Annotated in this window: 105 protein-coding genes, 3 tRNA genes and 3 pseudogenes (1 of these 111 running past the window's edge); 45 read left to right on the top strand and 66 right to left on the bottom strand. The window is 44.6% G+C overall.

All coding sequences use genetic code 11. From position 1 onward, the window contains the following. The 6 genes from AAA938_RS15135 to AAA938_RS15110 form a co-directional block, all read left to right on the top strand. Window positions 1–3192, top strand: the 3' portion of a protein-coding gene (locus AAA938_RS15135; protein ID WP_338229584.1) for a hypothetical protein. 2328 nt of this gene lie to the left of the window's left edge; the window shows 3192 of its 5520 coding nt (coding positions 2329–5520); its start codon lies off the left edge, out of view; the stop codon is at window positions 3190–3192. 1 nt (window position 3193) lies between these two features. Further along, entirely contained in the window at window positions 3194–3946 is a 753-nt protein-coding gene (yaaA, locus tag AAA938_RS15130; RefSeq protein WP_338229583.1) for a peroxide stress protein YaaA, read from the top strand. A 136-nt stretch (window positions 3947–4082) separates the two neighbouring features. Further along, complete coding sequence (locus tag AAA938_RS15125; protein ID WP_338229582.1) at window positions 4083–7523, top strand: T9SS type B sorting domain-containing protein; 3441 nt, start codon at window positions 4083–4085, stop codon at window positions 7521–7523. 143 nt (window positions 7524–7666) lie between these two features. Beyond that, window positions 7667–10369: a T9SS type B sorting domain-containing protein gene (locus AAA938_RS15120; protein WP_338229581.1), complete on the top strand. Its 2703-nt coding sequence runs from the start codon at window positions 7667–7669 to the stop codon at window positions 10367–10369. 231 nt (window positions 10370–10600) lie between these two features. Beyond that, window positions 10601–11827, top strand: coding sequence for an MFS transporter (locus tag AAA938_RS15115; RefSeq protein ID WP_338229580.1), 1227 nt, complete (start codon window positions 10601–10603; stop codon window positions 11825–11827). A gap of 42 nt (window positions 11828–11869) precedes the next feature. Next, a complete protein-coding gene (locus AAA938_RS15110; RefSeq protein WP_338229579.1) occupies window positions 11870–13246 on the top strand; it encodes a glycoside hydrolase family 140 protein in 1377 nt (458 codons plus the stop codon). Here AAA938_RS15110 and AAA938_RS15105 read toward each other — a convergent pair. Together AAA938_RS15105 and AAA938_RS15100 are read right to left on the bottom strand one after the other, a co-directional pair. Next, on the bottom strand, window positions 13243–13473 hold the full coding sequence (locus tag AAA938_RS15105; RefSeq protein WP_338229578.1) for a YgdI/YgdR family lipoprotein: 231 nt from the start codon (window positions 13471–13473) through the stop codon (window positions 13243–13245). The genes AAA938_RS15110 and AAA938_RS15105 overlap by 4 nt on opposite strands. A gap of 187 nt (window positions 13474–13660) precedes the next feature. Continuing rightward, a tRNA-Arg gene (locus tag AAA938_RS15100) sits at window positions 13661–13734 on the bottom strand. A gap of 175 nt (window positions 13735–13909) precedes the next feature. Between AAA938_RS15100 and AAA938_RS15095 the strand changes: the two genes are divergently transcribed. Next, complete coding sequence (locus AAA938_RS15095) at window positions 13910–14656, top strand: outer membrane beta-barrel protein (protein WP_338229577.1); 747 nt, start codon at window positions 13910–13912, stop codon at window positions 14654–14656. A 61-nt stretch (window positions 14657–14717) separates the two neighbouring features. Here AAA938_RS15095 and AAA938_RS15090 read toward each other — a convergent pair whose 3' ends face one another. Continuing rightward, window positions 14718–15338: a phosphatase PAP2 family protein gene (locus AAA938_RS15090; protein WP_338229576.1), complete on the bottom strand. Its 621-nt coding sequence runs from the start codon at window positions 15336–15338 to the stop codon at window positions 14718–14720. Beyond that, on the bottom strand, window positions 15338–16795 hold the full coding sequence (gene rpoN / locus AAA938_RS15085) for an RNA polymerase factor sigma-54 (protein WP_338229575.1): 1458 nt from the start codon (window positions 16793–16795) through the stop codon (window positions 15338–15340). The genes AAA938_RS15090 and rpoN overlap by 1 nt, the downstream gene beginning before the upstream one ends. A 174-nt stretch (window positions 16796–16969) precedes the next feature. On the opposite strand from rpoN, the gene asnS reads away from it, so the two are divergent. Continuing rightward, window positions 16970–18421, top strand: coding sequence for an asparagine--tRNA ligase (gene asnS / locus AAA938_RS15080; RefSeq protein ID WP_338229573.1), 1452 nt, complete (start codon window positions 16970–16972; stop codon window positions 18419–18421). 34 nt (window positions 18422–18455) lie between these two features. Here asnS and AAA938_RS15075 read toward each other — a convergent pair whose 3' ends face one another. The 21 genes from AAA938_RS15075 to AAA938_RS14975 all read right to left on the bottom strand — a co-directional run bounded on the left by AAA938_RS15075 (window position 18456) and on the right by AAA938_RS14975 (window position 37847). Then, on the bottom strand, window positions 18456–19301 hold the full coding sequence (locus tag AAA938_RS15075; RefSeq protein ID WP_338229572.1) for a DUF3667 domain-containing protein: 846 nt from the start codon (window positions 19299–19301) through the stop codon (window positions 18456–18458). 66 nt (window positions 19302–19367) lie between these two features. Beyond that, window positions 19368–20558, bottom strand: coding sequence for an MFS transporter (locus tag AAA938_RS15070; RefSeq protein WP_338229571.1), 1191 nt, complete (start codon window positions 20556–20558; stop codon window positions 19368–19370). A 61-nt stretch (window positions 20559–20619) separates the two neighbouring features. After that, window positions 20620–22086, bottom strand: a complete 1467-nt coding sequence (locus AAA938_RS15065) for an NAD(P)H-hydrate dehydratase (protein WP_338229570.1) — start codon at window positions 22084–22086, stop codon at window positions 20620–20622. Window positions 22087–22089: 3 nt separating this feature from the next. After that, window positions 22090–23403, bottom strand: a complete 1314-nt coding sequence (locus tag AAA938_RS15060; RefSeq protein ID WP_338229569.1) for an MFS transporter — start codon at window positions 23401–23403, stop codon at window positions 22090–22092. 61 nt (window positions 23404–23464) lie between these two features. Further along, window positions 23465–23929, bottom strand: a complete 465-nt coding sequence (locus tag AAA938_RS15055) for an ExbD/TolR family protein (protein WP_338219883.1) — start codon at window positions 23927–23929, stop codon at window positions 23465–23467. Between the two features lies 1 nt (window position 23930). Beyond that, window positions 23931–24566 (bottom strand): ExbD/TolR family protein, encoded by a 636-nt coding sequence (locus tag AAA938_RS15050; protein WP_338229568.1) that lies wholly within the window; start codon window positions 24564–24566, stop codon window positions 23931–23933. Between the two features lie 2 nt (window positions 24567–24568). Next, window positions 24569–24898, bottom strand: a complete 330-nt coding sequence (locus tag AAA938_RS15045) for a hypothetical protein (RefSeq protein WP_338219885.1) — start codon at window positions 24896–24898, stop codon at window positions 24569–24571. A 53-nt stretch (window positions 24899–24951) separates the two neighbouring features. Further along, window positions 24952–25758 carry a MotA/TolQ/ExbB proton channel family protein gene (locus AAA938_RS15040; protein WP_338219886.1) on the bottom strand — a complete coding sequence of 269 codons (807 nt, stop codon included), beginning with the start codon at window positions 25756–25758 and terminating at the stop codon, window positions 24952–24954. Between the two features lie 369 nt (window positions 25759–26127). Then, the gene (gene egtD, locus AAA938_RS15035) at window positions 26128–27054 is read right to left on the bottom strand and encodes an L-histidine N(alpha)-methyltransferase (RefSeq protein WP_338229567.1); all 927 of its coding nucleotides are present in this window, start codon (window positions 27052–27054) and stop codon (window positions 26128–26130) included. Window positions 27055–27060: 6 nt separating this feature from the next. After that, the gene (gene egtB / locus AAA938_RS15030) at window positions 27061–28218 is read right to left on the bottom strand and encodes an ergothioneine biosynthesis protein EgtB (protein ID WP_338229566.1); all 1158 of its coding nucleotides are present in this window, start codon (window positions 28216–28218) and stop codon (window positions 27061–27063) included. After that, window positions 28215–29690, bottom strand: coding sequence for a BCCT family transporter (locus AAA938_RS15025; protein ID WP_338229565.1), 1476 nt, complete (start codon window positions 29688–29690; stop codon window positions 28215–28217). Before AAA938_RS15025 ends, egtB begins: the two co-directional genes overlap by 4 nt. Window positions 29691–29709: 19 nt before the next feature. Further along, on the bottom strand, window positions 29710–29991 hold the full coding sequence (locus AAA938_RS15020; RefSeq protein WP_338229564.1) for a DUF427 domain-containing protein: 282 nt from the start codon (window positions 29989–29991) through the stop codon (window positions 29710–29712). 68 nt (window positions 29992–30059) lie between these two features. Beyond that, window positions 30060–31286, bottom strand: coding sequence for a bifunctional alpha/beta hydrolase/OsmC family protein (locus tag AAA938_RS15015; RefSeq protein ID WP_338229563.1), 1227 nt, complete (start codon window positions 31284–31286; stop codon window positions 30060–30062). A gap of 203 nt (window positions 31287–31489) precedes the next feature. Then, window positions 31490–31577, bottom strand: a tRNA-Ser gene (locus AAA938_RS15010). 95 nt (window positions 31578–31672) lie between these two features. Next, entirely contained in the window at window positions 31673–32740 is a 1068-nt protein-coding gene (locus tag AAA938_RS15005) for an asparaginase (protein WP_338229562.1), read from the bottom strand. Next, window positions 32737–33513 carry a TatD family hydrolase gene (locus AAA938_RS15000; RefSeq protein ID WP_338229561.1) on the bottom strand — a complete coding sequence of 259 codons (777 nt, stop codon included), beginning with the start codon at window positions 33511–33513 and terminating at the stop codon, window positions 32737–32739. The genes AAA938_RS15005 and AAA938_RS15000 overlap by 4 nt, the downstream gene beginning before the upstream one ends. Further along, window positions 33510–34613, bottom strand: a complete 1104-nt coding sequence (locus AAA938_RS14995; protein ID WP_338229560.1) for a glycosyltransferase — start codon at window positions 34611–34613, stop codon at window positions 33510–33512. Before AAA938_RS14995 ends, AAA938_RS15000 begins: the two co-directional genes overlap by 4 nt. Then, on the bottom strand, window positions 34610–35236 hold the full coding sequence (locus AAA938_RS14990; protein WP_338229559.1) for a polysaccharide deacetylase family protein: 627 nt from the start codon (window positions 35234–35236) through the stop codon (window positions 34610–34612). Before AAA938_RS14990 ends, AAA938_RS14995 begins: the two co-directional genes overlap by 4 nt. Window positions 35237–35239: 3 nt before the next feature. Then, window positions 35240–36454 carry a PP2C family protein-serine/threonine phosphatase gene (locus AAA938_RS14985; RefSeq protein ID WP_338229558.1) on the bottom strand — a complete coding sequence of 405 codons (1215 nt, stop codon included), beginning with the start codon at window positions 36452–36454 and terminating at the stop codon, window positions 35240–35242. A 2-nt stretch (window positions 36455–36456) separates the two neighbouring features. Then, entirely contained in the window at window positions 36457–36708 is a 252-nt protein-coding gene (locus AAA938_RS14980) for a hypothetical protein (protein WP_338229556.1), read from the bottom strand. A gap of 32 nt (window positions 36709–36740) precedes the next feature. Further along, window positions 36741–37847, bottom strand: a complete 1107-nt coding sequence (locus AAA938_RS14975; RefSeq protein WP_338229555.1) for a glycosyltransferase — start codon at window positions 37845–37847, stop codon at window positions 36741–36743. A gap of 18 nt (window positions 37848–37865) precedes the next feature. On the opposite strand from AAA938_RS14975, the gene ruvC reads away from it, so the two are divergent. Further along, complete coding sequence (ruvC, locus tag AAA938_RS14970; protein WP_338229554.1) at window positions 37866–38441, top strand: crossover junction endodeoxyribonuclease RuvC; 576 nt, start codon at window positions 37866–37868, stop codon at window positions 38439–38441. Between the two features lie 47 nt (window positions 38442–38488). Here the strand turns inward: ruvC and AAA938_RS14965 are convergent, their stop codons facing one another. Beyond that, window positions 38489–39034: a porin family protein gene (locus AAA938_RS14965; RefSeq protein ID WP_338229553.1), complete on the bottom strand. Its 546-nt coding sequence runs from the start codon at window positions 39032–39034 to the stop codon at window positions 38489–38491. Between the two features lie 78 nt (window positions 39035–39112). Here AAA938_RS14965 and AAA938_RS14960 point away from each other — a divergent pair, with 78 nt between their 5' ends. The 3 genes from AAA938_RS14960 to AAA938_RS14950 all read left to right on the top strand — a co-directional run bounded on the left by AAA938_RS14960 (window position 39113) and on the right by AAA938_RS14950 (window position 42186). Next, window positions 39113–39676 carry a Crp/Fnr family transcriptional regulator gene (locus tag AAA938_RS14960; protein ID WP_338229552.1) on the top strand — a complete coding sequence of 188 codons (564 nt, stop codon included), beginning with the start codon at window positions 39113–39115 and terminating at the stop codon, window positions 39674–39676. A gap of 71 nt (window positions 39677–39747) precedes the next feature. After that, window positions 39748–41046, top strand: coding sequence for a parallel beta-helix domain-containing protein (locus AAA938_RS14955; protein ID WP_338229551.1), 1299 nt, complete (start codon window positions 39748–39750; stop codon window positions 41044–41046). A gap of 24 nt (window positions 41047–41070) precedes the next feature. Beyond that, window positions 41071–42186, top strand: a complete 1116-nt coding sequence (locus tag AAA938_RS14950; protein ID WP_338229550.1) for an SO2930 family diheme c-type cytochrome — start codon at window positions 41071–41073, stop codon at window positions 42184–42186. Here AAA938_RS14950 and AAA938_RS14945 read toward each other — a convergent pair whose 3' ends face one another. The 6 genes from AAA938_RS14945 to AAA938_RS14920 form a co-directional block, all read right to left on the bottom strand. Beyond that, on the bottom strand, window positions 42187–43257 hold the full coding sequence (locus AAA938_RS14945) for an alanine racemase (protein ID WP_338229549.1): 1071 nt from the start codon (window positions 43255–43257) through the stop codon (window positions 42187–42189). A gap of 4 nt (window positions 43258–43261) precedes the next feature. Beyond that, window positions 43262–43705 (bottom strand): GNAT family N-acetyltransferase, encoded by a 444-nt coding sequence (locus tag AAA938_RS14940; RefSeq protein ID WP_338229548.1) that lies wholly within the window; start codon window positions 43703–43705, stop codon window positions 43262–43264. Beyond that, window positions 43702–45135 carry a sodium:solute symporter family protein gene (locus AAA938_RS14935; RefSeq protein ID WP_338229547.1) on the bottom strand — a complete coding sequence of 478 codons (1434 nt, stop codon included), beginning with the start codon at window positions 45133–45135 and terminating at the stop codon, window positions 43702–43704. Before AAA938_RS14935 ends, AAA938_RS14940 begins: the two co-directional genes overlap by 4 nt. Window positions 45136–45404: 269 nt before the next feature. After that, window positions 45405–46154: a succinate dehydrogenase/fumarate reductase iron-sulfur subunit gene (locus tag AAA938_RS14930; protein ID WP_338229546.1), complete on the bottom strand. Its 750-nt coding sequence runs from the start codon at window positions 46152–46154 to the stop codon at window positions 45405–45407. A 29-nt stretch (window positions 46155–46183) separates the two neighbouring features. Next, window positions 46184–48118 (bottom strand): fumarate reductase/succinate dehydrogenase flavoprotein subunit, encoded by a 1935-nt coding sequence (locus AAA938_RS14925; protein WP_338229544.1) that lies wholly within the window; start codon window positions 48116–48118, stop codon window positions 46184–46186. A 13-nt stretch (window positions 48119–48131) separates the two neighbouring features. Next, complete coding sequence (locus tag AAA938_RS14920; RefSeq protein WP_338229543.1) at window positions 48132–48812, bottom strand: succinate dehydrogenase cytochrome b subunit; 681 nt, start codon at window positions 48810–48812, stop codon at window positions 48132–48134. A gap of 317 nt (window positions 48813–49129) precedes the next feature. Between AAA938_RS14920 and AAA938_RS14915 the strand changes: the two genes are divergently transcribed. Both AAA938_RS14915 and AAA938_RS14910 read left to right on the top strand, forming a co-directional pair. Next, window positions 49130–51907, top strand: coding sequence for a T9SS type B sorting domain-containing protein (locus AAA938_RS14915; protein ID WP_338229542.1), 2778 nt, complete (start codon window positions 49130–49132; stop codon window positions 51905–51907). Continuing rightward, window positions 51904–52308 (top strand): thiol-disulfide oxidoreductase DCC family protein, encoded by a 405-nt coding sequence (locus tag AAA938_RS14910; protein WP_338229541.1) that lies wholly within the window; start codon window positions 51904–51906, stop codon window positions 52306–52308. Before AAA938_RS14915 ends, AAA938_RS14910 begins: the two co-directional genes overlap by 4 nt. Window positions 52309–52312: 4 nt before the next feature. Here AAA938_RS14910 and AAA938_RS14905 read toward each other — a convergent pair whose 3' ends face one another. Next, window positions 52313–53272 (bottom strand): sodium-dependent bicarbonate transport family permease, encoded by a 960-nt coding sequence (locus AAA938_RS14905; RefSeq protein ID WP_338229540.1) that lies wholly within the window; start codon window positions 53270–53272, stop codon window positions 52313–52315. Window positions 53273–53357: 85 nt separating this feature from the next. On the opposite strand from AAA938_RS14905, the gene AAA938_RS14900 reads away from it, so the two are divergent. Both AAA938_RS14900 and fabD read left to right on the top strand, forming a co-directional pair. Further along, a complete protein-coding gene (locus AAA938_RS14900; RefSeq protein WP_338229538.1) occupies window positions 53358–54287 on the top strand; it encodes a LysR family transcriptional regulator in 930 nt (309 codons plus the stop codon). 134 nt (window positions 54288–54421) lie between these two features. Next, window positions 54422–55294 (top strand): ACP S-malonyltransferase, encoded by an 873-nt coding sequence (gene fabD, locus AAA938_RS14895; protein WP_338229537.1) that lies wholly within the window; start codon window positions 54422–54424, stop codon window positions 55292–55294. 28 nt (window positions 55295–55322) lie between these two features. Here the strand turns inward: fabD and folK are convergent, their stop codons facing one another. After that, window positions 55323–55808 (bottom strand): 2-amino-4-hydroxy-6-hydroxymethyldihydropteridine diphosphokinase, encoded by a 486-nt coding sequence (gene folK, locus AAA938_RS14890; RefSeq protein ID WP_338229536.1) that lies wholly within the window; start codon window positions 55806–55808, stop codon window positions 55323–55325. Window positions 55809–55957: 149 nt separating this feature from the next. Between folK and sppA the strand changes: the two genes are divergently transcribed. After that, entirely contained in the window at window positions 55958–57724 is a 1767-nt protein-coding gene (sppA, locus tag AAA938_RS14885) for a signal peptide peptidase SppA (RefSeq protein WP_338229535.1), read from the top strand. A gap of 58 nt (window positions 57725–57782) precedes the next feature. On the opposite strand, the gene AAA938_RS14880 is transcribed toward sppA, so the two are convergent. Next, window positions 57783–58676, bottom strand: a complete 894-nt coding sequence (locus tag AAA938_RS14880; protein WP_338229534.1) for a flavin reductase family protein — start codon at window positions 58674–58676, stop codon at window positions 57783–57785. 60 nt (window positions 58677–58736) lie between these two features. Here AAA938_RS14880 and AAA938_RS14875 point away from each other — a divergent pair, with 60 nt between their 5' ends. After that, a complete protein-coding gene (locus tag AAA938_RS14875; protein ID WP_338229533.1) occupies window positions 58737–59588 on the top strand; it encodes an endonuclease/exonuclease/phosphatase family protein in 852 nt (283 codons plus the stop codon). Window positions 59589–59791: 203 nt separating this feature from the next. Here AAA938_RS14875 and AAA938_RS14870 read toward each other — a convergent pair whose 3' ends face one another. The 12 genes from AAA938_RS14870 to AAA938_RS14815 all read right to left on the bottom strand — a co-directional run bounded on the left by AAA938_RS14870 (window position 59792) and on the right by AAA938_RS14815 (window position 71273). Beyond that, window positions 59792–60991: a phosphoglycerate kinase gene (locus AAA938_RS14870; protein WP_338229532.1), complete on the bottom strand. Its 1200-nt coding sequence runs from the start codon at window positions 60989–60991 to the stop codon at window positions 59792–59794. A gap of 216 nt (window positions 60992–61207) precedes the next feature. Continuing rightward, complete coding sequence (locus tag AAA938_RS14865; RefSeq protein ID WP_338229531.1) at window positions 61208–62164, bottom strand: L-threonylcarbamoyladenylate synthase; 957 nt, start codon at window positions 62162–62164, stop codon at window positions 61208–61210. Between the two features lie 3 nt (window positions 62165–62167). After that, window positions 62168–62878 carry a tetratricopeptide repeat protein gene (locus AAA938_RS14860; RefSeq protein ID WP_338229530.1) on the bottom strand — a complete coding sequence of 237 codons (711 nt, stop codon included), beginning with the start codon at window positions 62876–62878 and terminating at the stop codon, window positions 62168–62170. 38 nt (window positions 62879–62916) lie between these two features. Then, window positions 62917–63351, bottom strand: coding sequence for an acyl-CoA thioesterase (locus tag AAA938_RS14855; protein WP_338229529.1), 435 nt, complete (start codon window positions 63349–63351; stop codon window positions 62917–62919). Then, window positions 63351–63902 carry an NUDIX hydrolase gene (locus AAA938_RS14850; RefSeq protein ID WP_338229528.1) on the bottom strand — a complete coding sequence of 184 codons (552 nt, stop codon included), beginning with the start codon at window positions 63900–63902 and terminating at the stop codon, window positions 63351–63353. Before AAA938_RS14850 ends, AAA938_RS14855 begins: the two co-directional genes overlap by 1 nt. Further along, entirely contained in the window at window positions 63895–64497 is a 603-nt protein-coding gene (locus tag AAA938_RS14845; RefSeq protein WP_338229527.1) for a hypothetical protein, read from the bottom strand. The genes AAA938_RS14850 and AAA938_RS14845 overlap by 8 nt, the downstream gene beginning before the upstream one ends. Then, window positions 64490–66412, bottom strand: a complete 1923-nt coding sequence (locus AAA938_RS14840) for a RecQ family ATP-dependent DNA helicase (protein ID WP_338229526.1) — start codon at window positions 66410–66412, stop codon at window positions 64490–64492. The genes AAA938_RS14845 and AAA938_RS14840 overlap by 8 nt, the downstream gene beginning before the upstream one ends. Next, window positions 66413–67189 (bottom strand): enoyl-CoA hydratase/isomerase family protein, encoded by a 777-nt coding sequence (locus tag AAA938_RS14835; protein ID WP_338229525.1) that lies wholly within the window; start codon window positions 67187–67189, stop codon window positions 66413–66415. Window positions 67190–67246: 57 nt separating this feature from the next. Beyond that, window positions 67247–69187, bottom strand: a complete 1941-nt coding sequence (locus tag AAA938_RS14830) for a ComEC/Rec2 family competence protein (protein WP_338229524.1) — start codon at window positions 69185–69187, stop codon at window positions 67247–67249. A gap of 86 nt (window positions 69188–69273) precedes the next feature. Beyond that, on the bottom strand, window positions 69274–69846 hold the full coding sequence (locus tag AAA938_RS14825; protein ID WP_338229523.1) for a porin family protein: 573 nt from the start codon (window positions 69844–69846) through the stop codon (window positions 69274–69276). Between the two features lie 34 nt (window positions 69847–69880). Next, entirely contained in the window at window positions 69881–70315 is a 435-nt protein-coding gene (locus AAA938_RS14820; RefSeq protein ID WP_338229522.1) for a GNAT family N-acetyltransferase, read from the bottom strand. Further along, window positions 70287–71273, bottom strand: coding sequence for a PhoH family protein (locus AAA938_RS14815; protein ID WP_338229521.1), 987 nt, complete (start codon window positions 71271–71273; stop codon window positions 70287–70289). The genes AAA938_RS14820 and AAA938_RS14815 overlap by 29 nt, the downstream gene beginning before the upstream one ends. A 104-nt stretch (window positions 71274–71377) precedes the next feature. On the opposite strand from AAA938_RS14815, the gene AAA938_RS14810 reads away from it, so the two are divergent. From AAA938_RS14810 to AAA938_RS14800, 3 genes are all read left to right on the top strand, one after another. Further along, complete coding sequence (locus AAA938_RS14810) at window positions 71378–72148, top strand: SAM hydrolase/SAM-dependent halogenase family protein (RefSeq protein WP_338229520.1); 771 nt, start codon at window positions 71378–71380, stop codon at window positions 72146–72148. After that, a complete protein-coding gene (locus tag AAA938_RS14805; protein ID WP_338229519.1) occupies window positions 72148–72447 on the top strand; it encodes a putative quinol monooxygenase in 300 nt (99 codons plus the stop codon). Before AAA938_RS14810 ends, AAA938_RS14805 begins: the two co-directional genes overlap by 1 nt. Before the next feature lie 68 nt (window positions 72448–72515). Further along, window positions 72516–72599, top strand: a tRNA-Leu gene (locus AAA938_RS14800). 369 nt (window positions 72600–72968) lie between these two features. Here the strand turns inward: AAA938_RS14800 and AAA938_RS14795 are convergent. From AAA938_RS14795 to AAA938_RS14780, 4 genes are all read right to left on the bottom strand, one after another. Then, window positions 72969–74540, bottom strand: coding sequence for a solute:sodium symporter family transporter (locus AAA938_RS14795; protein WP_338229518.1), 1572 nt, complete (start codon window positions 74538–74540; stop codon window positions 72969–72971). Window positions 74541–74624: 84 nt separating this feature from the next. Then, entirely contained in the window at window positions 74625–75506 is an 882-nt protein-coding gene (locus AAA938_RS14790) for an inositol oxygenase family protein (RefSeq protein WP_338229517.1), read from the bottom strand. 122 nt (window positions 75507–75628) lie between these two features. Then, the gene (locus AAA938_RS14785) at window positions 75629–78154 is read right to left on the bottom strand and encodes an ABC transporter permease (RefSeq protein ID WP_338229516.1); all 2526 of its coding nucleotides are present in this window, start codon (window positions 78152–78154) and stop codon (window positions 75629–75631) included. Beyond that, the gene (locus AAA938_RS14780; RefSeq protein WP_338229515.1) at window positions 78147–78824 is read right to left on the bottom strand and encodes an ABC transporter ATP-binding protein; all 678 of its coding nucleotides are present in this window, start codon (window positions 78822–78824) and stop codon (window positions 78147–78149) included. The genes AAA938_RS14785 and AAA938_RS14780 overlap by 8 nt, the downstream gene beginning before the upstream one ends. Window positions 78825–79074: 250 nt before the next feature. Between AAA938_RS14780 and AAA938_RS14775 the strand changes: the two genes are divergently transcribed. The 8 genes from AAA938_RS14775 to AAA938_RS14740 all read left to right on the top strand — a co-directional run bounded on the left by AAA938_RS14775 (window position 79075) and on the right by AAA938_RS14740 (window position 89834). Further along, complete coding sequence (locus tag AAA938_RS14775; protein ID WP_338229514.1) at window positions 79075–79761, top strand: arylesterase; 687 nt, start codon at window positions 79075–79077, stop codon at window positions 79759–79761. 168 nt (window positions 79762–79929) lie between these two features. Next, window positions 79930–81672: a GMC oxidoreductase gene (locus tag AAA938_RS14770; RefSeq protein WP_338229513.1), complete on the top strand. Its 1743-nt coding sequence runs from the start codon at window positions 79930–79932 to the stop codon at window positions 81670–81672. A gap of 3 nt (window positions 81673–81675) precedes the next feature. After that, complete coding sequence (locus AAA938_RS14765; protein WP_338229512.1) at window positions 81676–82380, top strand: gluconate 2-dehydrogenase subunit 3 family protein; 705 nt, start codon at window positions 81676–81678, stop codon at window positions 82378–82380. A 121-nt stretch (window positions 82381–82501) separates the two neighbouring features. Next, the gene (locus AAA938_RS14760; protein WP_338229511.1) at window positions 82502–83692 is read left to right on the top strand and encodes a hypothetical protein; all 1191 of its coding nucleotides are present in this window, start codon (window positions 82502–82504) and stop codon (window positions 83690–83692) included. Beyond that, the gene (locus tag AAA938_RS14755; RefSeq protein ID WP_338229510.1) at window positions 83689–84816 is read left to right on the top strand and encodes a hypothetical protein; all 1128 of its coding nucleotides are present in this window, start codon (window positions 83689–83691) and stop codon (window positions 84814–84816) included. Before AAA938_RS14760 ends, AAA938_RS14755 begins: the two co-directional genes overlap by 4 nt. Continuing rightward, the gene (locus AAA938_RS14750) at window positions 84813–86057 is read left to right on the top strand and encodes a hypothetical protein (protein ID WP_338229509.1); all 1245 of its coding nucleotides are present in this window, start codon (window positions 84813–84815) and stop codon (window positions 86055–86057) included. Before AAA938_RS14755 ends, AAA938_RS14750 begins: the two co-directional genes overlap by 4 nt. 3 nt (window positions 86058–86060) lie before the next feature. After that, window positions 86061–87230, top strand: coding sequence for a hypothetical protein (locus AAA938_RS14745; RefSeq protein WP_338229508.1), 1170 nt, complete (start codon window positions 86061–86063; stop codon window positions 87228–87230). 93 nt (window positions 87231–87323) lie between these two features. Next, window positions 87324–89834: a VPS10 domain-containing protein gene (locus AAA938_RS14740; RefSeq protein ID WP_338229507.1), complete on the top strand. Its 2511-nt coding sequence runs from the start codon at window positions 87324–87326 to the stop codon at window positions 89832–89834. Between the two features lie 150 nt (window positions 89835–89984). Here the strand turns inward: AAA938_RS14740 and AAA938_RS14735 are convergent, their stop codons facing one another. The 12 genes from AAA938_RS14735 to AAA938_RS14680 all read right to left on the bottom strand — a co-directional run bounded on the left by AAA938_RS14735 (window position 89985) and on the right by AAA938_RS14680 (window position 100021). Then, window positions 89985–90584, bottom strand: coding sequence for an outer membrane beta-barrel protein (locus tag AAA938_RS14735; RefSeq protein WP_338229506.1), 600 nt, complete (start codon window positions 90582–90584; stop codon window positions 89985–89987). 65 nt (window positions 90585–90649) lie between these two features. After that, window positions 90650–91009 carry a response regulator gene (locus AAA938_RS14730; protein ID WP_338229505.1) on the bottom strand — a complete coding sequence of 120 codons (360 nt, stop codon included), beginning with the start codon at window positions 91007–91009 and terminating at the stop codon, window positions 90650–90652. 130 nt (window positions 91010–91139) lie between these two features. Next, the gene (locus tag AAA938_RS14725; RefSeq protein WP_338229504.1) at window positions 91140–92525 is read right to left on the bottom strand and encodes a sodium-dependent transporter; all 1386 of its coding nucleotides are present in this window, start codon (window positions 92523–92525) and stop codon (window positions 91140–91142) included. 39 nt (window positions 92526–92564) lie between these two features. Then, window positions 92565–93500: an SDR family oxidoreductase gene (locus AAA938_RS14720; protein ID WP_338229503.1), complete on the bottom strand. Its 936-nt coding sequence runs from the start codon at window positions 93498–93500 to the stop codon at window positions 92565–92567. After that, a complete protein-coding gene (locus AAA938_RS14715) occupies window positions 93478–94323 on the bottom strand; it encodes a peptidylprolyl isomerase (protein WP_338229502.1) in 846 nt (281 codons plus the stop codon). Before AAA938_RS14715 ends, AAA938_RS14720 begins: the two co-directional genes overlap by 23 nt. Before the next feature lies 1 nt (window position 94324). Further along, complete coding sequence (gene hemC, locus AAA938_RS14710) at window positions 94325–95260, bottom strand: hydroxymethylbilane synthase (RefSeq protein WP_338229501.1); 936 nt, start codon at window positions 95258–95260, stop codon at window positions 94325–94327. Beyond that, window positions 95257–96168 (bottom strand): 30S ribosomal protein S6--L-glutamate ligase, encoded by a 912-nt coding sequence (rimK, locus tag AAA938_RS14705; RefSeq protein WP_338229500.1) that lies wholly within the window; start codon window positions 96166–96168, stop codon window positions 95257–95259. Before rimK ends, hemC begins: the two co-directional genes overlap by 4 nt. Next, on the bottom strand, window positions 96165–96605 hold the full coding sequence (locus AAA938_RS14700; protein WP_338229499.1) for an ATP-dependent zinc protease family protein: 441 nt from the start codon (window positions 96603–96605) through the stop codon (window positions 96165–96167). Before AAA938_RS14700 ends, rimK begins: the two co-directional genes overlap by 4 nt. A gap of 3 nt (window positions 96606–96608) precedes the next feature. After that, entirely contained in the window at window positions 96609–97748 is a 1140-nt protein-coding gene (locus AAA938_RS14695) for a DNA polymerase III subunit (RefSeq protein ID WP_338229498.1), read from the bottom strand. A 6-nt stretch (window positions 97749–97754) separates the two neighbouring features. Continuing rightward, a complete protein-coding gene (locus AAA938_RS14690; RefSeq protein WP_338229496.1) occupies window positions 97755–98951 on the bottom strand; it encodes a GlmU family protein in 1197 nt (398 codons plus the stop codon). Window positions 98952–99019: 68 nt separating this feature from the next. Next, a complete protein-coding gene (locus AAA938_RS14685; RefSeq protein ID WP_026950917.1) occupies window positions 99020–99265 on the bottom strand; it encodes a type B 50S ribosomal protein L31 in 246 nt (81 codons plus the stop codon). A 120-nt stretch (window positions 99266–99385) separates the two neighbouring features. After that, on the bottom strand, window positions 99386–100021 hold the full coding sequence (locus tag AAA938_RS14680; RefSeq protein WP_420915745.1) for a carboxypeptidase-like regulatory domain-containing protein: 636 nt from the start codon (window positions 100019–100021) through the stop codon (window positions 99386–99388). Between the two features lie 107 nt (window positions 100022–100128). Between AAA938_RS14680 and AAA938_RS14675 the strand changes: the two genes are divergently transcribed. From AAA938_RS14675 to AAA938_RS14650, 6 genes and pseudogenes are all read left to right on the top strand, one after another. Further along, window positions 100129–100512 (top strand): ArsR/SmtB family transcription factor, encoded by a 384-nt coding sequence (locus AAA938_RS14675; RefSeq protein WP_338219957.1) that lies wholly within the window; start codon window positions 100129–100131, stop codon window positions 100510–100512. Window positions 100513–100519: 7 nt separating this feature from the next. Further along, on the top strand, window positions 100520–101215 hold the full coding sequence (locus AAA938_RS14670; protein ID WP_338229495.1) for a YjjG family noncanonical pyrimidine nucleotidase: 696 nt from the start codon (window positions 100520–100522) through the stop codon (window positions 101213–101215). Window positions 101216–101287: 72 nt separating this feature from the next. Continuing rightward, on the top strand, window positions 101288–102922 hold the full coding sequence (pruA, locus tag AAA938_RS14665) for an L-glutamate gamma-semialdehyde dehydrogenase (protein ID WP_338229494.1): 1635 nt from the start codon (window positions 101288–101290) through the stop codon (window positions 102920–102922). 793 nt (window positions 102923–103715) lie between these two features. Beyond that, entirely contained in the window at window positions 103716–104180 is a 465-nt protein-coding gene (locus AAA938_RS14660; RefSeq protein WP_338229493.1) for a hypothetical protein, read from the top strand. 72 nt (window positions 104181–104252) lie between these two features. Beyond that, the gene (locus AAA938_RS14655; RefSeq protein ID WP_338229492.1) at window positions 104253–104483 is read left to right on the top strand and encodes a hypothetical protein; all 231 of its coding nucleotides are present in this window, start codon (window positions 104253–104255) and stop codon (window positions 104481–104483) included. 61 nt (window positions 104484–104544) lie between these two features. Continuing rightward, window positions 104545–104817, top strand: a pseudogene (locus AAA938_RS14650) (type II toxin-antitoxin system PemK/MazF family toxin); the annotation flags it as partial. A gap of 182 nt (window positions 104818–104999) precedes the next feature. Here AAA938_RS14650 and fabG read toward each other — a convergent pair. Continuing rightward, window positions 105000–105746, bottom strand: coding sequence for a 3-oxoacyl-[acyl-carrier-protein] reductase (gene fabG, locus AAA938_RS14645; RefSeq protein ID WP_338229491.1), 747 nt, complete (start codon window positions 105744–105746; stop codon window positions 105000–105002). A 293-nt stretch (window positions 105747–106039) separates the two neighbouring features. Between fabG and lpdA the strand changes: the two genes are divergently transcribed. The 4 genes from lpdA to AAA938_RS14625 all read left to right on the top strand — a co-directional run bounded on the left by lpdA (window position 106040) and on the right by AAA938_RS14625 (window position 109450). Beyond that, window positions 106040–107437, top strand: coding sequence for a dihydrolipoyl dehydrogenase (gene lpdA / locus AAA938_RS14640; protein WP_338229490.1), 1398 nt, complete (start codon window positions 106040–106042; stop codon window positions 107435–107437). Between the two features lie 93 nt (window positions 107438–107530). Further along, the gene (locus AAA938_RS14635; RefSeq protein WP_338229489.1) at window positions 107531–108064 is read left to right on the top strand and encodes an RNA polymerase sigma factor; all 534 of its coding nucleotides are present in this window, start codon (window positions 107531–107533) and stop codon (window positions 108062–108064) included. 1 nt (window position 108065) lies between these two features. Continuing rightward, window positions 108066–108899, top strand: a complete 834-nt coding sequence (locus tag AAA938_RS14630) for an anti-sigma factor (RefSeq protein ID WP_338229488.1) — start codon at window positions 108066–108068, stop codon at window positions 108897–108899. A 98-nt stretch (window positions 108900–108997) separates the two neighbouring features. Next, window positions 108998–109450, top strand: a complete 453-nt coding sequence (locus tag AAA938_RS14625; RefSeq protein WP_338229487.1) for a DUF2721 domain-containing protein — start codon at window positions 108998–109000, stop codon at window positions 109448–109450. A gap of 272 nt (window positions 109451–109722) precedes the next feature. Here AAA938_RS14625 and AAA938_RS14620 read toward each other — a convergent pair whose 3' ends face one another. Then, window positions 109723–110457: a LytR/AlgR family response regulator transcription factor gene (locus AAA938_RS14620; protein WP_338229486.1), complete on the bottom strand. Its 735-nt coding sequence runs from the start codon at window positions 110455–110457 to the stop codon at window positions 109723–109725. Window positions 110458–110464: 7 nt separating this feature from the next. Beyond that, window positions 110465–112270, bottom strand: coding sequence for a tetratricopeptide repeat-containing sensor histidine kinase (locus tag AAA938_RS14615; protein WP_338229485.1), 1806 nt, complete (start codon window positions 112268–112270; stop codon window positions 110465–110467). Window positions 112271–112448: 178 nt separating this feature from the next. On the opposite strand from AAA938_RS14615, the gene AAA938_RS14610 reads away from it, so the two are divergent. The 6 genes and pseudogenes from AAA938_RS14610 to AAA938_RS14590 all read left to right on the top strand — a co-directional run. Further along, on the top strand, window positions 112449–113402 hold the full coding sequence (locus tag AAA938_RS14610) for a glycerophosphodiester phosphodiesterase family protein (protein WP_338229484.1): 954 nt from the start codon (window positions 112449–112451) through the stop codon (window positions 113400–113402). After that, window positions 113399–114412 carry a threonine aldolase family protein gene (locus tag AAA938_RS14605; protein WP_338229483.1) on the top strand — a complete coding sequence of 338 codons (1014 nt, stop codon included), beginning with the start codon at window positions 113399–113401 and terminating at the stop codon, window positions 114410–114412. Before AAA938_RS14610 ends, AAA938_RS14605 begins: the two co-directional genes overlap by 4 nt. A 49-nt stretch (window positions 114413–114461) precedes the next feature. Then, window positions 114462–114644 carry a hypothetical protein gene (locus AAA938_RS14600; protein WP_338229482.1) on the top strand — a complete coding sequence of 61 codons (183 nt, stop codon included), beginning with the start codon at window positions 114462–114464 and terminating at the stop codon, window positions 114642–114644. After that, the gene (locus tag AAA938_RS14595; RefSeq protein ID WP_338229481.1) at window positions 114632–114811 is read left to right on the top strand and encodes a type II toxin-antitoxin system RelE/ParE family toxin; all 180 of its coding nucleotides are present in this window, start codon (window positions 114632–114634) and stop codon (window positions 114809–114811) included. Before AAA938_RS14600 ends, AAA938_RS14595 begins: the two co-directional genes overlap by 13 nt. Window positions 114812–114940: 129 nt before the next feature. Further along, a pseudogene (locus AAA938_RS20305) lies at window positions 114941–115012 on the top strand (IS1/IS1595 family N-terminal zinc-binding domain-containing protein); the annotation flags it as partial. Window positions 115013–115123: 111 nt separating this feature from the next. After that, window positions 115124–115343: pseudogene (locus AAA938_RS14590) on the top strand (IS256 family transposase, variant Zn-binding type); the annotation flags it as partial.

Below are 115343 nucleotides of genomic sequence, written 5' to 3'. Positions count from 1 at the left end.
TTTGGAACCATGAAATTCAGCCCCGACGGCACAAAGTTGGCCGTTACTATTTCTGAAGGTGGCTGCAACAAAGTCGAAATATTCAATTTTGATCAGCAGACCGGGGAAATGAGTGAATATGCCCGATTGGACATGGGTTGCAATGGGGATATCTATGGCTTGGAGTTTTCCAATGATTCGGACCGAATTTTGGTCTCCTATCGAAACGGAGGACCTGGAGTGGAGGAAATGATAATCAAAGAGGTGGAAAACGATGATCCCAATGCTCCTGCCTGCCCGGCATGTTTTGCCAATGCCACCACTCGAGCCCAAAGACAGGCCTGCATCCTTTCTACTAAAAATCAGGTAAGTGGAACTGCCTCCCTAAACCTAGGCGCTTTGCAAATCGCATCAGACGGGCAGGTGTATGCTGCTGTGGTAGGTGACAATAGAATTGGTCAAATTCAGGTAGGAAGTGGATGTTCAGGCAGGAGTACCTTTACTTTGGATGCTGTAGAACCCATGCCGGGGACATCCAATTTGGGGCTGCCTAATTTTGTTCAAAACTCTGGAAGCTCTATTCCTGAACCAGCCCTGTCGATTCCTACCCGTCTTTGTCTTGATCCCACCCTTGGGGTGGAAGCCATATTTGAAGGAGCTGGAGAGCCGGATATCGACTCCTATTTTTGGACAATTACTAAGGACGACGGAACAGTAATTTTGAACGAGTTTGGTGGGCCAGGTGATGAATTCCAAACCCTGAATCAGGTATTGAATGAACCGGGAATTTACACAGTCAATCTGCGTGTGGACCGTTGCGCCGAGGTAAATTATTTTCAGGCAGAAGGTGAATTTGAAGTGGTAGCTCCACCTGCACTTACTTTGGAATCCGATGCGACCCTTTGCGCTGGCAATCCGGTTACTTTGACCGCCATCGATGGCTATGATCCTGCAAGTGGGCTATATGATTTCCAATGGACCAATGCGGCTGGAGTGATTTTTGGGGATGAAAACTCCAATTCCATTACCGTGGATGAAGAGAGTATTTATACCGTAAGGGTGAGTTATCGACTGCCGGATGGGCTTAGCAATGATGAAGCTTTGTTCTTCGAAACCTGTCCTTCCACTGCAGAGATTTTTGTAGGACCTGCATTTGAATTTGAGGTCAACGCTTCAGCTGATGAAGTCTGCTATGAAGATGTGGTGGTGACTTTTGCTCCCGATACGCCTTTGGTGGGAGAGTGGTTTTACACCCTGAATGGTGATCCAACACGGGTATCCTTGGGTGAATTCTTTGAGTTGGAACTCTTTGTCATCAATCTTCCTGGCCCAGGCCAGTACGAAATCATTTTCGTAGGGGAAGATCCTATTTTACCGGGCTGTATTTTCGAAAAAACCAGCGATCTCTTGGTAAACGAACTTCCGCTTTTGGTCCCTACTGCCACCAGTCCGGCAACAGACTGTGCTACTGCAGACGGTGCTTTTGAAATTCAGATGCAAGCCAATGCAACGGAAGTAAGAATCCCTGAATTGGGACTCACTTTCAACAATGTCAATGCAGGCGATGTCCTTCCTGTTCCCAATGTTCTGCCGGGAGTTTACACCATTGAGGCTGACAATGCTTCGGGATGCTTTTTCTCCTCCTCTGTGACTGTAGAGAATCTCAATCCTCCCACAGCGCTGGCATTTTCAGTCAATACTCAGGATGAAACTTGTGCAGCCACTGGAATCAGTCCAGGAGTGATCACAATCTCCTTCGATAATGGTTTGGCTCAGATCGGGGAATATGAGATAGTAAGGCAGGGAGACGGTCAGGTATTCACGGGGCCACTGCCTATTACAGCCGCCTTCGATGTTGAAGTGCCTTTTGGAGACTATTTGGTGGAAGTGAGAGATCAGTTTGGGTGTTCAATTCCTGATACTACGGTCTACAACATCGCACAGAAATTGGAGGTACTTTTCTCCGTACCCACTTCAGTCACGGCCTGCGAAAGCTTCACTTTTGCTCCCTCAGGACCTAATCCATTGACCTATTCTGCTACCAATTCCAGTGGAGCAGTATTTACTCCTAACGCCTCAGGGGAGTTTACTTTCACCCAATCTGATACTTATACCATCCGAGGAGAGGATCCTACCGGAGTGGATTGTCCAAGAGAAATTCAAATGCAGGTGGATTTGACCCAACCTCTTGACTATCAGCTTTCAGGGCCGGTAATTGATTGTCAAAGTGGAATCCGATATGAGGCTATTTTGAATAATGCGGATCCAGCCGATGTGGTATTCCTTTGGAGAGACGACTTGGGAGTGATCGTAGGAAGAAGGCAGACTTTTGTACCAAGCCGGGCAGGGCAATATTCTCTGGAGGTCCAGCCGGTATCAGGAGGACTTTGCCCTACCAACCCTATTCCATTCACTGCTGAAGTATTGACCGAACCGGTAGCCATTACTCTCAAAGTACAGCCTTTCTGTATTGAACTTTCCAGTACTACCATCCAAATCGAGGGAGATCTCACCAATGTAGGAGCGATAGAATGGTTTAGTGTCAATGGAGGCACAAGAACCAGAATCCCGCAGTTTGACGACCTTCCGATCATAGACGTGAGTCAGGAAGGAACTTACGAGGCATTGGTTAGAAGTAGTTTGGGCTGTGAGTTGGGCCGAGCAAGCGGTGTAGTCCAACGGTCCACAATCATACCCCCGATAGTACCTTTAGAGCCGATTACCATCTGTGCAGTAGAAGGAGTCACTACCAGTATCAACCCTGGTGACTATGACAACTACTCTTGGAAACTGAATGGACAAGAAGTCTCAACTGAAGGAATCTTTACGCCTGAGATGCCCGGAAATTACGAATTGACTGTGTCTGACAACCTAGGCTGTGAGTATATCGCCACCTTCACTGTACTGGAGGACTGCAGGCTGCGAGTAAGATACCCAAGCGGAGTAGTTTTGGATGACCCTAACCGCAACTTTATCCTGTATGCCAATGAATACATTGATGAGGTAGAGGTCTTTATTTTCAACAGATGGGGAGAATTGATTTTCTACTGCGAACACGAAAATCTCGAGCCAAGGCAGCCTTTCTGCCCATGGGACGGCATTGTCAATGGAAAATTTGTCCCCAACGGAACATATGCGGTGCTAGTGAAGTTTTACTCCCGAGACCAAAACCTCACCGAAACGGAAACCAAAGCGATTACGATTATTCAATAGTATGTTAATTCTTATTTCTCCTGCCAAAACCCTAGATTATTCTGCGCCCCAATACACCAACCACTCGCATCCTGATTTTACATCAGATATAAAGAGTCTGGTCAATGTGATGAAGAAAAAATCAGCCAAGGAAATCGCTGATCTGATGCACGTAAGTGAGAATTTGGCAACGCTGAATGAAGAGAGATATAAGACTTTCCAGAAAGAATTCAATCCTGAAAATTCAAAACAGGCGATTCTTGCCTTCAAAGGTGACGTATACACCAAAATTGAAGTAGACAGCTTCTCATCGGAAGATTTTGAATTTGCCCAAAACCATCTACGGATTCTCTCGGGATTGTATGGTTTACTCAAGCCCTTGGATTTGATCCAGCCCTACAGGCTGGAAATGGGCACTCCCCTATCTACATCCAAAGGAAAAAATCTATACGAATATTGGGGAACCAAGATTGCAAAAGCCATTCAAGCTGCAGCCCAAGGTAGGCCAATCGTGAATTTGGCTTCTCAGGAATACTTCAAGGCGGTGGATCAAAAAGCTTTGAAATCCCCCGTGATTACGATTCATTTCAAAGAATTCAGAAACGGAAAATACCAAACGATAGGGCTTTTTGCCAAGCAGGCGAGAGGGATGATGACCAATTTTGCGATCAAAAATAAAATCGATGATCCTGAGCAGCTAAAGGCATTTAACGAGGAAAACTACGAGTTTGCTGAAGGTTTGAGTACTACTTTAGATTGGGTCTTTGTGAGATAAAATAAATTCCTGCAATTTTGATCTAGGTACCGAGTCCATGAATTTTTTGACCGCTCAAAAAATAGTAGCTTAGTATCAGAATTTCAGGTTTTTACTCGTGATTTCCATCCAGTCTACTATCAGACTTTTTTTGTTTTTGCTATTCCTGTCAGGCGAATTTACTGACAAGGGGGAAACAACTATATCCGGGACTGTAGAATCCCAGGCGCTAATTGACCCCGAATTAACTGGACCCGACAGACTCTGCAATGTATTTGGAAGCATTTTGGCAGACTATTTCGGCGGAGGCAATCCTGCCACGGATGTTTATTCCTGGGAGTTGACAGGACCTGCCGGACAAACCTTATTCAAGGGGTCCGGAGGAGCGGGATTTCAGACCTTGAGCTATACTTTTTCCCTCATTGGGGTCCATGAGATCAATCTGGTAGTCTCCAGAGGAGGAATAGTGATAGGGGATCTTACCAAGTCCGTGGAAGTCGTGCAGGGTCCATTGATCCAGCTCAAGGCTAATTATACCATTTGTGAAAACCAACCCATTTCGATCTCTGCCTTAGACCCTTCCAGCTCCAATTTTTCTAACTATATCTTCGAATGGAAAGATGAAAGCGGTGTAGTCATCGGCAACCAAAATACGCAAGTGGTAGATGCACCTGGCACTTATTCTGTTTCCTTTTTCTTTGAAAATGCCTCGGGAATTAGAGACTGCGAGACTAACCTAAGCACTCAGGTAAGCCTTGCCCCTACCTACTCGATTATTTCAAATACCACATCGCTTTGTCCTGATGTGATAATCTCTTTTAGCTCCTCCCCTTCGGTAACTGGGGAGTGGTTTTATCAAAAAGTGGGAGACCCGGATTTGATTCCATTGGGCCTAGGAAGCTCCAAAACCCTGTCTCCAGATCAAATCTCAAAAGGATTTGGTGATTATCTTGTCTTTTTTGAAGTACCAAATCCCACCAATCCTGCATGTATTCAACAGGCTCAAAGCTCATTTACTTTCAATCCGCTTCCGGAAATCAAATTTGTAAGTGCAAGTGGAGCCACCAAATGCTTGGCAGCTGATGGAGCCCTTACCTTGGAAGCAGTGACTTCCATTGACCTTATTTTCATAGATGGACTTGGGATAAGTTTAGGTCCCTTCAATCCCGGAGACCCCATTCTTATATCTGGGTTGAAGTCCGGGGCTTACACTATAACCACTCAACTCGGTAGCTGTACAAACTCTTTGGCTTCTGTCGTCCCTCTTGTTGATCCTCCAAGTCAGCTCTCATTCGAAATAGAGGATATAGAACCAGAAAAATGCACGGATACTGGAAAAATAAACGGTTCATTTCTAGTAAAACTACCTAATGGACCTATGACAGACGGATCTTATCGAATTCTTAATTCCAGAGGAGGAGTATTTCGAAACCAAGCCTTAGGCAATGAAACTGAGCTCTTCTTTGATGTACCTGGAGGAGAATATGTGTTTGAGATCTACGATAAAGACAGCTGCAATTTACCAAAGGCCGAAATCATTGAAGTTCCGGCTTTGCAGCAGGTAGCATTCAGCATACCTGCATCTCTTTCTATCTGTCAAACATTTGATTTTATCCCACAAACCAACCAAGCTCTGGAGTTTACCCTGATTTATTTGGAAGATGGAACCGAGACTATCAAACCTGCCGGAGAAGCATTTACTATAACTCAAGCTGGAGAATATAGTGTGATAGGAAGAATTCCCAATCAGAATCTGATTTGTCCTTTGGAGAGAAAGTTAACCGTATCCGTGGTTGATCCAGTTGATTTCGAACCCGTTTTGATTGATCAGGATTGCTTTGGAAACCGAACCTACGAAGCCAATTTGTTTGGAAGAGATCCCAATACAGTTGTATTCCGCTGGCTGGATGAAAACGATAAATTGGTAGGGACAGGACAATTTTTAAATCCGATTTCTTTTGGAACCTACAAGCTTGACGTGCAGCCGGCAAATAGTACGGCCTGTCCGATTCCACCACTCGAGTTTGAAATAACCCAACCGGTACTTGCAGTGGATGTGACGTTGACATCTACCAAGCTTTGTGAATTTGGCCCAAGAGCGATTATCAGCCTTAGCACAACTTTTCCTGAAGAAATCACCGATATCGAATGGAGACGATACGATGATTTAGGGAATATCGAAAATTTACCCCAGTTCAATAATCAAGCTGAAATCACAGTGGATGTGGCTGGAAATTACGAGGCAGCAGTCTTTAGCCGAATTCCTTCCATTAACAAAGACTGCGAATTGGGAAGAAGCAGTTTGGATTTGGACTTGATTCCCTACAAGGTTCCTTTTACCGTTCCGGATTCGCTTTCGATTTGTGATCCTTATTCGTTGATACCGAATTCGGCTGGCCCATTGGTATTTGAATTGATCTTCCCGGATGGAAAAACGGAAATAAAGAGCTGGAATGAGGCATTTATCCTAGATCAAGAGGGCACTTATACCATTTTGGGCTATGACCCTAATATAAGCGGTCCGCTTTGTCCCGATCAAAAGACAATTCAAGTTAAAATCAACCCACCGGTAATTTTTACACCCCAGCTGTCTAACTTAAGCTGTACCGGGGAATATGAATATCTGGCTGAAGTGGAGAATTACCCGGCTGATTCAGTTGATTATTTTTGGAGAGATTCATCAGGAAGTCTAGTCAGTACTGCGGCTATCCTGAACACCTCCACTTATGGTATATTTTCTCTTGAAGTACAGCCAAAGGGATCCATACGTTGTGGAATTACTCCACAAGACTTTGAAATAGCTGTACCGATCCTGGAAGTGGAGGTAGAATTGGTAGGAGAAACGCTCTGTCCCGACCAGCCTGATGCAGCATTGACCTTGAGTGCCAATTTGGAGGCTGTCCAGACTATTGAGTGGTGGTTTACCGATCTGAGCAATAATACTTCTCAACTCACCTCTGAAACTGGAAAAACAGAAATTTTAGCACTTGAAGAAGGGACATACGAGGTCCGACTTTTGAACTCTTTCGGATGTATTTTAGGTAGAGATTCACTATTAGTAATTCGAAGTACGGATCAAAACCGTCCCACTTTGGAAGAATCCTATCAGATTTGCCCTAGATATGAAATTGCTCCTACTCTTAATCCTGGCAGTTTCGCTTCGTACGAGTGGTATTTTGAGGGTAGCCTAGTCTCAACCAGCCCCACTTTTAAACCTCTCCAAATCGGCACCTATTCCCTGATAGTTTTCAGTGGGGAAGGATGTGTTTACCAAACAGAGTTTGAAACAGAGGAGGAATGTGAATTGCGGATGATTTTCCCTGACGCAATCCAACCTGGAAATCCAAACCTTCCATTCTTGATTTATACCAATTACTTGATCGATGAATTGGAAATATGGATCTATAACAAATGGGGGAATCCTGTTTTTCATTGCAAAAAGACAGATTTGATTTCGGAAGAGTCCACTTGCCTTTGGGACGGGTATGTGGGTGGAGAAAAGGCCCCTCCTGGATCCTATGCCTACCGTGTTTGGTATCGAAACATCGAAAAAAACATTGTTAAGGAAGAGTTAGGTGCAATTCTTGTCATAGACTAATTCAAGAAGCAAAAATTAAGTGGAACATTTTTTGACTTGACAAAGAAGTGTAATTCCGTGATTAGGAATTACTTTTGTCGTCCACCCTAAGAGTTACAAAATCCCTATTGAATCCGACTCAATATCCAAAAAGGAATATTGAGATGTGGTCTTGGTTGATAATCCTGTTTGCCTTTATCCCTTCTCTAGATGGTAAATCTGGCTACAACACCGAAATACTCCCAAGCAATCTCAGTGTTCAAGCTGACCCATTATTGGTGGGGCCGGAAAACCTATGTATTGTTTTTGGAGGGGTTGTTGGAACCTACAGCGGAGGTGGAGACCCGAATACGGATGTTTACAGTTGGCTGGTCACCGATTCACAAGGGCAGGAAATCTTCAACAGAACAGGAGGAAGGCAGTTTGAGACTATCAAAGTCTCATTCAATCAGACAGGGGCCTATTCAATTTCATTGAGTGTCCGAAGAAATAGCGCCACAATTTACTCCCAAACCCTAGCCATCAATGTCCAACAGGGTCCAAGCCTTGCCTTGCTTCCGGACTACCTTCTTTGCGGGGATACGCCTACAGAAATTACCGCTATTGATCCTTCCACTCCAAACTTTCAGAATTACAATTTTATCTGGACTGATATTGGTGAAAATGTAGTAGGTACCACCAACAGCATTTTTGTCAGTCAGGAAGGCTTCTACAAAATCGAACTTTTCCTTCAGGGAAATAATGGAGTCCAAGAGTGCTTGATTACCGGGTCCACGTATGTAGGCCCTTCTTTGGATTTTGAACCCACCGTATCCAAGTCCACTGTCTGTCAAGGAGAGTCTGTCACCTTGGGCACAGATACACCGCTGGCTGGAGAATGGTTTTTACAAACACCTGGGTCCACAACATTTGAATCTTTGGGGTCTTCTTTCAGTGTGACACTGGATGCAGACCAAATTCAGGCCCCGGGAATTTACACTGCCAAATTCAGGGCAAATGATCCTGAATTTGCAGATTGTCCTTCGGAGAGAAAAATCACTTTTGAGGTAAATGAAACCCCGAAAATCAACATCCAAATCATCGAAAAGCCGGACAATTGTGCCGAACCCAATGGGTCGTTTTCGGTGATTGCACTGAATACACTGGACTCCTTGATAGTGGTCGAAACCCAGCTGCTTGTGCCAAACGTTTTCTCGGGCCAACAGGTCACCCTGTCCAATCTCAAGCCTCAACTGTATACGATCGCAGTCTATTCGAATGGGTGCGAATTCATTACGCTACTGGATTTGGAGTCCAAACAGCCACCCATTATCAATCCCAGCACACCGGACATTCAGCTCCCAACCTATATCTTGACCCCAGAGACATGCTCAGAATCAGGAGTCAATCCGGGATCGGTCGAACTCACCTTCGCACAAGGTCTGGTCAACGGAGAGTACCGGATTCTCTCTCCGGGAGTCGGATTGATCTCCCAAGGTACAATTACCAATCAAGGCTCACTTACCGTCCCCTTAAGAGGTGGCCGGTATCTTTTCGAACTGAAAATAGACGGTTGTACCTATCCGGTGGAAGATTTCACCATTGAATCCAAGCCGTTGGTGAGTTTTGATGCACCAGCGGATATCACCATTTGTCAAACCTTTGACCTTATTCCGGAAACTTCAGAGGACCTGATCTTCCGGCTTACCTATCCCGATCAATCGGTCCAAACCCTCGGTACAGGAGAAGCATTTACCCTTTCTCAAGGTGGAGAATATATCCTTCGGGGAGTTCCTGCCGATCCTAATTCCAATCTTTGCCCCAGAGAGCAAAAAATCAATGCCAGACTGGCAAGGGACTTTTCTTTTGGGCTCACTTTATTTGAGGAGGACTGTTTTGGAAATCAGGTTTACAAGGCAGATTTGACCGGACTCACTCCGGAAGAAGCCTCTATCCGATGGATCAATTCGGAAGGAGTGATTGTTGGAAGAAACGAACTGTTTTTTTCAACAGCTGTCGGAGATTATTCTTTGATCGTGCAGCCGCTTCAGAGCGGATTTTGCCCCAAAAACCCCATCTTCTTTACTGTAGAACCTCCTATCCTCCAAGTTGATGTAAATATGGAGGCCAATAAAATCTGTCCTACACCCGGCACGAGTACCATAGAAGTGAGCACTAATATGGATGCGGTACTGCAAATCGAGTGGATATTCTTTGATGATGCAGGAAATAGAAGGGATCTTCCGGAGTTTGAAGGGCAATTTGAAATCACCGTTTCTGAGACAGGCAACTATGAAGCCGTCGTTTATAACCGGATTGGTTGTGAAATTGGCAGAAATTTCATTCTGGTAGAAAACAGCGACCTGCTTACCCTCCCTTCCCTTGAGGATGAATATGGCGTCTGTTCCAAAGGAAAAAGGGGACCTGCATTGAATCCAGGAGTATATGCCGAGTACTTTTGGTATTTCGGAGAGCAGCTGGTGTCTCAGGATCCTATTTTCGCCCCAAGAGAGGCAGGAGACTACTCTCTCAAGGTGATTACCGAAGATGGGTGCGAATTTTTTGACACCTTCAATACTTACGATGCCTGTTCATTTGATGTAAGAATGCCGACAGCCATGGTGCTCGGTGATCCATCCAAAAACTTTCAAGTCTATCTGAGTGAAGGAGTCACAGAAGCCGAATTATTTATTTTCAATCGGGGTGGAAATTTAATTCATTTCGAAAAAGCATTGGAGATTCCTTTTGAGCAGGCCTTTTTAAAATGGGATGGGGTATCTTTTGGTAAACTTATTCCGGTGGGCACGTATGTGGTCAAGCTAAAAGTCCGAAACCCACTTTATGATTATGAAGAGGTGATCACATCTTCTCTTTTGGTTATTGAATAGTACCTCCTTCAAACGAAAATAGGACAACTCAGGGTCCTGAAGGCCTTCTCTTCATTCGAAATCAAGACTCATTTCTCCCTTGGCTTCTTGGATCTTTCCTTTTTGAAGGAAAATGGGGTCAGAGTACGTCTTATAATATTTTTTGCACGGGAAAGCTAAATCGACTTTTTTTTCTATTTTGAGCCTCTTCTGAATGTTTAATTCAAACCCAAAAACCAAAAGCACTCATCTATGACTCAAACCATCAACCGGAGCGCTCTATTCAACGCAAGTTGTTTGGCGCTGATCACTACTGCCTTTTCGTTTTCGATCAGGGCAGGTATTCTTCCTCAATTGGGAGATTCCTTTGGACTGACTGCTGAGCAGTTAGGTTTTATCAACTCCATGTGGTTCCTTGGCTTCCCTATTTCGATGATTTTGGGAGGATTGTTTTATCACATTGTAGGTCCAGCCAATATCATGAGAATCGCCTTTATTACCCATACTTTGGGGATTCTGATGACTATCTACGCAGGTGGGTATACTACCTTGTTGATTTCCACGCTCTTTATCGGATTTGGCAACGGCTGTACGGAAGCGGCTTGTAATCCGATGATTGCAGACATGTATTCAGGTACCACGCTGAACAAAATGCTCAACCGATTCCATATGTGGTTCCCTGGAGGGATTGTATTGGGAAGTTTGGTTTCCAAGTTTATGACAGACAGCGGATTTGCCTGGCAGGCTCAGGTTTGGGTGATGATGATCCCGACCATTGCCTATGCAGTATTGTTCTTTGGCAAAGCCTTCCCTAAACCATCTGTAGAAGGAGCAACCTCTGTTGGTTCGAATATCAAAGCCATGTTTAGCCCGGTATTCATTTTCCTATTCTTCTGTATGGCATTGACTGCGATCACCGAATTTGGGCCTCAACAGTGGGTAGGTTTGATCATGAGTGCCAGCGGAGCCAGCCCAATGCTGATTCTCGCCTTGACTACCGGGGTAATGGCAGTAGGTAGATTCTTTGCAGGTCCGGTAGTGAAGTCCCTCGGTCAAACAGGGGTACTCCTTGGAGGAGCAATCTTTGCCGCTTTGGGTATCTTCATGTTCAGCACCGTGACTGGTCCTATGGCTTATCTGGCTGCTTTGATCTTTGCGATCGGAGTTTGTTACTTCTGGCCTGTGATGGTTGGAGCTGTAGCACAGAGAGTTCCTCTTTCAGGTGCTTTGGGCATGTCTATCATTGGAGGAGTAGGTATGTTTTCTACTGCAATTTTCCAGCCTATCATCGGTGGATGGATTGATAGTGACAGAGCTACTCAAGCTGCTGCCGGTTTGACCGGTGATGCCTTAGAACTCGCCGCAGGCCAGGAAACACTGATGAAAATGGTCTCCTTCCCTGGAATTCTCATTGTGCTGTTTATCATTTTCTTTATTTGGCAACGAGGCAGCAAACCAGCCACCTCCGCCGCACATTAATCTTTAATTAAGGCAGTCTTCGGACTGCCTTTTTTTTATCCCATGAAAAAGCTATTTCTAATCCCACTCTTCACACTCTTATTTTGTCCTGCTTTTGCCCAGAAGATCACGGGGCCTATTCAAGTTCACCCTGACCAGAAATACTTGATGACAGCAGAAGGAGAACCTTTTTTTTGGCTGGCTGATACAGCATGGGAGCTATTTCACAGGCTAGACGAAAAGGAGGCTACTGATTATTTAGACACCCGGCAAAAACAGGGCTTTAATGTGGTTCAAGCTGTGGTTTTGGCGGAGCTGGATGGAGTTCACACTCCGAATGCCAATGGAGACTTGCCTTTTTCCGAAATCGAAAAATGGGAATACAATGAGGCCTATTTTCAACATGTAGATCGAATTTTGAAACTAGCCTTGGAGCGGAACATCCATATTGCCCTACTCCCTACTTGGGGAGATAAGCTATTTAATGAATCCTGGGGAGTCGGCCCTGAGATCTTTACTCCTGCCACTGCCTATTCTTATGGTAAATGGATTGGAAATCGGTACAAAAACCATGAAAATCTGATCTGGGTATTGGGTGGTGATCGAAATCCCCGAATAGATTCACAAGATGTGGAAGTCTGGAATCAAATGGCAAGAGGAATCCTGGAAAGCCAAAATCCTGACAATCCCATTTTGATCACCTTCCATCCTCAGCCTACGGGTCCAGGGGGAAGCAGCAATTGGTTTCACAATGCAGATTGGTTGGATTTCAATATGCACCAAACCGGGCATTGCCCCAATCAGGCCACCTATGAAAAAATTACCCATGACCTGAATTTAAGCCCCAAAAAACCAACCATCGACGGGGAGCCGATGTACGAAGAGCACCCCAAATGCTTCAATGCAAAAGAATTGGGCTATAGTGAAGCTGCAGATATCCGGAGAATAATGTACTGGAACGTGTTTGCAGGAGCGGCGGGTCAATCCTACGGCTGTCACGCAGTCTGGCAGATGTATGATTTGGATAAGACCCCGGTCAATGCCCCATTGAAACCTTGGCACCAATCTCTCAATCTTGAGGCAACTAATCAGGTCAAGCATCTGAAAAATCTAATGCTCAGCCGACCCTATTTTGACCGGATTCCAGATCAAAGCTTGATCGGTACCACCCAGAGCTACAACGATTCCTATTTGGCAGCTAGCCGGAATCAAAGCGGAACTTATGCGCTGATTTACAGTCCAACTGGACTTGATATTCCACTCAACCTATCAAAAATGAAAGGAGACCGATTTCGCCTGACTTGGTTTGATCCAAGGACCGGGGTTCAGTTTCCTGGAAATAATGGAGAAATAGTTGGGAAAGAAAAGAATCAAACTATAAGTCCCCCGAGTTCCGGAAGGGGAAATGACTGGGTTTTGATTGTGGATTCGATGGATTAATTTCCGCAGGAGTAACTTTCATATCGATCCACGGCGATGGACCACAGCTTTCCGTCATCATCCCTGTAGGTGATTGTCCCGGTACTTTTTAGCAGTTCGATACTCTGGGCAGTGATGATTGTCCCATCTTTGAGTTGGATGGTGCATGGACCATCAATCTTTTTGATATCCACTATCTCATCACAGCCTATCAGACCTATCAAAACAACTATAAAAAGCTTACGCATATGGGAAAGTTTTTTCGAATATGGGAAAAAAGAGTGGGGAAATAAAAAAAGCCCAACTTTTCAGTTGAGCTTAGTGACCTCGTCAGGATTCAAACCTGAAACCTTCCCGACACTAGTCGGGATGCTCTTTTCAGTTGAGCGCTTGTTGGGGAAATAAAAAAAAGCCCAACTTTTCAGTTGAGCTTAGTGACCTCGTCAGGATTCAAACCTGAAACCTCCTGAGCCGTAATCAGGTGCTCTATTCAGTTGAGCTACGAGGCCGAATGGGTCTGCAAAAGTACCGATTTTAATTTTTTCTCCAACAGCCTCCTCCAAGATTTTTTGTGATGACATCTAATTTCCGAATATCGCCTTAAGAATAATTAAGAGCTTTTAAGGGGTTTATCCTTTCGGATTTTATATTTTTGCCCACATTCCAAGTAACGAAGACCTCTTGATGAAAAAATTATTGATTCTGGCTTTGGCCTTATTTTCCCTGAATGCTGTCCAAGCCCAGGAAACCGAAAAAAAACCAAAAACTCCAATCGGAGGACGTCCCAATATCCCCAGTGATCTCAATTTCGAATTTGGTTTCAACATTTTAACCAACCGTCCAGCGGATCTAAAGACTAACTTTTTCCCTTCTCGGACTTTCAATATTTCCTATCAGTTTCCCGTTCCTGTGGGCGGAGAGGCTTCCGGGTTTACCATCAATCCCGGTATCGGAATTGCCTCTGATAAGTTGCAATTTGCTGATGACAATAACCTATTCAGAAATGAAGACTTGGGTCCTGAATCTTCCGAACTTGTGGATGTCACCGAAGTGTATGGGGATGATCTTATCCTGAAGGCCAATAATTTTGCAATGAATTATTTCGAGGTTCCTCTCGAACTCCGCTACCATTTCAACAAAACCAATTACAGCAAAAGCTTCCGAATCGCGGTAGGAGGAAAAGTAGGGTTTCTCTATGAAGCCCATACCAAGACCAAGTATGAAACTGCCGACACCGGCAAAGTGAAAGTAAAAACCTCCGAAAACTATGGAGTAGAAAAGATTCGATATGCCGTGACTGTGAAAGTGGGTAGCCCAGGCTTCTACGCTTGGGGCAATTTTTTCCTGAATGATGTGTGGCAAGCCGGAAGGGGTCCATTTGCCAATCAGGCCAGTCAAATCAACTTCGGAATTGCTGTGACGGTATTCTAAAAACTAACTCCTTATTGAAAACTTAATCCCCCAAGAGAAAATGTTCTTTTGGGGGATTTTTTTACGACCAAATCCAGGAGAATCCATACCAGCAGACCAAAAAGCCTGAGGCAAAACCCACATAGACTTCAAGGGGCTTGTGGGCATTCAAATAGAGTCTTGAAGTAGCAATTGCCCCACTTAAAACCAAGACCATAATCAAAGGATAAAGGGGCTGGAAGTTTGAAAAACTGCGGGCCAAAACCAGCACCAAGGCCAAAAGCCCTCCCACACCAGTCATATGGGCGGACATTTTCCAAACAAAAGTGACGAGGGTTAGTATCACCACTGCAGCCAAAATCACGGCCATTCCCTGCCAAAGAATCGGATCTAGATCACTTTTCTGATAAAGGAAATATGTGGTCAAAAAGAAATAAATGCATGTAATCAAAAAGGGAATAATTCGGTCCTTCACCTCAGGCATGTGCAGACTCTTCACCGTACCCATAAGCCGAAGGCCAATAATGGAAATCATAGGAATCAAAAGGGTGGAAAGGATGATGAGGTAAAAAATCCTATCCTTGATTTGCTCAGGAATGCTGGTAGCCTCGGGTACCGCAAACAGGATCATTCCATAAACCAAGGCAGGCATCAAAAGCGGCTGAAAAACCACTGTAATCACCAAAGCTACTATTCTCCCCACTAAAGTTCTTTTCTTAATCTTGCGACCGGTATCTGAAGCTGCTCTCTGTACTTGGCAACGGTCCTTCGGGCAATATTGTATCCTTTTTTATTAAGCATTTTGACCAACTTATCATCAGAAAGTGGCTTTTTCTTATCCTCAGCATCCACCATTCCCTGGAGGACTGATTTCACCTCACGGTTACTCACATCTTCCCCACTGTCCGTAGAAATCCCCTCTGAGAAAAAGTACTTCAATGGATATACGCCAAATTCAGTTTGAATGGATTTGCTATTAGCCACACGGGAAACGGTGGAAATATCCATATCAATTTTCTCGGCAATATCCTTCAGGATCATCGGTCGGAGATTGGTCTCATCCCCATCTAGGAAAAACTCATACTGATACTTCAAGATCGCTTCCATAGTCCTCAGCAGGGTATTTTGCCTTTGCTTGATCGCATCAATAAACCACTTGGCAGAATCCAGCTTTTGCTTGACAAAAGTGACCGTTTCTTTAAGTTTTTTGTCCTTTTTATCACTCTTGTCATACGCATCAAACATCTCGGCATAGGATCGGGATATCCTCAGTTCCGGAGCATTACGAGAGTTGAGGGACACCTCAAGTTTGCCACTGTTATTGGTCAGGATAAAATCTGGAATGATGTATTGAGTACGGACCAATCCATCCGAAATACCACCCGGCTTAGGGTTGAGTCGGGTAATCAGATTGACGGCTTCTTTGATTTCATCTTCTGAAAGGTCCAGCCGCTTCTGGATTTTAGAATAATGCTTTTTGGTAAACTCATCAAAACAGTCATGAATGATCAGCAAAGCATGCTGCACATCCGGATCGTCAGGGTGCTCTTTTCGTTCCAATTGGATCAAGAGACACTCTTGAAGGTTCCGGGCTGCAATTCCTGCCGGATCAAAGGTTTGGATCTTTCGGAGAATCTCCTCCAACTCGTCCAAATCTGTCTCGATATTTTGTCCAAAGGCAAGGTCATTGATGATCGCCTCCAAATCCCTCCGGATATAGCCATCGTTTTCTATACTTCCGATCAGTTGCTGACCGATGATTTTCTGACGCTCATCGAGTTTGAGAAAGTTCAACTGAGAAATCAACTGCTCATGAAGACTCGCCTGACTGGATATCGGGATCTCCCTATCATCCTCATCGGAATTGTAATTGCCGTCACCCTGCATTTTGTACCCACTATATTCATCATCCAGATAGTCATCCAGATTCAACTCATGGTCATCCCTCCCCAAGTCATCCTCGTAGGAGTCTTCGTAATCGTCCTCTTGAGTTTGTTCTTGCTCTTTATCTTTGCCTTCCTCCAAGGCAGGATTGATCTCCAATTCCTCTTCAATTCTGGCATCCAACTCAGCGGTAGGCACCTGCAGCAGTTTGATAAACTGAATCTGCTGGGGAGATAGCTTTTGAGAAAGTGTCTGAGAAAGGTTTAACTTTTGCATTGAATTGAGATAAAACCAGCAAAACGGGTTTAAAAAAAGCTTTTTCACCAGAAAAAGCCCACTGACCAAATTTAGGAAAAAGAGGCAATTTTTTGATAAAAACGTGATTTAATCGTTTTTTTGCATTCCATTTTATTCAGGCAGGAAATCTATTTTTCCCAAACAAATTCACCCATGGCATTCAACAAGCGGGTCAAAATCAAGACCATACTCGAACAAAACCCAATCGGACAGGAAATCACCTTGATGGGCTGGGTTCGAACCAAAAGAAGTAACAAAAACGTCTCATTCATTGCACTAAATGACGGCTCTGTGATTACCAACTACCAAGTGGTGGCTGACCCAAATCTTATTGCAGAGGAGATTTTGAAAAAATGTACCACAGGGGCTTGTCTGAAAATCACCGGGAATGTAGTTGAGTCTCAAGGGGCAGGTCAAAGCTCCGAGCTCAACGCAAAAACCATAGAAGTACTGGGCGAGGCAGATCCTGAAAAATACCCTCTACAGCCTAAAAAGCATTCGCTGGAATTTTTGAGAGAAATCGCCCACTTGAGAATGCGTACCAATACCTTCAGCGCCGTATTTAGAGTACGCCATGCTTTGGCTTTCGCCGTGCATAAATACTTTAATGATAAAGGATTCTTTTACATCCACACCCCGATCATCACAGCTTCTGATGCAGAAGGAGCCGGAGAGACATTCAAAGTCACCACTTTGGATATATCCAAGCCTCCTCGCACACCAGAAGGCGAAGTAGACTTCAAGCAGGATTTCTTCGAGCGGGAAGCTAACCTAACTGTCTCCGGCCAATTGGAAGGAGAGCTGGCGGCTATGGCGCTTTCTGAGATTTACACCTTTGGCCCCACCTTCCGTGCGGAAAACTCCAATACTACCAGGCACTTGGCTGAGTTCTGGATGATTGAGCCGGAAATGGCCTTCTATGATGCCGAGGACAATGCTGATTTGGCAGAGGACTTCTTGAAATACCTGATCAGTTACGCCCTGGAGCACTGCCAAGAGGACTTAAAATTCCTTCAATCCAGATTGGAAGAGGAAGAAAAATCCAAACCGGCGGACCAGAGATCAGAAATGGGACTTTTGGATAAACTCCGATTTGTGGTAGACAATGAATTTGTCAGAATCACCTACACTGAGGCAATCGATATTCTGAGAAACTCAAACCCTAATAAAAAGAAGAAATTCCAATACCTGATCGAATCTTGGGGGGCAGATTTGCAGTCTGAGCATGAGCGATACCTGGTAGAGAAGCATTTCAAAAAGCCGGTAATTCTGACAGACTATCCTAAAGAGATCAAATCCTTCTACATGCGGCAAAACGAAGACGGCAAAACCGTGGCTGCCATGGATATTCTATTCCCTGGAATTGGGGAGATCATCGGTGGCTCGCAGCGAGAAGAGAGACTGGACCTACTTCTGAAAAGAATGGAAGAGCTGCATATCCCAATTGAAGAGATGTGGTGGTTTTTGGACACCCGTAGGTTTGGATCCACTCCCCATGCAGGTTTTGGTTTGGGATTTGAGCGAATGGTGCAGTTTGTCACCGGAATGGGAAATATCCGGGACGTAATTGCCTTCCCAAGAACACCAGGAAACGCAGAATTTTAAGAATAAAATCCCCGGCTTAGTTCGGGGATTTTTTTTAGGTAATCATCCAAAACGTGACCCAAAAAAGAAGGAAACGATAAATAGTAAAGCTGGGAATGATAAATCCTGCCAATAAAATACTTCTCCAAATTGCGGCTGGTGTACTGACTGAGTAGGCTTTTTTGATCAGGAAAAACTGATACCCAAAGATTCCCACAAGAAAAAAAACAGAAAGGGTAAGTTCATTGAGAAAAGAATTGAACTGAAACTCTCCAAACCAATCAATCAGCCCGATAAGAGCTGGAAAGAGGACCAAGAAAACCAAAATATAAAACCCATAGAAATAAGCCGATCCGGCAAAAAAGTCGATGAGGAAAAACCTCCTGTCTTTAAGGAAAAGTAATTTCAAAAACAGTCCCTGCAAAAAAACCAGCGAAATCAAAAGCAACTTCCCATTAGAGTTGGAGGTACTTTCATAGGAAGTTTTGAATGTACTTGCTTGCTCAGGATTAACTTCAAGGTAATTTTCCACTACTGGCCTGACAAAGTCACTGTAAGGAAGGTTATACATTTGGATCTCCAGAGACGTATTGAAGGTAGAGATCAAGGGAAAAAGGAAGTAAATTAAGTTGGCAAAAAAGAAAAGCTGAAGAGGAGAAAGGTATTTTTTACGAATCCCATCCACAAAGCTTTTGGTCAGTTCACCCGGTTGGGTTAGGAGCAATTTGATTGTTTTAAAAAACTTCCCGTCAGCGACGAAAATGGAGGAGATTAGCTCCTCAATGAAATAGGTTATTCTTTTATCCTTGGCGTCGATCTGCTTTTCTCCACATACATGGCAAAAAGAGCCCTCTAGGCGGGTTCCACAGCTTACGCAAACATTGGATTCAGACTGGGACATTTGAAAATCATTGAATCAATCAATTTGCCAAATTCATTTCTGAATTCAAACCCCAAATCAACGTCCTTAACTGATTACTTTCACCCTTCTTGCCAATGGGATACAAAGGATGCTGAAGAAAATGGCAAGGTATCCCACAATATTAAAATTGGTCAGCTGTCCGGCTTCATTTTCCCCGATAATCAGTCCCGCTATCAGCGAGGCCAGTCCAGCTGCTAACTGCTGCACAGCGGAATTAAAACTAAGAAAACTCCCCCTGTTCTCGGGTTTTGCAGTTCCGGTGATAATTGCCGCTGCAGGTACATACCGTCCATTGGATGTGACAAAAAACATCGTGGTAATCATCAGCACAAAAGGAATCGGTGTCACTCCCAAGTGGGTAATCACCCCAATGGGAATCAAGTTGAGCAACATGAAGATGGTAAACACTTTCAGCTTTCCATGTCGATCAGACAGCTTTCCTACCCAGGGAGAAGTAAATACCGTAAAACCACCTCCCGCAATGTAGATGTAAGTGAGCTGAATCTCCGTAAATCCCACATTGGCGACATTAAATGGACTTAAGAAGGGAATAATCATAAACTGCCCAAACATCATCATTACCGATAGGCTGATGGCCTTCATTTGGTTGACATTGCCAGTCACTCTGGAAATCACCTCCATGGGACTGGGCTTGGTAAGTTCCTGATCCATATGATCACGAATGGATGGGATAAACTTGAATATCATCCCTAAACTGAGAAAAGAAAGTCCAGTGAGGATATAAAATGGCATATGCCAATCCGAAAGGCTTGCCAAAAACAATCCTATCGGTACTCCCATTACAGAGGCAAAAGAAAAAGCAGACATGACCAATCCCATAGCCCGGCCCCTTCGCTCATAAGGAATCACATCTCCGATAATTGCCAAAATCAAAGCAGAAGTCAAACCTCCAAAAACTCCACTCAGCACCCTTGCAATAAGTAGAATAGGGTAGTTTGGGGACAAAGCACACCCCAAAGTCCCGATCGTAAATCCCACATAGACCCAAAGTAGAATCTTTTTTCGGTCAAAACGATCCAAAACAAAGGCCCCTAAAAAGCTGGAAATTCCAGCACTGATAGTGTAGGAGGAAACCAACAAGCTGAATTCACTGGGGCTAATTTCAAATATCCTCATCAACTGGGGTCCCAGAGGCATGAGAATCATGAAATCTACTATGTGGATAAAATTAATTGCTGCCAGTGTCCAAAGCAGCGGTTTTTCTTTGCTGTTCATAAAAATCTATGGCTTGAAAACCGCATCAGGAAAAATTAAGTTTGATTCTGCTCTCATTTTTTCACAAAACATTTAAGAGCAAATAAGTTTCTCCGATTTTTTCCAAAATATCCGAAGCGATAGTAGACCTCCGGTATTGATTACCCGCTAATTCTCCTGCTTTCCCATGATGATATACTCCACAGATTAGCGCGTTCTCAGGAGAATACCCCTGTCCCAAATAGGAAGTCAAGATCCCGGTAAGTACATCCCCCGCTCCCGCAGTGGCCATATAGGGAGTCCCCGATGAATTGAAAAGTTGTCTGCCATCAGTCAGAGAAATCACAGAATATGCGCCCTTGATCAGGACATTCAGTTGCCATTGCAGACAAAATTCCTTCACCCGATTCAGCCTATCCAAATGATCGGAGGATTTACCTATCAAGCGTTCTAACTCACCAAGATGAGGCGTAAGAATACTGTTCTTAGGAATTAGGGAAATCATTTCTCGATTTGAAGCTAGCAAAGTGATTGCATCGGCATCCAAAATCATAGGTTTGGTAAAACCTTTGAGTGTCTTTTGGAGCAAATCCTTTTTGTCCAGACCCAAGCCTGGCCCAACACCAAGGGCATCAAACCTATTCCAGTCCGGACTTTCTTCAAATTCACACATCACTTCAGGGACGGCACTTTGAATGATTCCTCTCTCGGACTCTGGCACAAAAGCCGTGACCAGACCAGAACCGGTCCTGAGGGCTGCTTTGGAAGACAGAATCGCAGCCCCCATTTTCCCTTTACTTCCGGCGAGCAGAGCTATCTTTCCAAAATCCCCTTTATGAGAAAATTGACCAAAAACCCGATGCCTAGGAAGGATATCTTTTTCTTGAATAAAGAAATAGGGAGAGGGAAAAACTTCATATATAGGCTCGTTGATACCTATCTCAGCCAAAACGATTTTTCCGGTAAATGGGGCATTTTCAGGAAAAAGTAAAGCCAGTTTGGGAAAGGCAAAGGTTACCGTGAAGTCAGCTTCTACAACCGGACCATTTGAAGGAGAATCGGCCAAAAGGCCGCTTGGGAGATCAATGGATATTTTGATTCCTGGGAAGGAATTTATGCACTCAATAATAGGAAAGGCAGAATTTCGTATTGGGCCTTTCAGCCCAACTCCAAGAAAAGCATCAATTAACACACCCTCATTTGACAGGTCAAATTCATTCCAAGGATGATTCGGAACCCCTTCAGGAATCCAATCCAGATTTTTCTGTGCATCAGGAGATAGTGTATTTCCTTCTTCAAAGCATCGAAATACCTGAACATTCCACCCACCTTTGAAAAGCAACCGAGCAATCGCAAAACCATCTCCCCCATTATTTCCGGCCCCACAGAATACAAAAACAGGAAGGGCTTTGGAAAAGACCATAGATTCCCACCAACGTATGAAGCTCAAGGCGGCTCGCTCCATCAATTCGTGACTGGAAATACCTTCTTTTTGAATGTGAGCACTATCCAATTCCTTAACCTGATCGCCTGAGAGAATCTTAAGCATGGATTAGGTGGTTTTTGGAGAAAGAGAAGTTTTGGGAATGGTAACCAACAGGAGGAAGCCTAATCCGACCAAAAAGAAGACTCCCAATGAAGCCGCAGAATTACGCATGCTTCCTGTAAGTTGTTCAATGGCACCGTAAGTAAAGGTACCCAAAACGATAGCAATCTTTTCGGTGACATCGTAAAAGCTGAAAAAGGAAGCATGTTCGGTAGTTTCCTCAGGAATGAGTTTGGAATAAGTGGACCGGGAAAGAGACTGAATGCCTCCCATCACCATACCCACCACAAAGGCTAGGGCATAAAACTCATACACCGAATAGACATAATACGCCGCCCCACAAATCCCTATCCAGATCAAAACCATAATCATCAAGCTGATTTTATTCCCGAACTTTTTAGAAACCCATGCAAATAGGTAGCTTCCTAAAATTGCCACAAATTGAATAATCAACACCGTCAGAATCAGTTGATCTCCCGGCATGCCCAGTTCTTTATCCCCAAAGGAAGCTGCGAGATACATGACAGTCTGCACTCCCATGGAATAGAAAAAGAAGGAAGCCAGGTACTTTTTCATCACCGGAATTTGCTTTACCCTTTGCCAAACGGATCTGATCTCCTGATATCCCTTTAGGAAAAGTTGATGTTCGATTTTCTTTTTGTAAGGATTATTCGGCAGAAACCGAAAGGGGATTTGAGAAAAACCAGCCCACCAAAGGCCAGTGATCAAAAATGAAAGTCGGGCGGGGAGACTTCCCTCTGATAGGCCAAACAACTCAGGAAACTGAATCATGATTAGATTCAAAACCAAAAGAATCACACTGCCAATATAACCTAAGGCAAAACCTCGGGCACTTAGAAAATCGTACTCGGATTCTTCAGCGATTTCAGGCAAGTACGCATTGTAAAAGACAATACTCCCTGCATAGCCTATACTTGCCATGACACTGCAAAATATCCCGAATTCCAGATTGGACCCATCAAAGAAAAATAACCCCACACAGGAGACAGAACCCAAATAGGCGAACAACTTCATAAAGAGAAGCTTTTTGCCCGAAGCATCCGCAATCCCAGAGAGAAGGGGAGAAAAGATAGCAATCACAAAATAGGAGAAGGAAATGGAATAGGAATACAAAACTGTATTTACGACTTCCCATCCGAAAAACTGAACTCGATCCGAGCCATCGACACCTTGAGTGACGCTATTGTAATAGACTGGAAAGATGGTAGAAGTGATGACCAAGCTGTAGACAGAATTGGCCCAATCATACATGGCCCAAGCTCCCTGCACCTTGGACTTATTGTTAAGTTTTATTTTCATAGTGCAATAAAAAAGCCATCCGGAATAATCAGGATGGCTTTAAATATAAGAATTCGCTTGTTTAATCTTGATAAATCTTACCTGTAGACGCGTAAAGTACCCGTCTTGCGTCCGCATTTCTCAATTCAGTCTGAACGTCAGAGATCGGACCCATTTTCACATCTTTATCTACTTTGAGAGAGATGGTAATCAAACCACGATCTGCTTCAGGAAGCATATCTCTTTCCTGATTGACCCACTGCACGATATCCGGAGCGGTAATCAGAACATCATTAGCCTGAACCCTAGGCTCAGAGCCATATAGAGAAGGATTCTTTGGCTTTCCGATGTAGATATAAGAAATAAGGGTCTTTTTCTGAAGCTTCTGCAACTGAGTCGCCTGAGGAATCTTCTGCTCTACCAAGATGGTCTGCTCTCTCAACACGGTAGTCACCATGAAGAAGAACAAAAGCATGAAAATAATATCAGGCAAAGCTGAGGTAGGAATGCTTGTCGCTGTATTGGTTTTTTTCTTAAACTTTGACATATCAATTTCCTCCTATTTTATCAGGTTCTGCGATAGAGATTGCCATTGGAATATTAGCTTTTCCTCGATCTTGCAAAGCTTTGGAAGCTTCGTCATCTCCGGTAAGCGCTCGATATTCATCTGCGGTCAAACCCACTCTTTCTCCATAAATTTCGAAATATGCTTTTTTGGCAAGGTCAAAAACCTCCAAAAAGACCTCATAACTTGTACCTCTGTTAGTCTTGATAGACACTACAGCTTCTCCCGGATGATCAGAAGATTCGGGTCTTCTTAATGCCTGTGCTTGAAGAGAAGCAGGCAAAGTATTGAACAAAGCAACGGCCTCCTCGTCTGGCGCGCCAAAATTCAGAACAAACTCTTTGATATCCTTATCCAGACCCTCTGCCGTTCTTCTGTATTCGCCTTCTACCAGCAAATCGTCATTGGCATTTACGAGGATGTTAAAGATGTTTCTTTCGTTTTTCTGAATATCTGGCGGCGGAACATTAGGATCCAGCTTCGGAGGAAGGATATTCAAAATACCCTTATCTGAAGCAATGGTAGTGGTCACGAGAAAGAAGATCAACAACAGGAAGGCGATATCCGCCATCGACCCTGAGTTTACCTCCTGACTCATTCTTCCTTTCTTCCTAGCCATAATTACTTGATTGCTTTGTTAAACTCAGTAATTACAATTCCTACTACCGTAACGATAGTGAGGATGTAAGTGGTAATCAAAAAGCCGCCCACCATTTGGGACATACCCGGAGTGAGATTGAATGGCTCTCCTTCAAACTTTGGCAGTACTTCATTAGTGGAAATAGAATAACTGATGAAGAACAAAACCAAGATCACTACGATTCCAAGACCTGTTTTCAACAAGGCCTTAGGATTGTCCAGTGACTTTATCAATGGAAGGGCGATAGAAACCAAGGCTCCTAATCCTACCAAAGCGTAGCTCACATAGAGCATAATATCATAAGTATCCATACTATTTTCTTTAGTTAATTAAGAATCGGATTAAGACAAACGGGAAGCGATAATTACTTTCCAGTCAATTTGTGCTTTACCAACACGTCTACCAAGGAGATAGAGGCGTCTTCCATGTCATTAACCAAAGAGTCAATTTTAGCTACCAGGTAGTTGTAGAACAACTGAAGGATGATCGCAACGATCAAACCAGCTACCGTGGTCAAGAGAGCGATTTTGATACCACCTGCTACGATGGAAGGAGAGATATCACCTGCTGCCTCGATGGTATCGAAGGCGAAGATCATACCGATTACCGTACCCATGAAGCCCAACATTGGAGCCAAAGAGATGAAAAGGGAGATCCAAACAAGACCTTTTTCCAATCGGCCCATTTCTACTGAACCGTAAGCAATGATGGATTTTTCAACCATCTCGATACCTTCAGAGTATCTCATCAAGCCCTGAGTGAAGATAGATGCAACTGGACCTTTGGTGTTTCTGGTCACGTCTTTTGCAGCTTCGATTCCTCCTGAAGAAAGCGCATCTTCTACTTTAGAGATCAATTTCTTGGTGTTGGTGGTGGAAAGGTTCAAAGTGATGATTCTTTCCAAAGCAATTGCAAGACCCAAAATCAAACAGATCAATACTGGGGTCATGTAAACTGGATCACCTTCGATAAACTTCTCTTTGATGATCTGGTGGAAGCTTTGCTCCTCAGCGACGATCTCATCGTCCACCATGGTTGGAGATGCAGCAGGAGTTTCTACTGCTGGGGCAGCTTCTGCGGCAGCTGAATCTGCTGAAGCTTCTTGTGCGTTAGCGAAAACAGGAACAAATAGAATCCCTGCAAGCATGAACAAAGCGATTAACTTTCTCATAATGTGATTTTTAAATAGACTTTTGATAAAGGTTAAATGGTTTCCAGATTAAAATCGAGTTTTAAAGTTATCATTTTTTAAATTCAAAAAACAAGGGACTCTTTTAACTTTTTTGAAAGAATCGGCTGTTTAAATCGAAATCGAGGCAATTTTTACATGAATGGGTGAAGATTCGCTCAATATCCTGTGACTTCTTTCACTCAAAATATAAAGGACCAATAGCTTACTAATCTTGGAGCTTTTAATATACCCCTACACCTTAAATTAATTCCTTTCTATTGGGAATTAAAGTTTTCAAAATTGCCCAAAACTACCCAAATGAGAGACCTGTTTCACTAACCATTTGATATACAAGTAGTACTAGAGTCATTACCGTTTAAATAAAACCCAGGAAAATAAAGATTGAGAATCTGAATAACTGGAATCCCAAGTCAACCCAGAACTTTGGGCCAGTTCCATCAGCTTTTCCTCGTCATACTTTTGAGAAATCTCTGTTTGAATCACCTCATTGGGCTGAAATTCGAATTCTTTCCCCCGAATGTTGACTTTTTGTTTTTTCAGGCTAACCAAAAAACTCTCCGCAGCACCTGTCAAAGGATGATAGGTGGCAAAATGATCAAATGCAGACACCTCAAAATCCGCATCCAATTCTCTGTTGATCCTTTTGAGCAAATTGAGATTAAATCGAGCGGTAATCCCATGGGGATCACTATAGGCATCCCATATCATTTTGGGATGCTTTTTCAAGTCCACTCCCAACAAAAAGCAATCTCCGGATTTCATCTCTCTTTTGACCATCTCCAAAAACACCAAAGCACGGGAATCCGGAAAATTACCAATGTTACTCCCTGCAAAAAGAATTACTCTGGGAATCTCCCTTTCTCGAATCTGTTGTAGGGTTTGGAAATAATCCCCAACTAGGGGGCTAATTTGGATATCCGGAACTTGACCTTTTATTAATTTTTCATTTTCTCTCAGAATGCTTTCCGAGATATCTAATGGAAAATAGGTCAGTGAGCGGACATGCCTGCTTAATACCCGGAGAAAGTGGACCATTTTCCTTCCATCTCCAGCACCAAGTTCAATCACATCCAATTCTTGTTGGCGGAGTTTTTGGGAAATCTGTTCCGACTGATTATGGATGATCTCCATTTCGGCCCTGGGAAGATAATACTCAGGCATATCCATTATTTCCTGAAAAATTCTCGAACCTTCAGAATCATAAAAATATTTGGAAGGAAGGCTTTTGATTTTTCTCCCCAAGCCTTCTAAAACATCATTCTCAAAATCATTCATTATTTTTTATTTAGCTAAGCGTATTCCTGAAAAAATCCATCGAGAAGCAGGATGGAAAAAATTGCGATAGGTAGGACGGGAATGCTCTTCAGGGGTCGCAACCGAAGCTCCTCTTAACACCTGCTGACTGACCATAAACTTCCCATTGTATTCTCCCAAGGCACCTTCAGCCTTTTTAAAGCCCGGATAAGGCAAATAGGAACTACCAGTCCATTCCCAAAGCTGCCCCCAATTGAACTGCTTTGAGGCTATCTCCCATTCAAATTCTGTAGGAAGACGGCATCCCTTCCATGATGCATAAGCTTGAGCCTCATAGTAGCTAATATGCTGTACAGGGAGATCCCAGTCTACCTTCTCAAAACCCCGGAGCGTGTAATTCCACCATTCTCCGTCTATCTCATGCCAATACAGAGGAGCTTTGATTTGTTCCTTTTGGACAAAATTCCAGCCCTCATCCAGCCAAGGGTCAAAATTCTGATACCCCTTCGCCTTCATGAATTCTAAATACTCCCCATTACTCACCAAGCTTTCGAAAACCTCAAATTCCTCCAAGAATACCCGATGTCTACCCAATTCATTGTCATAACAAAAGCCCTCACCCTCAAATCCAATTTCATAGACTCCAGAACTGACTTTAATGAATTTACCCTCAGAAAGCGGTTTGGTTCTAAATCCCTCTCCGTAAACTGGAAAAGTGGGCTGATTTCCTAAAATATACTTTAAGTCATAGACCAATAGCTCTTGATGCTGCTCCTCATGATAGATACCCAAAACAATCCTTTCTCTGGCCTCCTGATTCAAATTTCCACTTTTTATCAATTGGGAGAGTCGCTCCGTGACATGGACCCTGTATGCCAACACATCTCGTACGGGCGGTCTACTCATTAATCCTCGATTAGGTCGGAGAACTCGCTTGCCGGCGTGGTTGTAATAGCTGTTGAACAAAAAGGCAAAATCATCCGAAAAGACACGGTAACCCACATCAAAAGGCACGAGAACAAATTGCTCAAAAAACCAAGTTGTATGCCCCAGATGCCACTTTGGAGGGGAAACGTCAGGGATGGGCTGAGGGACGTAATCTTCCACTTCCAAGGGGACACAGATGTCTTCCGTCTTTTTTCTGATGGAAATAAATTTGGCCAGAAGGCCTTCTAAAGAATTCATGAGCGAAAAGGTTTGAATTGGTAGAAGATAAAATGTCCGACTAGCAAGATAAAAATCAGGCTGAAAGGCAAGGCAAAAAGAATCAATAAATTACTCACCGACTCCAAAAGCCCTTCACTCCCAATCCAGATCAATAATGCGGTAAAAATGAAAATACTTGCGCCCCAGAAAACCCGAATTCGGGGATTGGGCTCGGCTTTTCCCTGATCAGAAAACATACTCAAGACAAAAATGGCGGAGTCTATCGAAGTGATCAAAAATGTCCCCACCAATCCGGTGACCACCAAGTTGCTGATGACGGAAAAAGGCAAGAAGGAAAAGAAAATCAGGATGGAACTGTAGATAGAGGCAAAATCATCGTCGGAAATCACGCCAGCCTCAAGCAGAGCAAATGATCTGCTGCCAAAAACCGAGAACCATAGGAAAGTACCCAAGGCAGGTACAATCAAAGTGCCTATGATCAATTCTCTGACAGTCCTTCCCTTGGAAATTCTGGCTATAAACACCCCGGTAAAAGGGGCCCAAGAAAGCCAAAAAGCCCAATAGAAATAGGTCCAGTCTTTCAGAAATTGATCACTGACTCGGTCACTACCAAGATTTAGACTTAGGGTAAAGAAATCACCCAAATAGGCGAATAATCCCAAACCTAAGTTTTTCCATACTTCCCAAAAACTACCCAAAGCCCAGGCAAAAACCAGTAGTGCAGTAGCTCCGGCCATATTCCAATTGGAAATCAGACGAATCCCCCTTCTCACTCCCAGAAAAGCAGATATAGTCGCCAAAAAACAAATGAAAAACAGAGGCACAATTACAGCAATCGGGGCATAATCCCAACCTGTCCAATACCGGATAGCCTCCATCAGCTGTCTGCTTCCCAACCCTACTCCTGCCACTACACCAAACAGGGTACATAGCAAGATGAATAAATCTATAAATCCTGCCCATTTGGGATGGCTTCCTCGGCCGAGAAGCGACTCAGAACTCAGGGCAGAACCTTTTTTGACATAGAGACTATAGGCAACCACCAATGCCATCAATCCATAAAATGCCCAAGGAGTAAACCCCCAATGGAAAAAAGTATATTCCAATGCAAAAATCGAGGCATCTACATCAGCAGGCCTGGGGGGATTTTGAAAATAGAAAACCGGTTCCTGAACTGCCCTCAAAATCAATCCTCCTCCCATTCCCGTGCTATACAACATCGCAAGCCATGACCACCAGCTGAACTCCGGCGGCCCCGACCCAAACTGGATTTTCCCGGAAGGTGACGCGGCAAGAATCCCTAAGATCAAAACCGAAGCTAATCCCAGATATAAATAGAATCCTCCAAAGTATCCTAAAACTGACCCTGTCGCCTGAGCCAGTAAACCCGCCAAACCCTCTCCAAAAAACAAAGCCAAAATCAAAAAAATGACCAATACAGAAAAGGTCAGCCTTAGCAGAAAAGAAGAGGAAGTGATGGCTTTCAGCATTCAGAACAAATTCTTGAACTCATTTTCCGACCTCTACTCCTTTCCAAAAGGCTAAATACCCCTTTATTCCTGCGGCTGCAGGTTTGGGCTCAGGATAGTACCAAACTGCGTCCGTATTGGTCTTTCCGTCTACCTGAAGGGTGTAATAGGAGGCTGTTCCCTTCCAGGGACATACGGTATGGGTATCCGAATCCACGAGGAATTCCTTATTTACAGAATGCGGGGGGAAATAATGATTTCCCTCAATGACTATGGTCTGATCACTCTCTGCGATCACTTTTCCATTCCAAATGGCTTTCATTTTTTCTAATTGTTCTGTTAAAATTCAAGATTACCTGAGCTCCTTTGAGATTAGTCCAATTCAAATCCTCAGGATTCCGGCTCTCTGAATCGGGTTTCCACTTCAATCGGTTCATGAAGCGTCTTGTGCACCGGGCATTTATCCGCTATTTCCAGGGCCTTTTCCTTCATCTCATCTGTCAATTCTTCTGTTTGAATTTCTATCCAGCGGGTAAACTTTGATATTTTCCCACCCTTATTTTTTCCAACACCGGCACTATCCTCTTGATGAACTTTTTCATGATTCAAATAGACTACCACCTCTTTCCACTTCCAGCCTTTCCTTTCCGAATACATTTTTAAAGTCATGGCAGTGCAAGTCCCCAAAGAAGCCATCAAAAGATCATAGGGAGTTGGGCCGAGATTTCTCCCCCCGTCAGATTCCGGCTCGTCTGCGATCAGATGATGGAAAGGAGTCAAAACCTCCGTCGTATAATTATCTCCAGCAAGTCGGACCTTCACCTGGTGCCCCTTCACATCATTTTCGGGTCTGCTGTGAGGAAGATATTTTTTGGACCAAGCGCTGATTACTTCGGCGGCATAGCTACTTTCCTCAGCGTCGGAAAGCAAATGGTCGGCACCGTTGAGGGAAACAAAGCTCTTGGGATGGTGGGCTGCCTGATAGAGTTCGGCAGCATTGGCAATCTCCACAATCAGGTCTTGGGGAGAATGCAGAATCAGCAAGGCCTTTCTCATGTCATGAAGGACCTCCTCCAGATTTTGCGATTCCAGATCTTCCACAAACTCCTGACTTAAAGTAAAAGGTCTGCCCCCGATATTGACTTTGGCATTGCCTTTTTCTTCAATTTCATCCAGCTCCTCTGAAAAAAGATGCTTGACATGCTCAGGACTCGAGGGAGCGCCTATGGTCACCAAAGCCTCCACAGTGTCTAATTTTGCTGCAGCGAAAATCACCGCCGCTCCACCGAGTGAATGGCCGATGAGTAATTTGGGTGCGGAGTAATTTTGCTCCAAAAAGCGAGACGCAGCCATCAAATCGGAAACATTGGAGGAGAAGCCCGAGGTAGAGAATTCCCCCTCGGAATTTCCCAGTCCGGTAAAATCGAAACTAAAAACCGCCACTCCCAGCTGGCTTAGGGTATCTGATATCGTACTGACAGCCTTGAAGTTTTTGGAGCAGGTGAAGCAGTGAGCAAAGAGAGCAAAATAACGAGGATGCTCATCCAGAGGCAGGTATAACTTGGCCGAAAGCTGCTCTCCAGAGGCATTGGGAAAAGTGAGGTTTTGGGTTTTCATGATTAAAAAGACGAAAGCTACTTTTTAAAGTAAGCATTAATTCCTAAAAAAGTCTCAAAAGAATAACCAATAGGTCGAAATCCAAAGAAATCAATCTTCGAACACAGGCTCCCAGAGTAGGGTTCTTATCCTTTTCTGAACATTGATTGGGGATTTGATATAAAATAATGAAGCCAACCTTATTGCTAAAGTTGGCTTTATTGCAGAGAGGAAGGGATTCGAACCCTCGATACCCTTTAGGGGTATACACACTTTCCAGGCGTGCTCCTTCAACCACTCGGACACCTCTCTGTGTTGAATTTTCCGATCTTTTCTCAATCGGAGTGCAAAGAAAAATATTATTCCACCCTTATCCAAATCAAAGGCGAAAATTCCTAAATCGATTTCTAACCAGAGATTTCTCCAGCCAAAGATTGGGTTAGTTGAGTCCGTATTTCCTCCGTGGTCAAATCCTGACCCAAAAGAAACATCAACTTGGTCACAGCTGCCTCCGTGGTCATATCTGCCCCACTGACCACCCCCACTGCCAGCAATTCCTTGCTCGTTTCATAGCGGCCTTGAATCACACGCCCTCCATTACATTGAGAGACATTGAGGATAATCAACCCTTTTTTGATCGCTTTTTCCAGGGATTTCATGAACCAAGCCTCTGAAGGACTATTGCCGGAACCATAGGTTTCCAAAACCAACCCTCTCAGCCCAGGCACAGAAAAACTGTGATCGAGAATTTTCTCCGTAATTCCCGGAAAAAGCTTGAGCACCATCACATTGTTATCCAACTGATTCATATTGACCAGCTTTTTGGCAGGTTTATAGGGTCGGATTGCATTGGTATTGTAGTCGATCACGATTCCGGCCTCAGCGAGCGGAGGATAATTTTCGGACTCGAAGGCATCGAAGTGAATACTCTGTACCTTTTTGGAGCGATTTCCTCTCAGAAGCATGTGATTGAAAAAAATACAAACTTCCGGGACAATCGGCAGACCGTTGACTTTGGCACTGGCGATTTCCAAAGAAGTCACCAAATTCTCCCGGGCATCCGAACGCATGGCAGAAATCGGAAGCTGCGCTCCGGTAAAAATCACCGGTTTATTCAGCCCTTTGAGCATATAGCTCAGCATGGAGGCAGAATAGGCCATAGTATCTGTGCCATGCACCACCACAAACCCATCGTAGCTGTCGTAATTTTCATAAATGATGTAGGCCATATCCTTCCAGTGCCTGGTGGTGACATTGGAAGAGTCAATCGGTTCGGGAAAGGAAATGACCGTAATGGCGATATTCATATTGGATAAGATGGGAATCTTCTCCAGAATCAATCCAAAATTAAATGGCACTAAGGCTCCTGACTCGTCATAAGCCATTCCCAAAGTTCCACCTGTATAGATAATCAATACCGAGGCGGTATTTCGGCCATTGCCTGTGGTCTTAAGTCTTACGATTTTATAATTCATCTTTCCAATTCCTTGAATAGGGACAGGGCATTGGCTTGAGTATCCAAGGCGACCTGCTCGGCAGATACATGAAGTAAGTCCCCTACTCGCTCGGCGATGTAAGGAAGGTAAGCTGGGGTATTTCTTTTTCCCCGATGAGGTACCGGAGCCAAATAGGGCGCATCAGTCTCCAAAACCAGATTTTCAATTCCGATAAATGGCAGAACTCGGTCCAGCCCCCCATTTTTATAGGTAGCTACACCACCAATCCCCAGAAGAAAACCCAAAGCGGTGATTCGCTTTGCCTGATCGAGGTTGCCTGTAAAACAATGGAAAATGCCTTTCAATTGCCCGTTTTGGTGCTCTTCGATGATGTCAATGGTTTCATCAATTGATTCACGACAATGAAGCACGACGGGTAAATCCTTCTCCAAAGCCCAAGCCAATTGAATCTTAAGCGCTTCTTTTTGAATCTCAAAGGTGGTCTTGTCCCAATATAAATCGGTTCCAATCTCCCCTACAGCCGCGAAAGACCTTTTATTCAGCCAATCTTCCATCACATACAGCTGCTTCTGGAAGTCCTCCTTTACATCACAGGGATGAAGTCCCATCATTGGGATGCACAGGTCTCCATATCTACTTTCGCAATCCAGCATGCGGTCAATGGTCTCCACATCCACATTAGGCATGTAAATGCGCTCAATTCCAGCCCTTCGGATTTCCTCGATCACCTGATCTCGGTCAGAGTCAAATTTGCTCGAATAAATATGGGCGTGGGTATCGATCAGATTCATGAATAGGGTCTTGACTTCCAAATCGTGGGAGAGGGCCAAAAGTAATAAAGAATCGTCAGGCTGTAGGCAGCCAAAAGGTAAAAATCAAAGAAGATTAAGTCCGACCAGAGGAGTTTTTGATTTGTTCGGGAGGCCAGATTTCTGAAAAACATTCCCTGTAGACCCAATTTTGCACCCCAGCAAACTATCGCTAGAGCCCAATGGAAGAAAAACATCGCCCCAAGCCCAAGAAAAAACAGAACCTGCATGCCGAGCAGTATTTTCCAGCCCAGACTCAAGGTCATCGCTCCAGCCATCCATCGTTTTCTTTGTTTCAGAAGTAAAGCCCAAGAGCTTTCTGCCTTGGTCTGAACCAGGTTTTCCGGACTGAAGACTTGTTCCATTTGAAAACCTGTTTTTTGGATAGCTTTGGAAATTTCCAAGTCTTCCGTAAGTGAAAAAGGAATACCGGAAAAACCGCCGCAGGCCTTATACGCCTCTTTTCTAATCGCCATATTGTTCCCCAGTCCAGTGGTGGCAAAGCCTAAATCATTGACTGCTTTGACAATCCCGAGCGTATTCCACCAGTCGATTTCCTGCATCTTTCCCAACCAGGATTTCCCCTCAACTCGGGTAATCCCGATCACCAAGCCGGTTTTTTCGGAAAAGGCAGCCAAGGTTTTCTGAATCCATTGGGGGGGCACTTCGCAGTCTCCGTCGGTGAAAAAATAAAAGTCTCCCTCGGCAAATGGCTCCAATTGGGCTAAAGCATTCGCTTTCCCATTTCTCAGGTTAGGTGAATTCTTCTTGTCGGTAGAAATGCAAACCACATGTGGGCGATTTTGAGCCCACTGCATGATCATCTCACCCGTGCGGTCCGTACTTTGATCATCTGCCAATAAGATATGAAGCTTTTTCTTTGGATAGTCCAATCGATCCAGGCTTTGAAGCAAGCGGGGAAGGTTTTTCTCCTCATTTCTCAAGGCTATCCAAACAGAAACTTGTGGCAAGTCATCAGAAGTGATACCCCAAGACTTCCAGTTGGTCCGAATCAAAATCAGCAGAATCAAATACTGAAGCAGGACCCAACCTACAAATAGCCAACTGAGAAAAGCGATCAAAGCAATTGGGTTTGGTATCCTTCACTGAGCAAAAAATCAAGATAAACCGGAAGCACCTTGGGAAGGATTTCTGCGGTCTTTTCCTGATCGTGAAAGACGACCACACTTCCTTTGCGGGTTCGTTTACAACTTTGCTCGATCACTCTTTCCGGCAATATCCCTTTTCTATAATCCCCACTCAACACACTCCACATGATTACCTGATGCGTGGCCCGAATGGAAGAGGCTTGAGCGGAAGTGATTAGTCCATAAGGAGGCCTGAAGTATTCGGTTTTTTGAGCCAACACATCCTCTATGGTCTTTTCTGCTTTTTCAAAGTTGGAAAGGTAACTCTCCGTATCTGTCTTCCAGCCATTCAGATGGTTATGGGTATGATTTCCTACCTGATGGCCGGCTTGAATCACTTCTCTGGCCAGGCTGGGATTTTTGCGCACATTGTCCCCAACCATGAAAAAAGTGGCCTTTTGCCCTCTTTTTTCCAATTCCCTTAGGACAAAATCTGTCACTCCCGGTACCGGTCCATCATCAAAGGTGAGAAAAACCGATTGGCTCTCGGTTTCATTTTCCCAGACTCGATTGGGAAAAAGTCGCTGAATCAGGCTGGGAACACCGTGAAAAACCATGGACTAAGAAAACCTTAAGCTCATAAATGTCAGATCATCCCGAAGGGGAATCGGGCCCTTGAAGTCCTCAATTTCCTGGAAAAACTCCAAATGGAAACGTTCAGGATCCATGCACATATGGGAAGAAACGAATTTTTGCAGTCGTTCTTCCCCAAATTCCTCACCATTCGCATTGAGTGTCTCCGTGAGTCCATCGGTGTAGAGATGAATGGTAAAGCAGTCCAAATTCTGTCTCTCGCCGGTCTCCAAAAACGGAAGCTGCTCAAAAGCTCCCAAGATGGTCGTCCCTGCTTCGAGCAGTTCAGTTTTCCCTCCTTTTTCCCAACAAAGGATAGGAGGATTATGCCCGGCATTGACATAGCGAAGTCTTTTTTTCCCAAAATCATATTCCCCCAGGAAAAAAGTGATAAACCGCTCCCCTTTGGTGTTTTCAAACAGGGTATAATTCAGCTGATGCAATATCACCTCCAGACTCGCGTCACTACGGAGAAGAGTCCGAAGCGCTGCCTGGAAATTGGACATCAGTAGCGCAGCAGCGATCCCTTTGCCGGAAACATCTGCCACACAGAAGTAGACTTTTTCTTTGGATTTTCTGATCAAATCGTAATAATCCCCTCCCACCATGCTATGAGGAAAGTAGGTCACTTTGGCCTTGAGCTCTTGGGTATTGGGCAAATCGGAAGGGAAAAGCATCTGCTGAACCTGAGAAGCAATAGCCACTTCCCTGTTGAGTACTTCCTGCTGAATTTGTCTTCTTGCAAATCGCTTGTTCTCCAAAGCTACCACCAGAATATTGGTGATGGCCTGAGTGAAATCCAAATCGAGCTCTACCTCATCTGACTTCCTTTTCAAAAAAAGCAAGGCAAGTAATTTTTCCTTATGATAGACCGGCAGATAGGTCTCAAGCTCCGAGAAAGAAAATTCTCCAGACAGGTCAAGTCTGAGTTCTCCACTTTCCTTGTGATCGATTACCTGACTGGAAAGTAAAACTGCAGGAATCTTGCCTTTGACGCCATGGGCGATTTTCTTTTCAAACTCCCCTTCCTTGGCCACATAGAGAATCATCGCTTTGATCTCCAAATGAACCAAGCAGGTGAATTTGAAAATATTCAGCAGAACACTTTCCGGCTGATTTTCATTGATCGCCTGAGTGATTTCCAGGAGCGCTTTGAGCTCCAGTTCCTTCCGCTGGTATTTGTTGTAGGCTTGCCCTTCCAAAATCAAAGTGCGTTATGGGCCATCAGACCCTTTTTTGTGGCTAAATAAAAGAGGTTTTTACCTTCAAGAGAGATATTTACCTGATCAAAACGTTCGTCATCCGGTCCGACCAAGCATTTGATCAGCCCGCTGGAATACAGGGATTGGAGGGTCTCGAGAAGCTGCGAGTCTTCCCAGCCCAAAGCGTCTTTCAGGTAGGAAAAATGCTGAACAAAGTACAACTCGTCCAAAAGATCAAATTCAGCGTCCGTCATTGTTGGTGGTTTGAATCCAAAAATAAGCAAAATCAGTTGGACCTGCCTTTCCATTCAAATTTTCCCCAGATCGATCCGATGCTCACCCCGATTACATAAAATGGGTGAAAGAGCGAAGTCAAAGCCCAATACCTGCCGGGAATTCTTCCCAGGGTTCGAAAGACCTTTTCCAATGCCCATCTCTCGGAGGCAAGCTTTCCTGCCCAGACTCCAAGAAAAAGCCAAATCCCCCAAGATCCTGCGATGGGGAGAATGAAACTAAACAACCAAATCCATTGGGATAAGGCGGCCAAAACCGCGGTGAAGCCGTGAAATACTGATCCATGCTCTTTCCATTTACTGGCCCAGCGAATACGTTGATTAATCAGAGCGTACCAAGAAGCCTGAGGGAGGGTAAAGACCAGAGCTTCTTTTATTGGCAGGTAAACGCAGGCCTCAGGACCAAACTCTTTGCTTATCTTTTTCAACAAAAATTCATCATCTCCAGAAAGCAGGTGCTGATTTCCCGTATAGCCTCCCACTCTGGCAAAGGCAGATTTTCTGAAGGCAAGATTTGCACCACTGCACATAAGGGGCTTTCTGGATTGAAAAGAAAATTGGGTGACCAGTAGAATACTTGCCCAATCCATCTGCTGAAACACCTCCGGGAAAATTCTTGGGTCAGCTTTCGTCAGTACTGGACCAGCGACAAGCTGAACTTGGGGATCCAGAAATGGGGCTGCCATCTCTTTTGCCCAGCCTTCGGTAAAAAAACAATCCGTATCAGTCGTTAGGATGATCTCTCCCTTGGCCTGTTGAATACCATAATCCAAGGCAGCTTTTTTTCCTATTCCGGGACTTTGGTGGATTCGGATCTTGGAGTTGGATTTGGCTTTTTCGGAAAAAAGAGAGAAGGAAGCATCTTCGCTTTGATCGTCTACCAATAGAATTTCCGTGATTTCAGGAGCGACTATCCTAAGTTCCGCCAGTAGAGTTTCTACCTTTTCAGCTTCATTCCGGAAGGGGATAATCAAGCTGATACTTGGCAAATCAGCGGGTTCCTTCAAGGAAGCTTTCTTTTCAGCAGGCCACTTTTTGACCAGGAGAAAGAGTAAAAGGAAATAGCCGAAAATCCAAAGGAGATAAAAATAGACCATCATTTAAGCTAACTTGCAGGGGTGAGTAAAGAAGTAGAAAAACCGCTGAAAGAAAAAATCATTTTGGGAATTGACCCGGGCACCACCGTGATGGGCTACGGGCTTATTCTCACGGAAGGCAAGAAATACAAAATCCTGCAATACGGGGTCATTCACTTGAAAAAGTATGCTACCCACGAACTCAAGCTGAAAAAGATTTTTGAACGGATCACGGGAATCATCGAGGAATTTGCCCCGGATTCGGTGGCTTTGGAAGCTCCATTTTATGGGGCCAATGTGCAATCCATGCTCAAGCTGGGTCGTGCCCAAGGAGTAGCCATGGCGGCCGCCCTTTCCAAGGAAATCCCAATCACCGAATACTCTCCCAAAAAAGTCAAGCAATCCGTCACAGGAAATGGAAATGCTTCCAAAGAACAGGTGGCTGCCATGCTTCAGACCCTTTTGGGCATCGCTGAATTGCCCAAATTGCTGGACGCCACAGATGCTCTAGCCGTGGCGCTTTGTCATCATTTCCATGAGGGAAGGGTACAAACCCGGGGAAGAAATGCCGGTTGGAAATCGTTTTTGGAAGAAAATCCGGATCGGATAAAAAAATAAATCCCGGCCTAGGTGGGCCGGGATTTTAGAGTTTATTGGCTTTTGGCTCAAAAAGAATAGCCTAAAGAGACTTTGAAGGCCTGATTTTTCACTGAAGTATTGAAATAATTTAAGGATCGAAGGCCGAAATCATAACTTGCCTGAAGGTTGAAATTAAAGGGCAAAACTACCTGAGCTCCAGCCACCCCGGCCAAATCATAGCCCGTCAATACTTCCAAGCTTGTGGACGTCTCATCTCCTAATTGGTAATTTCTAGAAGCAAGGAAAGAAATCTGTGGCCCCAAAAACACATTGAGGGCCGGGATAAGACTCATTCGGAAAAGAACAGGAATCTCCACATAATTAAGCTGCTCGTCGATAGCCCTTCCCTGATCGTCGGTTCCGGTATATCCCTTTTGAGAAAAAAACAGCCCGGGCTCTACCTTCAAAAAGTTTTCGCCAAACCCGTAATACACACCGGCATGAAATCCAGATCGTGGATCGAAGTTGGTGTCTGAGAAATTAGAGGAGGTAAATCCAGCTCTAAGTCCAAACTGCGCATGAGCCGATCCAACTAAACCTACTACAAACAATAACAGCAAAACCTTTTTCATAACCCTATAAATTTTTAAATTCCTCAAAACTAACGCTTGAAATCTGAAATATGATTTCAAATTGAAATTTTTAAGTTCATGGAAAACATTTTAAGAACCTTGGAGAATTTCCCCGAACTGGGCCAAGAAGCCAAGGCCGCTTTCGAAGAAAAGCTCCAATGGATTGACCTAGAGCGAGGAACACTTGTAGAGAAGTCAGAAACGATCTGTGACTATTTGTATTTTGTCACTGCTGGCTCGCTGAGAAGCTATTACCATAAGGACAATAAAGACGTCACGGTTTCCTTCACTCTTCCGGGCGAATTTACCACCTCCATGTATTCTTTCATCTCCCGAAACCCATCCTATGAATCCATTGAAGCGATGGAACCGACTCGTCTGGCAAGAATTCACCACGACGACTTGATCGGTCTTTTTGATAGTCATCACAGCTTGGAGCGTGTCTATCGCCTGCTTCTAGAGCAATATTACATCTCACTCGAAGAGCAGTTGGTCTTTGCCAAATTTAAATCTGCAAGGGAAAGGTATCTTGAATTGATGGAGAATCGACCCAAAGTCATCCAAAAAGCATCTGTCGGACAGATCGCCTCCTACTTGGACATGAGCATAGAGACCCTATCACGAATCCGTGCCAAAATCTGATTTTTTGATTTTTCTCAAACAAGAAAACCTATGGATCGAAGTACTTTTGAAGTCTTTATCCCCACGCACAAATGAAAACTCTAAAAGCACTATCCCTCTTTCTTCTTTCGGGGCTCATTCTCATGGGCTGCGACTCCTCCACTTATGAGCAGACTTTTGACACTTCTAAAATCCGAAGAGCAAGTCTGGAAGAAACGGAAGCCATTGTGGAAGCCTTTATCCTCGCTGAAGATTCTTCGACCATTATCATTCCGGAAGGGTTCTACAACCTGAACACCCAATTGATTCTGGACAATAAGACCGGAGTCAAAATCAAAGGTGCGGGAATGGACAAGACAGTGCTTTCCTTCCGCAACCTGCAAACAGGCGGAGAAGGAGTGAAAATCGTAGGAAATCAAATCTCCATCGAAGACCTAACCATTGAGGATGCACCAGGAGATGGAATCAAATCCCAACATTCGGACGGGATTACATTCCGCCGGCTAAATGTCACCTGGACCAACGGAGACAAATCAAAAAACGGAACCTACGCCATCTATCCTGTGCAGTGTAAAAATGTGATGATTGACGAGTGCATCGCCTCTCACTCCAAAGACGCAGGAATCTACGTGGGTCAATCCGAAAATATCGTGGTGAAAAATTCCCTGGCTTTTGGAAATGTAGCCGGTATAGAGATCGAAAATTCAGACAATGCGGAGGTTTTCGGAAATACGGCAAGAAATAATTCCGGTGGTATTTTGGTTTTTAACCTCCCCGGACTGCCCAAATCAGATGGCAAAGGCACAAAAATCTACGATAACGACATCATCGACAACAATCACAAAAATTTTGCAACCCCAATCGGTGACGGTCCAAACGGCAATACCGTGACCATGATCCCTCCCGGCAGCGGAATCGTGCTTTTGGCTGCAAAAGAAGTAGAAATCTACAACAACCGAATCCATAACAACAAAACCTCGGGGGTATCCATCGCCAGCTATCAGGTTACTGGATTTCCGGCTGAGGCACCCAACTGGTCACCCTATACTATGGATATCTATGTGCATGACAACGAGTACAAAAGAAAAAAACTTTCTACTCCTGACCTGACCCGTGAATTGGGTCAAATGGTCAGCATTTACAATGCACATGGCAAGGGAAAAACTCAGGATATCATCTATGATGGGATTTGGGACGAAAGCATCAGCCCCAACATTGAGAGTAACCCGATGAGAATATGCCTTCAGGAGAAAAATTGGGAGGATTTGCACTTTACCCGGTTCTACCTCATGGACGGAGAGGATAATATCACTTCTTACAAGGATCACGAGCTCTTCCAGAACTGCCAGGTAAAAGTAAAAACAGATATCTCCGGACTAGCGGGACTATAATTTTGAGAATTAATCCGAATGAAGATGAGGTGTAGCAGTAGAAAAAAATGGGTTTTGGGATTGATTTTGGGCATTGCATTTTCCTGTCAGGAAAAAGCAGAAAATACCAATCAGGAAACTTCCCAAGCCAAGTCCGGTGAAAGAGCTTTGGCACCGGAAGAAGCAGATGGCAATTATCCCTATCGGAGACTGTCTACCTATGGCTTTTTCGAAGGGAAAATGAATGAGCTGGAGCCGGCATCCAACCTTACTCTGTATAAGCCTGCCTCTTCTTTGTTTACCGACTATGCGTGGAAAAGCCGCTTTGTCTATTTCCCTGATGGAAGTCAAGCGGAGATCATCGGAGAAGAAATGGAACTACCCGTTGGCTCCATTCTGATCAAAAACTTCTACTATCCCAATGATTTCAGAAAACCTGAGGAGGGTAAGCGGATCATCGAAACTCGTCTGATGATCCATGAAGAAGGAGGCTGGCAAGCTTATCCTTACCTATGGAATGAAGAGCAAACCGATGCCGTTCTCAAAGTAGTCGGGGCTCAGTTGGAGGTGAGGTTTACCGATGCATCTGGCAAGGATCAGATCATCAATTACTTGGTTCCCAACAAGAATCAGTGCAAAAGCTGCCACAACAAGGATGAAAAACTGGCCCCCATCGGAATACAGCCCAAGCATTTGAATCACGAGTTGGATTATGGAAGCTTCAAATCCAACCAGTTGGCTTATTGGGCAGAAAAGGGGAATTTGAAAGGCTTTGAAGGAGCAGATACTCATCCAAGTGTGATCGACTACGAAGACAAAACCCAAGCCTTGGATGACCGGGCTATGGCTTATCTGGATATCAATTGTTCCCACTGCCATCGAGCAGAGGGACCTGCGAGCACATCCGGCCTTTTTCTTACTTATGACCAAAAAGACCCTTTGAAACTGGGAGTGAATAAGACTCCTGTGGCTGCAGGCAAGGGAGCGGGAAGCTTTCGTTTCGATATCCAACCTGGCAAAGCAGACGAATCTATCTTGACTTACCGTATGAACTCTACAGAAGTCGGAGTAGCCATGCCGGAGATCGGACGAACTACCGTTCATGAAGAAGGAGTGGAGCTCATCCGTCAGTGGATCAATAGCATGCCTGAAAGCAAATAATCAGATGACTGCCTTTTCGATGTAGCGGGAATTCATCAAGCCCAAAACACCAAGGTATTTCAGTCTAAACTTAATCGAATCCCCGACCTTCAGCTGTTGGGGATTTTTATTTAGGTTGAGAATCATCATATCTGAGCTTGCTCCCAACACTTCTATTTCCTGGTCTTCCGGCTCCAAGTATTTGGGATCGATATCCAATATTCCCAAATCCAAAATAGCTCTGAAGGAGGATTTTCCTAGGTTTTCTTCTTCAATCTCTGCCACTTGCCCTTGAGGATTGGCTGCGAGATTTCCGATCGGCACCAATGGCTTCTCCTGAAGTTCTATGATTTGAGCCTGCAGCTCAAAAACATCCCCATGCATGCCATCGATGACTTTTTCTTCGACCAAATCCACTCCAAAATAAAGCGTCTCTCCTACCCGAAAATGATTGACCCCGGCAGGAAGTTGATGGGAAAGCATCAAAGGGATGGTTACTGAAGTTCCGGCAGAAACCCAGGGAATAGATTTCCCGAATTTCAATTCAATAATCTGTTTGTAAAGAGAAAGTTGAATCAGCTTATCAGTACTCGGCATCACACCATTGAGACAGTTTAGGTTTGTCCCCAGACCAATCACCTCAATATTGGGGAGCTCAAAAACACGGGCATAAAAATCAACCAAGTCCTGTCCCATCACTCCTTCACGCAGGTCTCCAGTCTCCACCATGATGATGATTTTGTGAAGTTTTTCCTGCTTGACAGCTTCTTCACTGATGAGGCGGATGGTTTCCAGCTCACTATTGAGACTCACATCAGCAAATTCCACCATCTGTGCCACATTTTTCTTGGCCACGGGTTTGATATAGACCGTTTGAATATCTCTTTTGAGCCTTTTGACCATAGCCAAGTTGGAAATCCGGGAATCATGAATTTCTTCTATTCCCAAGTCTATCAGCTCTTGAAGGAATCGCTTATGCCCACAAAGGAGCTTGGACACGACTCCCCAACTGACCTTTTTTTGCTCAAAAAGGTCTTTGAGAAAACGGTAATTTTCCTGAAGCTTCTTCCTGTTTAAAGTAAGAACAGCCATTTTTTTATTTCTTGGTTAGTCTCATTTCGAGGTACTTATTGGTAAAGCCCAAACGCTCATAAAGTTTCCTTGCAGGGTTATCGGGCTCCACATGCAGGGCAATAGCTCCATTGGCCATCGTGATAGCTAAATCCATCATTTTGCCTCCTATACCCATGCCTCGCTGACTTTGATCTACAGCAATATAGACCAGGATATTTTCTGGAATATACCCGGACATTCCTGTCTTATTCATCACCGTAGCTCCGACTATTTTCCCTTTTTCTCTTGCCAGAATTACAAAACCACCGGCATGAAGACCAGGGTCCAAAGCATAATCCAAACACTTCATAATGTCTTCCTTGGGATCTCCGTATTTTCCCAAATGATGGAAAAGGAAGTCCGCAATCTCATTTTTCTCCAGAAAGGTGGCATTGTTTATCGCCGAAAGGGATTCTAATTTGATCATATCGTTGTTGTTTTATTTTCTTTTCTTCTAAAATTATAAACCAGCAGATAACTCACTGCTGAGCCTGCTATTCCAAAGAGATTGGCATCCAATCCAAGGGGAAGATCCGCTTCCAACAAGGTAAGTCCTGCGGTAACACTTCCGCCAATAATCATCGAGAAGATTGCTGCGGTAGGATTTCTTATATCCAAAAACAAACCTGCTACAACAGGAACCAAAAGTCCTGAAACCATAAATGCATAGGAATAGAGCATCAAGCTCAGGACTTCAGTCATCTGCCAAGCAATCAGCACAGCAATGATCCCGATGACCAAGGTAAGCAGCTGACTGATTCGCACTTCCTGATGCATGGGTCGGCCTTTCAGCTGATTGGAAAGAAGATCGGTGGTCAGATTACCCGAAGCAGCCATTAGGCAGGAATCAGCCGTAGATAGTACTGCAGAGAAATAAGCGGACATCATCAGACCAAGGATTCCAACAGGAAGAATCTGACTGAGTAAAACCGGCAGACCCATTTCTGGGTCCATCGCGGTGGTAAAGCCTTCCAAGGCTCCCTGCTCAACAGCCACTCTGGACAAAAGCCCGAGACTGACTCCCAAAAAAGCCATGATCGGCCATTCAAACAGGCCGGCGATAAACCAGGCCTTTTTGGCTGATTTCTCATCCCGAGCTGCAAAAATCCGCTGATACAGCGTCATTCCCACAAACCAAATCGGGATAATAGTCACTCCCCAATTCACCAAATCCTGCCATGCCAGATTACAGAGGGAGAAAAACTCCTGCGGGAGAGTTTGAGTGATGCCTTCCCAGCCTCCCACGTAGGAATAGGCTACAGGAATCCCGATCAACATCAGGCCCAACATCAAAATGATCCATTGGACTGTGTCGGTATAAATTACTGCCTTCAATCCTCCCAATACGGTATAAACCACGGCGATCACCCCCATGATTAAGAGTGCAGTGTGCAAGTCTAGAGATTCAAAAGTTCCCGAGGCAAGCTTTGCCCCGGCTAAAAGCTGGGAAGAAGTGAAGCCTAAATACCCTATAAAGCAAATAAGGGCAGCAATCTTTGCGGCCTTTTGATTAAAAAGATAACCGATGATCTGGGGAAAAGTAAAAAATCGCGCAAAAGAAGGATTGGATTTGACTTTGGGAATCAAAAGAACTGCAGCAAGCCATGCCCCAAGAAGGCCTGTAAAAAGCATCCATGAACCGGAAATACCCATGGCAAAACCGAGTCCACCCAGGCCAATGGAAAAACCTCCGCCTACATCAGTAGCTACTACCGAAAGCCCAATATGTAGACTTCCAATTGATCTTCCCCCTACATAATAATCCTCCTGGCTGGAATTCTTTTTCATGAAATATACTCCCACGCCCAGCATGGCTAGCATGTAGGCCAAAAAGATCCCCAGATCCAGTAAATGCATTATTATCTAACTTGTGTAACAAAAGAAATTTAAAATATAATTTTTCAAAGTTAGTGAAAAAGTGGTAAAAGGCCAATTTTATTTGGTTTTTTAAGCTAATTCAATTTATTAAGTCAAATTTACCCTTGAAATAATACTATTTTTAAACTTAATTTGAACCGCATTAGCAATCATCTTCCGGGATTATTTTAATCAAAGGGTAATCGAATGAGGTCAAAAAAAAACCGGAGCCTACTCCGGTTTCATTGAATCAAAATTATCAAGTCCCATTACACAGATTCACTGCTGACGACAGCACTGAAGTATTCTCTGTTCATTCTAGCAATGTTGGTAATTGAAATGCCTTTTGGACATTCTGCCTCACAGGCACCGGTGTTGGTACAAGCACCGAACCCTTCGGCATCCATCTGCGCAACCATCTTTTCTGCTCTCGTCTTTCTTTCTACCTGTCCCTGAGGCAAAAGTGCCAATTGGGAGATCTTAGCAGAGGTGAAGAGCATGGCTGAGGCGTTTTTACAAGCTGCTACACAGGCACCGCATCCGATACACTGTGCCGCATCCATCGCCAAATCTGCTACGGTCTTTGGAACTGGGATTTCATTGGCATCAGGAACCCCTCCTGTATTTACAGACACGTATCCTCCCGCTTGGATGATTCGGTCAAAGGCAGAGCGATCTACCACCAAATCTTTGACTACAGGGAAGGCTTTGGCTCTCCAAGGCTCAATGGTGATGGTCTCTCCGTCATTGAAGGAGCGCATATGCAGCTGGCAAGTGGTGGTTTGCAAAGGACCATGCGGCTTACCATTGATATATAAGGAGCACATACCACAGATACCTTCTCGGCAATCGTGATCAAAATGAACCGGGTCTTCACCCTTTTCAGTCAATTGATCATTCAGCACATCCAACATCTCCAAGAAAGACATGTCTTTTGAAATCCCATCAACAGGGTAAGTCGCAAAACCTCCCTTGTCTGAGTTATTCTTCTGTCTCCAAATTTTTAATGTCAATTTCATATTTCTAGCTATGAATTATTGTCAAACGATTATTTATAACTACGCTGGGTCAACTTCACATTTTCAAACTCAAGCGGTTCTTTGTAGAGCTCCTCTTGAGTACCCTCTCCAACATATTTCCAAGCGGCCACGTAGGCGAAGTTTTCATCGTCACGAAGTGCTTCCCCTTCTGGTGTTTGGTATTCTTCACGGAAGTGTCCACCGCAAGACTCTTCTCTGTTGAGCGCGTCATCCACCATCAATTCTCCCAATTCCAAGAAATCAGCTACTCGATGGGCTTTTTCGAGAGATTGGTTCAATTCCTCATTGGTACCCAAGACTTTGACATCCTTCCAAAAATCAGCTTTCAGGGCCTGAATTTCAGCTTTAGCCTTTTTCAAGCCTTCAGCAGTTCTTGCCATACCACACTCATTCCACATGATCTTGCCCAATTTCTTATGGAAGTAATCCACAGTCTTGGATCCATTGATGGAAAGAATGGTCTTGATTCGATTTTGAACCTCTTCTTTAGCCTTGGCAAATTCAGGATGGTTTTCATCCACTTTCTTAGGCGGTACTTGAGCCAAATAGTCTCCTACAGTGTAAGGAATCACGAAATATCCATCCGCCAATCCCTGCATCAGTGCAGACGCTCCTAGTCGGTTAGCACCATGGTCTGAGAAGTTGGCTTCTCCCAAAGCATACAAGCCAGGAACGGTAGTCATCAAGTTGTAATCCACCCACAGACCTCCCATGGTGTAGTGAACCGCAGGATAAATCATCATGGGCACTTGATATGGATCCTCTCCGGTGATTTGCTTGTACATATCGAAAAGGTTGCCGTACTTCTGCTCGATGATATTTCTTCCATCTCGCTTGATCGCATCACGGAAGTCCAAGAAAACAGCCTCGCCGGTTTCATTCACTCCACGGCCCTCGTCGCAGACATATTTCGCATTTCTGGAAGCAACATCTCGAGGAACAAGGTTACCGAAGGAAGGATATTTTCTTTCCAAGAAGTAATCTCTGTCTTCCTCCTTGATATCGTTGGCCTTGATTTGGCCTTTTCTGAGTTTTTCAGCCGTTTCTTTAGTCGCCGGCACCCATACTCGTCCGTCATTTCTGAGAGATTCGGACATCAATGTCAACTTGGACTGATGATCACCTGAAACAGGAATACAGGTAGGGTGAATCTGGGTAAAGCAAGGGTTCGCAAAGTAAGCACCGCGCTTGTGAGCTCTCCAAGCCGCCGTTACATTGGAACCCATTGCATTGGTTGATAGGAAGAAGACGTTACCATATCCGCCGGTGCAAAGCAAAACTGCATGAGCAGCATGGGTCTCTACGGCTCCGGTGATTAGGTTTCGTGTTACAATTCCTCTGGCATGGCCATCAATGACGACCACATCCATCATTTCTGTTCTTGGATAAAGCTTTACTTTTCCATTCGCTACCTGACGGCTAAGCGCTGAATAAGCTCCCAAAAGCAATTGCTGTCCGGTTTGGCCCCGTGCGTAAAAAGTCCGGGATACCTGAGCCCCACCGAAAGATCTGTTGGCCAAGAGTCCACCGTATTCACGGGCAAAAGGAACACCTTGTGCCACACATTGGTCGATGATTTTGACAGACACTTCTGCAAGTCGGTAGACATTGGCTTCTCTTGCCCGATAGTCACCCCCCTTGATCGTGTCATAGAATAATCTGAATACAGAGTCACCGTCGTTTTGGTAGTTCTTAGCAGCGTTGATTCCACCCTGAGCTGCAATAGAGTGCGCTCTTCTCGGGCTGTCCTGGAAACAAAAGGCCTTGACATTGTATCCCAACTCCGCTAATGAGGCCGCGGCAGATGCTCCTGCCAAGCCCGTTCCCACTACGATGACATCGTATTTTCTTTTGTTTGCCGGATTGACCAGCTTGCTGTTGAACTTATGCTTAGTCCACTTTTCTGCCAATGGACCAGCAGGTATTTTGGAATCTAGTATCATACGGGACTATGGATTAACTAGTAAAGTAAATATATAAAGGCATGCTGGCGAAAAGGATAGGAACTACTATGCAGTAGAACTGTCCCACCGCCTTGATAGCAGGTGAATACTTTTTATGATTCAGACCCAAAGTCTGAAATGCAGATGCAAAGCCGTGAGAAAGGTGGAATGCCAAAAATCCCATGGAAATCACGTAAAGAGCCACCAGCCACTCTTGCTTGAAGGCTTCACTTACGATGAGGAAAAGATTTTTATATTCCTCTCCTTCGATTGTTACCATGGGCATTTCGCCCCAGTGCATTTTGGCCCAAAATCCTTGCAAATGCACCACAAGGAATACCAAAATGATAGTACCCAAAATACCCATATTTCTGGAAGACCAGGTACTGCTTGTAGCAGCTTTGGACTCAGCATAGCCCACCGGCCTGGCTGATTTGTTGTGTCTGGTCAGGAAAATGGAGTAAATGACGTGACCAATAATGGAGATGTATGTCAGATAAGAGAGGATTTTGACTGCCGGATTGGTCGTCATAAACTTGGCATATATATTAAATGCCTCTCCACCGTCATTTTTAAACAAAAGCAAGTTGCCGGACACGTGACCTGTCAAAAACAGGATCAAAAACAACCCGGTCAAGGCCATGATTAACTTTCTACCTAAGGTACTGCTCAAGGTTTTTGTAACCCAACTCATACAAGTGATGCGATTAGTTTAGAACGAATTTCTTTTGCATTAATTTGAGGCCAAATTTAAACGGGAGCGGACTAGCAAACAATGCAATCGAGTTCCATGCGCTTATTTTAATTGTTTCTAAATAATAATATTCCTAAGCTTTTTCCCCTTCATTCGTTATTATGCCAACAGCCTGTTTATTTTTATTGTTTGAAAAACCCCGGAAATTCTCCTTTCTCCTTGTCAATCTGAAAGAAAAGAAAAATAACTCCGCTAGATGAAGTAACTTTTACTGCTGTAGCGGCGTTTTTCACAAACAAAGACCAAAGCAAACCCTCATGAAGCTTAAATTTTCGCTCTTTACATTTTTCATTGCACTGCTTGGGATGATCCATGAGTCTTTTGCCACCCACATCCGGGCTGGTGAGATCATTGCAGAGCGGATTTCAGTTCAAACCCTCACCTATAGAATCACGGTAGTGGGCTACACCGATACCAGATCGAGTGTGGTCTTTGGCCCTGGTACGATCAACTTTGGAGACGGAAGAGAAGAACAGCTAAATACCGAGGCGGATTTTTCGTTGGTGAGAGATTTAGGAGATCAGATTGAGGAAAACATATTTGTCATCACGCATACTTTTCAAGGTCCAGGGAGATACAAAATCCGCTTTCAGGAATTTAACAGAAATGATTTGACCCTGAACATGGATAATTCGGTGGATACTCCTTTTTATGTGGAAACCGAAATCAACATTGATCCTTTCATCGGAGTAAATAATTCCCCAGTCCTCACCATTCCCCCTGTAGACAATGGAGCGGTAAACGTACGCTATATCCATAATCCGGGTGCTTACGATCCGGATGGAGACAGTCTCTCTTATGCGATAGATGTCCCCAAGCAGGCTTTTCAACGAGAAGTGAATAACTATCGAGACCCAAATGTGGCTGAATTCAGCACCAGCCAAGAATCTGGAGCAACTCCGGCATTGTTTGGGATTGACCCTGTTTTTGGGGATTTAATTTGGGACGCTCCCGGAACTGCGGGACAGTTCAATGTGGCCTTTCGAATAATTGAATGGAGAAAAATCAACGGAAGATTTGAGCAGATCGGCTATGTGGTGCGTGATATGCAGATCATCATCGAAAACTCCAACAACCGAAGACCTGAGCTCATTTTGCCTCCTGATCTTTGCGTCGAAGCAGGTACCCTTATCGAGGAAATTATTCAGGGACAAGACCCTGACGGGGATCCGATCAAAATCGAAGTTTTTGGAGAACCCATTGAAATCACTACTTCTCCAGCTACCTATACCCCTGAAAATGCTTTCCAGCCTCAGCCGGGCATAGTCAATTTCAATTGGCAAACGGTCTGCAGCCACGTCAGAGAAAGAGAATACGATGTACGTGTGCGAATCACCGACCAACCTCGGTCTGGACCCAAGCTGGTAGATATCAAAACCTGGAGAATCAAAGTAATCGGTCCTCCACCCGTTTGGGATCAAATCGAACAAATGCCAGGAAGAACTGCGGAGCTTTCCTGGGACCCTTATGGCTGTGCTTCTACGGCACAGGAAATGCAAATCTGGAGAAGAATCAATTCAGATCCCTATCAGCCTGATTCCTGTGAGACTGGCATCCGTCCCGGATATGAACTTGTAGGAATCACTGACATGAACACCTTCAGCTTCAAAGATCTGAATGGTGGGGAGGGTCTGGCTCCTGGTAATACCTATTGCTATCGACTGGTAGCAGCTTTCCCTGAACCTAGAGCTGGTTTAAGTATAGTGTCGGAGGAAATCTGTCTTACTATTGATGTGGATGTCCCAATCATCACCAATGTGAGTGTGGAAGAAACGGATTTAGCGGAAGGGGAGATTTTCGTCAAGTGGACGCCTCCTTATGACATTGATGTAACTCAATTCCCGGGCCCTTACACCTACGAGCTTCTGAGAAGTGAAGGTTTTGAAGGCAACCAAAACCGAGTAAGTCTCGGCATCACTTCAGACACCTTGTTTACCGATACCGGACTGAATACCGAAAACCTTGTTTACAACTACAAGGTCGTTTTGCTGGATCAAAACATTAAAATTGACACCTCCTCCTCTGCTTCTTCTGTACGCTTGGAGCCAACAATTATCAATGAAGCCATAGAACTGAATTGGACTTTCCAAGTTCCATGGAATAATCAGGTCGCTCAATTTCCGCATGAGGTATGGAGAAACAGAACCGATCCTGAAGCCTCAGATGATCTGACTTTCGAAAAAATAGCCGAAGTGGACGTGACTACTCAAGGCTTTACTTTCTTGGATGACGGCAGCTTCAATGGAGTACCACTAAACAGAGACACGGAATATTGCTATTTCGTAGTGACCAAAGGCTCTTATAATGTGGACCGAATCACTTATCCTTTAGAAAACAAGTCGCAAATCATCTGTGCAAAACCGGATGACGACAGGTTGCCCTGCCCTCCTGTCCTGACTTTTGAAGGACCCGAATGCTCTGCCTATGTTGCCGAACAACCTTGCAATTCCAATACCTTCGAGCATGAACTGAGTTGGGAACCGGATTTCTCAGGAAATTGTGATGACGAACTCAGTGGATATCGCTTGTATTTTACTCCGGACGGAGAAGAAGGTGTTTTCAATTTGGTAGGAGAATATTCCAATTTGACTCTGGATGCTACCCTGACCAACCTTCCTAACTATCGAGGATGCTACTACATCACTGCGGTAGATCGATCTGGCAATGAAAGCGAGCCAAGCAATGTAGTCTGTGTGGACAATTGTCCGGTCTACAATTTGCCCAATGCCTTTACTCCAAATGGAGATGGAAACAACGATACCTTCATTGCCTTCGACAATCCATTCTCTGCCTGTCCGAGATTTGTGACAGGTGTTGAAATCTTTATTGTGAACCGGTGGGGCACGGAAGTATTCCGTTATAATAGCCTGGAAAACAACGAAAATGATATTTTCATTCGCTGGGATGGAAGAGATTCCAATGGAAACGATCTTCCGGCAGGCACCTATTTCTATTCAGGAAAAGTCTTCTTTGATGTCCTAGATCCAAGCCTAAGAGACCGAGAATTGAAAGGCACCATTCAAATCCTGAGATGATCCCGGGCAAGTCAGTCATTCTTTTTGACGGAGTCTGTAATCTTTGCAATACCTCAATCGATTTTATCTTAAAAAGAGATAAACATAACCGATTCTTGGTTGGGGCATTGCAAAGTGAAGCAGGCAAAAGCCTCCTGAAAAAACTTCAAATCAAAGGAGACTATTTGGATTCCTTGGTTTTGATAGAAGGGGAAAAAGCCTACTTCCGGAGTACCGGCGCCCTCAAGATTGCCAGACACCTTTCCGGGCTTTGGCCCTTGCTTTATCCTTTGATTTTTATTCCTGCCTTTCTCCGGGATCCGATTTATGATTGGATCGGAAAGAACCGATACCGGTGGTTTGGTAAAAAAAGTACTTGCAGACTTCCTACACCCGAAGAAAAAGCCAAATTCATCAGTTGAACTTTTAGAAGGCTTGGATAATCATCCAATAAATCGGCATTCCCAGGGTGATATTGAATGGAAACGTGATAGCCAACGCCATAGGAACGTACAGGCCTTCATCAGCCTCTGGATTGGCTAACTTCATAGCTGCCGGAACTGCGATATAAGATGCCGACGCTGCCAAAATGGAGAAAATCAGCCGATCCCCAACTCCAGGAGCAATCCAGTGAGTCAAAAACGCCACCGCACAGCCATTAATTAAGGGAATGACAATGGCAAATACGGTAGAAAAATAGCCGGTCTTGAAAAAGGCTTTTAGCTTCCTGCCACTATTGATCCCCATATCCAAGAGGAATACGGCCAAAAAACCTTTGAAAATATCCGTCACGAAGGGTTTGATCCCTTCTGCCTGCTTTTCATCCGCTATCAACCCAATCACCAAGCTTCCCAAAATCAGCAATACGGAACCATTGGTAAAAGCATGGATGATAATTTTTTTCAGGCCGCCTTCTGGTTTTTGTTCGGAATATTTCCTTAGCAAGATCACCCCTGAGATAATGGCTGGAGCTTCCATCAAAGCCATTACCGCCACCATATGCCCTCCGAATGTAGTGCCCTGCACATCCAAAAAGGCAACAGCAGCCACAAATGTAACGGCAGAAATAGATCCATAGGAAGCCGAAATAGCGGAGGCATTGGCCACACCAAGCTTTTTCTTAAGAATAAAAAAGGTATAAAATGGAATGGAAGCAGACAGAAACAGTCCAAAAATCAATGCCCACAGGATCGTAGAATCAAATTCACTGTGGGATAATTCCTGTCCTCCCTTAAACCCGATGGACAGCATGAGATAAAGTGCGATGAATTTGGCACTGCTGCCGGGTATTTCCAGATCACTTTTGAACCTCACCGCCAAAATCCCCAAAACGAAAAAGAGTAAACTCGGATTCGTGAGGTTGTTAATCAAAATTTGAAAATCCATGGCCCAAATATCAGCCCAGAATTTTTCAAAAAAAACAAACCATAATAAATTTCAATACGTAATGAGTTTTAAATTAAAAAAATTTATGAATTTTTCTCTCCAACAACTCCGCGCCTTCCAAATAGTCGCCAAGCATCAGAGCATCACCAAAGCAGCCAAGGTGATGAATCTCACTCAGCCTGGTGTATCCATTCAGCTCAAAAATCTTCAGGAGCAGTTTGATGTACCATTGACCGAAATCATTGGCAAAAAGATTCATATCACAGAGTTTGGACAAGAGTTGGTAGATACCGCAGACCGGATTTTCTCAGAACTTGACCAGATTCAGCAGCGGATGCTGGAGCTCAAAGGACTTCTTGGGGGAAAAATGAGGATTTCCTCAGTTTCTACAGGAAAATACCTCGTGCCCTATCTGATGGCAGATTTCATGAAAATCCATCCTCATGTAGAGATCAGTCTGGAAGTTTCCAATCGGTTTACGGTCCTTTCTCACCTTCAGGAAAATACCACAGACTTGGCATTGGTTTCTGTTTGGCCCGAAGACATGGATTTGGAGAGCATCACCATAGCCGAAAACAAATGGTATCTAGCCTGTGCTCCTGAGAAAAAAGATCAATACCAAAAAGAAATCGATCAGGGGAATTGGCATAAAATCCCTTTTGTCTTGAGGGAAAAAGGTTCGGGAACCCGGACCAAGATGGAGTCCTTTTTCAATGAGCAAGACATCAGCATTGAGAGCAAGCTCGAACTGGCCACCAATGAAGCGGTTAAGCAAGCAGTAATGGCAGGTCTTGGCGTTTCCGTTTTGTCCATTTTTTCCATGCACCAGGAAATTTTTGACAAGCGCATTGAGATTTTAGAATATCCCGGATTGCCTTTATTGGCGGACTGGAAGCTGATTTGGCTGAAGCAAAAAAACCATCCGCCCGCAATCAAAGCATTTATCCGTTGGTTGGGAGAAAATAACAAAACCATCATCCGCGATCACTTCAAGCTCGTCGATCAGCTGATGTGATGGGCTGAGGAAGTAAAATCGTCTATATTTGCCCCTTCAATTCATCTTGCCTTGGAGACAAATTCGGATTCGAAGATTATTTCTTTGGACCATATTGTACTTCTTTTCGGGAGGATCAAAATCATTAAAAGCACATGAAAGCATTTGTTTTTCCGGGTCAAGGGGCCCAATTCCCGGGTATGGGAAAATCACTTTACGAAGAAAATCCAGAAGCCAAAGCCCTATTCGAGCAGGCCAATGAAATCCTGGGATTTCGGATTTCGGACATCATGTTTGAAGGCTCCGAGGAAGAGCTCAAGCAAACTAAAGTAACCCAACCCGCAATTTTTTTGCATTCTGTCATTTTAGCCAAAACTACCCCTGATTTTGCACCGGACATGGTTGCAGGACATTCTTTGGGTGAATTTTCCGCTTTGGTTGCCAATGGCACCCTGGCTTTCGAAGACGGTCTTAAACTCGTCTATCAGCGGGCCTTGGCCATGCAGGAAGCCTGCGAAATCAACCCCTCCACCATGGCTGCCATTTTGGGCTTGGCTGATGAAAAAGTGGAAGAAATTTGCTCAGAAGTAGAAGAAATCGTCGTTCCGGCCAATTACAACTGCCCCGGACAGCTCGTCATTTCAGGTACTAATAAAGGCATAGAAATCGCCTGCGAAAAAATGAAAGCTGCTGGCGCCAAGCGGGCGCTTCCCCTTCCCGTAGGAGGAGCTTTCCACTCTCCTTTGATGGAACCAGCAAGGGAAAAACTCCAAAAAGCGATTGAGGCTACGGAGTTTCACACTCCAACTTGCCCAGTCTACCAAAATGTAAGCACCACTGCAGTTTCGGATGTGGCAACCATCAAGAAAAACCTAATTGCTCAATTGACTGCACCGGTTAAATGGACCCAATCCGTACAAAATATGGTCAAAGATGGGGCAACCCAGTTTGTGGAATGCGGACCGGGAAAGGTCCTCCAAGGGCTGGTCAAAAAAATCCATCCTGAAGCAGAAGTGTCAGGATTGTAATCATAAAAGTCCCGCTGAAAGGCGGGATTTATTTTTTATACACCCATACCTCGCTCGGGTCGGCACATGCTTGGAGCATTTCCAGGGTGGTTTTTCCCGATATAGGATGCTTATGGTCAGGCATCAGATCGGCCAGAGGAATCAGCACAAATCTCCTATCAGCTATATAGGGATGAGGGATGGAAAGTCGGTCATTTTGAATCAAACGATCTCCAAAATACAGGATATCAATATCCATGGTCCGGTCTCCCCAGGGATCTTCCCGCTTTCTTCCCAAATCCAACTCAATTTCCTGAAGGATATCCAAAACATCTTCAGGATCGAGTCCAGTGGAGATGATAGCCAACTGATTTAAAAAATCTCCCTTTGCCACACCTCCCCAGGCCGCTGTTTCGTAGATTTTGGAAACCCGAAGGAGTTGGAAATGGTCATTCAAACATTCAATAGCCCGAAAAAGCAACTTTTCCCGGTCACCTTTGTTCCCTCCTAAACATAACACAACCTCTGTTTGCATCGCTTATCACTTAGGTGATTGTAAACACCGCCCAATTTGAGTTAATTTCGTGCAAAATAAAATTCCCATAAACAGGAGCAAATCCAAATCCTCGTGGAAGGGAAAAGTAAATGGAATCATCGACTGAAAGTAAATAACTGGTATATAAAATGAAATTTCTAGGTAATGTATTGGCCGTCATCGTCGGTCTGTTTGTGTTTTCAATTCTCAGCTTTCTCGTGCTTTTTGGAATCATTGGCATCATCGCCTCTTCTTCCGAAAAGGAAGTGAAGGTGAAAGAAAACACCGTGTTGCACCTGAATCTCAACGGCAGAGTGCTAGTAGAGCGAACTACGGATAATGATTTTGATTTTGGCGGCTTTGGAAACCCTTTCGGAAATCAGATGAATGCCGGCTTGATCAATTTGAAAAAGGCCATTTCAGAGGCAAAAACCAACGATAACATCAAAGGTATCTACCTCAATACAGGGTTGATTTTGGCTGGACAGGCAGGTTTATTGGACCTGAGAGAAGCCTTGCTTGACTTCAAAGAATCCGGGAAATTCATCATCGCCTACGATGAGGCTTATGGAGAAGGAGGCTACTTTTTGGCCTCTGTAGCTGACGAGATTTACCTAAATCCTCTGGGAGGTATTGACTTCAACGGACTCGCTTCTGAGTCTATTTTCCTGAAAGGATTCTTCGAAAAAGTAGGAATCCAGCCAGAAGTATTTCGGGTAGGTGAGTTCAAAAGCGCCGTTGAGCCATTCATTCTGGACAAAATGAGCCCGGAAAACAGATTGCAGACGCAATATTTTTTGGATGACATCAATGCCCATGCAATCAATCTCATTGCTGCAAGCTTGGAGATGACTCCTGACAGTCTGATGAATATCAATTCAAAAATGCTGGTAAGAAAGCCTGCGGATGCCGTGACCTATGGCTTGGCTACCGAACTTCTTTATGAGGATCAAGTTCATGCCAAGTTGAGAGAAAAACTCGGACTGGAGGAAGACGCAGACATCTCAAGAATCAATGCTACCGATTTGGGCTCTTTGGCCAAGTCAAAAAATATCACTTCCAAAAACCGAATTGCGGTCATCATTGCCGAAGGTGATATCGTAGGAGGAAGTGCTGAGGGAGTAATCAGTTCGGAAAAATTTGCCAAAGAAATCCGAAAGGCAAGAAAAGACGACGATATCAAGGCGATTGTTCTTAGGGTGAATTCTCCAGGCGGATCTATCCTAGCATCTGATGTGATCTGGAGAGAACTGATCGAAACCAAAAAAGTAAAGCCAGTCATCGCTTCCATGGGTGAAGTAGCTGCCTCAGGAGGGTATTACATTTCTGTACCTGCAGACACCATCGTCGCACAGCCGAATACCATCACAGGTTCTATTGGCATTTTCGGCCTTTGGTTTAATGTACAGGAACTGATCAATGACAAACTAGGGGTAACAACCGATGTAGTTACTACCGGCGAACTTTCTGATTTTATGAACCCGGGCAGACCTACTACCGAAGTGGAAAAAACCATCATTCAGTCTTCCTTGGAAGACGGCTATGAGACCTTCATTTCCAGAGTGGCGGAAGGCCGTGGCATGCACCCCGATTCTGTAAAGAAAGTGGCTTCAGGGCGAGTTTGGACGGGAAATCAAGCCAAAGCCAGAGGTTTGGTGGACGTTTTGGGTGGATTGGATACTGCTATTGAAATTGCCGCTGCCAAAATCGACGCAGGAGATGACTACCGGGTTGTATTTTACCCTGAGCAGAAGCCTTGGTTTGAGGAGTTTATGACTTCTTTCTCTGACAATGTACAGGCCAAACTTCTTCAAGTATATCTAGGAGATCAATATCCTTTGTACCAAAAAATCCAGAAAATCAAGCATTATCAGGGAGTCCAGGTGAGAATGCCTCAGGACATTACTATCAAATAAATTCACCTTGGTGAAAAACAAAAACCCCTCAAATTCGAAAATTTGAGGGATTTTACTTTTATGGCTTTTGTAGGAGAATCTTCCAAGCGAGGTCCACATTCCCGGCATCCAGTTCCTCTTTGGCCCAACGATGCAAATGATCCGTCCAAGAATCCGCGTCATTTTGGAATCGAATTCGCATCTCCTCAACTTCTGATGACTGGGAAAGCTTTTCCACTTCCTCTTTGGCAGGCAATTGTTCCACATTTCCCAAGCGTCCCAGATTATTTCCTGTCAGTACAGAACTGGTTCTGATTTCCTCAGGAATCTGATCCACCCCGATACCCAAAGTAGTCAGTGGCTTAGGGATTTGAAAAAGGGAATCCGGAGTAATCTTGGAGTACCAGCTACCTCCCAATCGCGCAACCGGAGCAAGAATATTCGGGTCAATCGCTCCTTTATCATCCAAAATCCGCTCATCGAGATGAATTCTTAGAATCTCGCAAATCACCAAATTTCCCGCTCCACCTTGGTCACCGAGTGATTTGACCTCATTTACCCGGCACTCAAAAGCTACCGGAGACTCTTTTACGCGAGGTGGTGCAACTAGGTCAGACTTTACAGCCGTAAGCCCTGCTTTTTGAAACTCGTTGACTCCTTTTGGATATTCTGTACTCGCCAGAGACATCTGCTCCACCTGATCAAAGCCGACGATGTGAATGACCACTTCTGGCACTTCCAGCACATTTTCCAAGGTATGCTTGGTAGTATTGTCCCTCACTCTTCGACTGGGAGAAAATACAAGAATCGGAGGATTGGCACTGAAAAGATTAAAAAAGCTGAAAGGACTGAGGTTCACATTCTCTTCCAAATCAACAGTACTGGCGAAAGCAATAGGTCTTGGTGCAACTGCACCTTGCAAAATCGCCTGCAAATCTTGGGTTTTGAGTTCTTTGGGATCAATGGTTTTCATAATTTTAAAATAGCATGCGTTTTCTAGATCAATAAGCCTTTTTACACGAATAAGTTCATCATGACTTCAAAACCCAACTTAATCCACTCGCTGCTAGCAGGATTACTTTTCCTACTGTTAGTGGTCCCTGTTTCAGCCCAAACCCACCGCTTCGCTACGTTCAATATCCGTTGGGACAATCCCAACGATGAAGGCAATCTCTGGAAAGACCGAGCTCCCCATGTCATTCATTTGATTCAGTTTCATCAAATTGGGCTCTTTGGAACACAAGAAACCTTGGTTCATCAATTACGGCAAATCAATGAAGGATTGGGATTTCAATCTATTGGAGTAGGCAGGGATGACGGCAAGGAAAAAGGTGAGTTTTCACCGATTCACTTTGACCCCAATTTGTATCAATTGGAAGATTCAGGGACTTTTTGGCTTTCTCCTACCCCTGAGCAGCCTAGCAAAGGCTGGGATGCAGCCTTGAATAGGATTTGCACTTGGGGAAGGTTCAAGAGTAAAGAAGGGACTCGTTTTTATGTGTTCAATATCCACTATGATCACATCGGACAGCAGGCAAGAGAAGAAAGCAGCAAACTGGTAGCAGCTCAAATTCAAAAAATCAATACAGAAAACCTTCCCGTGATTTGGATGGGTGACTTCAATGTGACTCCTGACAATCCCGCCTACGAAACCATTGTTTCCAACCCCAACTGGCAGGATGCCCGCCTGATTTCAAAAATTCCTTCCTATGGCCCACAAGGAACCTTTACAGGTTTTGATTGGGAAAAGATGCCTGATGGAATCATAGATCACATTTTTGCATCCGGAAAAATCGAAGTGATCCGACACGGGATTTTGACTGATAATTATGGGAAAAAGTACCCCTCGGACCATTTTCCGGTGATGGTGGAGTTGAATTTCTGAACCTTAAGCTTTTCCAAAATTTGAACTTTTGGGAAGGCCTTTATTATCATAAAAAATTAAGAGGCTGTCTCATAAATCGTTTCGTTGTCAGCCTGAGCGGAGTCGAAGGCCATTTCCAGCTTTCTGGACGACATTTCGACTTCGCTCAATGTGACAAACTTCACTTTTAAGACAGCCTCTTTGCTCTTGAAGTAAATTTTTGATTATTCTGCCAATGCAGCTACTCCCGGAAGCACTTTTCCTTCCATATGCTCTAGCAAGGCACCGCCTCCTGTGGAGACATAGGATACATGATCGGTAAATCCAAACTTATTCACTGCTGCGGCAGAATCACCTCCTCCGATCAGGGAGAAAGCCCCCTTCTGGGTGGCTTGAGCCACATATTCCGCGATTGCGATAGTCCCTTTGTTAAAAGACTCCATTTCAAACACACCCATCGGTCCATTCCAAAGAATGGTTTTGGAGTCCCAAATCGTCTTCCCGAAAAGCTCTCTTGTCTTTGGCCCGATATCCAAGCCCATCCAGCCATCAGGAATCTCTCCGCTGCTTACCAAGTCCTGGTGGGCATCATTGGCAAAGGCATCTGCAATCACGGTATCCACTGGCAAAATCAGATTAACACCTTTTGCTTTCGCCTTTTGCATCAATTCCAATACATAGTCCAGCTTATCTTCCTCCAAAAGGGAAGTTCCGATTTTCCCACCTTGCGCTTTAGCAAAAGTATAGGACATCCCTCCTCCAATGATCAGATTGTCCACTTTGTCCAACAGACGCTCGATGATCAGGATTTTATCCGCAATCTTGGCACCGCCCATGACGGCAGTATAAGGTCTTTCGGCTTTATCCAATACTTTATCTGCATTGGTCAGCTCAGATTCCATAAGGTATCCGGCTACTTTGTCCTTGAAAAACTCAGCAATCACGGCTGTAGACGCATGCGCCCGGTGTGCAGTACCGAATGCATCGTTCACATACACATCACCCAATTTCGCCAGTTTGCCAGCAAAGTCCTTGTCCCCTTTTTCTTCTTCTTTGTAGAAGCGAAGGTTTTCCAACAAAAGCACTTCACCAGAACCAAGTCCTGCTGCCAATTTCGCCGCATCAGAACCGATGCAATCGCCGGCAAACTTGATCTTTTGACCCAAAGCAGCCTCTACAGCAGATACAATATGCTTAAGCGAATATTTGTCTTCGGGCCCACCTTTTGGTCTGCCCAAGTGGGACATCAAAATAGCAGATCCTCCATCCTTCAAAATTTTCTTGATAGTGGGAATAGCTGCCTGAATACGGGTATCGTCAGTGACAGCGAAATTCTCATCCAGAGGCACATTGAAATCCACCCGAACGAGTGCTTTCTTCCCTGCAAAACTCAGACTATCGACATTTTTTACGGTTGAACTCATAAGATTAGTTTAATGGTTTTTCAAATTCATCTTTTAAAAAGAGTTTGAATTTAAGCCAATTTCATGCAATTCTTGGCCTTTTTCTGCGATCAATTTGTGAATTCTTTGGATAGGAATTCCGTAATCGATTGAATGGATAGGATGATCGAAAGATTCAAAAATTGAAAGATTGAAAAATTTGTCTTTTGAGAAAGTAATCGAAATTATACTTAGGAGTTATTTGACTGAAGCTCTTCTCAACCGGTCATTGATTGCTCTTCCCAATCCAGTTTCAGGCATCAACTCAGCCAAAATCACTTCAGCTTGGCTTTGGTCCAAGGTCCGCATGGCTGCAAAGAGATTTTTGGCAGCTTCATGAAGGTTGGCTTCCGGACTCAGGGTCATTTGATTTTCTATTTCCGGGAAATGTTTGGCAAAACTCAGCACACCAAACTTCACTCCTTCTCTCTTTTTTTCCGAAACCAGCTTTTCCAAATCTCCCAAAAGAAACGGCTTCCTCGGTGCATAATGGCTCTCCAACTGACCGGGAGCGGCTGGATTGCTGGAGCTGTGATCTTTTACATTTACCGGGCCAATCAACTTTTCGATTTCCGAAATATCCAATCCTCCCAGGCGGTAAATCACCGCTTCCTCTCCTTCCAAACCTACAATTGTACTTTCCAAACCCACTTCACAAGCCCCACCATCAAGTATGTAAGGAATCTTATCTCCCAATTGGGCCTCTACATGGGCTGGAGCTGTGGGGCTGATGTAGCCAAAAGGATTGGCACTCGGAGCTGCCAAAGGGAAATCAAGAGATTCCAGCAAAGTCAAAGTCAATGAATGCTTTGGAACACGAACCGCAACCCGCTCCAAACCCGATGTCACCAAATCAGGAACGATCGGCTTTCTGGGCAAAAGCAAGGTCAACGGACCTGGCCAGAAAGCATGCGCTAGTTTTTTCAGATTCTCAGGAAAGTCCGAAACAAACTCCTCCACTCTTTCCAAAGAAGAGGTGTGCAAAATGAGAGGATCAAAACTGGGACGATTTTTTGTCTCAAAAATCAAAGCGACTGACTCGGGATTCAAGGCATCACCGGCAAGGCCATAGACGGTCTCAGTGGGAATCCCCACGAGTTGGCCATTTTCCAAAAAATACCGGGCTTGGGCAATATCTTTTCCGATTTCAGCCATGAATTAATTTTCGCAGAAGTCTTTGATCCAGGTTTCTGCCTGTGAATAGCCCAAGGATAGCGCCATCTTCAGGTCGGCACAGCCCTCACTTTTCTGACCCAAAGCACTCATTCGAGTCACACCCAATAGGTAATACGCCTCGGCATTTTTGGGATCTAGATTGACCGTGTTGGTCAAGGACTCCAGTCCGTGAAGCGGATCATTCATCCCCAATTCGGCTTTTGCCTTTCGAAAATGTGCATCCGCCTGATTTGGATTTGATTCCAACACAGCCTGAAAGTCAAGCAAGGCATCTTCGTATTCCTCCATGTTTAGAAGTGCAGTGCCTCTATTGAAATAAATATCAGTCTGGCTGGCATCCAAAGCACTGGCAATGTTGAAGTCTGCCAAGGCCTCTTTGTATTTCTCCAACTCCATCTTGGCATTGCCCCGGTTAAACCAAGGCTTGTAGCTGGTAGAATCGGCAGTGATGGCCTGATCAAATACAGGGATAGCTTCTTCAATTTTCCCCTGTTGAAAAAGAGCAACACCCTTGGCATTGAGCGCGGTGGCGTTAGCAGGATTTTTCTCAAGCAATCGGTCAAAAACCTGAACAGCTTCCGACCAAGCCTGGGAATCCATCTTTTGCATGCCATTTTTCAACAATTCTTCTTCACTGGGACTGCATGCCCAAAGACCTGCAAAAAGCAGGGAAATCATCCAGAGTTTTCTCACGGGAGGGTAATTTTTGCGCAAAGATAGGCAATTGGGGCTTAGGACTGCTCCAATTTGGCTCGGTATTCGGCTGGCACCGGTACCGGCTTCATGGTTTTCATATCCACAGAGACCAGAATACACTTGCATTTTGCAAAAACGAGGTCTTCGCCCGCTGCGTTTTTGCCTACCAGATATTGATCCAAATCAAAGGAAGAATTGCCTACTCGGGTACATCGGACCAAGGCTTCCACCTGATCTTCCATATGGATGGGACGCAGGTAGTCGATCTCCACTCTACCCACCACAGTTCCTACAGTCAGCACATTCCAGCCACAGGCTTCATAGAGGAAAACCGCCCGCGCGTGTTCGAAATAGCTAAAATAGATGCCATTATTAACATGAAGGTATCCGTCGATATCCGAAAAACGGACTTGAATCGGTTTGGAAAAGGTAAAGGCAGAGCGGATTTCTGCAGGATTGACCTTAGGCATTAAAGAAGTATTTCTGATTTACTGGTTTTTTCCAACATCCTCAAAATGGAAGGATTGTATCCGATCATATCCACCACAGAATCAAAAGCAATCCAAGCAAGAGAAATACTCTCCTCGGAGATTTGCAAAGGCTCCTGAATATCCGCTTCCAGAAGGTATCGAACATCAAAGTGAAAATGCTCAGGCACATGCGGACGCTCTGGGATGATGTGTTTGTCCAGATCAAAAATGGTGGAGTCAACCAATCGCAGACTTTGAAGACCACTTTCTTCTTGAGCTTCTTTCATAGCCACCTCGATCAGGTTTTCGTTTCCGTCGGCATGTCCACCCAATTGCAACCATCGACCCAATTTGCGATGCAAGGTCAAAAGAGTATGGGTTCGTTTCTTATTGACAATCCAAGCCGAGGCGGTGAAATGCCCCTCCAACCTTTCTCTTTTGTAAGCCAAAGGGTCTTGGGTAAGCTCCAGAAAATCGGCGATAAAGGGAGATTCTTCCTCGTAGGGTGTTCTGTAAACCTGAAGTTGATTTCTCAGACTGAGTCTATCCATTGTTGTTTTTTTTGAAGATGCCATCCATCAGTTGATCGAAGGAGCCGGCATCTTGGTACAGGCGATCGGAATATACCGTCGCCAGGCATTTGATATAGCTGGGTTGATTGTCAATCGAGACTTTTTCCAGGGCCACATTCCCAAAAAGCTGAGAAATCAACTCCCCTTCCTTGGGTACTTGCAAGGGCGGCTTGAAATAAAACTTCTCAGTCACCTTCACCTGTTCGTTAATTTCTTCAAATTTTCGGTCCAAACTGACCTGATGATATCCCAAATCTAAAATACGTCGGCTAAAAGCCAAGAAAATCCTTGAAAAGGATTGAAAATCGAAAGGCTCATCATAGGTCACTGCAAAACCATTGGCATAAGGCGACTGCAGAATATGTACTTGGGGCCTTTCATTGATTTGGGTTCGTTTGAAATGATAGTTTCTGAAAACCAGATCAAAGTATCGCTGGCATTCCGCAGACTCCATCCAGTCTTCCAAATCCCGCTGATCTTCCTCTTGGATGACAAAGTTTTCTTTCACCTTCATCGGCGCATTGTCCGAAGGTTTGAACAGTTTCTTAAATAAATCATCCAGGAAATTAGCCATGGGTAATCAGTTTCAGTTTTCCCTCCTTGGTTTTGACGATTTTTCCCTGATCGATCAATTGACGGATGAGTTGGAGATGAGGAGGGCTAGCGGGTTTGTTGATTTTTCCCAAAAGATCTCCCTCAGTTAACTCTCCACTTTGGGCTAAAGTTTCCAAAATTTTCCCGGTAAGCCAATCTTCCACCTTTTCGGGAATCTTGGCTTTTTTGCCTGCAATGCAAACATCACAGATTCCGCAATCTTCCTCGGTCATTTCCCCAAAATAGCCCTGAATGAATCTGGATCGGCAAATTCTCCCCTGATGCGCATATTCTACCATACTCTTGGCCTTTTCCAAGGTAAGTTCTTTTCGGGCTTGGATCCGTTGAAAGTTGAGCGGAAGCTTTCCCGCATCGTAGCGTTGGGTGAGAAAAGTAAGCTGGGGCTTATCCTTTCGCTGATCGTAATCCATGACTTCCAGCTGATGAAGTTGTCGCAAGGCCTTTACCAGCTCTGATTCTCTCATTTCCAGAACTTTAGCCAGCTTATTTTCCTGAATTTTGAGATATTCTGAAAAAAGATTGCCTCCATAAGTCCTGAGCAGCACTTTGATCACCGGGTCAAGCTTGGCATGGGCTATCTGAACCTCATAGAGTCTTGTAGGATTGACCAAAAAATGAATCCTGGATGGGACATAAAAACTCTCACTGAGTTCGATGAACCCTTCCTCCTCAAGTACTTTGAGCGCATAGAAGGTTTCCAAAACCCCTAATTGATAGGTGTCGCAAAAATCCGAGATCACGAAATCAAAACTGCTCATCAGATTGGTCCCCACAGCCAGCTGAAAGTAATTGGCTAAGCACTGATACACTCTTCGCAAATACTCCACCGGAGGATAGACTAGGGCCGAGCGATTCATCACCTGCTCAAAATCCTGCTCATTGGCCATCAGCACCGCAAAGGCTTTGGCGCCATCTCTCCCCGCCCGTCCGGCTTCCTGGTAGTAGTTTTCCAGATTTTCCGGAAGATCACTATGCAATACCACACGGACATCGGGCTTGTCAATCCCCATCCCAAAGGCATTGGTACTGACCATGACCCGTATCTGATTCTTCTTCCAAGCCTCCTGTCTCGATGAACGGTCTTCATTGGATAAGCCTGCATGGTAAGCCGCTGCGGATATCCCCAATTGCTGCAGACTCTTGGCAATCTGATGAGTGCCCTGTCGGTTTCGCACATACCAGATCGCTGTACCGGGGATTTTATTCAGGATCTCCACTCCTTTCTCCAGCTTATTTTCCACTTGCCGGACACTGTAGCTGAGGTTTTTCCTTGCGAAGCTCTGCCGAATCTCCTTTGGGGATTTCATTTCCAGCTTTTCCTGAATATCCTTACATACCTCCGAAGTGGCTGAGGCGGTCAGTGCCAAGACTTGAACTCGGGGATGAAAAACACGGATTTTGGCTATTTCCAGATAACTGGGACGGAAATCATACCCCCATTGGGAAATGCAATGGGCTTCGTCCACTGCAATGAGATTGACATTCATCTGCTTGAAGCGCTCGATGAAAAGCTCGGTCTTCAGCCGCTCAGGGGAAACATACAGGAACTTGTAATCTCCATAAATGCAATTGTCGAGAGTGGTGTCAATTTCCCTGCTGCTCATTCCTGAAAATATCGCAGCTGCTTTGATGCCTTTTGCTTTCAGGTTGTCCACCTGATCTTTCATCAGAGCGATCAGAGGAGAAACCACCAGACAAATGCCCTGCCTTGCCAATCCGGGGATCTGATAGCATAAGCTTTTCCCCCCACCCGTAGGTAAAATCGCCAGGGTATCCTGACCTGAAATGACCGAGTCAATGACTAGCTTTTGGACCGGACGAAAGTCCTCAAATCCAAAAACCTGCCGGAGAATATGACTCAGTTGATCTTCCACCTACCAAACGAGTTTGGTTTTGGACAAAAAAGCAGCGATACCTTGGATACAGTCTTCACTGGCACGGGCTCGGGCATTGGCCTCTGCAGCTGCGATTAGTGCTTCATCTCTTTGCTGTTTTCCAAGGGATCGAAGAAGGCGCTTAGTTTCTTTCATTGCTCGGCCGGAATTGGATTGAATCAGCTTTTGAGCAAATTCCTCAGTGAATTGCTCCAAAGCCCCATCTGCCACCACTTGAGTAATCAGGCCCAGTTCGGCAGCTTTTTCTGCAGAAATCAACTCTCCGGAAAGCAAGAGTTCTGTGGCTTTGGCCTGTCCAATCTGCTCAGCAAGAAACACTGACACCAAGGCCGGAATAAAGCCGATTTTCACTTCGGTGTACCCAAAAAGTGCTTCCGGCACCGAAAAAGCAAAATCACAGACGGTAACCAGCCCACATCCTCCTGCCAAGGCGTGCCCCTGAACCTGAGCAATCACCGGCTTGGGGAATTCATAGATCTTCTTGAAGAGGTCAAGTAACCTCCTGCTGTCTTCCAAGTTTTCCTCGAAAGTAAAATTCTGCAGCTGTCGGATGTAGTCTAAATCTGCTCCTGCGCAGAAGGCTTTTCCTTCTGCTTTGAGCACGATTACTTTAGCTTCCGAATTGCCAGCAAGTACCTCCAAGGCCTCGGAAAGGGAGGCAATCAGTTCGGGACTCATGGCATTTCTTTTTTCCGGCCGGTTGAGTGTAATCCAACCTATCCGTTCTTTTACCTCTATTACTACTAATTTTTCCATTCTATTTGGGTTGTTGGGATAAAGTTGGGTCAGAAAATCCCAAGGTCAAAAAAGATTTCAGAAAATCACCCGAAAGCCTGTTTCATCGATCACTATGCTTTCTGCTATCTGACCCGATTCCACTTTATTGCCTTGAAAATAGCGAATTGACTTTGGCTTTTCCTTATCCCAGAAAATCCTTTTTTGATCTACTGAAAAAGAAAAATCATAACCGGGAACCCTAAAAATTGAATCCAAGAAGACTGCTTTCAATGGTTCCGGAAAGCGACTTCTACCTTCCTGAATTCGATTGGGATCGATAGAAAAGCCCAGCTGATCCAGAGGAAAACTTTGATTCCACGATAAGGTTTGGTCACCTGATTGCAGTTCCAAAAGGAGTCCTTTTTCTCCAGCGAAAACCCATAGAGACCTCGCAGGCTTTCTCGATTCTCTGATTATTCCTTCACCAATCCATACAGCCGATACCAGAAGGAAAAGCGCTGTTAATTTTCTCCGGTCACCCCATTCCCAATTCCCCCAAATCAAAAGCAACACCCAAACCAGAAGCATACCGGAAATGGAAATAGTCAATCGGTCTAAGCTCCCGAAAGGCAAACTCTGAAAGAACTCCGCCGTCCAAATCTGAACTCGGATTAATCCATCGATCGCCCAGCCCAACACATCCCCTACTCCCCATACCCAGCTGAAAGCCAAGAAAGGCAATCCGACAGCCATAATTAAAAAAGCCAAGGGTACAACTACCAAGTTGGCGAATAGAAAATAGGTTGGAAACAGGTGAAAATAGTAAACAGAAAGTGGGAAAGTCGCTAACTGAGCCGCGATACTGACTGCGGCCAATTGCCAGAAGTACTCCAAAACCCTATTCGGTGGAAGCCACCATTTTACAATCAGGGGTTGCAAAGCGACAATTCCGGCCACAGCGGCATAGGAAAGCTGAAAGCCGATTTCAAAGAGGACATCCGGATCCCAAGCGATCATAATCATGGCCGAGAAAGCCAGAATATTCCAGATTGAAGGTCTTCGCTGTCTCATTTGCCCAAGGGAAAAGAGGGAAAACATGGTAGAAGCCCTTACCACCGAAGGGGAAAGCCCGGTCAATGCAGCATAAATCCAAATGATCGCAATCACAGCAATCAAATACAGCTTCTCGGGTTTTCCTTTGAGTTTTATAAGGCGAAGAGGGAAAAGCAAAACCAAGTAAATAATCCCGACATGAAGACCTGAAACGGCTAGAATGTGCATGGTACCCGTCTCGGCGTAGGAATTGCGCAAAGTCTTGTCCAGGTTTTCTTTTTGCCCCAGTAGAAGCGCCTGAGCAATCTGTCGGGCATCGGATGAGGGTACTTTTGCCTCAATAGATTCAGAAAAAAAGTTTCTTAAGCGATCCATGCCAAACCTCCAAGACTCATGAGGCAAGGAATCCATCACCCGGAAATTTTTACCGATAAATTGTCGGTAAGAAATCCCCTTTTTGGCCAAGAATGCCCGATAATCAAACTCATCAGGAAGATTAGGAGGAGATATCTCTTCAGGAATTTTGGAAATAAAAAGAAGGTCTCCGGGCCGAATCTGAAGGGAATCCTGATGGTAAACCAAGACTTTTCCATCCCCCCTTTTCCAGCTAGTGGAATCTTTAATTGCCAGAATCTTTACCAGATTCTCGCGGGAATTGGGTTTTTCTGAATCAAACTTCTGAGCCTCTGCTAGGTAACCCAGTGAATTTGTCGAAAAGGGAGTTGGAGATTCTGATTTGGTTTTTTGGCTCCAAAGTGAAAGACCAAAGCCAAGCAATAGCAATTGAGTGTAGGCCAAAAGTGCAAACGGTGGACGAAAGGTCAGATTTTTCTTGATAAGGAAAATCAAATAAGTCATCCAAATTGACCCTAGTAAGCCAAAAGAAGGAGCCAACAGAGACTGAAGCGGAAATAGCTTTCCGAGAAGTATCCCGCCTATCAAAAAAGGCAGATAGCGCAAAAATGGAAAGTCGCCAAATCTCATTTTCTGAAAAATTAAAGCTTTAATTTAGAAAAAATGAGGCAAAAAAAAGAACCCTTCAGGGCTCTTTTTCAAAGGATTAGTCAATCTTAGAATCGATAACCAAGGCTAAAGCCTCCGTTGAACTCAATAGAGGTAAATTTATCATTTACCGCCTCACTGAAGTTTCGGGCTACGCTTGCATAAGGCCCAAAAGCAAAGTGCTCAGAGACTTCAAACTTGTAACCTATGCCTGCACCGAAGATAAAGGCGGTCATGTCTGTGGTTACTACACCTCCGTCCCCAGGCTCTTCGAAGTCACCAAATCTGAATTTCATAAATGGATACAGATGAAATCTTCCATTGGGATTATCTCCAAAGTAAAAATTCATTCCAGCTTGAACCGCATTGGTTTTGTAATTCTTCCCGTTGCCCTGACTGTTGTATCCAAAGCGATCATTGATATGAAGCTGCAAATCGAGTGAGTGATTTTCACTCAAAAATCGCTCATAACCAACCTCAAAAGACCCAAGAAGAATCAAATTGAGAAAATTGATCTTTACCTCATTTTCAAAATTTCCAAGATTTGGATTGGAAGATGAAGAGGAGGAGATGACCTGTTGTGCTTGTACCATCCCTGCAGTCATGACCGCAAAAAGGAGGGAGAGGAAATATTTTTTCATATGCTTTTCGTTGGTAAACTAAATTAAACAAAGATTAGGCCAATTGCATTTTAAAATGTTGGATATTGCATTCTTCAAACCTATCTCCAATTTTTTCAAAACCAAATTTCTCGTAAAGTGGAACTGCATCCAACTGTGCATGAAGATACTTTACTTTTCTCTCAGCTTTACTATTGGATTGAATATCTTTTAATACAGCTTGAACCAGTCCTTGGCCTACTCCTTTTCCTCGGAATTCTTTAAGGACGGCGAAGCGCTCCAACTTGATTCCTTGTTCTGTAAATCTCCATCTGGCAGTTCCTACAGGTGCCCCATCCCATTTGGCTATAAAGTGGGTGGAAACCCCTTCGTATTGGTCGTATTCGTTGGCTTTATTCACCTTTTGCTCAATGACAAAAACCTGCTCCCGAATTTGAACCGCCTGCTCAAAAGTGGATTCGTTAGAAATTTTTTCGACCTGAAGACTCATGGCGCTGCTGATCTTTTTCTTCCTGATTTTTCTCGTAGGCTTCGATGATGGCCTTCACCAATTTGTGCCGGATGACGTCTTTCCCACTCAGGTTGACAATTCCTATTCCTTTAACATCATTCAGAATTCTCAGAGCCTCTGAAAGTCCTGATTTCTGGCGTACTGGCAAGTCTACCTGAGTCTGATCTCCGGTGATAATCACCTTGGAGTTGGGTCCCATCCGTGTCAAAAACATCTTGATCTGCTCACTCGTGGTATTTTGGGCTTCATCCAGAAGCACAAAGGCATCGTGGAGCGTCCTCCCACGCATATAAGCCAAGGGGGCGATTTCTATCACCCGGGTTTCTTGGTAGTATTTGAGCTTTTCAGGTGGCACCATATCCTGAAGGGCATCGTAGATTGGCCGCAAATAGGGATCAAGTTTCTCCTGCAAATCTCCAGGCAAAAACCCGAGATTTTCCCCAGCTTCAACAGCAGGACGAGTAATAATAATCCGCTTGACCTCCCTATTCTTCAATGCCCGCACAGCCAATGCGACAGCAATATAGGTTTTACCCGTTCCGGCAGGCCCCAAAGCAAAAACCAGATCATTCTTTACAGCAGCTTCCACCAATTTTCGCTGATTGGGAGATTTAGGCTTGATGACCAAGCCTTTGTTACCAAAGACAATCACTTGATCTCTACTAGCTTCAGCAAAAGGGATTCCTTCTACATCCAGATAATCTTTGACATTCTCTGGGGTCAGATGACCAAATCTATCGAAATGCTCGAGGAGCAAATTGATTACGTCATTGATTCGGAGAATCTCCGGCGCTCCACCCTGAATTCGGATTTCATTCCCTCTGGAGATGATTTTACTTTGAGGAAAAGCCTGAGAAAGCTGCCGGATATTTTCATTGGCAGCGCCCAAAAATTCAGGCAATGGGATATTTTCTAATGTGATTACTTTTTCGACCAAACTGATTGTTGATTTTGATATGGCTCAAGGGCAAAAGAAGAAAATTTCTATTTTTGTTCGATCCCTTACAAACAAAATTACACAATTTTAATAGACTTGCTCTTATGGCATTGGTTACTTTCCTCTCTGATTTCGGGGACCAAGATTACTACGTACCGGCTGTCAAAGCCAAAATGCTTTCCATCAATCCGCAACTGAACATCATAGATATTTGCCACGATATCGAGCCTTTCGAGATCGAGCACGCTGCTTTTTTGCTTAAGTCTGTTTTCCGCGAATTTCCAAAAGGCACCGTACACCTAGTCGGGATCAATACTGCTGATGATTTGACTCAGGGATATATGGGAGCCAAGCTTGAAGACCATATTTTCATCTGCCCAAACAATGGCATCCTCAGCCTGATTACCGAGCAAGAGCCGGGAATTATGGTGCAGTTTGCGGACATTCATCTTCAGGACACCCCATTTCCTACCAAAGATATTCTCGCCCCGATTGCTGCCAAAGTGGCAAGCGGAGCTGCTATCCATGATTTTGGAGGTCCTTTGAAAGGCTTCCGAAAGCTTATGTCCCGACAAGCCAAGGCAACACGTGAACACATCCTAGGCCATGTGATTCGAATCGATCGCTATGGAAACCTGATCACCAATATCCAGCGGGAGGTTTTTGAAAAGCTCAATCCGGGGAAATTCACTATCCAGTTTGGCCGGGAATCTGTGCAGCGCCTGCAAAAAGGGTATGGACAGGTGGAACTCGGCGATCCCTATGCCTTTTTCAATAGTCTGAATCTTTTGGAAATCGGAATCAACCATGGACATGCTGGAAATCTGCTGGGACTTAAGCGGGATAGCGTGGTCTATATAAATTTCGAAAACTGATGCTCACCCGAATCGTCCGTATGGTTTTCCGACCCGAAGAGGTCTCGTCATTTCTGGAAAACTTTGAAAAAAACAAAAAAGCGATCCGAAATTTCCCCGGTTGTCATCATTTGGAGCTGTGGAGAGATTTTTCTGAAGAAAATATTTTCATGACTTATAGCTATTGGGAAAGCGAAGATGCATTGAATAACTATCGTGATTCTGAGCTCTTTAAATCTGTCTGGAGCTACACCAAAGCCCTTTTTGCAGAAAAACCACAGGCATTTAGTGTAAAAAAAATGCAAGAAGTGGAGAAGTGAGTTTGTAGGAAATCATTTTTGTTTTCATATTTGCAGCCCGTTCAGCAAGGAATGGAGACAATTGAAATGCCCAGGTGGCGGAATTGGTAGACGCGTTGGTCTCAAACACCAATGAGGTTACACTCGTGCCGGTTCGACTCCGGCCCTGGGTACACTGACAAAGCTCGCAGCAATGCGGGCTTTTTTTGTTTAATCCTGCCGGAGGAGAAGTTTATCCCGATGTAGCGAAGCGGAGATCGGGAACTCCGGCCCTGGGTACATTGACAAAGCTCGCAGTTATGCGGGCTTTTTTTGTTTCTACTGTTTTAAATCTTTCCCACAGATTTACACAGAAAAAAAATACGGATTTCAACAGATTTTTTCACCCAAAAGAGACTATCTAAAATGAAGTCTAGCGGAAAAAATCTTGTCCTCTATTTTTTAATTTGCACTCGATCAAATAAAAACCATGCAAATTGAAAGTTAAACTTTCAATTTGCATGGTTAATAGTTTTAAAGGGAGTTTCATTTTTCACCCTCTCTTACCTCCCCAAAAACCAATAAATCAACACCGTCACCACACAAAGAAGGATGGAAAGGGGTTTAGCGTATCTCCAGCTTTGAAGACTAAGCGGTCCCGAGGTAAATTGGACCATCTTTTTTGAAGGGTATTTCAAACTTACCAGATACATCACCAGCAGATTGAGTAAAAACTCAATTCCCCAGACATGGACAAAATGAATATCTAGCTGAAGAATAAAAGTGGTGGCCAGGTAAAAGGACATCCCCACTACCAAACCTGCTTTTGCACCGGCAGCAGAGATCTTTGGCCAGAAAAATCCAGCCAATAGAACCGAGGCAATGGGGATAAAAAAGATTCCATTTAACTGCTGCATGAGCTGATAAAGCCCCTCGGGTGCATTAGCTACCATGGGTGCAATTAAAATCGAGGTAATCGCTAAAATCAAGGAAACAAATTTCCCCACCCTGACCAGCTGAAGCTCCGATGAACTGGGTCGAATAACCTTTTTGTATATATCCAAACTGAAAATGGTCGAAGCAGAATTCAAAACCGAATTGAACGTACTCAACACTGCCCCCAATACCACCGCAGCGAAAAATCCGATAAGACCTGCAGGCAATACTTTTTTCACCAAAATGGGGTAAATCATATCCTGTTCCCCAAAATAGTCCTCCCCGAAATAGTAAAAGGCAATGACTCCCGGCAAAACGATGATCAAAGGGATCAAAATTTTGAATATTCCGGTGTACAAAAGCCCTTTCTGCGCCTCAGCCATGTTTTTTGCCCCCAAAGCCCGCTGAATGATCGTTTGGTTCATTCCCCAGAAATAAAGCTGATTAATCATCAACCCGGTAAAAAGCGTGCTGAAAGGCAAAACAGAATCCTTTGAGCCTATTACATAAAATTTTTCAGGAACGGCTTCATACACTTTTGTTATTCCCAGACCCAAATTCCCATCTCCGATTTCCCAAAGAGCAAAAAATGGAACAGCCAAACCTCCTACGACCAAGCCGATCGCGTTTAGGGTGTCCGAATAAGCGACAGCTTTTAATCCTCCAAAAATCGCGTAAACTGAACCTATCCCTCCGATTGCCAAAACCGAAATCCAAATACCCTGAGATTGACTAACTCGAAAAACTTCAGAAATAGTAAAAAGACTCTCCAGATTGATGGCTCCGGTGTAAAGCACGATGGGAAGTAAGGTAAAAACGAAGGAGAGCATCAGTAAAATAGACACTAGGGTCTTGGTAGTCTCATCGTAGCGATAAGCAAGGTACTGGGGAATGGTCGCCAAGCCCATTTTGAGATAGATGGGTAAAAAATAAAGTGCAGCAATGACCAAGGCTATGGCAGAGGTCACCTCCCAGGCAATGATGATCATGCCATTCTTATAGGCGGATCCATTCATCCCGATAAGGTGCTCTGTGGAAATATTGGTCAGAATCATGGAACCCGCAATGATCCCACCTGTCAGACTTCGGCCACCCAAAAAATATCCGTCTCGGGACTTTAGGTTTTCCTTTCTGAGTTTGTACCAAGAGAAAAAAGCTACCAAGAAAGTGAAGCCCAAAAAGGATAAAACGGTCAACATAGATTAGGGGAACATTGCTTTAGAGCCAGACAAATACAAAGGGGATGATTTCCTCATCCCCCCATGACTATTTTCTATAACTATTCAAAACTTCAGGACTGAAGGCAAATACTTGGCTACCAAATCCTCATAATACGGCCTTAGCGCCTTGGAATCAGGTGGAACAGGCACCTTGGAATAAAGGTCATAAGGATTAAACTTGTCCACCCACTTGAACATCTCCCGATCATGAACATTGAGAAGATGATCATATGCATTCTCTCTGTGCTGCGCATAAAATGAATGATAGCGAATCATGTACAGGGCGGGTTCGGGTAGGTAGTCTTTAAACATCTGATACAAATACTCATCATGCCCCCATGACATCTTCACCTGATCTAATCCACAGTGATGGGAATACACACCATATTTGGTATTGAATCGCTCATCTTCAGAATCGGGATTAAGCGAAAAAAATTCGGGATACACAATCCGGTCTGAATGCTGACACCCAACAGGAAAGGTATCCCCTACCACCGCCCACTGAGGCTCTCCAAAGAGGCAGAGTACTTTTCCCAAATCATGAATGAATCCGGTCAAAACAAACCAATCGGGATGACCATCTGCCCGAATAGCCTCCGAAGTCTGTAACAAATGCTGCAATTGATCCAAATTGGTATCAGGGTCAGAGTCATCTACCAGCGTATTCAGATAATCTACAGCATCCCAGAAAGGCATTTCCTTTTTCTCAAATTTGAGAAACTCTCTTTCCTTTTCGACTACAAAATCATAAGTCTGATAGGTATGGTTGAGCCGGTAAAATTCCCTGACGGTATTCACGCGCTCCGAATCGTGGTAGTTTCGGTAATCCTCTTTTGCTTTTTCTTGTTTGGATTTAGGCTCGGGATAGCGAATCAACAGGTCATCTTCCCAATCCTCAATCGAATGTAGGGGAGCTTTTTCACTTTCTGACAACTTGGTTTTCATGGGCTTAGCATTGATTTGGGAAGATAAACACAAATTCAAAAAAAACCAGCCTGATCTTATTTTCGAAAAAAACGAAAGAGCCTCCGTTTCCAGAGGCTCAATCTATTTTTTGGGTTCAGATCTTATCCATTCCCTCTCAAAATCTCCATCGGAGGCTGATTGATGATTCTTCTTCCGTTCAGCCAGCCCAAGACAATAGTAAGCCCGGTAATGGCCAGATAGATGATCAACCCTTCTTTCCAAGCCAATGAGAAATTCATTTCAAAAACAAACTCTCCCAAAAGGAAAGTGGCCATGAATGAAAGTAAAATGCCTGACAAGGAAGCCAAACTACCCAAGAAGAAGTATTCCAGCGTGTTGATTATCCTTACAATTGCGGAACTTGCCCCAAGCGTACGGAGCAAAATACTTTCTCGCATCCGTTGATACTTACTGATGATCAGCGAACTTATCAAAACCAAAATCCCTGTAGCAATAGAGAAAAAGGCCATAAACTGGATCACAAAGCTGATTTTTCCCAAAATATCTTCCAGCGTCTCCACGATGGTTCCGAGATTGATAATGGAAATATTCGGAAACTCACGCACGATTTCCGACTGCACATCGGCCGCCTGACGGTCGTTTTGAGTTTTGGTGATAATCACATGAAATTTCGGAGCCTGTTCTAAAACACCGCTTGGGAAAAGCACCAAGAAATTGGTCGATACCTGATTGAACTTGACGTCCCGGAAGCTGCCAATGTACGTTTTGATCGGACGACCCTGCACATTGAAAATCAACTCATCTCCGATTTTCATCCCATTTCCTTCACCAAATCCTTTTTCTAAAGAAACAAAAACACTGTCTCCTTTGGCCCCCAATGGAATCAATTCTCCGGAAGTCAGAGTTTCTGAAGAAATCAAAGTATCCCTGTAAGTCACTCGAAACTCCCGATTGTAAAGCCATCTGCTGTAGTTTTCCTCATCCGGAAGCTCCTCATTTTCTTTTTTGTCAATCCCGTTGATCTCATTGAGCTGCATGGTCACGATGGGCACCTCCTGAATGATTCGCATCTTTCTGTCGGTGACTTTGGACTTGACATCCGAGAGTTGAGGAGTTTGAATGTCAAACATCAGCATGTTAGGCTGATCTTCCTTATCGGCAAACTTGGCCTCCTCCAGTAATTGGTTTTGGAGGAAAAAGAGCGTGCTGATCATTGCCGTTCCCAATCCGATGGTGGCAATCAGGGAAATCGTCTGGTTATTGGGTCGGTACAAATTAGCCAAAGCCTGTCTCCAAGGATAGCTAAGGGTAATCGGCAAAAACCGTCTCACTGCCCACATGATCATTTTTCCCACTCCCCAAAGCGCTCCAAAAGCAACCAAAACAAACGCAGTAAAGCCAATAGCCCAGGCTACTTGCTTCAAGAGGTAAAAGCTAAAACCGAAGATAAAGAGTAGAATCCCAAGAACTACCGCCCAGCGGGCAGGATCCCTCAGCAAGGTGGAATCTGCCGTCTCTGGTCTCAGAGTGGCCATTGGAGAGACATTCCGCACTTTCAAAAGCGGTAGCAAAGCAAAAAGAACGCTGACCAAAAGACCGGTCACCAATCCAAAACCTACCGACATCCATGAAATTCCCACCGTAACTTCCACAGGAAGGAAATCTGCAAATACCGCAGGAAGGACAAACTGAAGCAAGGTGCCCAAAATCGATCCGATCAGGGCTCCAAAAAGCCCCATGACCAAGATTTCGACCAGGTAAATCAATAACACATCCCGAGACGCTACTCCCAAACAACGGAGTACTGCCACAGATGCCAATTTCTCTTTGACAAAAACATTGACAGCCGAAGCCACACCCACACAACCCAAAAGCAAAGCAATAAAGGCTACCAAGCTCAGGAAGTTGGACAAGTTGCCAAACGAACGGCCGGTGGATCTTTTTCTGTCCTCCACGGTGTCGGCATCTACTCGATCGATCTCCCATTGGTTCTCGTAGGGTTTGATCAGTTCTTCCACATCTGTCCCCGGAGTAAACTGGAGATATCGATTGTATTCTACCCGGCTTCCGTATTGCACCAGCCCTGTTTCCTCCAAGTAAGCCAGGGGAATGTACACCGCGGGGGCCACAGTAGCAGTAATTCCGGTCTGTCCGGGGACTTTTTGGAGTTCCCCGACGATTTGAAACATGACCGCACCGACTTTGATTGAGTCCCCAACTTGCGCATCAAATTGCGCCATGAGGGTCTTTTCTACCAAGGCCTTTTTGCCTCCACTTCTAAAATCAGCATCGCCTTCGACGGGCACGGTTTCCAATTTTCCATAGAAAGGAAAATTCCCTTCCAAAGCCCGAACCTGAGTCAGTCGACTGGCATCTTTGGCAGGAAAAGCTACCATGGAAGCAAAATTAACCTCGGAGGCTAACTGTACGGCTACCGAATCCAAGGCCTGATCGCCTAGAGGTTTATTATTTTCCAGCACCAAATCCGCCCCCAAAAGCTCCTTGGCCTGATTATCTATGTCTTTGACCAGATTTTCTCCAAAACTGCTAATCGCAACCAATGCTGCGATCCCCACCACGATGGAGGACACGAAAAGCAGAAGGCGGGAGAGATTTTTCCGAAAATCCCGCATCGCCATTTTCAAAATCCAATTGAAATCAGGCATGGGCGTCCTCCTGTATTTTTCCTCCCTTGATATGGATGATTCGCTGGGTTTTGGCAGCTAGGTCCAAGTCGTGTGTCACCAAAACCAGCGTAGTTCCTTTTTCCTTATTCAGGTCAAAAATCAATTTCTCGATCATCTCGCCTGTTTCGGTATCCAAGTTTCCGGTGGGTTCGTCGGCGAAAAGAATTTTCGGCTCATTGGCAAAAGCCCGGGCGATAGAAACCCGCTGCTGCTCTCCTCCGGAAAGCTGAGTGGGATAATGCGTGGCACGGTCCTTCAAACCCACTTTTTCCAGAAGCTCCAAGGCCTTTTGTCGGGCATCTTTCCTTTTTTTCAATTCCAAGGGAACCATCACATTTTCCAGGGCAGTCAAGGTCGGGAGCAACTGGAAGTTTTGAAAAATAAAGCCCACATCCTGATTGCGGACTGCGGCTCGCTGATCTTCATTGAGGTTTTCGAGGGCTTTCCCGTTTAATACTACCGATCCGGTGGATCCGGAATCCAGCCCGGCACAGAGCCCCAAAAGGGTGGTTTTACCACTTCCGGAGGGCCCGACTATGGCGATCATCTCACCGGCTTGAATTTCAAAATTGACATTTTCCAAGACAGTCAGTTTGCGGTTGCCGCTTTGGTAGGTCTTGGAAAGATTGTGGATAGCTAATATGCTCATGGAATGTAAATAGGCGATAAGTAGAAAAGAAACTCGGTTGAGGCCAATTGGTTAGCCAAATAAAAACCTGACACTTCAACCCATGTAAAGAAAATAAAATTCCCCGGCATAGGCCAAGTGGACTCGACAGACGGGGAGATTTGCTCGACCAACGAGGAAAAAGCTATTTTTAAGGAAAATTTCAGGTTTTGAAGAAAGCAATCTGAACCTTTTTCTCAGAATTCCTTTCTAAAGATAAATCACTCACAAAATGAAAATACAAAAGTCCGTCCTCCCCTTTTTACTGTTCCTGTCCACTTCCTTGGTTTTATTTTCCTGCGGAGGAAATACCTCAGAAACCCAAACTGCAGAACAGGTAGAGACTTCGGCGGAAATTCCGGAAGAAAAGGACCAAGTGATACTTTTCTTTGGCAACAGTCTTACTGCGGGCTATGGAATTGACCCGGAGGATGCCTTTCCCGGTTTGGTACAGGCGAGAATAGACAGCCTGGGCAAAAACTATAAAGTCATCAACGGGGGACTTAGCGGGGAAACCACTGCGGGAGGTTTGAGCCGATTGGACTGGTTTCTGGAAGAGGAGCCGTACATTTTCGTCTTGGAATTGGGAGGAAATGACGGATTGCGAGGCATCCAACTCAGCGAAACCAAGAAAAACCTTTTGGCCATCATTGACAAAGTCAGAAGCAAGTATCCGGACACCAAAATCATCTTGGCAGGAATGCAGATTCCACCGAATATGGGGCAGGAGTACACGGATGAATTCATGAAAATTTATCCTGCAGTCGCACAAGAGAAAAATGTCACACTGATCCCTTTCCTTTTGGAAGGAGTGGCCGGCAATCCTGAACTTAATCTTCCGGATGGGATTCACCCAACCGAGGAAGGTCATCAGATTGTATTTGGGACGGTTTGGCCTTTTATAGAAGAAAATATCTAATCCATAAATAGCCTCTGTAATTGGAGGCTATTTTTTTGAGACGATTTTTTAAATTGAATCGAGACAGGAAATAACCTATCCTTAAACGTAATTTTCGAAATTGGAAAAATTGACTTCCATTCACGAAAATTTTACTCTATATTTTCGACTTCATTAAAATTTTTAAAAATGAGCTTTCAAATCAAAGAAACCCCAGACAGCTACGATGTGATCATCGTCGGTTCTGGTGCAGGAGGAGGAATGGCCTCCAAAGTCCTCTCCGAGGCTGGCCTTTCCGTGGCGGTGGTAGAGGCCGGTGGTGATTTCGATCCGGCAAAAGAGGAAGATCGGACCCAGTTGAGACCACCTTGGGAATCTCCTAGAAGAGGAGCCGGAACTCGAATCCGACCTTTTGGTGATTTTGACCAGGCGATCGGAGGATGGGATATCGATGGAGAACCCTACACCCGCAAGGACGGGACTTCCTTTGACTGGTTCCGCTCCCGAATGGTCGGCGGACGAACCAACCACTGGGGAAGGATATCTTTGAGATTTGGTCCCAATGACTTCAAGCGTGCCAGCATTGACGGCATGGGAGATGATTGGCCCATTGGCTATGATGACCTGAAGCCTTACTACGACAGAGTAGATAAATTAATTGGGGTTTTTGGCTCCAAAGAGGGCATTTACAACGAGCCGGATGGATTTTTCCTCCCTCCTCCCAAGCCAAGACTACATGAGCTTTTCATCAAAAAAGGAGCAGACAAGGCAGCCATTCCGATGATTCCGGGACGTCTGTCCATGCTCACCCGACCGATCAATAACGAACGGGGAGTTTGCTTTTTCTGCAATCAGTGCAATCGTGCCTGTCAGGCCTATGCGGATTTCTCCGCCGGGACCTGCTTGATCCACCCTGCCATGAAAAAAGGAAAAGTGGATCTCTACACCCACTCCATGGTGCGTAAGGTCACTACCAACGATCAGGGATTGGCGACAGGAGTGTCTTTTGTGTCCAAAATCGATATGAAAGAGTACAAGCTCAAATCCCGGGTAGTGGTCTTGGGAGCTTCCGCCTGCGAATCCTCCCGAATACTGATGAACTCCAAGTCCAAATCCCATCCCAACGGGATCGGTGGAGATTCGGATGCCTTGGGAAGATACTTGCACGACTCCACCGGAGCAGACCGGATGGGCATCATGCCGGATTTGATCGACCGAGATCGCTACAACGAAGACGGCGTGGGAGGCATGCACATGTACACTCCTTGGTGGCTGGACAATAAGAAACTGGACTTTGCCCGCGGCTACCATATTGAATATTGGGGAGGAATGGGTCAGCCTGCTTATGGTGCCGGAAATGGAATGGATACGATGCGAAAATACCTCAAGGATGAATTTGGCAATCCAAGTCCTGCCGGCGGCTATGGTGAAGGATTGAAAAAAGATATCCGCAGAATTTACGGCTCCACGCTCGGAATGTCCGGTCGGGGAGAAAGTATCCCTCAGTATAGCAATTACTGCGAAATCGATCCGAATGTGGTCGACAAATACGGAATCCCGGTCCTTCGATTCCACTACAAGTGGACGGATCAGGAAATCAAGCAAGCCAAGCACATGCAGGATACCTTCGAAGAAATCCTGACCAATGCCGGGGCTATCCTTTTGGGCAAAAAGCCTGGACCTGAAACCATGTACGGGCTAGCCGCACCGGGACGAATCATTCACGAGGTGGGTACTGCCAGAATGGGTAACAACCCCAAAACCTCCGTGCTCAACTCCAACTGCCAAGCCCACGACTGCAAAAATGTTTTTGTGGTAGATGCTGCACCTTTCGTATCTCAAGCAGACAAAAACCCAACATGGACCATCTTGGCCCTGTCTTGGAGAACCTCAGATTACATCGTTGAACAGTTAAAACAGAAAAACATCTAAGCCATGAACAGAAGAGAAAACCTCAAATTGCTCTTTACCGGCTCGGTCGGTGCGGGCTTATTGCTGACTGGCTGCGAACCAAAGCAGGTCGCTGTGCAAGGCCAAGTGTTTACAGGCGGTACTCCCGGAGGACGAACTGAGGAGGAAAAAGCCCGGGATGCAAAGTTGCTTTCAGAGACCTTTTTCACCGAAGAGGAGATGAAAAAACTGAATACACTGGTGGACATCATCATGCCGGCAGATGCTGAATCTCCTTCGGCTACCGAGCTGAAAGTTCCTGATTTCATCGAGTTTATGATGAAAGATCAGCCGGGAATGCAGACTCCTATGCGTGGTGGATTGATGTGGCTGGATTTTGAAGCGGATGAGCTGTTTGGAAAAAAATTCAATGACCTCAGCAAAGACGAAGTCATCCAAATCGTGGACTTGGTCGCTTGGCCGGAAAAAGCCACCGAAGCCTATTCGGGTGGAGTTCGCTGGTTTAATATGCTCAGAAACCTGACTTGCTCGGGCTATTTCTCGACCGAGGCTGGCTGGAAATACATGGGCTATATGGGCAACAAAGCCAATGTTTGGGACGGCGTCCCACAAAATGTACTCGACAAACATGGCCTATCCAACCCTGAAAAATACCTCAGCATCTACCTCAAGCCTGAGGAAAGAGGCAAGGTGGCTGAATGGGACGAGGAAGGGAATCTCATTGGATAAAGAAACCAATCTTCATAGAAAACCCGCCGGTTAATTTTGGCGGGTTTTCTTTTTTAGAAATATTTCAGTCACCAGCTTGATTTCAAGCAATTCATTGATTTTTTTAGTGAAAAAACTGAAAATGAGCCGCTATTCTTATCTCTTACTTTTTCCTTTTGGGTTTTTGATCTGGGGATGTAGCCCAAATAGCCCCGAAACTGCCAAAACCCATATACCTGTCAATTGGGAATTTGAAAAAGTGGATTCGCTTCAAGTGGATATTCTGGGTAGCCCGGTTTTGGCAGACGTTGAGTTTGGAAAAGTCCTGATTTACGATACCCAAAGCCGGGAATTCTTAATCCTGAATTTGGAAGGAGACATAGAAAGCAGATTTACAAAAGAAGGAGATTCCTTTGACAATTTTGGATTCCCCCTCTTGCTACCCGCCTTTTTAAACGAAAATCAGGTGATGATTCCGGGTACTTTAGGCCTGTTTATTTATGATCTTGAAGGAAATTTGGAAGCAAAAATCCCCCATCCCGAAGTGATTTCAGGAAGTACATTCACCAATTTTCCGGGCTATTCCATTGATTATTTAAAAACTGAAGACAATCAACTAATTCTCAGCAAATCCTTTCGGATCTACGAATCCTACATTGGTCAAATAGAATTCTACTCCCGCTTTAAGGCCTTGGAAGTACTCAATTTAGATGACACCACCAGCCGAGCATGGATTCCCTTTCCGGAAGACAGCCGATTCAAAAACGGGAATGGCTATATCCAAAGTGACTTTGAGCCTTATTTCTCAGCCGACCAGACAGGCGTCTATTTGGCCTTTGCCGGAGAACCCCGACTTCATCAGTTTGCTTGGTCTGGAGATTCGCTCAGCTACCAGCAAACTCTTGATCTGAAGCTTCCGGATTTCGCAGAGATCACCGGGCAGCCCTTGGAAAAACTGGCAGATGTTGGGGTATCCACCAACCTTTCCACTGCAGCTATTCGAAAAGTCAGCCTTTGGGGGGATCGTATTTTAATTTTGTTTTACCCTGGATTATCCACCGAACAAGCAGAAGCTGTCTCTATGGAATTCCAAAATGGAAACAGGGATGAAGCCTTGGCCATGAGAAAATCATTTCTGGGCGACCGAAAGGTAGGAATGGCCGTAGTGGACAAAGCCTCATTTCAACAATTGGGAATTATCCGGTTTCCGGATTGGGTCAACCCCAACGGATTCGTTAGGGATGGAGAGGATATTTGGTTCCAAAAAGCCTTCAATCCAGACGTGGAAGAGGATTTCTTGAAAATTTATAAGGTTAAACTGGTTGAGAAATGAGACCAATTTTAGTCCTTATCCTTGGATCTATTTTCCTATTCTCCTGCACTTCCAATGAGAAAAAAGACCTATCCGAATCAAATGAATGGGAACTAATCCTAGTCGATTCAATTCAGGTAGATTACTTAGGTCGGGTGGATGGATTGGAGTTTAAAGATGGAAAGGGGGTTCTTTTCAACTTCAAGGAAAATAAACTGCTGGAATTTGACGAAAGCGGAAAAATCCTCCATGAGCAAAGCTATCCCTTCGATGGTCCCGAAAAGGTATTTTATCCAGTCCAACTCAAATATGCAGAGGACGGAAATCTCTATGGAGCCAGCTTTATCGGATGGCTGTATGAGTTCAATTCAGACCTGACTTTCAAACGGGAAATCAAATTGCCTTTTTTGACAGAAGCTAAAGACGGTGGAGGCTTGAGAAGAGTGCTTGAGGAATGGAGGGATAAATTAATCATGTATTATCCAGGCCGGGATGGAGCCAACCCGTATGATCCATTTTTTTTCAGAGATCATTTTTTATTGGAAAAAGTGGATCCAAAAACGGGAGACGCTGAGCCGATTATTCGAATTCCCTCCACGTCTCGGTATAGTTCGGACAAGTTCTACGAAAGACCTTGGGTCAATTTTGGAATTCTCGGTGATACGCTCTACTTCACTTTGGATAATGAACCCATGATTCATTTGTACGACATGAATCAAAACGGAAAGTATCTAAGCACCCTAAATTTTCAACCCAGTAGGTTTGAAGACAATGGAGAACACACAGAAAAGTACCAATATATCTCCGGTACACAGATGCTGGATGGTCGTATCAAGCAACTTTTCCCAACAATGGAGGGTATCGTAGTCACTTTCGAGGAGGGAATTACCGAGGATGTTTTTGTACAAAACGAGCTAAAAGACCCCAAAAACTTCCCGCTCTATCCTCAATTTCAAAATCAGGTTCTCAAGATTGTTCAGCTGGATGGCAGCCTTTCCAACGAAATTATCATTCCCAATCAGATCGATCGCATGGTGGGACTTACCTCCCTCAGCGAGCCATTTTATGCCGTTCGGGATGACGAATGGCTCGGGGAGGAACAGGATTACATTACATTTTATAAACTCAAATTGGTCAGAAAATGAAAACCAAAAACAGTCTTTTCCTTTTTCCTTTGATTAGCCTATTCTTTTATTGTTCCGGACCAAAAAATAATCTTGAGAATACTCAACCCTTTACAGATTCCGCAAAAACAGAAAAACTAACCCCTGAAAGTCCAAAAACACTTGATACCCTAATTGAAACTCCAGAAACTGAGAAACCAATTATCAATTCTGAATTTCAACTTGTTATAGTTGACTCTGTTTTGATCCAAAACACAGGAATCCTAAGCTTGCTTGCTATTCATCCCACTAAAGATCTATTCCTTATTATGGAGGGAGTCATGGGAGAGAAACTATTGATTTACAACCGAAAGGGTGAAGTTCTTGATGAGCTAAAAAAGCCCAAAGACGCTCCGGATGGATATGGTGGTGTTTGCTCTGGAGCTACTTTTTCAGGAGATGCAATTTTTGTTCAGGGACTTCAGGGAATTTATGAATTTGATTTTCAGCTAAATCTCAAAAACAAATATCCCAAGCCCTTTCTTGGAAATACAATTATGGCGGCAGGAGACAATATTGCCCATGCAAAACTTCAAGGAAATAATGGGCTCCTATTATTTACAGGATCCGCCAAAAACAACCATCCCAAAAATTCTCCTTTGCACTTTGAGGAGTTTAATTCATTGGAGTGGCTGGACCTCCAAAAAAAAGAACTAAAGCCCATTCTCCCCCTTCTGCCAAACAGCTATCTGCTACAAGCAAAATCTAGCTTTAATAACTACATGACCTATTTTAAAGTCAAGGGAAGTCGATTGATATATTGCTATAATCTTGAACCCAGCATTTATACTGCAAACCTCTCCCAAAATCCTATAAAGCCAACCCGGATTCCTCTTCCCATTAAAGATTTTATCTATGACAAAGGCTATCCTTTTGGCAGTCAGAAAGAAATCGAAGATCGAATTACCCTTCCAGGTTCGATTAAAGGAATATACAAAGCTGATGATATGGATTTGATTGTCTATAACAAAGGGCTTGAAAAAGACCGTTTTCCGGAAGGGGTTCAAGATCGTTATGAACTCAGAAAGGAGGTCAATCGGAGAAATCCTGAATACTGGATTCTCTACAGTAAAACTGGGGAATTTTCAGAGGAAAAACCGATCGGTTCTCAGTATAAAATCGTCCGGTCTGATGCAAATGGTAGAATCTGGGCTATTCAAAACGTTGATAATCTAGATTTGGAACCAGAAGGGTTTATTATTTATGAATTAGCTCTAAAATGAAATATGAAAAACCAACTTTCTTTACTACTTCTCCTGCTTCTTTTGGCCATTTCCTGCACTCAAAAAGAAGAACAACGCTCAGAAAAACCCCTGTCCGAACAGCAACTGGAATTTGAAATCTACGATTCTTTGGTGGTGGACTATTTGGGGAATTTGTATTTGGCGGATATCAGCCCGGATGGGAAAACTTTTATGCTCTTCAATGACCAAAACGACTCAATTTTCCTCACCAACACTGAAGGAGAAATTTTCTCGAAATTCATGAGAAAAGGAGAAGGCCCCGAAGACTACAGGGTTTCAAGGTATAATCCACCGCAGTTTTTAAACAATTCTGAAATTATTATTCCTGCCTGGCAGGGATTTTACTGCTATTCCTTGTCAGGGGATTTAACCCGTAAGTTCGAATTAGGCTATAATCCTTCCTCCTCCCTTTTGGACCTGTACAATAACAAGCTGGCTATCACAAAAACCCAAGTGATATACCCTTGGGAAGGAAGAAATGGGGATAGCTTGGGCGTCCAGGGAAAGAGTTTTCAGCTGCAAACCAAAAGGCTAGAAGTCTTGGATTTAGAAAGTGGAAATTTCACACCTGTCGCCCCTTTTCCTGACCAATCCAAATTCAAAACCGATCAATCCGCCTACTTCAATTTCAACTACACCACCCGATTGGCAAGTCTGGGGGACTCCATTTATGTGGCTTACCGAAACGAGCCCAAGATCTTTATCTATCATCTGGAAAACTTAAATCAACCCAGCTCCGTGCTTGAGATTCCCTTTTCGGAGTTTGTAGAGAAAGCTCCTCAAGATGGAAATGATTTAAGCAGCTATGATATGAGAGATGTCTATTCTGGATCAATCAATGGGCTCATCCCATCAGGGGAAAATAGGTTTTTGATTAACTACACTAGAGGGATAACTGATGAAGAATACAATCAAATATTCTCAAAAACAGGTCAAATCAATCAGGAATTTTATAAGGAAATCAGAAAAATCAGCACATATGGCTGGATCTTATTTGACGGAAAGACTATTTCACCTTTGATAGAAAAACGTCCAGAAATTGGAAGTCTTGGGAAACTAATTTCTGAGAATGAAATCTGGTTTACGCCCAATTACTCCGAGGTGGAAAAAGACTACGTGGTCCTATACAAAACCCGCCTCGTCTCCAAATAACTCCCTCTCAAATCCTGCTTTTTCCATTCGCGGGGAAGGTCGCCTGACTTTCCCCGCGATTGCTTATATTCACTCCTGATCAAAGAAAACCACATGCAAAAATCCACCTACCTGATCTTGGCTGCGGCAGGAATGCTTTCCTTCAATGCTCTCGCCCAAGACATCAAGCCCACTTCCGAAAAAACCCTCCAGGAATCCATAGACAGGCACAAGGCTCTTTTCGAAGCCTCTCCACTTCGGGAATTCAAAGCCCGCAATGTCGGCCCGACCAATATGTCCGGCCGGATTGTGGATATCGAAGTCGCCAATAACCCCAACACCTACTACATCGCAGCCGCTTCCGGGGGAATCTGGAAAACCACCGACAACGGGCAGTCTTTCAGCCCCATATTTGACCATCAGAGTGCTTTGGGCATAGGCGCCATGGCCCTGTCTGCTTCGGACAACAATGTACTTTGGGTAGGTACCGGCGAGGACAATTCCAGCCGGTCCACCTATGCCGGTTCCGGGGTGTACAAGTCCACCGACGGAGGACAGACTTGGCAGCATATGGGACTGGTTCACTCCCAGCATATAGGTCAGATTCTCATTCATCCGACCAACCCGGATGTGGTTTGGGTCGGCTCCATGGGCGGACTCTATTCCCAAAACAAGGAACGCGGACTGTACAAAACTGCCGATGGGGGCAAAACCTGGAAAAAAGTCCTCTACATCGACGACAACACCGGCGTCATTGACATTCAAATTCACCCGACCAATCCCGATGTGCTTCTGGCAGCAAGCTGGGAGCGATTCCGACAGGCTCATGACTTTATCGGTAATGGAATAGGTTCTGCCATCTGGAGATCCGAGGATGGGGGAAATACCTGGAAAAAAGCAGTCGAGGGCTTCCCACAGAACGAGTTTGTAGGAAGAATCGGATTTGATTTTGCAAAAAGTAACCCGGATGTAGTTTATGCCCTTTTGGACAATCAGGGAAAATCGGATAAACCAGCTCCTGAACCTCGCAGAAGGGGAAATCAGCAGCAGGAAGAAAACCCGCTGAAAATCGAGGACTTCCAAAACATGCCTTTGGAGGAGGCTTTGGCCTTGGAGGATAAAAGACTGGAGACTTTTCTTCGCAGAAATCAATTTGCGACCCATTACACCGCATCCGAACTGAAGCGTCAGCTTAAAACAGGCAAAATCACTACGGCTCAAATCGCCAATTACAACGGTGGAGCGGTAGATGCCAATGCGGCTATGTTTGGACAACCGATTATTGGTGCTGAGGTATATCGCTCTGAAGATGCAGGAAAAAGCTGGAAAATGGTCTCCGAATCCGATATCCGTCAGCTTTACAATACCTACGGCTATTACTTTGGCGAAATCCGGGTCAGCACTTCCGACGAAAATGAGGTCTTTGTCCTGGGAGTTCCTTTGCTGGTTTCACGAGATGGAGGTAAAAACTTCTCCAGAACCGACTCCATTGGCCGACCACACTCAGACCATCAGGCCATGTGGATCAATCCCAAGGACAGCAAGCACATCCTGTTGGGAAATGACGGTGGTTTGTACCGAAGCTATGGTGGCGGCGCGATTTGGGATCACCTGAATACCCAAATGCCGATTTCCCAATTCTACTCGATTATGGTCGATCAAGCTACCCCATACAATATCTACGGTGGCATGCAGGACAATGGGGTTTGGTATGGTAAGTCCACCAACAAGCCGGAAGATCCTTGGGAGCCATTACTGGGTGGTGATGGTATGGTCGTGGCAGTGGATACCCGAGACAATGACATTGTCTATACCGGCTCTCAGTTTGGAAATTACATGCGGATCAATAAAAAGACAGGAGAAAGAAGGCGAATCACTCCCGGACATGATATTGGAAATGCTCCCAACCGATGGAATTGGAGAACCCCTGCCGAGCTGAGTTACCACAATCAGGATATCGTGTATATGGGTTCTCAGTACGTGTACCAGTCTCTCGATCAGGGAAATACTTGGACCACCATCTCCCCTGACCTGACCAAAAATCAAAAGAGCGGAAATGTTCCTTTCGCAACTTTGACCGTGGTCGAGGAATCGCCCTTGGAGTTTGGAACGCTGTATGCCGGCACGGACGACGGAAATGTCTGGATTACCCGAAACAATGGAGGAAACTGGACCAGCCTGAATGCAGGCCTGCCTCAGGACAGATGGGTGAGCAGCATTTCTCCCTCCAAGTTCAAAGAAGGAAGAGTCTACATCACGCTGAATGGATATCGCTTTGATGAATTCAATACCTATGTCTACATGAGCGAGGACTATGGAAAAACCTGGACCTCCATCAAAGGAAATCTACCGGAAGAAGCCACAAATATTATTATAGAAGATCCAAAAATGCCCAATATTCTCTATTTGGGAACGGATCATGGCTTGTATGTGAGCTTGGATGAAGGGAAAAACTGGAACTTATTCCAAGGCGAAATTCCAAATGTGGCCATTTATGATATGGTCATTCAGGAAAGAGAAAACCACTTGATAGTGGGTACACACGGACGAAGTGTCTATGTCGTGGATCTGAAACAGATTCACGAATGGGCAAAACCTGGACCCAAGGTCATGGAAACCAACTAAATGTAAAAAGAGGCTGTATCAAAAGTGAAGTTTGTCACATTGAGCGAAGTCGAAATGTCGTCCGGAAAGCTGGAAATGGCCTTCGACTCCGCTCAGGCTGACAACGAAACGATTTATGAGACAGCCTCTTTTTTATTGGAAATCAGAAAATTAGAACAGACGAAATCCAACCGAAAGAATCCACTGATTGATTCGGTTGTCCGTTTCAAACTGTCCAATGTTTTGAGTCACTTTGGACAGCCCTCCTTCATATTTTCCTTCGATGGAAAGGTTGCCGATATCCACTCCTAGCCCGGCTTGGTAACCCAATGTAGCATTGCTGAAATTAGCCTCACCCACAGTATCAATGGATTCTTCGAGCTTGGAGTTGATGTTGATACTGGCAACAGGACCGGCCATCAATCGGATTACCTTGAACACCCGAAAACCCACCAAAACTGGGATATCCAAACGGTTGAATTCAGCTTTGTAATTTTCTGGCGGAGTGCCTCCACTGACACTTCCGGGGACAAAGGCAAAATCACCGCTGGTCTGGGTGAAAAGTAACTCGGGCTGAACAAAGAATCCCGCCCCTCCAAATCTTCCAAACAAGCCAATATGGTAGCCAGTCTGCGCATCGGCAGGAACAAAATTCTCGTTTTTGAAATCAATTTTAGTACTGCTAAGTCCAGCTTTGATGCCTACGCCATTTTGGGAAAAAGCCCAATTGGAGGCTAATAGAAACGCGAAGAGAATTGTGAGTTTTTTCATGAGTAGTGCGGTTTAGTTTTGGTATAAACGCACTTTTTGCAATTCTCTTGCCAGAAAAAAGAGAATTAGGCGACTTGGGACTTTGCAAGTTGGTACAAGTCAAAAAAATCAATGGGTTTGGGGACTAGGCAACTGAATTGACCTGCAGATTTTTCCCTGTAATAATTGACATCACCTGCGGTAAATCCGATGATAGGAATCTGCTTGGTTTCTTCGCTCTCCCGCACATGTTTTAAAAGCTCAATCCCATCCATTTCGGGCATCATGATGTCGGTAAGGATAATTTGAAAAGTAGGATCAAATTCCAGTTGAATCAGAGCTTCTTTCCCATTTCTGGCCACAACCACCTCATCATTTGACTTTTCAAAAATCCTCTTCAAAATCATCAAATGAACCGTGTCATCTTCTACTAGCAGAACCTTCATTAAAATTTCGGGAAAGTGAATATGAAATGCTTTTTCAAGTATACGAAAATACCAAAGACATTAACGAAAAACTATGCCAAAAAAATAGCCAGTCTTTTGGACTGGCTATAGAAATGGAGATTATTTTAACTTACGCCGCTTGAGGAGCTCCAAAGAGGCCGATCATATTCAAGATCAAAAGGATAATCACTACCGGACAAACCCACTTGATAAAGAATATCCAAGCCATCCGGGAAAAGCCTTTGAATCCAGGAGCGCCTAATGCCAACTCGTCTGCATAATCACTGATCTTCTGACCCCAACCTGTGTAGAGCGAGAGCATCAAACAGATCACAATCACCGCGAAAGTTCCGAAGATAAAGTCCATCGCTCCGAAGAAACCTTCAATAGGGTTGCTGAGGAAAGAGAATCTGATTTCTGCAAAGAAATTCCCCTCAATGGAAGAAAGTGCGGAAGGAATAGAAAGCAACATGGCAGCAATACCTACAGTCCAGGTAGCTTTCTTTCTGTTCCACTTACGATCGTCAATCAAATAGGCCACCGGTACTTCCAGCATAGAGATAGTAGAAGTCAATGCAGCCACCATCAAAAGCAAGAAGAAAAGCGCACCGATGAAACTTCCCCCTGGCATGGCATCAAATACTCTCGGAAGCACATCAAAAACCAAAGCTGGACCCGCAGCGGGATCTTTACCTGGCAAAAGCGCAAACAAAGCCGGGAATACCATCAATCCTCCCAAAAGAGCAACCGCAGTATCCATGCCCGCAATCCAACCGGAAGACTGAATGATGTTGGACTTCTTGTCCAGATATGAACCAAAAGTAATCATCAAACCCCAGCCTACTGACATGGAGAAAAACGCCTGACCCAATGCCTGAAGAACGACGGTGGCGTTGATCTTGGAGAAGTCCGGATTAAGGTAATATTGGATACCCGCCTCGGCACCTTCCAGAGTCACCGAACGGCCTGCAATAAACAAGATGATGATAAAGAGGATAGGCATCAGAAATTTAGCTGCCTTTTCAATACCTCCTGAAACACCTCCCAAAACGATCAAAATGGTCATTAAGATGAAGAGGAAAGTCAGGGGAATCACGTAAAGAGGTGTTTCTACAAACTCTTCGAAATCAACTGGAATATTGATGATTTCAGTCACGATATAGCCTACGGTCCAGCCTGCAATTACAGAATAGTAGCTGAACACGAAAAAACAAACCAACACGCAAAGGACCCCGGCAAGCTGCCAGAATTTGTTTCCTCCGGTCTCACGGATGGCACCGATTGGGTTTTTTCCGGACTTTCTACCTAAGGCAATTTCATTGAAAAGCAGAGGTAATCCGATAAAGAGCACACAGAGAATGTACACAAAGACAAAGGCTCCACCACCGTTTTCTCCCGTGAGGTAAGGAAATCTCCAAATATTTCCCAAGCCTACAGCGGAGCCGGCCGCCGCCATAATAAATCCGAGACTGGATCCAAATTGACCTCTGTCCTCTGAATTAGAACTTACTGCCATAGATAATGCTAAAGTTAAATTAAGGGTATAAACTGCTTTTTAAGAGCGGGCTAAGATAATTTGTTTTGCTAAAATACCTATTCCCGCTTGGAAAGTTTTGGGCTCAAAACCCAGTTGTTTTCTTGCTTTATCGATAATAAACCCTGTTTTCATGGGTCTTTTTGCCGGCTGAGTAAACCGGGTGGAGTCCGTTCTATTGATGAGACTTTTATCCAATCCAAAAAAATCTGCCGTTTGGATAGCCATATCATAGGGTGTCAACAATTCCCCTCCTGAGATATTGAAAATCCCGGTGGCATGCTTCTCCGCTATCAAAATACATCCAGCCGCAAGGTCCTCAGCCAAGGTAGGAGTCCGAACTTGATCATCCACCACCTGAATTTCCTTACCCTGCTCCAGAGATGATTTTACCCATAGAATGATATTGCTTCTGCTCAATCCCGGAGCGATTCCATAGACCAATACAGTTCGAGCAATGGCCCATGACAGGGAAGAGTTCTTTACCAATTCTTCTCCTTCGAGCTTGGTCAGACCGTAGTAATTCACCGGGTCAGGGGAGGCGTTTTCATCGTAGGGATTCATTCCGTCTTCTCCGGAAAAGATGAAGTCAGTGGAAACAAATATAAAATGTGCTTTCACCTTTTCAGCCGCTGAGACCAAATATCGCGTGGCAGTGACATTGGCACGAAAGCAAGCCTCCTGATTCAGCTCACATTCATCCACATGGGTCATGGCAGCTCCGTGGATCAGGACATCGGGTTTTAAGTTTCCAATTACTGACTCGACGTCAGACTTGTTTTCAATATCCATGACCTGATAGTGAAATCCTTCACCTGAAAGCCGGGATGGCCCCCTTCCGGTGGCGATTACCTCAAAATTTCCCTGAGTGACCAATTGGTCCACTAATTTCTGTCCCAAAAGCCCATTGGCGCCTGTAATCAGGATTTTGGGTTTACTTGGATTCGGGGTAGACATAGCCAAATTCTTTTTCGATCTTCTTTTTAGAAACTTTTTCTACCGTCACCTTCATATAGACTGGGGTGTTGGGCATTTCTCGGGTGGTAGGTTCCGCGGCAATTTTATCCACAACATCCAATCCCGAAAGCACCTGTCCAAAAACCGTGTATTCAAAATCCAAGTGAGGAGCGCCCCCGATCTCTGCATAAGCTTGAATTTGTTCCTGAGTGTAATCTTTGGTCAGCTTAATTTTCAAAGTTTCGGCGATTTCATCCCGCTTGGAAAGCAATAAATTGGTCAAACTGTCAAATTTTTGCTCTTCATAAAGCCGGGTGTATTCCTGCTTGAGATCTTGAGCAGAACCCAATTGCATATACTGGAATACCGCTTTTTGCAAAGCTGGAAAATCCGTAGTCAGCTCCTGCTCCTCATAGGTCCTTCCATCTACAATATAAAACTGGGACCCGTTACTCCTCTTTTGGGGATTGATGTTGTCTCCCTGCCTTGCTGCGGCAATCATGCCTTTGGTATGGATATGATTGGTACGAATCTCAGCAGGAAGCGTAGGCCACTCTTGGGCTGGCAATCCCTCTTTGCCAAAGACATCTCCTCCCTGCACCATGAAGTTTTGGATGATTCGGTGAAACTGAGTCGAATCAAACCTTCCTGCCTCAGCTAGAGCGATAAAGTTGCTCTTGTGCTCCGGAGTATCATCAAAAAGAATGGCCTTGATATCCCCATGCCTGGTCTCGATAGTGACCAAATAGTCCTTGTTTTGTCCGCAAGCGGCAAAGCTCAACAGAACCAGGATAAGAGCAAGCCCTCTAAAATGGATTCTCATATCAGCGAATTGTTTTTTTAATCTCTTCCAAAATTTCTTTTCCTCCCGCTTGGAGAACCTGTTCAGCGAGTTGCTCCCCGAGACTCTCCGGGTCATTTTTATCACCGGAAACGGAGAGACGAATTCTTTGCTTCCCATCCAAACTGATGATGCCACCGTCTAAGCTTAGCTTTTCTCCACTTACCGAAGCTAAAGCAAAAACAGGAATACTGCATCCCCCTTCCAAGACTCTGAGATAGGCGCGTTCTGCCCGAAGCTGGGCTTCTGTCTCCGAATGATTACATGCTTGGATAATTTTTTCCCTGATTTCGGGATTCAAAGATTTGGCAGATTCAATGGCCACTGAACCCTGTCCCACAGCCGGAATAAACTCCTCCAAACTCAACAACTGCGCTATTTGATCATCATATCCCATCCGGTGAACTCCTGCAAAAGCCAACAACAAAGCATCACAAAGTCCTTCCTCCATCTTTCTGATACGGGTTTGAAGATTTCCCCTGACCTCCACTGTTTTCACGTGGGGATAAAAATGCTTCAAAGTCGCTACTCTGCGTGTCGAAGAAGTGCCAATAACCAGAGGTTTTTCGGTAGAAGAGAGACTGATCTCTTTGTCATTGGACAGCAACACATCATTGACCTGCTCCCGCTCCGTAAAAGCGATCAACTCAAAAGCCTCATCCAATCTGGATTGCATATCCTTGGCCGAGTGGACCGCAATATCAATCCTCCCGTCCATGAGCTGATCTTCCAATTCCTGGGTAAAAACTCCCTTGCTCCCGATTTTGGCAATGGAAACATCCAAGACTTGATCCCCTTTGGTGTCGATCAGCACAATCTCGGTCTCCATCCCGGCCTGCTGCAGCAGGTCCTCTACATGATAGGCCTGCCATAGAGCCAGTTTACTTCCTCTGGTTCCGATTTTTACTTTATAACTCATTGATTTTTGTCTCTTTTTAAGGTAGGCATCTTTCGGACTCCCGCCTCCACGTATTTGATAATTTCTCCCGCCACATTGACTCCGGTGGCACTTTCTATTCCCTGCAATCCCGGTGAACTGTTCACTTCCAAAATTAAAGGGCCTCGGTCTGACTGAAGCAAGTCCACTCCCGCTACATCCAAGCCCAGAGCTTTGGCCGCATTGAGGGCTGCCTGCTTTTCGGCTCGGCTTAATTTGATTACAGTGGCTACTCCACCCCGGTGAAGATTGGAGCGAAACTCACCCTCAGCACCCTGACGCTTCATAGCCCCGACTACTTTGCCGTGGACCACAAAGGCTCTGATATCTGCCCCTTTGGCCTCTTTGATGTATTCCTGCACGATAATTCGGGCTTTCAGTCCGTGAAAAGCTTCGACTACTGACTGTGCTGCTTTTTTGGTTTCTGCCAAAACTACCCCAAGCCCCTGCGTACCTTCCAAAAGTTTGATGATGACCGGAGCCCCTCCTACCTGACCGATAAGCTGTTTTTCTCCTCCTTTGGAAAAATTGGTAAAGGCTGTTTTGGGCATACCCAAGCCATTTTTAGAAAGAATCTGCAAGCTTCTCAATTTATCTCTACTTCGGACAATCGCCTGAGAAGTAACTGCCGAAAATGCCCCCATCAGCTCAAATTGACGTACAACTGCCGTTCCATAAAAGGTAACAGAAGCACCGATGCGGGGTATGATTGCATCAATCCCTTCCAAAGGCTGCCCCTTGTAAAAGATCGAAGGACCATTTTGCTCAATGATCAAATCACAGAGGCTGTGATCTACGATCAAAGCCTCATGCCCAGCCTTCTTGATCTCTTCAAAAAGCCTTTTGGTGGAATAGAGCCTGGGATTTCTGGATAGGATGGCAATCTTCATTTTTTGCTGCGATAGGGTTTTCCCAAATTGGTCTTGGATACATCTACCAGAAATCTCCCGGTAAGAATTTTTCGTCCCAGCAGAATGGAATTTTTCATGGTAGAGCGATCAGATAGTGTAAACTCCGCCATGAATTTTTCTCCTGCGAGGCTAATTTCAGTTTCTATCAAATATCTGATTTCTGCCTGACCGAAAGAATTTTTGACTTTCTTTTCCCTGTATTTTTCAAAAGTCAGAGTCTTTCCGGTAAACTTCTCATGGGCTGGCATCAGGATCTGAAATTTGAGAACTTTTTTTCCATCCACCTCCTCTTCACGAATTTCTTCTGCATGAAGACTGCTGGTATAAGCACCTGTATCGATCTTGGCCCAGACTAGGTTCAATCCCAGTTTGGGGAGACTTATTTTTTCTTTCCGTCCGATTATGCGCTGGTCCATAGGTTAGGATTTGGCCATGAGCAGGAGCAAGTCCATAGAAAGATCCGTGAAAATCATCTTGGCATTTCCGTTTCGCTCAAGGTGGTAATGAGCCTGGTTAAACGCCTCATACATCTGCTCAGCATGATCTTCGGTCAAGACTCTTTTACTGATTTTGGAGATAAAGTCCAGATCTTCTTCAGTGGTCCGAAGCAATTGATCTACATCCAGATTTTTTAGCATAATCTCCCTTGTCACGTTCAATCCGGCCAGCATCATGGATTTTTGGGCTTCTTTGTCCCTCTTGTGAAAATGATCTGATAGCGCAAAGATCTCTTTCATGTTTTTGCTGGCGCATAGGCGGAACCAGTCCCGGATTTCCCGAACAGCATGATCTTCTGTATTGGCCAAAAGCCGAAATGCTTCTCCCAGATTTCCATCAGCCAGCATAGCAATCTGCTCAGCGGATTTGGGGTCACAGAGCCCTTGATCAACCAAATAGGCTTTGATTTCCTCATCTGTAAAGGCGCGCACAAGGATTTTTTGGGTACGGGAAAGAATGGTCGTCAGCAACTGATCCGCCTGCGCCGTGACCAAAATAAATATGGTCTTGGCGGGTGGCTCTTCCAGTATTTTCAACAAGGAGTTGGCAGCAGAAGGATGCATATACTCCGGAGCCCAGATCAGCATGATTTTGTACCCGCCCTCAAAGGACATCAATGAAAGAGTCTGAATAATACGCCTTCCTGCTGCCCTGGAAATATTAAGCTGCTTTTTCTCAAAACCCAAAAAGTAAATAAAATCATGAATGGAGCCGTATGGGTGCTTCTGTACAAACTCCCTCCATCGGGTAATAGTATCCGGCTTGTCTTCCTCCTCGTCTTTTTTGTCTTCGTCTTTGTCTTTTCCGACCTCTGGAAAAGCAAAATTCATATCCGGAAGAATCAGCTTTTTCATCCGCTGACAGGCACTACAGGTACCACAGGAATCGGATTCTCCGGGATTTTCGCAAAAGAGATAGGTGGCCAAAGCCAAAGCCAAAGTAAGATTGGCGGAGCCTTCAGGACCATGAAACAAGAGGGCATGCGCCAAATGATTGAGTTTGACAGCATTGATAAGCTTCTCTTTGGTCTCTGGCAAGCCAGGAATTTCGGCAAATTGCATAGTCTGTCAGGTAGTTTTATCCCAAATCCGGTAGTTTCTGGTCAATTCAAAAACCTGCTCCAGAATTTCCTGCTCAGTGGCATCCCATTCCTTGGACCTTCGGGAAAACACGACCCGGGCCGCTTCCACAAACTTTGCAAAACTAAAGGTCGAGAATCCGGCTGCACCACCCCAGGAGAATGATGGAATGAAATTTCTTGGAAATCCGTCTCCGAATATATTGGCGCCTACGCCGACCACAGTTCCGGTATTGAACATGGTATTGATCCCGCACTTGCTATGGTCTCCCATCATCAGACCGCAAAATTGGAGTCCGGTGTTGGCAAAGCCTCCCTTGGTATAGTCCCAAAGTTTGACCGGAGCATAGTTGTTTTTCAAATTGGAGGTATTGGTATCTGCGCCGAGATTGCACCACTCCCCAATGACAGAATTGCCCAAAAAGCCTTCGTGACCTTTATTGGAATAACCAAAAATGACCGAATTGGAAATCTCACCTCCCACTTTAGAATAGGGTCCTACCGTGGTATCACCTCTGAGTTTTGCTCCCATATTCACTGTAGAGCCCTCACCCAAGGCAAAAGGACCACGAATCAAAGAACCTTCCTGAACTTCGGAATTCTTTCCCAAGTAAATCGGCCCACCTTCTGCATTTAGAACGGCGGCTTTGATTTTCACCCCTTCCTCCAAAAAGATGTTTTCCGGAGAGTAAACAATGGTATGCGGATCAGTGATTGCTTGACTTGTCCGGCCCGCTGTCAATAAGCCAAAATCGGAGCGAATGGCTTCCCCATTGAACCGGAAGATATCCCAAGTATGCTGAATGAAAGTGGGCTGAAAATCCAGCTGAACGGGTTTCTTGTTGGAGAAAAAAGAAAGATTTTTTTCTGTTTCACCGATATAGGCAGCCACAGGTATCTTCCCCAAAAACAAGGCTTCATCCGAATCCAGCTTTTTTAGCGATTGAATCAGTTCTTTTGAGGGAAGAAACCCAGCATTGATCGCCAGATGATCACCTTCAGTTCGCGGAAACTTCTTATCCAAATAGGGTTGGGTAAGAAAAGAGACAGGATTGCCGCTGATTTTCTCCCACTTTTCGGAAATTTTCAGAATTCCTACCCGGATTTCTGCAACAGGGCGGGTAAAAGTGAAAGGCAAAAGTGAACCCCGGATGGCAGGATCGTCAAACAAAAGGATTTGCTTCATGGGACAAAAATAAAAAAGTCTCCCAGAATCCATGCTCCGGGAGACTTTTTACCAAGTAGGACTTGGAATTACTTCTTTGCGTATCTCTTGTTGAATTTCTCCACTCGACCAGCGGTATCAAGAAGCATTTTCTTACCGGTGTAGAAAGGATGAGATTCAGAGCTCACTTCGATTTTGTAGACTGGATAAGTTTTGCCGTCAGTCCACTCGATTGTCTCACTGGTTTCGATTGTGGATTTGGTCAAAAACTTAAACTCGCTTGAGGTGTCGTAAAATACTACATCTCTGTAGTTTGGATGAATATCTTTTTTCATGCTATAGCTAGTTTTCTTTGCCCTTTTTCAAATGAGGCACAAAGATATTGTTTTATATAAAATGCACCAAATCTTTGTCAAGGATTTATTGACTATCAGAAAAGAAAGTCAGAAAAAGGCCTATTTACTCTTCAAGTCTCCACGTTTGATAGAGCGGATAAACTGAGACCAGGCAAATGGATCGAGAATTCGAAGCGGTCTGGGGCCGTACAAATCCTGATTTTGGAGCATTTGCCCTTGCTGGAAATAGCGGAAATTTTCATTGCCTGAGGCAGGCATGGTCTCCGCCCATCGGAGGAGCATTTCCGGACTCATATTGGACCTACTGATGGACATCGGGTCAACCACATTCATGGCTACGACGGCTTTTTTAAATTCTTCCTCGGTTGGATATGGCATGACTTCGATCTCCGCAAGAGCTATTTCATCCACTTCCATCGTCAAAATCAAACTGATACGGTCATTTTCAAACCCATCAGGCACTTTGAAAGTCTGCTTCCTCAATCCGATAAAACTGAACACTACACTGTCACCTTCAAGTACCGGCATGGAAAAGTAGCCAAATCGACCTGAGACAGTACCTCTCCCTTTTTTTGGCACATAAATATTTACTCCCGGAACTGCATCGGTACTATCTGCATTAAGAATAATACCTGAAAGCTGGATTACTTTTTTGTCCCGGTCATCCTGGGCAAAAGCACTTTGAAACAGGCTGCAAAAACCCAAAACCAAAGCAAAAGAAAGAATGTAGGTTATTTTCACGAATATTAAATCAAATTAGTCCGTAGACCTCAGCCTATTTACTAGGCCCAATTTCGGCCTAAATTTTAATTTTACACCCCTCGGCAAGTTAAAACTTACAAATGAGACTCAAAAATATCAGTTTGACCTACGGATTGCGAATTTTTAAGGCACTTTCCGAAGAACCACGGGTAAGAATGATCCATTTGCTTATGCTTAACAAAGAATTGAGCATTTCTGATTTGGAACATATCCTGGATTTCACCCAAACCAAAACCAGCCGTCACCTAATTGCTCTTAAAAATGCCGGGCTTTTGGGCAGTCGGAGAGTAGATCAATGGATGTTTTATTACATCCTGGAAGAATATCTTGAAATCATTCAGCAGATTTTCAAGTTTATCCAAAAGGACCCCAGCTTGATTAAAGATCAGGAAACGTTCGAAATCCTGAAATCCAACCGTGAGCTGGCAATCAACAAAATCCAGAATAACCCATACCGACGCTGAAATTAACTTGAAAACGTACCAACACCTCTTCTTCGATCTGGACCATACCCTATGGGACTACGATCGCAATGTCACCGAATCCCTTACCGAACTCTATCAGATTTACGGTCTTCAGGATTTGGGAATCCCTACCTTCGAAAAATTCTTTGAGGCCTTCCATGCAGTCAATTTCCAGCTTTGGGACTGGTACAATGTGGGTAAAATCGACAAACACAATCTGAGAAAAGAGCGCTTCCCCAGAATATTTAATCATGCCGGAGGAAGGGCTGATGCCATTCCACAGGAATTTGAGGAGGATTTTATGCACCGAACCTCCTCCAAGCCCCATGTATTCCCCTACTCCAAAGAAATCCTGACTTACCTTCGAGAGAAATACCAAATCCATGTGATCACCAATGGATTCAATGAATCCCAAGCCAAAAAGATGAAGTCTTCAGGACTGGACATTTATTTCGACCTCGTCGTGACTTCCGAAACTACCGGGCATAAAAAGCCCGATCCACGAATTTTTCATTACGCTTTGGAAAAGCTGAGTACACAGCCTGAGTTTTGTCTGATGATCGGAGACAATCCCAATTCGGATATTCTTGGAGCGCAAAGGGCCGAAATTGATCAGGTTTTCTTTAATCCTGATGGAAAAAGTATAGAACTGAAACCCACCTTTGAGATCCGACATCTCAAAGAATTAGAGTCGCTTTTGTAAGTGAAATCACTGCCCATTCGGACAGGAAGACTTATCTTTGACCTCTCAGAAATCAAATAAACACCAAATATCATGTTAAAGGGATTTTTCAACGTGCCGACTCCCGTCAATGAGCCGGTAAAATCATATGCTCCGGGTAGCCCAGAGCGAAAAGAACTCCAAGCCATGCTGGCTGAGCTCAGATCCAAGCAAATCGACGTACCGATGTGCATCGGAAGTGAGGAAGTACGAACTGGCAAAACGCGGCCGATGTCTCCTCCTCATGACCATAAGCACATTTTGGGTCACTTCCATGAAGGCGACGCCTCTCATGTAGAGCAGGCGATCAATGCGGCTTTGGGAGCAAAAGAAGCTTGGGAAAATCTGGAATGGGAACAGCGCGCTGCCATTTTCCTGAAAGCTGCAGACCTTTTGGCAGGCCCTTATCGCGCCAAAATCAATGCAGCCACCATGCTTGGCCAGTCCAAGAATGCTTTCCAGGCAGAAATCGACTCCGCTTGTGAGTTTATCGATTTCCTTCGCTTCAATGTCAAATACATGACAGAAATCTATGCTCAGCAGCCTCCGGTATCCGGAAACGGGGTATGGAATCGCGTGGAGCAAAGACCTTTGGAAGGATTCGTTTTCGCTTTGACTCCTTTCAACTTCACTGCCATTGCCGGCAACTTGCCTACTTCGGCTGCGATGATGGGAAATACCATCGTTTGGAAACCTGCCTACACCCAGATCTATTCTGCAAATGTCTTGATGGAAGTATTCAAAGAAGCGGGCGTGCCTGATGGGGTCATCAATCTGGTTTACGTGGATGGCCCAACTGCCGGAGATGTGATCTTCAAGCATCCTGACTTCGCAGGAATTCACTTTACAGGTTCCACCGGGGTATTCCAGCACATCTGGAAAACTATCGGTGAAAACATCAAGCTTTATAAATCTTATCCAAGAATCGTCGGGGAAACCGGAGGAAAGGATTTTGTCCTAGCCCATAAATCTGCTGACGCAAAAGCCGTAGCGGTAGGATTGGTAAGAGGTGCTTTTGAATACCAAGGACAAAAATGCTCCGCCGCATCCCGTGCTTACATCCCATCCAACCTTTGGGAGGATGTGAAAAAGTACATGCTGGAGGATTTGGCTTCTATGAAAATGGGAGGAACAGAGGACTTCACCAACTTCATCAATGCAGTCATCGACGAAAAGGCCTTTGACAAAATCTCCAATTACATCACCCAAGCGAAATCTGCTCCAGGAGTAGAGGTGATCGCAGGAGGTAATTTTGACAAGTCAAAAGGCTACTTCATCGAACCTACAGTTCTTTTGGTTCAAGACCCGATGTACACCACCATGTGTGAGGAAATCTTCGGTCCGGTACTGACCATTTACGTGTACAATGCCGAGCATTTTGAGACCGTTCTGGAATTAGTAGATCAGACTTCCCCCTATGCATTGACCGGAGCGGTATTCTCCCAAGACCGCTATGCAATTGAATTGGCTACGCAAAAGCTTAGAAACGCAGCCGGCAATTTCTACATCAACGACAAACCTACTGGTGCAGTCGTAGGTCAGCAGCCATTTGGCGGAGCGAGAGCTTCCGGCACCAATGACAAGGCAGGTTCGATGATCAATTTGCTTCGCTGGGTATCTCCACGCACGATCAAGGAAACCTTTGTATCACCTAAGGATTATAGATATCCGTTTTTGGGAAAGGATTAAGTCGATAAATATTCAAATAAGAAGCCCCTTGAAATACCAAAGGGCTTTTTTTTATTCTTTAAAATAGATACATTTAGTTTTTCTACTGAATTAAACGGAAAAAATGAGATCAATCTTTCCAGTCCTATTGATACTTCTTATCATATCATGCAAATCCAAATCTTCAGAAGAAGCATTTCAGGGTAATCTTGAAGAATTTATTGTGGATGAAATGAGCTTTGAAAGAGATGCCGAGTCTGGCTATTTATCATTTCAAGAATCAGTTTCCTATCAAAATAAGGAGGTTTTATACACCAAATGGAACGAGATAATAAGTTTCTTCGATCCAAAAACAGGAAGAAAAATTTCAACTTTTAAGATCCCAAAAGAAGGGCCAGAAGGGATTAAAGGTGGGGCAGAAATTGCCAAAGTTTTCGATAATGGAATAATTGCAGTTACCAACTCCATTGGCATGACAAACTATTATCAAAATGAGAAGCTTGTTAACTCTTTCAAAAGAGATATTGAATTGTATGAACCAAAAGGATATTTATACTTTCCTGACAACAGGGATGCGTTACATCAAATTTCTGAAAATCAATATGAGTTCACTTTCAATCCATTCAATTTTATGGGGTTCCGAGAAGGAAAAGACGGTTTAGATTTGGAGTTTGGCTCCTGGGTTGGTTCCTACGATCTAGAGGGAAATTTACTTTGTAAGTCAAATTTTAAAGCTCCATATGATGAATCATACAAAAATTCTTCCATAGGAGGCAAACTTTTAAGGTTAGTAGATCAAGAGAAATCTTGGCTTATGTTTCCCTATTCAGATTCCTTGTATCAAATCAAAAACTGTGAAATCATCACTCGCAAAAAACTTGACTCTAAATCTTTAATCCAGTATTTCCCTGAAAAAATTGAAGGTGACTCAAGAAGCGCCAGATGGATTAGGCCTGAAAACGGAGCGCTCAATTCCCACCTCTTTCGTGACATTGGCTCAAACACCTACGTCAGATTGGTCCGGCTTAAGGAAAAAAGAAACCAGCCAGAAATCACAGATGTAAGAAAAAGGCTGTATCTGGATGAGGTCACCTACTTATTGCTGGTATATGACCTAGACTGGAACCTCAAAGCAGAGCTTGAAATAATCTATCCCTCAGGAACCCGATTTGAAAACCTGTTTTCCACCTCTCAGGGACTTTTCATCAACAAACCTGAGCAAAAGTCGGAAGACGAGTATGAGTTTTATAAGATTGATTTGAGTCGGTTCGGGGATTGACCTTTGGTGTTTTCAAAAATCCTGAAAGACATTTTAAGTTTATTCCAAAAGCTTTTTAATAAATTTAGCAATATGAAAGCAATTGAAATTAAGACTATTACCAAATCTGACGGTAGCATTACCTTAGAATCAACCGGTTTGAAAGCCGGGATTCCGGTAAGAGTTTTAATTCTTTCGGAAGAAGAGGAGATGGAAGAAAAGAATTATCTGAAATTCCTATCAAACAATCCTTCGCTTGACTTTTTAAACGAGCCTGAAGAAAATGTCTACACTATCAAAGACGGAAAACCTTTCAAAAATTAGAGGAAAAGTCGTTTTAGTCCCTTTCCCCTTTGAAGATTTTTCTACTTGAAAAGTACGCCCAGCTCTTTGTCTATCCGAACCCATTGGGAAATATGAACACGTTGTTGTGGCATTTATTTCAAGTAAAATCAGCGATCAGCTTGAAGAAACAGAGCTTGAAATAAATCCAACAGAGCCGGAATGGCAAGAAACCGGATTAATCGTTCCGTCTGTTTTAAAACTTCACAAAATGGTTTCTTTACCCAAAACTCTTCTTTTGAGAGAATTGGGAGATTTTTCGGAAAGCAAGATGGAAAATATCGAAAATGGAATTAAGATAATTTTTAAGATCTGATAAGAAGCTTTTTTCTTTCCCACAGATATCCACAGATCAAAAAAAACAGATTTTCACAGAGACGCTAAAGACTTTTTTTTCTGGGTAAATCTGTGACTTTTTCTGTGCAAATCTGTGGGACAAAAACAAAAAACGGCTGAATCTCTCCAGCCGCTCGTAAATCATTATTCTAAAATCATAAATCAAGTATACATCGCTCCATTCACATGGATCACCTGTCCTGAGATATAAGTACTCATATCTGATCCTAGGAATACACAGACATCAGCGATTTCTTCTGGCTTGCCTCCACGCTTCATCGGGATCGCATCTCTCCAGCCCTGCACCGTCTTTTCATCCAGGACTTCAGTCATCTCTGTTTCGATAAATCCGGGCGCTACAGCATTGCAACGGATATTTCTGGAACCCAATTCCAAAGCCACGGATTTGGTAAAGCCGATGATTCCTGCTTTGGAAGCAGCATAGTTGGCCTGACCTGCATTTCCTTTGGCACCGACCACAGAGGTCATGTTGATGATCGAGCCAGACTTGGCTTTCATCATGGTGCGGGTAGCCGCTTTTACGGTATTAAAGCAGGATTTGAGATTGACGTTCATGATTTCATCCCAAGATTCCTCAGTCATTCTCATCAGCAAATTGTCTCGGGTGATCCCGGCATTATTCACCAAAATATCCAAAGCTCCGAAGTCCGCCACTACGGAATTGACCAATTCCTCAGCAGCTTTGAAGTCAGATGCGTCTGAGCGATAGCCTTTGGCTTTTATCCCAAAAGCAGCCAATTCGGTCTCGAGTGCCTGTCCTTTTTCCACGCTGGAGAGATAGGTAAAAGCTATGTTTGCACCTTCCTGCGCAAATCTGATGGCAATTGCCCGTCCGATCCCTTTAGAGGCACCGGTGACCAAGGCAGTTTTTCCTGAAAGTAATCCCATGAAGATCAAAATTAAGTTTGGTCAAAATTAGAAAAAAAGCCCGGACTTTGGATTTTCTCACCTTGCACAAGCTTCTTAAAAACTGAATCACAGCATTTTAAATGTCAAAAACCACAATTTCAGAAAGAAGTCTCGGTCAACTTTTCTTTTGACCAAATTTTTCCTTTGAATTTGGTTTTCTTTCCTTTTCAAGCCCATTTACCCTGCTTCACCTCATTCAAAATGAGTTTTTTTCTGAACCCAAAAGGCCTATTTTTGCACAGTTTCATTTTGTAATCAAACCCATTTTAAATATGTCTTCGACAAAATTTGACTTGATCGTGCTGGGAAGCGGACCGGGAGGATACGTGGCGGCTATTCGCGCTTCTCAACTCGGATTGAAAACCGCCATCATTGAAGCGGAAGAGCTAGGCGGAATCTGCCTCAACTGGGGCTGTATCCCTACCAAGGCTTTGCTGAAAAGTGCCCAGGTCTTCGAATATATCAGTCATGCTTCCGACTACGGGATTTCCGTGAAAGAAGCTGAGGCAGACTTTACCGGAATGGTGAAAAGAAGCCGAAACGTGGCCGATGGCATGAGCAAAGGCGTGCAGTTTTTGATGAAGAAAAACAAAATCGAGGTCATTGCAGGATGGGGGAAAGTTCAGCCGGGCAAAAAAGTCGAGGTCGCAGATAAGGAGGGTAAAAAAACAGTCTATTCTGCGGACAACATCATCATCGCCACTGGTGCAAGAGCACGCGAGTTGCCTTCGATGAAAATCGATAATGAAAAAATCATCGGCTATCGCAAAGCGATGACTTTGGAAAACCAACCCAAGAAAATGGTGGTGGTAGGTTCCGGAGCCATCGGAGTTGAGTTTGCTTACTTCTACAATGCAATCGGTACAGAAGTGACGATCGTAGAATTTATGGATCGAATTGTACCGGTAGAGGACGAGGAAGTATCCAAAGCTTTGGAAAAAATCTACAAGAAAAGCGGGATCAAAATCATGACTTCCTCCGAAGTCACCGGAGTAGACACCAAAGGAAAAGGATGCAAAGTGACCGTAAAAACTTCCAAAGGCGAGGAAACTTTAGAATGTGATATCGTTCTTTCCGCTGCAGGTGTGGTTTCCAATTTGGAGAATATCGGCCTTGAAGATGTAGGAATTTTGGTAGACAAAGGCAAAATCCAAGTCAATGACTACTACCAGACCAATATGCCGGGCTACTATGCTATTGGAGACGTTGTCCCCGGACCAGCATTGGCGCACGTAGCTTCTGCTGAAGGCATCATCTGTGTGGAAAAAATCGCAGGCCATCATCCTGAGCCTCTGGATTACAAAAACATCCCTGGATGTACCTATTGCTCTCCGGAGATCGCCTCTGTGGGCTATACCGAATCCAAAGCAAAAGAGGCAGGATATGAAGTTCGCGTGGGCAAGTTTCCTTTCTCGGCTTCAGGTAAAGCTTCAGCAGCCGGAGCAAAGGACGGCTTTGTGAAGCTGGTATTCGACAAGAAGTACGGAGAGTTGCTTGGCGCACATATGATCGGTGCCAATGTCACTGAGATGATTGCTGAAATCGTGGCTATCCGCAAACTGGAAACCACCGGTCATGAGCTAATCAAGACAGTCCACCCTCACCCGACCATGTCAGAAGCCGTGATGGAGGCAGCGGCAGCAGCGTATGATGAGGTGATTCACCTTTGATTTGATAATATTTTGAAAATAATCAGACACCGGGACCAAACATTTGGCCCGGTGTTTTACTTTTAACGCTTTAACATCACAATTGACCAACTTTTGCAGGAAGAAGAAATCATAGCAGGCCTAAGGGCACGAAACCGGCAGACTACTGAATACCTCTACGAAAAGTATTCCCGTGCCCTCATGGGGGTAATTCTTCGAATCATCTCCGACCACGATATTGCCGAGGAGGTTTTTCACGATTCCTTTATCAAAATCACGAGAAAGATTGACTCCTACGAAGAGTCCAAAGGCCGCTTATACACCTGGATGGCCAATATTTGCAGGAATTCCGCCATTGATAAACTTAGATCCAAAGAAATTTCCCAAACCGGAAAAACCAATGCCATTGATGACTTCGTATTTGGAATCGAAAGTCAGTCAGGAACCTTGGAGCATGTAGAAGGAATTGGCGTGAGGGAATTGATGAACCAACTCACTGCCGATCAAAAGTTTATAATCGAGTATATTTACTTCCAAGGCTATACCCACTCGGAAATCTCGGAAGAATTTGACATCCCTCTCGGCACGGTTAAATCCCGAGTCCGGGCAGCATTACAAGTATTGAAGAAGAATTTAGAAAAAATCTAGCGTGAACATCCAAGAATACATCGAATCAGGCAAACTGGAGCTCTTCCTGCTGGGAGAGTTGACCGAGCGTGAGCGAGAGGAAGTGATCGCTATGGCCAAAGCCCATCCGGAAATCCAGCAGGAACTGGATGCTTTGGAAGAGGCTATGTTTGCATTTGACAACCTGACAGGAAAATTTCCTTCAGCTCAAGTCAAAAAGAAAATCTTCGCTTCCCTGGAAGAAGATTTCAAGGAAGAAGAGGCTCCGAAAGCAGCTCCAATGCCAAATCCTGCACCTGTTGAGACCAAGGTTGTCAAGCTTAGCCCTTGGAAGTCCTTTGCAGTAGCAGCATCCTTGGTAGCAATTCTAGCCAGTGCAGCTGCGATTTACTTTGCAGGCAAATTCTACGAAACAGATCAGAAATTCACTGCGCTCCTTCAAGACCAGCAGGTATTGGCCGAAAATCTGAACCAAGTCAAGCTTCAATACGAGGAGACCGATTCCCGTTTGGACCGCCTGGTAGCTGGTGATTTCCGAAGAGTGGAAATGAAAGGGGAAGCCCTTCCCATGCAAAAAGACGCCAAAGTAGATGTCTTCTGGGATCAAAAGGCACAGGAAGTCTTCGTAGCTGTGAATAACTTGAATTCACTATCTGCTGAATTTGACTATCAGCTTTGGGCGATCGGAAAAGATGGTCCTGTCGGAATCGGTCTAGTGAATCCGGGTGAAAAATTTACGCTTCAACAAATGCAAGCCGTGGCAGAAGCGGGTGCTTTTGCAATCACCATCGAACCGAAAGGCGGGTCTCAGTCTCCGACATTAGAAAAACTCGTCGTGCTGGGAGAAGTAGCATAAGGAAAAATGAAATTCATATTCAGCCTGCTTTGAAAAGAGCAGGCTTTTTTCATCCCTTTTTCTGAACTTACCCCTCCTGAAAGCACTTTCTTAATTCTATGGAACTCCAACTCTCCACTCCTGCCCTGCTTTTTTCTGCCATCACTTTGCTGATGCTGGCATTTACCAACCGGTTTTTAGCCATCGCCACCCTGATTCGAGGGCTGCATAAAAACTACCTCAAGGAACCCGATCAGGAAATCATCGTGGAGCAGATTCACAACCTTCGAAGAAGATTAACACTCATCAAAAACATGCAGCTTTTTGGGGTATTCAGCTTTCTGATGTGCGTAATCTGTATGTTTTTGCTCTTTCAGGGATATACCGCAGCAGCCAATTGGGTTTTTGTGGCGAGTATGATTTCTCTTTTGGTGTCCTTGGGGATCTCCTTGGTAGAAATTCAGATATCCACCAAAGCACTCAATCTGGAACTGTCGGATATGGAAGAAATTTTTGAAAAAAGAAAGAGTGGATTGGATGCCTTTTTCCGAAAGGAACAGAAAAAGGAATAAAAAGATCAGGTTAAAAAATCTGCCCAATACACCCCTGTTTGATGCAGTTTTGCTGTCAGAAAAAAAGATGGAAAAAGTGGTTTAAGGAAAACACGATGGCCAAATAGAACCCCAACCAAATAACCTGTTTGAAGAAAGTTTTGAGAGCCATGTCCATCTGCTATCCTTTATTGATGTTTCAAAAATAGCCCTAAAAATCACCTCAATTCTGCCAAATGAGAATTTGCGGGGATATCTTGAGAAAGTGAATACTACGGGATAGAATCTGAAAATCAGGCCTCGCGAAGGGCCTGAAGCAATTGCTCTTTTTTGCGGGTGGCCAAAGGTACCGGGCTTCCGTCTTTAAGATAAATTGTCCCACCATCCCGCTTATCCAAGTGGTCAAAAAAGGCCAAATTGATCAGATGGGACTGATGGCATCGGAAAAACCCGGATTTCTCCAACAGCTCCGCAAACTCCTTCAGGGTCTTGGAAATCAGCAATTTTCTTCCGTCAGAGAGAAAAAACCGGGTGTAATTGTCCTCAGACTGGCAGCGGATGATTTCCTCCACCTGTACCCGATAGACATTTTCGGCATCGGAAAGCACCAGCTGTCTTACTTTTTCCTCCTTTTGGGCAAGCATCGCCTCTTCTACCTGAAAATCCTCAATGGGCTTTTGGTTTTTTGCTTTGGCCACTGCCTCCACCAAATCATCCGGATCTACTGGCTTGAGAAGGTAGTCTATCGCCGAGACCCGAAAGGCCCGGATGGCATACCCTTCATGCCCGGTCACAAAAATGACCCGGAATGTCCGCTTCTTTATCAGATTGAGTAAATCAAACCCGGTACCATCAGCCATCTCGATATCCAAAAAAACCAGATCGGCCGGATTTTCTTTCAGGCATTCCAACCCGGACCTGACACCGTCAGCTTCTGCCACCACCTCTACCTCAGGAGTAAATTCCCGAAGAAGCAATTTGAGATTTCCCCGGATGTGGGACTGGTCATCTATGATTATGGCTTTCATCTGCGAGTCAGTTTGATAAATAAGGAACCAAAAGCTGGACTTCTGTTCCCTGCTCTTTACGTTCGGATCGATCCAATAGATTGAGCTGAATTTGATTTTTCAGCTTCCTATTGTAGTTGTCTATCCGTTCCCTGATGATGGAAGTGGCTAGGGAGCGATGGCTTTCTTTTGCTTGGAAAGCAGAAAGGATTCCCACGCCATTGTCTTTGACAATAATCTCCACATACTCCCCGGCAAGGCTAAACTCCACTTCAATTTTCCCTCCGGTCTCCTTCAATCCGTGCTGAATGGCATTTTCCAAAAAAGGCTGCACAAACATAGGAGGAATGGATATCTGCCCGGAATCCAAGGCCCCCAAGCACTCGATCGAATAGTCAAATTCCTTTTGCAGAAGAATCTTTTGGATCTCCAAGTAATTTTCCAGCATGCGTATTTCCTCCTCGAGTAGGATGTATTCCTCTCGGGAATTTTCCAATACTTGGCGCATCAGCTTGGAAAACTTCCCCAAATACCGGGAAGCCAATGCCCCCTCGGATTTGAGCATAAAGTTTTGGATGGATGAAAGAGCATTGAAGATGAAGTGGGGATTGAGTTGAGAGCGGAGAAACCGCTGCTCCAACTCCGCCATCTGGGCTTCGGATTTAAGCTTTTTCCGTTGGTAATAGCTATATCCCAAACCTGCGATAAGAAGTACTCCTATCCCGCCAAACCAGAGCAACTGATTCTTCTGGGTCAGTTCCAGGCTTTGAATTTCATTTTGTTGGGAAAGAGCGAGGATTTCCGATTCTTTCTTTTCCGATTCATATCTCACTTTAAGCTCCTCCAGTGTTTGAGCTTTTTCCAATGAAAAAATACTGTCCTTGGCCTGCTGCCACTTCCGGAAGGAATCCAAAGCCAAGGCTAGTTTTCCGCTTTTCTCCTGCACCTGAGCCAAGCCCTCGTACCCGTCCTGAATTAAGGGCAAGGCCTGAATCTCCTCGGCTATTTTGATTCCTCGCTGATAGTAAGCTTCCGATTCCCTGAGTTGATTTTGCCCGGCATACACATCCGCCAAGCCCAAGAGGATAGTGGCGATATTCCTCGTGTATTGTCCCTCTTCGGCGATTTTCAGTCCAGTGAGATACTCCTCTTCCGAGCGGGGCAAATCTCCCAAAGAAAAATAAACTGAGCCCAGATTGCTTTTTGCCATCATAATGCCTACCTCAATTCCTCCTTCCCTACTGACTTCTTCCACCCGGCCAAAGGCCCAAAGTGCGCTGTCATAAACCTGAAGCTTGTCGTAAGCAGACCCTAGGTTATTGTACAAAATCGCCTGACTTTGAAGCATTTTTTCCCTTTCGGCAAGTTGAATAGCGTTCTTATACACAGAAATCGCCTTACGGGTATCACCTGTTCGGTTGTAAATGATGCCAAGATTGTTGTACACCGCGAGAAGGTTTTTTCCAAACCCACCAGCTTCAAGGTATACCCGCTCAGCCTCAAGGACAAAAGAGAGCGCCTTTTCCAAATCTCCCACTTGCAGGTAGTAGGCACCGATGGAGTTATTGGCCAGCCCCATCCCTAATGGATAGTTGATCCGAGTGGAAATCTCCAACGCTTGTTCTGCAAAATACTTTCCTCCCTGTTCCTCCATAAAGGTGCTTGCCTCGCAGAGTTCAATTAGGAGAGCTACACGAACTGTATCCTCCAAGTCACCTTTCTGAAGCACCTGCTTGAGGCTATCCATCCGCGCTACCTGAGATAGCGCAGGACAAAAGGTCAAGGCAAAAAGGACCATTGACAGGAAAAGGCTCCTTGGATTCGTACTATTCAAAAGAATCAGGGGATTTCAGGGTGAATTGTGCCTTGAAATTGGAGAAAAACGGGCAATTCTAAAAGCCAAAATCCCACTTTTGCGAAAGCTGCTGGGATAATTCCTATACACCATTTGAAAAAATCAATTTTTATTATCCCTTCCTTTCTTCCTATTTAGCAGAAAATAAAAGAACCCTATGAGATCTACCCGAGGTTTGACCTTTCTCTTTCTGTTTTCAATTCTCATTTTTGCCTGCAAAAGCCCTCAAGCAAAGCAGGAGCAGCTAGCCTTAGCCGAAACCGCCTCCCATGCAATCCGCTTATTCGATCTGGATGAGACGCGTGACTTTTACAATTGGGCTTCCGACCGCATTCCCCTCGTGTCTGCCCACCGAGGAGGACCCTATCCAGGCTTTCCCGAAAATGCCATCGAGACCTTTGACAACGTCCTAAAATACACCCCTGCAGTCATTGAGCTGGATGTAGCCATGACTTTGGATTCGGTTTTGGTTCTCATGCATGACGACGACCTAGACCGAACCACCAACGGAACCGGAAAAGTCAATGAGGTCACTTTTGAATACCTCCAAAGCCTCTTCTTGGAGGACAATGATGGGAATCTGACAGAATTCAAAATCCCCACTTTGAAGGAAGCCTTGCTTTGGTCCAAGGGAAAAGCCCTTCTCACCGTAGACATCAAGCGCTCGGTACCTTTTGAGAAAGTGGTGGAAGAAGTGAGGGAAACGGAAAGCGAAGCCTACGCGGCATTGATTTCCTACACTTTTCCCGCTGCCAAAAAGCTGAACTCACTCGCTCCTGAATTGATGCTTTCGGTGACTATCCGAAACGAGGAGGAAATCCAAAGGCTGGAGGAAACCGGCATTCCCTGGGATCGGGTGATTGCTTTTACCGGATTGGCAGAGAGAACTCCCGAGTTTAACAAAGCTCTTCACGACCGGGGTGTTTTCACCATTTTGGGAGTATTGGGTAACCTGGATCAAAGTGCAGAGGCCCGGGGAGATCAATTGTATGCCAGTTTTATCCAAAATGGAGCCGATATTTTGGCCACCGACCGACCCATAGAGGCTGCGGCAGCCATTCAGGCCTTAGTTCCTAACAACAGTTCAAAAGCAAAGTATTTCACCCGATGATTATTGATTTAAGAAGCGATACCGTCACCCGGCCTACACTGGGAATGAAAGAAGCCATGTTTAATGCCCCGGTGGGCGATGATGTGTTTGGAGAAGATCCGACAGTCAATGCCTTGGAGGAAAAAGCCGCCCAACTTTTTGGAATGGAGGCTGGACTTTTCTGTCCTTCCGGCACCATGACCAATCAGATTGCTATTCGACTACACACTCGAATTCAAACTGAGGTCATTTGCCACAAATACTCCCACATCTATCTCTATGAAGGAGGCGGAATCATGGCCAATTCGCATGCTTCTGTCAAGCTTCTGGAAGGAGATCTGGGAAAAATCACAGCATCCCATGTCGCCGAATCCATCAATCCCGACGATGTGCATGCGCCTGAGACTACCTTGGTTTCTTTGGAAAATACCATGAACAAAGGTGGAGGAAGCATTTACACGCTGGAGGAAATAAAGCCAATAGCTCAACTGTGCAAGGAAAAGGGTATCAAACTCCATTTGGACGGAGCCAGATTGTTCAATGCCTTGGTTGAGACCGGAGAAAGTCCAAAAGATTGGGGAGCGCAGTTTGATACGATATCGATCTGCCTGAGCAAAGGTCTGGGTTGCCCGGTGGGGTCCTTGCTTTTGGGTTCCAAAGCTGATATCAAGCGGGCACGAAAAGTCCGCAAGGTCTTTGGGGGCGGAATGCGTCAGGCAGGATTCCTCGCAGCAGCAGGGATTTACGCTTTGGATCATCAAGTGAAAAGACTGAAAGAAGACCATGCCCGGGCCCGAGCTTTGGGAGAAATGCTAAGCAAGCTTCCTGTAGTTTCGGAGATTTTCCCGGTGGCTACCAACATCGTGATTGCTCGATTGGAGGGAATGACCCCTGAAGAATTCATGAAAAAGCTCGCTGAACAAAATATCAAGTCGGTGAAATTCGGTCCGGATTTAGTCCGGTTTGTAACCCATCATGATTTCCGGGACGAGCATTTGGAGGAGTTTGGGAAACGAATAATGACTATTTGAATTAGCTTAAATTGAATATTTGGCGTTAAATTAACCAAAAGCTAAACTTATGATTACCAAAGAGAAAGCGATAGAAGCAATTAAATCACTTCCTGATCAATTCTCAATTGAAGAATTGATGGATCGTTTGATTCTACTAAACAAAATTGAAACAGGGATCAAGCAGGCAGAGCAGGGTGAAGCTTACACCTCCGATCAAGCCAAAAACATGATCAAAGAATGGTCAAAATAACTTGGTCAAAACAAGCGATTGAAGACATTCACAGAATTCAGGAATATTACTCTGATTTTGCTGTAAGCTTTTCAAACCAGCTTGTTGATCAAATTTTTGAAAAAGAAAATCTGATTGCAATCCATCCGGAAATCGGCCGAGTTGTACCAGAATTAAACAAGATCTAATGGTCAAAAATAGTTGGTGAAACACCATCTAATCATCTGATAATAAATTATTTACAAGGGCCTTATTGAAACCAGTTTCAATAAGGTTTTTTTGTTTCATGAAAACTTCAAAAAAAGCGGTGCTGGGCCTGTGGGTTTCTTGACTCAATCAAGTGGGGAAAACAGGCCGGCAAGCAGCGATATAAGTGTAAAAATTGCGGCATTCTGTTCACTGTTTCCAACCCCTCTGTAGCCAAAAGCAACCAGTTTGTTTGGTTTAAAAAGTGGATAGTTGGGAAGCGTACTTTTGATCAATTGGTTTCTGAGACTGGGATGAGCAAAAGCACGATTCAGCGGCTTTTTAAAGGCTATCTGAAAGAACCGCCGATACTGAGTGTCTACCCTTCCGAGCGGGTGAACCTGCTCATTGACGGCACGTATTTTAGCAGGGATTTATGCCTGATTTTGTACCGGGACAACACGATCAAGTTCACCCAGCTCTATCGGTTCAGCGATGGAGAACGATACGAAGAACTCAAAGAAGACCTGGAAA

Source organism: Algoriphagus taiwanensis, assembly GCF_036245645.1.
GTDB lineage: Bacteria > Bacteroidota > Bacteroidia > Cytophagales > Cyclobacteriaceae > Algoriphagus > Algoriphagus taiwanensis.
This window is presented reverse-complemented; position numbering and strand designations above follow the sequence as displayed.

Excerpts from the sequence above, each read along its gene's own strand:
- AAA938_RS14975 (WP_338229555.1), bottom strand. The coding sequence starts at position 37,847 with ATGATGGTCTATTTTTATCTCCTTTGGATTTTCGGCTATTTCCTTTTA.
- AAA938_RS15075 (WP_338229572.1), bottom strand. The coding sequence starts at position 19,301 with ATGTCCCAGTCTGAATCCAATGTTTGCGTAAGCTGTGGAACCCGCCTA.
- AAA938_RS14695 (WP_338229498.1), bottom strand. The coding sequence starts at position 97,748 with ATGCAATTTGCCGAAATTCCTGGCTTGCCAGAGACCAAAGAGAAGCTT.
- AAA938_RS14785 (WP_338229516.1), bottom strand. The coding sequence starts at position 78,154 with ATGCCTGATTTCAATTGGATTTTGAAAATGGCGATGCGGGATTTTCGG.
- AAA938_RS15000 (WP_338229561.1), bottom strand. The coding sequence starts at position 33,513 with ATGAATCTGATCGATACCCACGCCCATATTTATTCGAGCAAATTTGAC.
- AAA938_RS14825 (WP_338229523.1), bottom strand. The coding sequence starts at position 69,846 with ATGAAAAAATATTTCCTCTCCCTCCTTTTTGCGGTCATGACTGCAGGG.
- egtD (WP_338229567.1), bottom strand. The coding sequence starts at position 27,054 with ATGAATGATTTTGAGAATGATGTTTTAGAAGGCTTGGGGAGAAAAATC.
- rpoN (WP_338229575.1), bottom strand. The coding sequence starts at position 16,795 with ATGCAAAAGTTAAACCTTTCTCAGACACTTTCTCAAAAGCTATCTCCC.
- AAA938_RS14720 (WP_338229503.1), bottom strand. The coding sequence starts at position 93,500 with ATGTCTACCCCGAATCCAAGTAAACCCAAAATCCTGATTACAGGCGCC.
- yaaA (WP_338229583.1), top strand. The coding sequence starts at position 3,194 with ATGTTAATTCTTATTTCTCCTGCCAAAACCCTAGATTATTCTGCGCCC.
- AAA938_RS14925 (WP_338229544.1), bottom strand. The coding sequence starts at position 48,118 with ATGATACTAGATTCCAAAATACCTGCTGGTCCATTGGCAGAAAAGTGG.
- AAA938_RS14920 (WP_338229543.1), bottom strand. The coding sequence starts at position 48,812 with ATGAGTTGGGTTACAAAAACCTTGAGCAGTACCTTAGGTAGAAAGTTA.
- AAA938_RS14745 (WP_338229508.1), top strand. The coding sequence starts at position 86,061 with ATGAAAAACCAACTTTCTTTACTACTTCTCCTGCTTCTTTTGGCCATT.
- sppA (WP_338229535.1), top strand. The coding sequence starts at position 55,958 with ATGAAATTTCTAGGTAATGTATTGGCCGTCATCGTCGGTCTGTTTGTG.
- AAA938_RS14865 (WP_338229531.1), bottom strand. The coding sequence starts at position 62,164 with ATGGCTGAAATCGGAAAAGATATTGCCCAAGCCCGGTATTTTTTGGAA.
- AAA938_RS14655 (WP_338229492.1), top strand. The coding sequence starts at position 104,253 with ATGAAAGCAATTGAAATTAAGACTATTACCAAATCTGACGGTAGCATT.
- AAA938_RS14820 (WP_338229522.1), bottom strand. The coding sequence starts at position 70,315 with ATGAGTCTTCAGGTCGAAAAAATTTCTAACGAATCCACTTTTGAGCAG.
- AAA938_RS14875 (WP_338229533.1), top strand. The coding sequence starts at position 58,737 with ATGACTTCAAAACCCAACTTAATCCACTCGCTGCTAGCAGGATTACTT.
- AAA938_RS15065 (WP_338229570.1), bottom strand. The coding sequence starts at position 22,086 with ATGCTTAAGATTCTCTCAGGCGATCAGGTTAAGGAATTGGATAGTGCT.
- AAA938_RS15070 (WP_338229571.1), bottom strand. The coding sequence starts at position 20,558 with ATGAACAGCAAAGAAAAACCGCTGCTTTGGACACTGGCAGCAATTAAT.
- AAA938_RS15105 (WP_338229578.1), bottom strand. The coding sequence starts at position 13,473 with ATGCGTAAGCTTTTTATAGTTGTTTTGATAGGTCTGATAGGCTGTGAT.
- AAA938_RS14600 (WP_338229482.1), top strand. The coding sequence starts at position 114,462 with ATGATTACCAAAGAGAAAGCGATAGAAGCAATTAAATCACTTCCTGAT.
- AAA938_RS15025 (WP_338229565.1), bottom strand. The coding sequence starts at position 29,690 with ATGCTGAAAGCCATCACTTCCTCTTCTTTTCTGCTAAGGCTGACCTTT.
- AAA938_RS14610 (WP_338229484.1), top strand. The coding sequence starts at position 112,449 with ATGAGATCTACCCGAGGTTTGACCTTTCTCTTTCTGTTTTCAATTCTC.
- AAA938_RS14625 (WP_338229487.1), top strand. The coding sequence starts at position 108,998 with ATGGAACTCCAACTCTCCACTCCTGCCCTGCTTTTTTCTGCCATCACT.
- AAA938_RS14980 (WP_338229556.1), bottom strand. The coding sequence starts at position 36,708 with ATGACGGACGCTGAATTTGATCTTTTGGACGAGTTGTACTTTGTTCAG.
- AAA938_RS15060 (WP_338229569.1), bottom strand. The coding sequence starts at position 23,403 with ATGAAAATAAAACTTAACAATAAGTCCAAGGTGCAGGGAGCTTGGGCC.
- AAA938_RS14880 (WP_338229534.1), bottom strand. The coding sequence starts at position 58,676 with ATGAAAACCATTGATCCCAAAGAACTCAAAACCCAAGATTTGCAGGCG.
- egtB (WP_338229566.1), bottom strand. The coding sequence starts at position 28,218 with ATGAATTCTTTAGAAGGCCTTCTGGCCAAATTTATTTCCATCAGAAAA.
- AAA938_RS14845 (WP_338229527.1), bottom strand. The coding sequence starts at position 64,497 with ATGGCTAATTTCCTGGATGATTTATTTAAGAAACTGTTCAAACCTTCG.
- AAA938_RS14605 (WP_338229483.1), top strand. The coding sequence starts at position 113,399 with ATGATTATTGATTTAAGAAGCGATACCGTCACCCGGCCTACACTGGGA.
- AAA938_RS14620 (WP_338229486.1), bottom strand. The coding sequence starts at position 110,457 with ATGAAAGCCATAATCATAGATGACCAGTCCCACATCCGGGGAAATCTC.
- AAA938_RS15115 (WP_338229580.1), top strand. The coding sequence starts at position 10,601 with ATGACTCAAACCATCAACCGGAGCGCTCTATTCAACGCAAGTTGTTTG.
- AAA938_RS14830 (WP_338229524.1), bottom strand. The coding sequence starts at position 69,187 with ATGAGATTTGGCGACTTTCCATTTTTGCGCTATCTGCCTTTTTTGATA.
- AAA938_RS14810 (WP_338229520.1), top strand. The coding sequence starts at position 71,378 with ATGGCATTGGTTACTTTCCTCTCTGATTTCGGGGACCAAGATTACTAC.
- AAA938_RS15095 (WP_338229577.1), top strand. The coding sequence starts at position 13,910 with ATGAAAAAATTATTGATTCTGGCTTTGGCCTTATTTTCCCTGAATGCT.
- AAA938_RS14955 (WP_338229551.1), top strand. The coding sequence starts at position 39,748 with ATGAAAACTCTAAAAGCACTATCCCTCTTTCTTCTTTCGGGGCTCATT.
- AAA938_RS14690 (WP_338229496.1), bottom strand. The coding sequence starts at position 98,951 with ATGAAGCAAATCCTTTTGTTTGACGATCCTGCCATCCGGGGTTCACTT.
- AAA938_RS14685 (WP_026950917.1), bottom strand. The coding sequence starts at position 99,265 with ATGAAAAAAGATATTCATCCAAACTACAGAGATGTAGTATTTTACGAC.
- AAA938_RS14950 (WP_338229550.1), top strand. The coding sequence starts at position 41,071 with ATGAGGTGTAGCAGTAGAAAAAAATGGGTTTTGGGATTGATTTTGGGC.
- AAA938_RS15020 (WP_338229564.1), bottom strand. The coding sequence starts at position 29,991 with ATGAAAGCCATTTGGAATGGAAAAGTGATCGCAGAGAGTGATCAGACC.
- AAA938_RS14715 (WP_338229502.1), bottom strand. The coding sequence starts at position 94,323 with ATGAGAATCCATTTTAGAGGGCTTGCTCTTATCCTGGTTCTGTTGAGC.
- AAA938_RS15005 (WP_338229562.1), bottom strand. The coding sequence starts at position 32,740 with ATGAATTATAAAATCGTAAGACTTAAGACCACAGGCAATGGCCGAAAT.
- AAA938_RS14930 (WP_338229546.1), bottom strand. The coding sequence starts at position 46,154 with ATGAAATTGACATTAAAAATTTGGAGACAGAAGAATAACTCAGACAAG.
- AAA938_RS14965 (WP_338229553.1), bottom strand. The coding sequence starts at position 39,034 with ATGAAAAAGGTTTTGCTGTTATTGTTTGTAGTAGGTTTAGTTGGATCG.
- AAA938_RS14900 (WP_338229538.1), top strand. The coding sequence starts at position 53,358 with ATGAATTTTTCTCTCCAACAACTCCGCGCCTTCCAAATAGTCGCCAAG.
- AAA938_RS14675 (WP_338219957.1), top strand. The coding sequence starts at position 100,129 with ATGAGACTCAAAAATATCAGTTTGACCTACGGATTGCGAATTTTTAAG.
- AAA938_RS14835 (WP_338229525.1), bottom strand. The coding sequence starts at position 67,189 with ATGGAAAAATTAGTAGTAATAGAGGTAAAAGAACGGATAGGTTGGATT.
- AAA938_RS14990 (WP_338229559.1), bottom strand. The coding sequence starts at position 35,236 with ATGGTTTTTCACGGTGTTCCCAGCCTGATTCAGCGACTTTTTCCCAAT.
- AAA938_RS14915 (WP_338229542.1), top strand. The coding sequence starts at position 49,130 with ATGAAGCTTAAATTTTCGCTCTTTACATTTTTCATTGCACTGCTTGGG.
- pruA (WP_338229494.1), top strand. The coding sequence starts at position 101,288 with ATGTTAAAGGGATTTTTCAACGTGCCGACTCCCGTCAATGAGCCGGTA.
- AAA938_RS14750 (WP_338229509.1), top strand. The coding sequence starts at position 84,813 with ATGAAAACCAAAAACAGTCTTTTCCTTTTTCCTTTGATTAGCCTATTC.
- AAA938_RS14700 (WP_338229499.1), bottom strand. The coding sequence starts at position 96,605 with ATGGACCAGCGCATAATCGGACGGAAAGAAAAAATAAGTCTCCCCAAA.
- AAA938_RS14940 (WP_338229548.1), bottom strand. The coding sequence starts at position 43,705 with ATGATCAAATTAGAATCCCTTTCGGCGATAAACAATGCCACCTTTCTG.
- AAA938_RS15040 (WP_338219886.1), bottom strand. The coding sequence starts at position 25,758 with ATGAGAAAGTTAATCGCTTTGTTCATGCTTGCAGGGATTCTATTTGTT.
- AAA938_RS14780 (WP_338229515.1), bottom strand. The coding sequence starts at position 78,824 with ATGAGCATATTAGCTATCCACAATCTTTCCAAGACCTACCAAAGCGGC.
- AAA938_RS14870 (WP_338229532.1), bottom strand. The coding sequence starts at position 60,991 with ATGAGTTCAACCGTAAAAAATGTCGATAGTCTGAGTTTTGCAGGGAAG.
- asnS (WP_338229573.1), top strand. The coding sequence starts at position 16,970 with ATGGCATTCAACAAGCGGGTCAAAATCAAGACCATACTCGAACAAAAC.
- AAA938_RS14770 (WP_338229513.1), top strand. The coding sequence starts at position 79,930 with ATGAGCTTTCAAATCAAAGAAACCCCAGACAGCTACGATGTGATCATC.
- AAA938_RS14740 (WP_338229507.1), top strand. The coding sequence starts at position 87,324 with ATGCAAAAATCCACCTACCTGATCTTGGCTGCGGCAGGAATGCTTTCC.
- AAA938_RS14775 (WP_338229514.1), top strand. The coding sequence starts at position 79,075 with ATGAAAATACAAAAGTCCGTCCTCCCCTTTTTACTGTTCCTGTCCACT.
- AAA938_RS14805 (WP_338229519.1), top strand. The coding sequence starts at position 72,148 with ATGCTCACCCGAATCGTCCGTATGGTTTTCCGACCCGAAGAGGTCTCG.
- AAA938_RS14730 (WP_338229505.1), bottom strand. The coding sequence starts at position 91,009 with ATGAAGGTTCTGCTAGTAGAAGATGACACGGTTCATTTGATGATTTTG.
- AAA938_RS14855 (WP_338229529.1), bottom strand. The coding sequence starts at position 63,351 with ATGCCTAAGGTCAATCCTGCAGAAATCCGCTCTGCCTTTACCTTTTCC.
- AAA938_RS14910 (WP_338229541.1), top strand. The coding sequence starts at position 51,904 with ATGATCCCGGGCAAGTCAGTCATTCTTTTTGACGGAGTCTGTAATCTT.
- AAA938_RS14760 (WP_338229511.1), top strand. The coding sequence starts at position 82,502 with ATGAGCCGCTATTCTTATCTCTTACTTTTTCCTTTTGGGTTTTTGATC.
- AAA938_RS15110 (WP_338229579.1), top strand. The coding sequence starts at position 11,870 with ATGAAAAAGCTATTTCTAATCCCACTCTTCACACTCTTATTTTGTCCT.
- AAA938_RS15120 (WP_338229581.1), top strand. The coding sequence starts at position 7,667 with ATGTGGTCTTGGTTGATAATCCTGTTTGCCTTTATCCCTTCTCTAGAT.
- AAA938_RS14595 (WP_338229481.1), top strand. The coding sequence starts at position 114,632 with ATGGTCAAAATAACTTGGTCAAAACAAGCGATTGAAGACATTCACAGA.
- AAA938_RS14960 (WP_338229552.1), top strand. The coding sequence starts at position 39,113 with ATGGAAAACATTTTAAGAACCTTGGAGAATTTCCCCGAACTGGGCCAA.
- AAA938_RS14945 (WP_338229549.1), bottom strand. The coding sequence starts at position 43,257 with ATGGCTGTTCTTACTTTAAACAGGAAGAAGCTTCAGGAAAATTACCGT.
- fabD (WP_338229537.1), top strand. The coding sequence starts at position 54,422 with ATGAAAGCATTTGTTTTTCCGGGTCAAGGGGCCCAATTCCCGGGTATG.
- AAA938_RS14765 (WP_338229512.1), top strand. The coding sequence starts at position 81,676 with ATGAACAGAAGAGAAAACCTCAAATTGCTCTTTACCGGCTCGGTCGGT.
- folK (WP_338229536.1), bottom strand. The coding sequence starts at position 55,808 with ATGCAAACAGAGGTTGTGTTATGTTTAGGAGGGAACAAAGGTGACCGG.
- hemC (WP_338229501.1), bottom strand. The coding sequence starts at position 95,260 with ATGAGTTATAAAGTAAAAATCGGAACCAGAGGAAGTAAACTGGCTCTA.
- AAA938_RS15045 (WP_338219885.1), bottom strand. The coding sequence starts at position 24,898 with ATGGATACTTATGATATTATGCTCTATGTGAGCTACGCTTTGGTAGGA.
- AAA938_RS14795 (WP_338229518.1), bottom strand. The coding sequence starts at position 74,540 with ATGTTGACCGTTTTATCCTTTTTGGGCTTCACTTTCTTGGTAGCTTTT.
- AAA938_RS14660 (WP_338229493.1), top strand. The coding sequence starts at position 103,716 with ATGTTTCCCTATTCAGATTCCTTGTATCAAATCAAAAACTGTGAAATC.
- AAA938_RS15050 (WP_338229568.1), bottom strand. The coding sequence starts at position 24,566 with ATGGCTAGGAAGAAAGGAAGAATGAGTCAGGAGGTAAACTCAGGGTCG.
- AAA938_RS14790 (WP_338229517.1), bottom strand. The coding sequence starts at position 75,506 with ATGAAAACCAAGTTGTCAGAAAGTGAAAAAGCTCCCCTACATTCGATT.
- AAA938_RS14850 (WP_338229528.1), bottom strand. The coding sequence starts at position 63,902 with ATGGATAGACTCAGTCTGAGAAATCAACTTCAGGTTTACAGAACACCC.
- AAA938_RS15015 (WP_338229563.1), bottom strand. The coding sequence starts at position 31,286 with ATGAAAACCCAAAACCTCACTTTTCCCAATGCCTCTGGAGAGCAGCTT.
- lpdA (WP_338229490.1), top strand. The coding sequence starts at position 106,040 with ATGTCTTCGACAAAATTTGACTTGATCGTGCTGGGAAGCGGACCGGGA.
- fabG (WP_338229491.1), bottom strand. The coding sequence starts at position 105,746 with ATGGGATTACTTTCAGGAAAAACTGCCTTGGTCACCGGTGCCTCTAAA.
- AAA938_RS14755 (WP_338229510.1), top strand. The coding sequence starts at position 83,689 with ATGAGACCAATTTTAGTCCTTATCCTTGGATCTATTTTCCTATTCTCC.
- AAA938_RS15055 (WP_338219883.1), bottom strand. The coding sequence starts at position 23,929 with ATGTCAAAGTTTAAGAAAAAAACCAATACAGCGACAAGCATTCCTACC.
- AAA938_RS14905 (WP_338229540.1), bottom strand. The coding sequence starts at position 53,272 with ATGGATTTTCAAATTTTGATTAACAACCTCACGAATCCGAGTTTACTC.
- AAA938_RS14725 (WP_338229504.1), bottom strand. The coding sequence starts at position 92,525 with ATGGCAGTAAGTTCTAATTCAGAGGACAGAGGTCAATTTGGATCCAGT.
- AAA938_RS14935 (WP_338229547.1), bottom strand. The coding sequence starts at position 45,135 with ATGCATTTACTGGATCTGGGGATCTTTTTGGCCTACATGCTAGCCATG.
- rimK (WP_338229500.1), bottom strand. The coding sequence starts at position 96,168 with ATGAAGATTGCCATCCTATCCAGAAATCCCAGGCTCTATTCCACCAAA.
- AAA938_RS14735 (WP_338229506.1), bottom strand. The coding sequence starts at position 90,584 with ATGAAAAAACTCACAATTCTCTTCGCGTTTCTATTAGCCTCCAATTGG.